Raw genomic sequence first — 115,041 nt, 5'->3', positions numbered from 1 at the left:
CGAGTTCCGCGACCCGGAGTGCCAGCGTGACCGAGAGAGGCGTCAGCAACGCCGTCCAGGCCGCGAGCTGCAGGAAGACGTAGGACGCGATGAACCTCTTGGTCACGGAGGGCTGGTCCGGTGTCGGCTCGAGAGCGGCCGCCACTTCGGCGTCGGTGGTGGAGGGGGTGGTGCCCATGGGTGATCGTCCTCTGAATGAGTTGAGTACGGAGCAGAAGGGGGAGGGGTCAGCGTGCGGCGATGAGCGCGCGAATGTCGACGACCGCCTCGTGGGCGTAGTAGTCGGCCTCGGACGGCGACGCGGTGATGTCGGCGTCGAGTCGGTCGAGCGCGTCGCGGGTGAAGTACTTGCGGGTGAAGGAGTTCGCGGCCGGGTCGAAGGTGTCGGGGTCGATCATGGCGAAAGCGAACCGCGTGGGTCCGCCGTCGGCCGTGGCTACGAGGCGCCCGTTGGTGTCGACGATGGCGGCGCGCCCGACGGAGGTCAGGACGACCCAGCGTCCGCCCGTGACCGCGAGATGTTTGATGACCGTCTCCTGCCAGTCGTAGGAGAACAGGAACGTCGGCATGTCCAGGGCGTTCTTCGGGTACGCCGCGATGTGCACATCCGCCTTCTGTCCGAGGATCGGCATGGTCATGCGCGGCTGATAGTTCTCGGAGCACAGCAGCTGACTGATCCGTCCCAGCCCGGTGCTGATGACGTCGAGCGCGCCGTCGGAGGGGACGTCGGAGAAGAAGTCGCGTTCCTCTCCCGAGGGCTTGAGCTTGCTCCGGAGCGAGAGGACCTCGCCATCCGGGCCGAGGAGGACCTGCGACATGAAGAGCTGGTGCGCGCGACGCTCCGAGAACCCCATGCTGAGGTGCACGCTATGGGTCCGGGCGATGGATCGCAGCCGCTCCCAGGCGGCGGATCCGATCTCGATCGAGTTGTCGATGTAGACCTGGAAGTCCGCGGGCGGCAGGTCGGTCGCCCCGTTGATGAAGGCGGGCAGCCACAACTCCGGGAAGGCGACCAGCGAGGCGCCCGTGGCCGCCGCCTCGGCGACGATGTCGTCGGCCAGCTCCAAGCCGCCCGCCAGGTCGAAGGCCGGCGCGGCGACGTTGACGGCTGCGACGCCGAACGGCTGCGATGTCGTGCTGGTGCTCATGGGATCTCCCTCTTCGCTGTACGGCCCTGTGCCGCGCTCAAAATGTAACGTCGTTATGTTTCTGAGTCGTTTCTATCTCGCGGCATTCCTGATCGTCGAGACCGGGTGGATACGCTCGGGAGGTGAGCACGCGAGGGACGTACGCCAAAGGCCGGGCGCGCCGCGAGGAGATCCTGGGCTCCGTCGTGAGGGTCCTCCGGCGCACGGGTTACGCCGGAGCCAGCGTCCGCGGGCTGGCTCGCGAGATCGGCGTCGATGCGCCCCGACTGCTCTACTACTTCGAGTCACGCGAACGGCTCATCGAGGCGGTCCTGCACGAATGGACCAGTCGGCGGGCCGGGGCGGGGCCGTTCGACGAACGCGTCGGTGTCGCTCCCGTGCTGGAGACGTGGCCTCGCGCGTTGCGAGAGGACCAGGACATGCGGGGCCTCGTGCACCTGTACATCGCCTTCGCCGCAGAGGCGGCCGATCCCTCCCATCCCTCGCACGCGTACTTCGCCGCCCGCTTCGACCGCCTGCGTGCGCGCATCGTCGCGGCCGTGACCGACGGACAGCGCGAGGGGACCCTGCGCGCGGACCTCGTTGCCGACGATGTCGCCACCGACCTCATCGCTCTGTCCGACGGCCTCAACCTCCAGTGGCTGATCGACTCGACGGTCGATCCCGCGACACGCCTGCAGGCCGCCATCGACGCCCTCCGGTCGTAGACCGCGCGCTCGGTGCCTCGTCCGAGGGGGCGGGACCGGTCCTTTGGGGGAAGGTCGCTTCGCGCGGGGCGGCGGAATACTCAAATCGATACGGCGTTACACTTCGTTGTCCGTCGCCCGGCCTTGCCCGTAACGGCGGACGGTGTATCGCCGCCCGTCAGATCCGAGGTCTCCCATGAGTTCGTTGTTCCACCCCCTCTCCATCCGCGGTGTCGAGATGCGTAACCGCCTGTGGGTGTCGCCGATGTGTCAGTACAGCGCCGTCGACGGCATCCCGAACGGGTGGCACCTCGTCCACCTGGCCCAGTTCGCCTCCGGCGGCGCGGGGCTGGTCATGGCGGAAGCCACCGCCATCTCCCCCGAGGGCCGCATCACCCCCGGAGACGTCGGCATCTGGAACATCGAGCAGGCCGAAGCCTGGGCCGACATCGTCGACGCCCTCCGCTCTCGCGGCGCGGTCGCCGGCATCCAACTGAGTCACGCCGGGCGCAAAGCGTCCACGAAATCGCCGTTGACCGGGGGTCGGGGATCCGTCGAGGCGGCCGACGGCGGGTGGCCGACCGTCGCCCCCTCCGCGATCGCTTACGAAGGCTTCGCCGAGCCGGTCGCCCTGTCTCTCGACGGCATCGACGAGATCGTCGACGATTTCGTCGATGCGACCCGTCGAGCCGTCGCGGCAGGCTTCCAGGTCATCGAGATCCACGCCGCCCACGGCTACCTGCTCCATCAGTTCCTCTCCCCCCTCTCCAACCGACGGAGCGACGAGTACGGCGGGTCGTTCGAGAACCGGGTGCGGCTGCTCGTCCGCGTCACTGAAGCGGTGCGGGCGGCGGCCGGACCGGGCATCGCCGTGTTCGTCCGATTCTCGGCGTCGGACGCCGCCGACGGAGGGTGGGACGTCGACGACACCGTGCGGGCGGCGCGTCTCGCCGCAGACGCCGGCGCCGACCTGGTCGACGTCTCCAGCGGCGGACTCGTCGCCCACCAGCACATCGTCCCGTCACCGGGGTATCAGGTCGACGACGCAGAGCGCATCCGGACCGAAGCACACGTCCTCACCAGCGCGGTGGGGATGATTGACGAGCCCGAGCTGGCCGAACGCCTCGTCGCCGAGGGTCGTGCCGACGCGATCATGTCCGGTCGCGAGTGGCTCCGCGATCCGCACTACGCGCTGCGCGCGGCCAGGGTCCTGGGAGCGCCCGTCCCGACTCCCGCGCAATACGCGCGCGCCTTCGCCTGACGCGAGCCTGCCGTCGCGGTCTGCGGGCGGGAAATGCAACCGATATCCGGCCGTCGTCGTGTGGAAACATCACGTCGTTCTACTGGATGAATGGACAACGCTTCAGCGCTCGCACCCGTGGACCGCGACCGGGTCTCGACCCGTGTCAGCCTAGCCCTGCTCGGCGTCCGTAGCGACGCACCCGTGCGTCGCGCGGGTGGCGCCGGCCCGAGCGACGACGGCCATTTCGTCGTGGACGGCGAGGGGGCGGCCATCCCCCTGAACCCGGACAGCCCGTACGTCGTCACGGCATCCGGGCGTCTCACCCGCGACGGCGCCGACCTCGGTTTCGACGTCGCCCCCGTCGTCCGGCCGCGCTTCTACGACCTGCACACCGCGGAGGGGGTGGCCTACGACAAGATCGCCAAACTGCACGGCAAGAACGTGCTGGCGACGACCGTCGTGCAGACGTGCGTGCGCTACGACGAGAGTGAGCGCTGCCGGTTCTGCGCCATCGAGGCCTCGCTCGCCGCCGGCACGACCATCGCGGTGAAGACGCCCGCGATGCTCGCCGAGGTGGCCGAGGCCGCGGTGCGGCTGGACGGCGTGACGCACATGGTCATGACGACGGGCACCTCGAACGGGTGGGATCGCGGGGCCAAGCACCTCGCCCGGTGCGTCCGTGCGGTGAAGGAGGCCGTTCCCGGGCTCGAGATCCAGGTGCAGTGCGAGCCGCCCGCCGACCTGCAGGCGATCACCGATCTGTACGACGCGGGTGCCCGCTCGATCGGCATCCACGTCGAGTCGATGGACGACGACGTGCGCCGCCGGTGGATGCCGGGCAAGTCTCGCGTGAGCATGGACGAGTACCGCGCCGCGTGGCGCGAGGCCGTGCGGGTGTTCGGCTGGAACCAGGTGTCGACCTACCTCATCGTCGGAATGGGCGAGGACCCCGATGAGGCTGTCGAGGGGGCGCGGGAGCTCATCGAGATGGGCGTCTACCCCTTCGTCGTCCCCTTCCGCCCGCTCAAGGGAACGCTCGCCACCGACGTCGACAAGGTGCCCGCCCCGCACCGCGCGGTCGTCGACGACATCACCTCGCGGGTGGCCGGGCTTCTGCACGCGGCGGGCATGCGCGGCGAGGATCAGAAGGCCGGCTGCGCCGCGTGCGGCGCGTGCAGCATCCTCAAGACGGCGGGCGCGTGATGTTCGACGTGCCGGTGCTGACCGGTGCACGCCGTGCGCAGGAGGCACCCGCGTGGGTCATCCGGGTCGCGGATGCCGCCGACCTCGCCGCCTACCGCGCGATCCGGCGCGATGTCTTCGTCGGGGAACAGGGGCTGTTCGCCCGCACCGACCACGACGACATCGACGACGATCACCGCACGGTGGTGCTCGTCGCGGCCACCGCGACGGGCGAGGTGCTCGGCGGGGTGCGACTCGCGCCCGCCACCGAGCGAGACATCGGCTGGTGGACGGGCGGACGCCTCGTCGTGCGCCGCGGTGCGCGCCACGCCGGCGGCATCGGCTCGGCCCTGGTGCGGGCCGCCTGCCGCGAGGCCGTGAGTCGGGGCGTCCTGCGCTTCGACGCGACGGTGCAGGAGCGCAACGAACCCCTCTTCCGTCACCTCGGATGGGTGAGATGGGGTGCGGCATCCATCGGCGGCGCCCCGCACGTGCGGATGCGCTGGCCGATCGAGCGCATCGCCGCGCTCGTCGAGGCGATGAAGCTTCCGCTCGGCGACGTGCTCGCCGGCATCCGCGACGACCATCCCGAGGCGCTCGGCGGTGACGGCTGGGTGGGCGATGACGGCGCGCTGGTGTCGGGCACCGACGTCGTGGTCGCCACCGACGCGATCCTCCCCGCCCTCATCGACAAAGACCCCGAATGGGCCGGGTGGTGCGGGGTGCTGGTGAACGTCAACGACCTGTCGGCGATGGGTGCGCGGGCGGTGGGACTGATGGATGCCGTGTCGGCACCCACCCCGTCGGCGGTGCGCCGCATCGTCTCGGGGCTGCGCAGCGCCGCGGTCGCGTGGGACGTGCCGGTCCTCGGCGGGCATACGCAGGTGCGCGGGGCGTCGTCGCTGGCCGTGACCGCACTGGGGCGCACGACGGTACCGATTCCCGGCGGGGGCGGACGCGTCGGGCACCGACTCGGCCTGACCGTCGACCTGCATGGACGGTGGAGACGCGGCTTCGAGGGGCGGCAGTGGGACTCGACCTCGACCCGGACGGGCGAGGAGCTGCGCCACCTCGCCGGTCTCGCGGCCGCGCACCGGCCCGCCGCGGCGAAAGACGTCAGCATGGCAGGCATCGTCGGCACGGCGGCGATGCTGGCCGAGGCCTCCGGGACGGGGGCACGCATCGATGTGGCGGAGATCCCGGCGCCTTCCGACACGGCCTTCGGTGACTGGCTGACCTGCTTCCCGGGGTTCGGCATGCTTACGGCCGACGCCCCGCCGATCTCGTCGCCGATCGCGCGATCGTCGACGATCGGGGAGCTCACCCGCACCCCCGGAGTCACCCTGCACTGGCCCGACGGCGTCGAGACCCCGGCGGTCGATGCGGGCGCGACCGGCCTCGGCCAGGCGTAACCCAACCTCATTCCGGACGAAACCATGACGAAACACCGGGCCGAGAGCCTGGGACACGAAACGAGCTCCACCTCATCGCTCCACCGACGTAAAGGACTCAGACCATGACCACCGACATCGACGCGCAGATCGCCGAGAACATCGCCAAGTCCCTCGGCGAGGTCCCGCACCCCGCGCTCCCCAAGGGCAGCAACCTCTACGGTTCGACCAAGCTCTTCCCCGACTTCCAGGCCGAGGACGGTGAGTCGTACTTCACGCTGATCCACGGCATCCCGCACGAGTCGTCGGTGAGCTTCGTCGCGATCCTCCAGGCCACCCGCGCCCTCCGAAAGGGCTTCGAGTCGGCCATCTACCTCTACGGGCCGGGGACGCTCGCAGCGACCGCCAACCGCGGGTTCCCGACCACCGGCGACTCCGGCTTCCCCGGTGAGCTGAACATGAACAACTCGCTCGAGACGTTCATCAAGGAGGGCGGCACGGTCTACTGTTGCCGTTTCGGTCTCGCACTGCACGGCATCCGCGAAGAGGATCTCATCGAGGGCGTCATCCCCGCGCACCCCCTCGACGTGCAGGACGCGCTGATCTATTACGCCCGCAAGGGCGCGATCATCAACTCGACGTACAACCTCTGAGGCCGTCATGACGATGAAAGTGGCTTCCGTCTCGGCGAACTTCACCCGAGACCTGGAGCAGAACTACGCGCTCATCGCCGATCTGGTGACCGAGGCGCGGGCCGCGGGGGTGTCGTTCCTCGCGTTCCCCGAGGCGGCCATCGGCGGGTACCTCTCGTCTCTCGGCAACCACGGCGACACCGTCAAGACCACGAAGCGCTCGATGCCGCCGGCCATCCGGCTCGACGGCCGCGAGATCGCCCGGGTGCAGGAGCTGGTGGGCGACATGGTCGTGACGATCGGCTTCTGCGAGTTGGCCGACGACGGCGAGACGCGGTACAACGCCGCCGTCTGCCTCGACGGCGAGAACATCTACGGCTCGTATCGCAAGGTGCATCAGCCGCTCGGCGAGAACATGTCGTACTCGGCCGGCGACACGTACCGGGCGTTCGACACCCCCGTCGGCCGGGTGGGCATGCAGATCTGCTACGACAAGGCGTTCCCTGAGGCCGCGCGCATGCTCGCCCTCGACGGCGCCGAGATCGTCGTGAGCATGTCGGCGTGGCCGGCGGCCCGCACGGCCACCGCCGAGAACCTGCAGGACGACCGCTGGACCTACCGGTTCAACCAGTTCGACATCGCGCGGGCCCTCGACAACCAGGTGTTCTGGCTCGCCTCGAACCAGTCCGGCACGTTCGGCTCACTCCGCTACGTCGGCAACGCGAAGGTCGTCGATCCCGGCGGGAACATCCTGGCCACGACGCTGCTCGGCACCGGTCTCGCGATCGCCGAGATCGACGTGACCGAGACGTTCCGCACGATGCGCGGGGGCATGTTCCACCTGCGCGACCGGCGGCCCGACGTCTACGCCCCCGTCGCCTCGGCTGCCGGAGCGCACGTCGAGGGGTGGAGGGAGCTGGCCCATGCCTGAGATGCGTTTCGCGGTCCGCTGGCCCGACGGCACCGAGTCGTCTCACTACTCGCCCAGTCTCGTCATGCACGACTACCTCGCCACCGGCGGCCGCTACGACCTCGCCGACTTCGTTGCGCGATCGAGCAAGGCCCTGGATGTCGCGGCCGAGCGCGTGCGGGCCGCCTACGGCTTCGCGTGCACCTCTGCGATGGCATCTCGTGACGAGATCGCGCGGTCGGCGGCTGCCTACGACGGCGGCGAGGTCACCGTGCTGCGGATGGAGCCTCCCCTCCCGGTGGGTGCGTCATGATCGCCGTCGACCTGCAGCCGGGCGATCACTACCCCGCGGTCATCGTCGGCGGCGGCCAGGCGGGCCTCTCCGTCAGCTGGCACCTCGCGCAGGCGGGCGTGCGGCACGTGGTGATCGAGCGGGATTCCGCGGTGCACGAGTGGCGCGACGGACGGTGGGACAACTTCACTCTCGTCACCCCGAACTGGCACTGTCGCCTGCCCGGCTATGCCTACGACGGCCCCCACCCCGACGGGTTCATGACCCGCGATGAGGTCTACGCCTGGGTGCGCGGGTACGCCGACACCTTCGACGCGCCGATCGCCGAGGGCGTGGAGGTGCGGCGGGTCGACCGCCGCGACGACGGGGTCTTCGTCGTGCAGACCAGCGCGGGCGAGATCACCGCGGATGCCGTCACCTCGGCGACCGGGGGCTATCACCGCCCCATCACGCCGCCGTGGGCCGTCGACCTGCCCGAGCGCATCGTGCAGATGCACTCGCACCACTACCGCAACGCGGGACAGCTGCCGGGTTCGGTGCTCGTGGTGGGGACGGGTCAGTCGGGCACCCAGATCGCCGAGGACCTCCACCTCGAGGGGCGACGGGTGCACCTCGCCGTCGGACGCGCCCCGCGCGTGGCGCGGTTCTACCGGGGGCGCGACTGCATGACCTGGCTCGCCGACATGGGGGTCTACGATGTGCCGGTGGGAGAACAGGCCGCGGCCAAACGAGCGGCGACCAACCACTACGTGACCGGGCGCGACGGAGGGCGCGACATCGACCTGCGCGCGTTCGCGGCGCAGGGCATGGGCCTGCACGGTCGGGCGACGGGCATCGCCGACGGCGTTCTGGCGTTCGACGACAGCCTCACGACCAACCTCGACCGCGCCGACTCGGTCGCCGAGTCGATCAAGAACGACATCGACGCCTACATCGTGCGCGAGGGCATCGACGCGCCCCTCGAGGAGCGCTACCGTCCGGTCTGGACGCCCGCCGGGGGCCCGACCCAGCTCGACCTCGACGAGATCGACGCCGTCGTCTGGGCGATCGGCTTCCGCGCGGACTGGTCCTGGCTCGGCGATCTCGACGTGCTCGACGCGAGTGGGCACCCCGCACACGAACGCGGCGCGACGGCGGTCCCCGGCTTCTCATTCGTGGGGCTGCCGTGGCTGCACACGTGGGGGTCCGGGAGGTTCCACGCCATCGCGAGAGACGCCGAACACGTCGCGGCGGCAATGGTCGCGGCGACGCGAGACGTCCTCGCGATGCGCTGAGCGGCCACCGCGTACTCTCGAGAAATGGCATCCGTGACGATGGCTGCGGTGGCGGCCCACTTCGGCCGCGACGTGGAGCGCACGCTCGCCAAGCTCCCCGGAATCGTCGACGATGCGCGCGGTCGCGGAGTCGACCTGCTCGTGCTCCCGGATGCCACGATCGGCGGATACCTGCTCGACCTGCACCACCCCGTCGACGAGCGCGACGGCATCCCGCGCGCGGTCGAGGTCGACGGTCCCGAGGTGGCGGCGATCGTCGCGCTGGCGCGCGACATGACCGTGTGCTTCGGAATCGCCGAGCGCGCCGTCGAGGACGGCCGGGAGGTGCGGTACAACACCGCGCTGTGCGTGACGGGCGACGGCCTCCTCGGCGTGCACCGCAAGGTGCATCTGCCGCTCGGGGAGTCCGAGGTGTATGAGCCGGGGACCGGCTTCCATGCGTTCGACACCCCGGTCGGACGGGTCGGGATGCTCATCGATTTCGACAAAACGTTCCCGGAGGCGGCCCGGTCGGTGGCACTCGACGGCGCGGAGGTGATCGCGTGCCTGAGCGCGTGGCCCGCGAGCGTCACCGACCGCTCCGATCGGATCCGCAACGACCGTCAAGCCCACCTGTTCGACCTCTACGACTGCGCCCGCGCCGCCGAGAATCAGGTCTATCTCGTGTCGTCGAATCAGACGGGGGTGCTCGGCGGGCTCCGTTTCCTCGGCCAGGCCAAAGTCGTCGACCCGGCGGGCGAGATCATCGCGAAGACCTGGGCCAAGGGCGGTCTCGCCGTCGCCGGGGCCGACATCTCGGCCGACATCGCCCGCGCTCGCCGGTCGCTGAACCACCTCGACCAGCGCGTCGAACAGGCTTACCGCCTCACCGCCCCGGCATAGCGGTGCACCCGCCGCGGAAAGGACCAGCATGCGCATCGCCCTGATGACCTACTCCACCAAACCCCGCGGCGGAGTCGTGCACACCCTCGCGCTCGCCGAGGCCCTGGTGGACCGCGGCCACGACGTCGAGGTGTGGACGCTGGGGCGCGGCGACGATACGACCTTCTTCCGCCCCGTCGATCCCCGGGTCTCGGTGCGGGTCGTGCCGTTCCCGCCGCTCGACGGCGAAGACGTGGGAGCCCGCATCGAGCGGTCGATCGAGCTGATGGCCGCGGCCCTGGACGCGGATGCCGATGTCGTCCACGCCCAGGACTGCATCTCGGCGAATGCGGCGCTGCGCCGCGGCATCCCCGTCGTCCGCACTATTCACCACCTCGACGCCTTCACGACGCCGCAGCTCGTGGCGTGCCACGACCGCGCCGTCACCGAGCCGGTCGCCCGACTGTGCGTCTCGCACGCGGTGGCGCGCGAGGTCGAGCGCGACTACGGCGTGCGCCCCGAGGTCATCGCGAACGGGGTGGATGCCGAGAGGTTCGCCGCCGCGGCGGGTGCGGACGGGGTGCCTGCTCGGCAGCGGTGGCGGGCGCGGCTCGGGTCGTACGTGCTCGCCCTGGGGGGCATCGAACCGCGCAAGGGGTCCATCGACCTGCTCGAAGGGTTCGCTCGCGTGCGCGACGCCCACCCCGAGGTGCGGTTGGTCTTCGGCGGGGGCGAGACCCTCTTCGACTACCGCGACTATCGCTCGCGGTTCGAGCAGCGGGCGCACGAGCTCGGCCTCGAGTCGGTGGTCCTCGGCCCGGTCGACGACGCTTCACTGCCGGCGCTGGTCGCCGAGGCGCGCGCGCTCGCATTCGTCTCGACGAAGGAGGGGTTCGGACTCGCGGCGATGGAGGCCCTCGCGGCGTCGACGCCCGTCATCGCTCGAGACCTCCCCGTCATCCGCGAGGTCTTCGGCGACACCGTCCGGTACGCGTCGGATCCCGCCGACATCGGGGCGCAGCTCGACGCGGTGTTGCGCGGCGCGGCGGCCGGAGATCCCGCGGACGGGGTGCGACTGGCCCGCGCTCACACCTGGGATGCCGCAGCTCGCGCGCACGAACATTTCTACGCCCGGCTGCCGCTGCGGAGCGGTCGGTGACGGAGCGCACGTTCTCGGCAATCCTCGCCGACCGTGCCCGCGCCGCCCCCGACGCGCCGCTCGTGATCGATTCCGAGGGCGCGCTGACGGCGGCGGAACTGGATGCCGCGGCCACGGCGTTCGCGCACGCACTTCTCGATCTCGGCGTCGGCCGCGACGACACGGTCGCGGTGTGTCTTCCGAACGGGCGCGACTACGTGATCGCATGCTGCGGGATCTGGCGGGCGGGGGCGACGCCCCAGCCGATGCCGACCGGACTCACCGCGTCGGAGCGCGCCGAGCTCGAGGTCGTCTCCGCGCCCGTCGCGGCGGTGGGGAGGAGACCCGTGTCGCCGCACATCGCGTGGCTGCCGTCGGCGCGGATCGAGTCGCGCGGCGGGGCCGTGCCGGATGCGGCGGCATCGTGCTGGAAGGCCGTGGCGACCTCGGGTTCCACGGGCCGCCCGAAGATCGTCCGCGCGGCCGCGCCCGCGAGTCTGGATCTCTCACGGCCCGTCGCGTCCTTCCTGCCGCGCGCCGGGACGCAGATCGTCGCGGGGCCGTTGTGGCACTCGGCGGTGTTCACCTACGCGTTCCGCGGTCTGCTGACGGGGCATCGGCTGGTCGTCCTCGACCGCTTCGAGGCTGCACGCTGGGTGGACCGGGTCGAGGAGCACGCCGTGACGTGGGGGCTCCTGGTGCCCACGATGATGGCCCGGCTGCTTCGACTGCCCGACACGTTGAGGGCGCCCTCCCGCGTCACGAGCCTCGAACGCGTCCTGCATCTGGGGGCTCCGTGCGCACCCGCGCTCAAGCGCCGGTTCATGCAGTGGCTTGGCCCGGAGCGGGTCGACGAGGTCTATGCGGGGAGCGAGTCGAACGGCCTCACCTTCATCGGGGGGACCGAGTGGATGCAGCGCCCTGGGAGCGTGGGTCGGCCCGTCGGCGGAACCGAGGTGCGCATCCGCGACGAGTCCGGTGCCGCGTTGGCGCCGGGTGAGGCGGGGGCGGTGTGGATGCGTCGGGGAACGAGTGCCGCCTACGCGTATCTCGGCGCCCTCTCTCGTCGCGACGACGAGGGGTGGGACACCCTCGGCGACGTCGGGTACCTGGATGCCGACGGCTACCTCTACCTGGTGGACCGGGCGGACGACCTCATCAACCGCGGCGGCGAGAAGATCGCCCCCGCGGTCGTCGAGGCCGCGCTCGAGTCGCTGCCGGGGGTCGACGAAGCCGTGGCCTTCGGCGTTCCCGACGACGACCTGGGTGAGGTGGTGCACGCCGCCGTGCGGTTGACGGTCTCGGCGAGGATCGACCGCATCGAGGCGCAGATCCGCGCGCGCCTCGGAGCCCGGGCCCCCGTCGCGCTGCACCCGACCACCGCGGACCTGCGCAACGAGGCGGGTAAGACCCGCCGGTCGGAGTTGGCGGCGCGGTTCGCGCCGACGGGGGAGCGGCCGCCGGTGACCCGGTGAGGCGGCTGTCTCGGAGAAGCCGCCCGTGACGGCCCCTTCTACGTCGTCGAGCTCAACGGCCCTGACGCGGTCGACCCTTCGCCGCTGGTCCCGAAGCGAGACCGGGAAGTGCTCACCAGACAGCACCTCGCGGACGCGGTGAACGGCCAACTCGTTCAGGAGCGCAGATGGCGTCGCGTGCGACCGCGCGACCTTGCCCTCCATCGCTCACAGGGCGATGCCGGCGGAGGATTCGTCCGCCCGCTCACCCGCTCTGTTCGATTGCGAGGGCAATGAGGGCAGCGTCGTTCGGAACAGTGACATCGAGTCCGGTGAGTTCCTGCAATCGTTGCAACCGTTTCAGGAGCGTATTGCGATGAATGAAAAGGGCAGCCGCCGTCTCGCCGACGGAGCCGTTGGCCATGAAGACGCGAACAGATTCGAGTATGGCGGCGCGCTTTCCTGGTGGAAGGGCATCCAGGTTGCTGGTGAGGGAGCGTCGCATCATCGACCAGCTCTCGCCGAGCCCGCTCCTCACCAGGGTGGGCCAGTGCGATTGCAGCGTCGCCGCCTTGTTCGGGCTGTCTACCGCGTTGCTCAGATCGCGCGCGGTGTTCCACCCGGCCCCCACCTCTGACAGCCCATCGAGGATAGGCGAGATACCGGCTGGGGCTGTGGCGATGTCTTCCATCGACGGCGCACCCGGCGAGCTCGTATCCAAGAGGACGAACTGGGTCCCGTCGATGGCGAGAAGTTCGTTGTTGCGTGCGTGAGCGCGCGTCCATCGACGGAACGCATCTGAGTACTGAGCGGCTGCAACGACCACCACATACGGCGCATCCACCGCCAGGTTCAAGGCAGAAGCAAGGTGCGCCAGCTGTGTCGTGTCTCGGGTCTCGCCGAGAAGCAGACGTCTGAACAGTGATGCCCGCTCTATTTCGAGCTGGCGATTCATTGCGACGAGCTCGTCGATGTAGGCCGCCTGGATGTGGCTCGTGTGAAGTTCGACCGCCTCCCACACGGTCGCAACGTCCTCCGACAGAGCGAGTAGTTGTTGCTCTCTCGCCTCCTGGCGGAGCACGTTCCACAGGAAGCGGAAATCCATGCGAACCGCACGCAGCAGCGAGTCCAGCGCGAGGCCCTCAACTGCTTGCGCGTCGGGCAGTAATCAGAGTTGGAGCGGCTCCCTATACTGGTGATCCAATCCAGGCGAAGTGGCGTGCAAAGATGAACTCCTTGCTTGTAGTACGAGTTGCCCTCGGCGTGGCAAGTTCGGCTGTGCTCGTTAGCGGTTTCGTCATCGCGGTTATGTCGCTGGGGGGCCTCTTCTTCGCAGCTGTGAGCTCCTGGCTGTACCTGGCTCTCGACATGGCGAGATTTGTCGACGCGGTCGGTTCGCTGCTGTGGGCTCTCGCAGCAGGGATTGTGTTGTTCTGCGCGGGGCTGGCGGGCGTCCTCTTCGCTCTCAAGTGGCGGGGACGTTCGCGCGGATTGGGCTGGCCGGCTGCTGTGGCGGCGGAGGACGGTGTGACGCTCTTATTTGGGGAGACCGCTGAGGCGGAGGGCTGCACATTGAGTGGCCCACCTTGCAGCCAGGATGCGGTGACAGACGAGAGAGCTGAACGCGGCAACTAGCTATCGCGGACTAGCTGCAAACAGGGGGCTGCGCGACCCTTCAAATGAGATCCCGGTAGGCGTAGACGGAGCGTCTCAAGCCCGATTCAAGCGCTGAAGCGTCTGAAATCAGAACCAAGCCATCATTCGTCCCCGGTGCCCGGCCATCCTGAGAAGGACGCTTTTCAAGCTGGGCCCGCAGGGACGTACTCCACCGAGCTTTTCCGGAGGATCGGGAGCGCTTTGCCCTCTGGCGGTCAAATAACGTCGGCCGAGTGACTCTGTTTGCCCGTACCATCCCATTCCACATACTGGAAACCCTGCGCGTCAGCGGCGACGGTATGGGTGCGCCAAGAGTAAGACCGGTGGCGCCTCTGCGGTCCGGAGCATAACTGACGCTCGCTCCCATACCAGTGCCGTAATCGTTATGTGAACCCTCACATTTGACCTCCGCGGTGGGTGATACTGGTCCCGCAAGTCGAGTGACACGCGGAGAACGCGGCATCCGTTTCATCGTCGACGACGACGACGAAACCCCTGCCTCGCTCGCCGGTCATGGCGACTCACGGCTCACCCCCGCCGTGGGTTCCATTGCTTCTCTCACGGTCGCTCCCCTTGTCCCCCTTACACACCCCGACGACGACGTCCGGTGCTCGTTCCGGCGAGTGAAGGACGAGAGGTGCAGCCTCCCCCGCTCACCTCGCCGTCGTCTCCGATCGAGAGTCGACATGAGAAGCACACTCCGACGTGTCCTGGCGAGCGCGCTCGCCTTCGTCATCGCCCTCACGGGCCTCACGGTGGCCGGGGCGCAGTCCGCCTCCGCCGCCGATCCGTACTCCGCCTACCTGCTCGTCCACTTCACGGGCGAGTCGTCGCAGGGCGAGCAGATCTACCTGTCCGCGAGCACCGACGGCAAATACTGGAACGACCTGAACAACGGCCAGCCCGCGCTGCTGTCGACCGTCGGAACGAAGGGTGTCCGCGACCCCTCGATCGTGCGGTCGCCCGACGGCAGCAAGTTCTGGATCGTCGCCACCGACCTTCGCATCGCGAGTGGAAGCGGGTGGGGCAACGCCATCGACAACGGCAGCCGCAACATCGTCGTCTGGGAATCGACCGACCTCGTCAACTGGTCGGCACCGTGGCTGCTGAACGTCGCCGGAGCCATCCCCGACGGCCGCAACGCGTGGGCGCCGGAGGCTATCTGGAACCCCGCCACCAACTCGTACTTCCTCTACTGGGCCACGAACTCCAGCCGTAACGGCGTGGTGACGCACCGCATCTGGGGTGCGAACACGAACGACTTCCGTTCCATCTCGACGCCGCAGCTGTACATCGATCGCGGGAGCCAGAGCATCATCGACACCCAGATCGTCGAGCGCGACAACTCGACCGGGGGCTTCAGGTACTACCGCGCCTCCGGTGACGGACAGATCACGATCGAGGGCAGCAACTCCATCCTCGGCTCGTGGACCTACGTGGGCGATCTGCGCGGCCAGGGTCTGACGGGCTCCGACGTCGAGGGCCCCATCCTCTTCCGCTACAACGGCACGACCCAGACCTTCGGCATGTTCGTCGACCAGTACGCCACGGGTCGCGGCTATCTTCCCCTCGTCACGACCGACATCACCTCGGCCGCCAACTGGAAGATTCGTCCGCAGGGCACCTACAGCATGGGCGCGACGACGAAGCGTCACGGCTCCGTGCTGCAGATCACCTCCGCCGAACTCGAGCGTCTGTCCGCCAAGTGGCCGTCGGCTGCGAAGCGCATCCAGTCGTACAACTTCGAGGATCGGTTCGTCCGCCACACGAACTTCACCGCTCGCATCGACCAGGGCGTCGCGCCGTACGCGGACTCCCAGTGGGTCCTGCGTTCGGGGCTGGCTGACGGATCGAGCGGAACGGTCTCGTTCGAGTCCGTCAACTACCCCGGGTACTTCCTCCGCCACTACGGATTCGAGGTGCGTCTCGAGAAGAACGACGGCAGTGCGGCGTTCGCCGGTGACGCGACCTTCCGTCGGGTCGCGGGGCTGAAGGACTCGACGGCGACGTCGTTCCAGTCCTTCAACTTCCCGGACCGGTACCTGCGTCACTCGGCCTTCGCCCTGCGGATCGACCCGATCTCGACGGACACCGACCGCCAGGACGCGACCTTCCGCGTGGGCTGACCGGAGACGGCGTGACAGCCGTCTTGTAGATCGAAAGGCCCGTGGGCGGGGTGGATGGCACCTCGCACACGGGCCTTTCGCCTCAGAACAGACCTGCCCCCAACCCCGACGCCGCGGAGTGCCCGGGGAGGATCGCGAAGGCCGCGGTGGCGGTGGGGGTGACGAACGCGCTCATCGCGTCGACGTCGTCGAGTCGCAGCTGCGTGCGTGAGAAGGTCTCGACCTCGCGCTGGTAGCTGATGAACACGTGCCCGTGGTCGTCGGCGGAGTCGTGGTACGAGAAGCTGCGGCGCAGCATGAGGGCGCTGCCGGTGAACGACGGGTGCGCGGCGCGCGCATGTGCGTCGCTCGGCACCATGAGATCGCCCGCCTCGGTCTTGGCCCGCAGATCGATGTTGCTGTCGCGCGTTCCTCCCGAGAGGGGGATGCCATCGGCTTGGCGCCGGCCGATGACGGCGTCGCGACGCTCGGCGGTCAGGGCGCGGAAGGCGGAGGTGTCGAGCCGGAAGCGCCGCAGCACGCAGATGGTGCCGCCCGCGAGGGGGCCGTCGGCGATCCAGGTGTTCTCGGCCAGTTCGTCGGCGGAGCGCGGGATGATGATGCCGTCGTGGTAGCCGAAGGGGTTGCGGATCACACCGTCGGTGCTCGGCCCGCGGAACGCGTACTGGTTCCACCGCGGCTGCCAGTCGCTCAGGGCCGATGTCAGAGCAGCGGCCACCGGTTCCAGGATCGACGGGTCGGAGGCGTTGACGTTGATCAGCAGGTCGCCGCCGCGCCGTGCCGCCGGGAGCTCGGCATCCCCCACGAAATCCGGGAGCGACACGAGGGCCGCCGTCTCGGGTGAGCGGCTCGCGGCGAGCACGCGCTCGCCGATCCCGACGGTGACGGTCAGGTCGCCGGGGCCGTCGGGCGTGATCTCCGGCGCCTCTCCCCGGGTGAGGCGCAGGATCGTCTCGCCGAGGGTCGCCAGGGTCGCCCCGGCGCGCTGGGGGTCGATGTCGCCGATCAGCAGGAACGCGTGCCCGGGGGCGATCGCGGGGCGGTCGACACCGGCCTGCGTGGCGCCCTCGGCGACGACCATCGAGCCGTTCGGGGGAGTGGCGGCGGAGAGACCCGCCTCCTCGGGCCGGTCGAGCAGACGGCCGCCGAGGAGGCCCCCCAGTGCGCCGGCCGCGCCGGCCGAGAGGCCGGTGCCGACGAGGAGGGCGCGGCGGGTGACGCCGGGACGGGAGGGGGAGTCGTTGGTCATGCGGGTGCGTCCGGGGTCGTCCGGCCGCCGTTGGTCACGGCGTCGGGAGGGTGAGGGCCGGCGCGGGGGCGTCGGGGAGGTCGATGGTGATCCAATCGCCGCGGAACTGCACGTCGGCGCGACGCAGCAGCCCCTCGTCGTCGACGGCGAGGCGGAGCTTGGCGGAGTCGGGGGTGAGCGGCGGGTCGTCGGGGGAGCGAACCTCGTCGGTCGGGGGAGCGGCGAAGACCGTCACTGCCACCCCGTCCACCTCGTCGCGCCCGAGCCACAGCGTCCCGCTCTGCTGCACGAGCAGCGGGTTGTCGGGGCGGTCCGAGCCCAGGCCGCTGAGCACGGCGAGCACGGCGTCGAGCGCATAGTCGGAGGGCGCGAGGGCCGCGGTCTGCCAGGTGTCGTCGAACGGGGGGATCGGCAGCACCGGGTTGCCGTCGGCGTCGGGGTCTGCGGGGAGGAAGCCCACGCTGTCGGACGTCCACAGCACCGTCTGCGGCTGCTCGGGGTCGGACGCGGCCGCGTACCCGACCTGGGAGGAGTAGTCGACCCACCCCTGCACGTGCTGCGTCTCGTCGCCCTCGCCGACCTCCGTGACGAAGGGGCGCGAGCCGGCGTCGAAGTTGTTGAAGCGCGCGACGGCGAGGATCTGCGCCTCCTCGCCCGTCACCGGACGCCAGGTCGGCTCGGGTTCCGGGGCCGCGGTGCAGCCCGTGAGGAGCAGAGCGAGGGCGAGTCCGGCGACGCCGAGACGGCGGACCCGGCTCACCGGATGCCGGTCCACTCGGCGAGCAGCTGCGCGTCGGGGAGGGGGATGGATGCCACGTCGGGCATGTCCACCGTGTCGGGGAGACGGGGGTAGCTCGACCGCTGCGGCAGGTCGGGCTGCGCCCGCGGCGCGGGCACACGCAGGTAGCTCAGTCCGGGGGGCGCCGTCGGCCCGCTCAGCTCGGTCGTCGCGGCCTGCGGGACGGTGCCGCCCGCGCAGGCCGCCGCCAGCTGTGCCGCGAGGTCGGCGGGCGCGGTCGTGAGGCCGTCGGCGGCGCAGTTGCCCGCGGCGGGGGTGCGGGATGCCGAGAGGTTGGCGACGTCGACGCCGTTGCCGGTGAAGGAGTTGTCGAGCAGACGCGTTCCGCGCGTGGGGAGATCCTCCGTGTTGCTCAGGAGGACACCCGCCCGGGCATGGCCCGAGATGAGGTTCCGTTGGAGGAGATTGTCGACGCCGCCGCTGATGCCGACGCCGGTCGCGAACGCGCCGTCGGCCTGGGCGGGCGTCTGCTCCCCGGCGTTGTCGACGATGACGTTCCCGACGACCGTGTTCGAGCGCTGCGGCGTGAACGCCTCCTGATAGCTGGAGAGCAGGGTCATGCCGATGCGGTTGCCCGAGAAACGGTTGCCGGTAATCACGACGGAATCGCTCGCGTTCGCATTCTCAAAACCCACCGCGCTGCGTTCTCCGACATTCCCGGTGACGAGGATGCCGCAGTTCTGACATTGCCCCACGTAAAAGCCGCTGTCCGCCGATCCGGATGCGTAGGAATCGCGGATCACGCCATTCTGCGAGTTGAAGGCGTAAATGCCGTAGAGGCCGTTGTCGTAGGCGGTGACGTGATCGACGAGGAAGCGCTGCAGCGGGGGGAACTTCTCGGGGTCCCACTTCTCGTAGCCGTCGACGGTGGGGGCCGAGGGACCGTTCTCGTCGTGCAGGCCCGTGAAGAGGACGCCGTAGAACGTCGCCCCGGTCACCGTGAGGTTCTCGACCCGCACGCCGTCGGCGATCGAGACGACCCCGAACGGGCGCACGCCGCCGCCGTCGATGACCGTGTCGTTCCGCGCCGCGCCGCGCAGGGTGACGTCCGGCTTGTCGATGACGATCTGCTCCTCGTACACGCCGGCGCCGACGATCACGAGTCCGCCGGGGGCGACGCGATCGACCGCTTCGCCGATGGTGGAGGCGTCTTCGGGCACGCGCACCAGGTCGGATCCGGTGGATGTCGAGTCGTTTCCGGCGGGTGCGCACGCGCTGAGCGCGAGCAGCGTGGAGACCGCGACGAGCGCGGCGATCAGGCGACGGGGAACGGGCACCGGGACATCGTAACCGCCACCTTCTCGGGCCGGATTGCGTCGCATTGTTTCCTCAACGGGAGCGCAAGATTTACGCAATGCGCCTGAACGTTGCGTGTGAAGGCCATATGTTTGCTCCGCGGTTTCGTTTCCGCGCCTGCGTCCTGCCATCCGGTGAGATCCCGCGGAAACCGCGATTCTTCCGGCGCGCACACCCCGAAGGAATCACATTGTCGTCGAACACTCCTGCCCCTGCGCTCACGCGTCGGGCACGTGCTGAACACACGAAGAACGCCCGTCGCCGGGGGATCGCGATCGCGACCGTCTCGGCGCTGGCCGCGGGTCTGCTGGTCGCCGGTGGCGTCGTCACCGCCGCCAACGCGCAGAGCGGCAAGGTGAACGGTGTCGCGTTCCGCGATTACAACCAGAACGGTCAGTTCGACCCGACCGGCACGGACGGGCTCTCCGACGTCGGCGTGGTCGGCGTGCGCGCGCAGGCCTTCGCCGCCGACGGCACGCTGGTCGGTACGGCGACCACGAGCGCGACGGGCGCCTACAGCATTCCGATCTCGGCATCCCTCCCCGACGGCAGCCCCGTGCGCGTGCAGTTCGATCAGTTCCCGACGGGCTTCTTCGACTCGTTCGCTCTGAGCACCGCCGGCGCCAACGGCTCCTCGGTGCAGTTCACGACGGTCGGCGCCGAGAACGTCAACGTCGGTCTGCACACCCTCAACGATTTCTCCCGCGGCACCGCGACGCCGGTCGTCACCGCGGTGATGGCGAACGGCGCGTCGACGACGTCGCGCGCGAGCACCGCGAGGTCGCTCTCCGCCGTGCTGCCGAGCACGACCAACTCGCTCCACACGCAGCAGCCGACGACGGCGACGACCATCACGACGTTCAACGAGACCGGCGCCCTCTGGGGAACCGCGATCGACGACCTCGGCAGCAACCGCTTCCGCATCTACGCCACGGCCACGGTCAAGCGCCACTCGGGCTTCGGGCCGCGCGGCATCGCCGGCCTGTACTCGGTGGACGTGACCACGAACGCCGCCGGCCAGGTCACCCGTGTCGCGGACAGCCTCCAGTCGTACGATCTGGCGAGCACCGGTGTCTCGTTCGGCTCGGTCACGCGCGACCTCGCGGAGCAGGGCGCCAACGACTTCGGCACGGCCGACTACGCGGCCTACGCCGCCGCGGGCAAGGCGGGCATCGGCGGCATCGCGCTGGTCGACGGACGCCTGTACGTCGTCAACCTGCAGGACCGCAAGATCTACTCGTACGACACGGCGAACCTCACGGCGGCGCCCACGGCGATCGACATCACCGGTCTCGGCGCGAACGAGCGCCCGTGGGCGCTGAGCGCTCGCGACGGCGCGCTGTACGTCGGTGTGACCGACACCACCGACGTGACCAAGGGTGCGCGCGTGCTGCGCGCCGCTCTCGGCACCTCCGCCCCGGCGTTCGCCGAGGTGCTGCAGGTTCCGCTGACCTACGACCGCGGTGTCGCCTGGCACAAGGACGACCCCGTGGCCACGGCCGGTCAGGCCGTCACCAAGTGGCACCCGTGGACCGACGACCCCAACGTGGTGTACACCTCCGGCGACTTCACCTCGACCGCGGCAACCGGCTTCCGCATCGCGACGTTCCGCGCGTGGGCGCAGCCGATCCTGAGCTCGCTCGCCTTCGACGACGGCGGGAACGTCGTCGTCAGCCTGACCGACCGCCTCAGCCTGCAGGGTGGGCAGAACAACCTCTGGCAGGGACGCCCGACCAACGACCGCATCACGGCGATCTCGGCGGGTGACACGCTCTACGCCGGCCGCGGCGACAACGGCCGGTTCGTGCTCGAGTCCAACGGCAGCGTCCAGCTGCGCGACGCCGGCAACAACGCCGTCACCCGCGTGCGCAGCCTCGGCTCCACGGTCGCGGCGGGCCAGACCGCCCGTCAGAACACGCAGGGTCCCGGTGGGCGCGAGTTCTTCGAGGACTCCGTCGGTTGGGACGGCCGCGGCGGTTTCCAGAGCGGCGAAGGCGTCGTCCACGACGAGACGTCGCTCGGCGCGGCGACGACGCTGCCCGGTCAGGACCTGCTCGCGAGCGTCGCGTACGACCCGGCCACCCAGTACAACGTCGGCGGTAACCGCTTCACCCGTCTGAGCACGGGTGAGAGCCTCGACGGCTTCAACCAGTACCCCGCCTTCAGCGCCACCTACTTCGAGAAGGCCGGCGGCATCGGTTCGGTGGCCGCGGTGCTGCCCGACCCGCCGGTGCAGATCGGTAACCGCGTCTGGCTCGACGCCGACCGCGACGGCATCCAGGATGCCAACGAGCCCGCCATCGCGGGCGTGACGGTGCGGCTGCTCAACGCGGCCGGCAACACGGTCCTCGCCACCACGACCACCAACGCCGCGGGCGAGTGGTACTTCAGCTCGACCACGACGTCAGCGCTGACGCCGAACACCGACTACGTGATCGAGGTGGCCCGCCCGAGCGGTGCGCTGACCCTCGCGGGCAACGGCGCGAACGCCTTCCCCGGCATCCAGGGCGCCGAACTGCTCTTCACGAAGCCGAACGTCGCGGGCTCCTCGGACCTCGTCGACTCCGATGTGACGGCGACCAACGGCGGCTCCTCCGCCCGCACGTCGATCCGCACGGGTGCCGCCGGTGTGAACGACCACTCCATCGATGCCGGCTTCATCCGCAAGACCTACGCCCTCGGCGACCGGGTCTGGCTCGATGAGAACCCCTCCGTCCCCGGCATCCAGTCCACCGACAAGAACGGCATCCAGGACCCGGGCGAGCCGGGACTCGCGGGAGTGACGGTCACGCTGCGCAACGCTTCGGGCACGGTCGTGGGCACGCGGACCACGGATGCCAACGGGCTCTACGTCTTCGACGAGCTCCCCGCCGGCAGCTACACCCTCGAGTTCGCGACCCCCACCGGGTACTACCGCACGACCGCGGACGCCGGCAACAACGGCTCCGACACCACGGACTCCGACGCGGCGACCTCCGGCGCGAACCCGGGTCGCACGACGACCATCGTCCTCGGTGACGGCTCGGTCGACGCCTCCTACACCCCGGGCGTGAGCTTCACGGCGACGCAGGGCATCGACCCCCGCTGGGATGCCGGCTTCGTCACCTACACGCCGTCGCTGACGGTGAAGAAGACGGATGCCGCGGGCGCCGACGCCGACACCGCTGACACGGCCGTCGACCTCGCCGCCTCGAACGGCTCCACGCAGATCCGCGCGACGCTGACGAACAACGGCGACGAGCCGCTCGTCGACATCCGTCTGACCGACGCGCAGGGCCAGAACTCGAGCGGGACGGTGACCGCCTTCACCTGCACCCCGACCGGTGGCTCTGCCGTGACCCTGCCCTGGGCCGGTCCGCTGGCTCCCGGTGCGACCGTCGACTGCGTCGCGACCCTGAGCGGCGTGACCCCCGGCTCGGCGCACCTCGACACCCTCACGGTCACCGCGACCGGAGCGGTCTCGGGCAAGAAGGTCTCGGACGACGACCCGTTCAACGCGACCTCGCGCACCTACGCCGTCGGTGACCGTGTCTGGCGCGACGTCAACGGCAACGGCCGTCAGGACGACGCCGCAGCCGAGTCGGGCGTCGCGGGTGCGACCGTGACCCTGCTGGGCGCGAACGGCGCACAGATCGCTCAGACGACGACCGACGCGGACGGCCGCTACCTGTTCGACGGCCTCCCGGCCGGCGACTACCGCGTGCGCTTCACGCTGCCCGCGGGTCTGACCTTCACCACCGCCGACGCGAACGGCGTCGAGACCGACCGCAACAGCGACGCGGTCCGCGACGCGCAGAACCGTCTCGTCGGTCTCACGAAGCAGTTCCGCCTCGACTCCTCGTCGACGCTCACCCCGAGCGGTGACTACACGGGTCTTCCGGCCACCGCCTCCGAGGGCGTGGACGGCACGTGGGACGCGGGCGTGATCGCCGACAGCGTCTCGGTCGGAGACTTCGTCTGGCTCGACGCCAACCGCAACGGCATCCAGGATGCCGGCGAGCTCGGCATCCCGGGCGTGCAGCTGACGATCGTCGGGCCGAACGGCGCGGCCGTCACCGGCACGAACGGTGAGCCCGTCGCTCCCGCGACGACCGACGGCAGCGGCAAGTACCTCTTCGAGCGCCTCCCCCTGCTCGCGGACGGTCAGAGCTACACGGTCCGCCTCGACGCGTCGGGACAGACCGCGCTCGCCGGCTACCGTCCGACGGCCAGCGGCCGCGGTGACGCCGACGTCGACTCCTCGACGGGTTCGGCGAAGACCATCGCACCGCTCACCACGGACGGCGCGAGCGACCTCACCCTCGACTTCGGTTTCGTGGGGCGCACCTACGCCCTGGGCGACGAGGTGTGGCGTGACGCCGACAAGGACGGCATCCGGGATGCCGACGAGTCGCCGCTCGCCGGCGTGACCGTCACGCTGCTCGACGCGGACGGCGAGCCGGTGACGGGCGTCGACCCCCAGGTCACCGGGACCGACGGTCGCTACCTGTTCGACAACCTGCCCGCGGGCACCTACGCGGTGCGCTTCGAGCTGTCGGCGGCCGACGCCGTAACCTCGCAGTTCACCCGCGCGGTCGCCGGATCGGACGCATCGGTCGACTCCGACGCGCGCGTCGGGACGAACCCGGCCATCGCCGAGACCGCGCCGATCACGCTGAACGACAGCAACACCGCGCTCACGACCGCCTACACCCCCGCGGTGTCGGCGACCGAGGGCATCGACCCCACGTGGGACGCCGGTGTGATCGTCAAGAGTGTGTCGGTGGGCGACCGCGTCTGGCGCGACGACGACCGCGACGGCATCCAGGGTGCCGGTGAGCCCGGCATCCAGGGCGTCGTGATCGAGCTGCTTGGTGCGGACGGCCAGCCCGTCCTCGGCGCCGACGGTGCCCCCCTCACCCGCACGACCGACGCGGACGGCGCCTACCTGTTCGACGGTCTCGCCGCCCTCCCCGCCGGCTCGCACTACACGGTGCGCGTCGACGAGAAGGCCTCGGCGACCGTGCTCGCCGGCTTCGTCCCCGCGCCGAGCGGGCAGGGCGGAGACCGCGGTGCGGACTCGAGCACCGGCTCGGCCGAGTCGGGCGACCTGACGACCGACGGCGCGAGCGATCGCACCCTCGACTTCGGATTCATGGTGAAGACCTACGCGATCGGCGACGTGGTCTGGATCGACCGCGACGGCGACGGCCTGTTCGGCGCCGGAGAGCAGACGCTCCCCGGAGTCACCGTCTCGCTGACCGACGCCGGCGGCGCGCCCGTGAAGGACGCTCTCGGCTCCGACGTGCAGCCTCGTACGACGGGCGCGGACGGCCGTTACGTGTTCGACCAGCTGCCCGCGGGTCAGTACATCGTGCAGTTCACGCTGTCGGACGCGCAGAAGCTGCAGTACCGCTTCACCGTGCGCGACGCCGGCGACGCCGACGACCGCGACTCCGACGTCTCGGCGAACGGTCGCACCGGTGTGATCACGCTCTCGGACGCGAACACCGCGCTCACGACCACCTACCAGCCCGCGGTCGCCGCGTCGCAGGGCATCGACCCGACGGTCGACGCCGGTGTGATCGCCAACGCCGTGACGGTGGGCGACTTCGTGTGGGTCGACAAGGACGAGGACGGCATCCAGGATGCCGGCGAGCCCGGCCTGGGCGGCGTGGTCCTCACGATCGAGGGTCCCGACGGCAAGCCCGTCACCGACGTGCGCGGCGCCACCGTCGCTCCCGTGGTGACGAACGCCGAGGGCGCGTACTCCTTCACCGGTCTGCCGACGCTGGCCCAGGGCCAGTCGTACACCGTGCGCATCGACACCGAGGACCCCCGCACCATCGCGGAGCTCGCGGGCTACCGCCCGTCGCCCGTGGTCGGCGGCGGCACCGGGGCGAACGACTCCTCGGACGGCTCGGCCGTCTCGCAGAAGCCGCTCGACACCAACGGCGCGAGCGACGACACGCTCGACTTCGGTTTCATCGCGAAGAGCGTCAGCGTGGGCGACCGCGTGTTCGAGGACGTCGACCGTGACGGTGTCCAGGGCGACCGCGACCGCGGCCTCCCCGGCGTCGTGGTGACCCTGACCGGCCCGAACGGTGCGGCCGTGACCGACGTCTTCGGCGCCCCGGTCGGCCCCGCCACCTCGAACGCCGACGGCGCGTACTCCTTCGAGAACCTCCCGCCGCTGCCCGCCGGGCAGAGCTACACGGTCACGGTCGACACCGAGGCGTCGAAGGCGGCGCTCGCCGGCTACACGCCGACGAAGAACGGTGCGGGCGATGCCGCGACCGATTCCTCGACGGGATCCGCGAAGAGCGGCGACCTCACGACCGACGGCGACCGCGACGACACCCTCGACTTCGGTTTCGTCACGCGCAGCTACGCGCTGGGCGACCGGGTGTGGATCGACCGCAACGAGAACGGCATCCAGGATGCCGGTGAGCGCAGCCTCGCCGACGTCACCGTCTCGCTGCAGAAGGCGACGGGTGGCGATGTCACCGACGTGAACGGCGCGACCGTCGCCTCGGTCACCACCGACGAGGACGGCGAGTACGTCTTCGACGCCCTCCCCGCGGGCGACTACCGCGTCGTGTTCACGCTGCCCACCGGCTACAAGTTCACCGGTGTGCAGCAGGGCTCGGCCGGCGGCTCCGACTCGGACGCCGCGACCGACGGACGCACCCGCGTGATCACGCTGGGCGACGCCTCGCCGCTGGTGAGCCGCGACGGCCTGTCGGCGACCCAGGGCATCGACCCGACGTGGGACGCCGGTGTCGTGCCGCTGAAGGTCTCGGTGGGTGACTACGTGTGGGTCGACACCGACGGTGACGGCATCCAGGACGAGGGCGAGAAGGGTCTGCCCGGTGTCTGGCTGACGATCACCGGTCCCGACGGGGCCGCCGTCACCGACGTGTTCGGTTCGCCCGTGGGTGCGGTGCGCACCGACGGCAACGGCGCCTACCTCTTCGAGAACCTGCCGCCGCTGCCGGCCGGGAAGTCCTACACGGTCGCGATCGACACGACGCGTTCCGCCGAGGTGCTGACGGTCTTCACCCCGAGCCCCGCCGGTGTCGGCGACGACCGCGGAGCCGACTCGTCCACGGGTTCGGCGAAGACGGGAGACCTGAGCACCGACGGTGCATCCGACACGGGCATCGACTTCGGGTTCACCCCCTTCGGTCCGGCCATCACCGTGGTCAAGGCCGACGAGCAGGGCCGCGACGCGAACACCGCCGACACGGCCGCCGATCTCACGACCGCCAACGGCAAGACCACCCTGGTCTTCACCGTCCGCAACACCGGCAACGAGCCGCTGACGAACATCAGCCTCAGCGACGTCGTCACCGGTTCCGCCACGGTCGGCGCGATCGACTGCGCCTTCCCCGGCGGAAGCGGGGGCAGCTCGTGGTCCGGTCCGCTCGCGGCCGGAGCCAGCGTCGAGTGCACCGCCACCCTCACGGGTGTCGAGCCCGGCCAGTCGCACCGCGACGTCGTCACCGTGACGGCCCAGGGCCGCTTCACGGGCACCCCGGTGAAGGCGACCGACGAGTACCGTGCGACCAGTGCGCCGCGCGTCTCGGTGGGCGACTTCGTGTGGGTCGACACCGACGGCGACGGCATCCAGGATGCCGGTGAGCCCGGCCTCCCGGGTGTGTGGGTGACCCTCGAGGGTCCGAACGGCGCGGCGGTGACCGACGTGTTCGGTAAGACCGTTGGTCCCGTGCAGACGGATGCGAACGGTGCGTACAGCTTCGGCTCGCTGCCGGTGCTCGGTGCCGGCGAGGGCTACACGGTGCGCATCGACACCACCCGGTCGGCCGACGTGCTCGCGCCGTACTTCCCGACGACGGCCGGTGCGGGCGACGACCGCGCGAAGGACTCGTCGACGGGCTCGGCGACCTCGAGCGCTCTTCGCAACCAGGGCGATAGCGACACCGGTCTCGACTTCGGATGGCGTCCGCGCACCTACGCCGTCGGTGACGTCGTCTTCGTCGACGCCGACCGCGATGGCATCCAGGGAGCGGGCGACACCCCGCTCGCCGGAGTCGCCGTGTCGCTGCTGAAGGCCGACGGGACCCGCATCGCGGGCACCCGCACCGACGCCGACGGCCGCTACCTGTTCGACGAGCTGCCCGCGGGCGAGTACCGCGTGCGGGTGGAGCTGTCCGAGGCCCAGCAGGCGCTGTACCGCTTCACGGTGCGCGACGCCGGCAACGACGGCTCCGACTCCGACGTCGACCCGACCACCGGGACGACCGACGTGTTCACGCTCGGCCGCGGCACCGTCACCACGCAGTACGAGGCGCAGAAGGTCCGCGCCACCGAGGGCATCGACCCGACGCGCGACGCGGGCGTCATCGCCCGGACGTACGCGATCGGTGAGCTCGTGTGGAACGACCTCAACGGCAATGGCGTGCAGGACGCGGGAGAGCCGGCCCGGCCCGGCGTGACCGTGACCCTGTACGACGCTGACGGCAAGGTCGTGAAGACGACGACCACCGACGCGGCCGGACGCTACCTGTTCGACGACCTCGCGCCGGGCCGCTACCAGGTCGGCGTGGACGTTCCGGCCGGGTACCAGCTCAGCCCCCAGGGCACGACCGATCCCGCGCGCGACTCCAGCGTCTCGGTGACCGACGGCCGCTCGCCCGTGTTCGAGCTGGGCACCGGGAACACCGCGGTCGACGGTACGTACGCCGACCAGCCGTTCGGAGCCTCCGAGGGCGTCGACCCGACGTGGGACATCGGCCTGGTGGCCCTGACCTACGCGATCGGCGACCAGGTCTGGTACGACACCGACAACGACGGTGTGCGCGACGCCGGCGAGCGTCCGGCTCCCGGGATCGGTGTCATCCTCCGGGATGCCGCGGGCCTCGAGCTGCGTCGCACGACGACGGACGCCGACGGACGCTACCTGTTCGACGCGCTGCCCGCGGGCGACTACGCGGTGCAGTTCGTGCTTCCCGCCGACGTCGCGGCCACGCACCGCTTCACGCAGCCCCTGCGCGGCGGAGACGCGGCGATGGACTCGGATGCGACGGCGTCGGGCCTGACCCGCACGTTCACGCTCGGTGCGGGCTCGGCCTCGGTGACCACCGCGTACGACCTGCAGGCCGTGCGCGCCACCGGCGGCATCGACCCGACCATCGACGCGGGCCTGGTGGTCATCCCGCCGCCGCTCGCGGTGACCGGTGGAACGGTGGCCCTCCTGGCCGGTGTGCTGGGTGCGCTGATGGTCGTGCTCGGCGGGCTCATCATCGCCGTCCGCCGCCGTCGGACCGCCTGAGTCGGTCGCGGGGAGCGTCCTGACGCTCCCCGCCTCCCGGAAAGCGGGTGGGATCACGCGAGTCGTGCGATCCCACCCGCTTCGGCGTTCGTCCCGGACGTGCTCATGCTCCCCGACAGGCGCAGCGCCTCCTCGCGGGAGTGGGCGCCGAGCTTGCGGTAGAGCGCCCGCACGTGCGACTTCGCCGTGTTGACCGAGACGTGCAGGGCGGCCGCGACGTCGCCGAGCGTGTCGTGCACTGCGAGCGCGTCGAGCACCTGGCGTTCGCGCCGCGTGAGCTGCGCGTTCTCGCGGTACACCCACGGGCTGGGCGCCTCCGCCGCGACGGGCAGGAGCGCGCGCAGTGCGGGCGTGGCCTCGATCAGCGCCCAGGTCGCGCCGTGGTGCGAGACGATCGACATCGCCTGCTGCAGTGCCGGGGCGGAGAGCGATCCGGATGCCGCCAGCTCCGCCGCCGCGGCGAGGACGACGCCGGAGGGTGTCAGCCGCGCCGGGACGGAGGAACGCATCGGTTCCTCGCGGCGGAGGAGAGCGAGGGCCCGGTCGGGACGGCCGAGCAGGAGGGCGTGGCGGGCGCGGGGGAGGAGCAGCGCGGGGTCCTCCTCGCGCAGTCCCGGGGTTGCGAGCACGTCCTCCGCCGCGCGCAGGTCGTCGACGCCGTGATACAGGCTGACGAGGTCGCCGCGCAGCACCGCGCCGGGAGCGGAGGTCGGGCAGAACAGTGCGGCCTGGGTGACGAGCGCGCCGGTGAGACGGTGGATCATCTCGCAGGCCGTCCCGTCGACGAGCGCCGCGCGGGCCCGGATGTGCAGCTCGATCCACGACAGCGCCTCCCCCGTCGCCGAGCGGTCGATGGTGCTCAGCGCCGACCGGGCGCCCGCCAGGTCGAGCGCGTTCAGGGCGACGAGCGCCCGCGCGAACGCCCCGGCCCGCGCGCCTCGGCGCGTCGGTGGTCCGGGCTCGCTGTCCAGAACGGTCCGCGTTTCCGCGAAGCGATCGGCGAGGGCGTGTGCCAGGGCGAGGTGCTCTGCGGCATCCCTCGCCGCGGGATGGTCGTCGGTGCGTCCGGCCCAGTGCAGCGCCTCCGCGAAGAAGAGCGCTGCGGCGTCCACGTCGCCGACCAGCAGCTTCACCGTCCCACAGCGGATCGCCGCCGAGGGCACGGCATCGGCCATCGCGAGCGCGCGCGGCGAGCGAAAGGATGCCAGGACTCGGTCGCTCAGGTTCGACGCCTCCTCGTACCACCCGTGCGCGAGCAGGTCCCGCAGTCGGGCGTCCTCGAGCAGCAGCACGTCCCGCGGATGCGGTGCCGGCTGCGCTTCCACCCAGGCGCGGAACCGGCCGCGGGTGTTCGCGTCGACGAGGTCGTGGGGGCGCCGGGCGGCGTTGAAGAGTGCGCGCCACATCTCGTGGCGCGGGTGCTGCTGATACCAGTCGGCGGGAGCCGCGGCGAACAGGTCCTCGAGCAGATCCGGCGCCGCGATGAGGCATCGGAAGAAGTGGTCGTCGAGGGTCTCGGCGATGTCGTTCCACGATCCGCGGGTGAGATCGCGAGTGAGTCGTAGGATGACCGGCATAGTGCTCCTTCGGGAAGGGGAGCGCACCCGTGATCGGGTGGCGAGCGACGGGCGAGTCGTCTCGATGGGATTCCGTGGCGCGGAAAGGGGGCGCGTGGACGAAGAACTGCGCGCGCTGGGATGGCAGAACCTCGGTGACACCCGGGGGCTCCGGATGGAGGGCGTCGGGTCGTTCGACAACTACGTGGGGCGGTTATGGTCGCCGACGGGGACGTACCGCGGTGTGTCTTCGCCCGGCGGGATGTACGTGCTTCTCGGCGTGGAGGGCGGCGCCGACGTCTCGTACGGGGGCGAGACGCTCGACCTTCAGCCGGACCATCTGGTGTTCCTCGATTCCGAGGCCGAGATCGACGTGCAGCTCACGGCCGCGACGGCCCGCTACTTGTGGAAGCTCCGCCCGACCGCTCTGGCGAACCCGCTCGTGCGTGAGCGCATGGGCGAGCCGATCCCGGTCGCGCGCGACGCCTGGCAGGTCGTGGCCGCGCTGACGAACAGCGCCCTCAAGGCACCGCCGGGAGTCGCGCAATCGCCCTACCTGCTGCGAGCCTCGGAACTGCTCCTGGCCGCCCTGTTCGAAGAGAGCGACGGGGTGGCCCGGGTGAAGACCTCGACGCGGCCCGACCAGGTTTTCGGCGAGGCGATCGCCGTGATCGAGGCCACGTTCCGCACCGTCGACACGAGGCCGGCGACGGTGGCATCCGACGTCTGCGTGTCGGAGCGGACGCTGCGCCGCGCCTTCACACTGATGGGCACCACGCCGCGGCGCGAGATCGAGTTTCGACGCACGCGCGAGCTGCGCGCCCTGCTCGAGACCCACGGCACCACGACCGCCTTCGCGACGCTGTGCGAGATGTCCGGTTTCGCCAGCGCGCGTCTGGGACGCGAAGCGCTGCGCCGCGTCGACTGACGCGGCTGGCGCGGGGCGGGGCGGTCGGGCCACGGGGACTCCTCCGGACGGTGTCCTTTCGTTTTACGGCTCGGCGCGATCCGGCCATTCGAATTCGCCCGGATGCGGCCGGAACCCGTCGCGTCGGTGGCCGGTTCCCGTTATCCGGCCGTCCGGCCCCGGCCGCGGCTCACAACTGCCCGAGCCACAGCACCTCCTCGCGACTGTGCGCGCCGAGCTTGCGGTAGAGCGCGCGCACGTGCGTCTTGGCCGTGTTCGGGGAGACGTGCAGCGCAGCCGCGACGTCGTTGATCGTTGCGTGCGCGTGCAGCGCCGCGAGCACCTCGCGCTCGCGCGGGGTGAGCTTCGCGCGGTCGCGGTACGACCACGGTTCGGGGATCGCGGCGGAGTCGAGCGATGTCAGCGGCAGGATGCGCTCGCGCAGCCCCCGCGACGCATGGGTGAGCGCGCTGTACGCACCGTGGTGGTTGACGGCGGTGGCGGCGAGCTGCAGCGTGGTGGGCGAGACGTCTCCGGATGCCGCGAGCTCGGCCGTCGCGTAGAGCACGGCGCCCGTGGGGAGGTGGCGTGAGGGCGTGGTCTCGGGGCGCGTGTGCTCGTTCTGGCGCAGGAGCGACAGCGCCTGCTTGGGCTTTCCGCGAAGAAGCGCCTGCCGCGCCAGGGGGATGACCAGGCTGCCCGGCCTGTCGAGCAGGCCCGCCGAGCCGAGGACGCTGTCGGCGGCGCGAAGATCGTCGACCGATTGGTACAGCCCCGCGAGGTCGGCGCGCAGCACCGACCCGGCGATCGTCTCGGGCGAGGTGCGGTTCGACCCGGTCGCGAGCAGCGTGTTGATGCGGTGGATGAGGTCCCACTGCCCTCCGCGCATGAGCGCCACGCGGGTGCGGGCGTGCATGGCCACCCAGCCGAGGTCGCCCTCGACGATCGCGTCGTCGATGTGCTGGAGCTGTTCGGCGGCGGCATCCACGTCGAGGGCGGCGGTGCTGATGAGCACGCGCGCCAGGATGCCGGCCGGCTCGTAGTGATACTGCAGGGTGCCGGGGCGGCGGAGGGCCGGAGTCTCGGGCGAGAGCAGCGCGACCGCGTCGGTGTAGCGCTCCTCGAGCGCGTGGACGAGCGCGAGATGCTCGCGGGCGTAGGGGGCGAGCGGGTGCTCCTCGGTGAGCGTGCCCCAGCGGACCGCGTCGGCGAAGCACTCGGCCGCGGCCGTGAGGTTTGCCGCGAGCAGCTTCGCGAGACCGCACCGCAGCAGCACGGACGGCATGACGTCGCCGAGCCCCTGCGGGCACTGCGGCCCGGTGCGGATGGTGTGGAGGATGCCGTCGACCAGGCGTGACGCGTTCTGGTACCAGCCGTGGGCGAGCAGCTCGCGCAGCTCGGCCTGCTGCACGCCGAGCACATCGCGGGCGGCGGGAGTCGGCTGGCTTTCGACCCAGCGCCGGAACGCCGTGACGCTGTCACGGCTCAGCACCATCCCCGGCCGGCCGACCGCGGCGGCGATCGCCGCCGACATCGCGTGCCGCGGATGCGCGTCGAACCACTCCTCTGGAAGGGCGTCGAAGACCCGGTTGAGCAGGGCGGGCTCCGTGGCGAGGTAGCGGTAGAAGTTGGCATTGAGGAGTTCGTCGACACTCTCCCACTCTTCGTGGTCGAGCGCGTGCTGGAGGGCGCGCGTGCGGTGCATCGGTACTCCTCGGATCGGATTCCTCGCCGCGTCGGGCGCGCGGACGAGGAAGCTGGTCATCAGTCATTCGATGCCGGGGTGGACGCGAAGCGAAAACGCCACACGCAATATCACCCGAAACATCACCCGCTGAGACGCTCGCGGCGGGAGGGAGGGGTGCCCGTTCGCTGCATCGGGACGATGCGTCGCTCGCGAGCTCCGCGCGCTCGCCGCTGCGGCTCTCGACCAGCCAGATGCGCGAACGCCTCGGATATGACGCGAGGGGTGAGCATTCGGGTGAGGCCGTCTCGTTTTGGCGGTCGTGCCCCGTGCTGGCCGCACCGTTCGGCGCGCTCGGATGGGATGCCAATTGCCCCGCGGACAGCGCCGGATACCCGCCGCGATGCCTGCGGAAGGGGGTGAGGCGACTGGGTGAGACAGCGAATGACTTTGGAGGTGAGATTCCCGAATCGGCTCGTCGTGGTGGCATGCCTGCGTGTTTCGTGGCTCTGGCAACCGTCTCAGACGGGCTGCGGGGGTCCCCCCGGATCCCTGCTCATCTCTGCACGTTCGACAGCAAGAAGGAGCCCTCGTGCGTCCCACTTCCGCGCGCCGACAAGACGGCGCATTACCCAGAAAGAGAGCGTTGCTCTCGAGCCTGCTCGCCTTCGGCCTCGTCGCGGCGACGCTGTCGGCGGGGCTGGTCACCGCGTCGTCACCGGCCTTGGCGGCCCCGGGGAACCCGGGGAGCCCGTCGGACCCGAACGTCTTGTACAACGAGACGTTCGAGAACGGAATGGGCACTGACCCGGTCCTTCTCACGAACTACACCGGAGCCAGGGGCACGCAGTACACCGCAGACCAGGCGTGGCTGGAGAACTGCAATGGCGCGATCGTGGAGTGGGACAGCCCCGACTCGGCGATCGACGGTTCCGCGATCAACAGATGCCGGCCGAATACGTCCGGCCAGAATCCGGAGTATTCGTACGGACAGCTCCGCCAGTTCGCCTACGCGCTCGGTGAGTACACCGGTACCAACCCGAACACCAATCACGTGGTGGCTGCGTACACGGCGGGCGATCCCGGAGCCAATCGGACCGAGATCCAGACGGTGAACACGATCCCATTGAATGCGTCGGGTCGCTACGTCTCCTTCAGCGTCGATACGGCGGCCGTGAACTGCGGCGTCTCCGCGCCGGCTTACAATTTCTACCTCGTGCAGTCGGATGGCACTCAGGTCTTCGCCGGTTCTGCCAATGCGTGTACATCCGGCAAAACGGTCGCCGTCCCCGCGAAGGGTGCAGCGAGCGCGCAGAGCGCGGTCAGCGTCGGAACATACACATCCGACGGTGCCGTGCGTGTCACCGGAGATTCCGTCGGCCTCATCATGCGCAACTCGAACGGCAGCGGCAACGGTAACGATGCGGCCTTCGACAACCTGAAGATCCTCGACGTCACGCCGCAGATGGACAAGTCGTTCAGCCCCGCGCTCCAGCGCACGGGCGATGTCTCGACGCTGACGTTCACGGTGACGAACACCAGCGAGCTCGGCGCGAAGAGCGGGTGGGGGTTCACCGACAATCTGCCCGACGGGCTCGTGCTCGCCAACGGCAACGTGGGCGGCACGTGTGACGCGGTCACCTCGGCGCCTGCCGGTGGACGCACCATCCGCGTCGCCGACGGCAACCTCTCCAAGGGAGAATCGTCCTGCACCATTACCGTCGAGGTCACCTCGACGCAGGCGGGCACGTACGACAACTGTCCGACGACCAACGTCACGACGAACGGTCTCAATCAGCCCGACTGCGCGCGCATCGAATTCAGTGACCCGACCTTCACGACCTCCAAGACGGTCGACAAGGAATTCGCGCGCCCGGGCGACGTCGTCACGTACACCATCACGGTGAAGAACACGGGGCGCGTTCCGTACAGCGAACAGCGCCCGGCTTCGCTGACAGACGACCTTTCGAAGGTCCTCGATGACGCCACCTACAACGACGACGCCTCGAACGGGGCCGTCGTGTCCGGTGACACCCTCTCGTGGTCGGGTGCGTTGGCGGTCGACGAAACAAGGACGATCACGTACTCGGTTACGGTCGCCGATCCCGACAAGGGCGACAAGGTGCTCGACAACGTTGTGACGCCGAAGGGGGACGGAGGCACCTGCGATCCCGAGGGCGAATGCAAGACGTCGACGCCGGTGCAGTCGTACAAGGTCGAGAAGACGTCCGACAAGTCGACGGTTTCCCCCGGCGACAAGGTGACGTACACGATCACCGTCACTAACACCGGCAAGGTCGCCTATTCCGAGAAGGAGCCGGCGTCGTTCACCGACGACCTCTCGAAGGTCACCGACGACGCGACGTACAACAACGACGCCACCAACGGTGCGACCGTCTCGGGCAACACCCTGTCGTGGGCGGGAACACTCGCCATCGGCGAGACCAAGACCATCGTCTACTCGGTCACGGTCAACAAGCCCGATACGGGTGACAAGGTGCTCGAGAACGCCGTCGTACTGACGGGCCCCGGGCCCACCCCGCCGCCGCCGCCGATCATCACCAAGGTCGGCACGTACACCGTCGAGAAGGCCGTCGACAAGACGACCGCCAAGTCGGGCGACAAGGTGACGTACACGGTCACGGTGAAGAACACCGGACAGACGGACTACACGACCGATGAGCCCGCGTCCTTCACCGACGATCTGTCGAAGGTCACCGACGACGCGACGTACAACAGGGACGCCACGAACGGCGCGACGGTCGACGGCAACACGCTCTCGTGGTCGGGTGCCCTGGCGAAGGGGGAGACGAAGACCATCGTCTACTCCTTCACCATCAATACCCCCGACCTCGGCGACCGCGTGCTGCACAACGTGGTGACTCCGACGGGACCCGGTGGCGACTGCGGCGGCGTCTGCGAGACGACCACGAAGAACACCACCCCGCCGCCGGGCCCGCTGGCCGCGACCGGCGGAATGATCCTCGCCACCGCTCCCGCGTGGCCGTGGATCGGGCTGGGAGCGCTCGGACTCGCTGTGCTGATCGCTCTCGGTGTGGCCAGGGTGCGCCGCGTCCACCTGGACGACGGCTCGGAGGGCTGACGCCGACAGGGTGGGAGCGGCCGACGGTCGCTCCCACTCCACCCCCTCCCTCGTTTGACCTCAGCCCCCGGACGAGGGACGGTGCCGCCGCGTGCGAACCGGCGGCACCAGGCGGGGCCGGTCGCGCCAGACCGGCCCCGCATTCACGATGACGACTTCTGCCTTCGAGGAATGACGAGTGACGACAGAGGCCCATCCCGTGGCGACGTCCCGGACAGCCCCGCCGTGGCGGGTGCGGAGGCTCGCCTCCGCCCGGTTCTCGGACCACCGGGAAGACTTCCGCGAGGCGACCATGAATGACATCCCAGCCGAACCGCCCGAGCGGCGCGCTCCTCGATCCCACGACGCGCCCGTTCCGCCCGCGGATGAGCTGCATCCCGCTGTCCGGGCCGTTCTGCTGGCCGCGACCCGGGAATCGGCCACGGCCCGCGGCGCGCAGCGACGGGAGGCCTTCCGCACCGCGCGCTTCCTGCTTGCGGGATGCCGACTTCTCGGTCAACCGAGGTCGTCGATCGCCGAGCTTCTCGGGGTGCGGATCGACACCATTTCGTCTCGGAGCAGTGTCGAGGGCGACATCCACGTCGGGACGTTCGCCCGCTTGGCCGGCGTAGACGTCGCCGTGGTCGAAGAGTGGCGACATCGTGGCGACCTTCCAGCTCCCACCTCCGACCTGTCAGGACGGGTCGTCTACCCGGCTGCCGACCTGCTGGCCGCTCTTATTCGGAATCACGGGCAGCGGTGGTGACACCGCTCTGCGGCGGCTCGTGCACCGGAGGTCACAGCGGACGAGAAAGCGGGTGATGTTTGGGGTGATATTCGCGAATTGGCTCGTTGCTGCGCAGTGACGCGGTGTTTTCTGGCTCTCGCACCCGTCCTAGACGGTTCGCGGGGGTTCTACCCGGCCCTCGGTCATCACTGCTTGTCCTGACAGCAAAAGGAGCCCCCGTGCGCCCATTTACTCCGCGCCGCCCAGACGGCGCGCCCCCCAAGAAAAGGGTCGTGCTCTCGACCCTGCTCGCCTTCGGGCTCGTCGCAGCATCCCTGTCGGCGAGCCTGGTCAGCCCGCCGGCGGCGAGCGCAGCGCAGTCGCCATCGGAGGTGTGGGTCACCGGCTCTCGAGGATCCGCCGCGAATGGCGGGACGGCGCAGGCGAGCTTCGGCAACGTGAACTCGGTCAATGTCAGAGCGTCGGGGAACGGCGGCTCGGCTCCTCAGGTTTTCGCCGGGGACCTTACCGCTACAGGCGCCAACGCGTTCTGGTCGCCCGATGCGCCGCAGGGAACACCCGGGTTCACCCAGCAGGTGGGCAGTGGCCAAACCTGGACATCGCAGGTGACCTTCGCGAAACCGGTCATCGCGCCGAAGGTTCACATGGTGAATGTCGACGCCAGCGCCATACGCATCTACGGCAACAACACCGCGGGCGCCCCGATCTCGGTCACGCGTGTCTCCGGCAACAACATCTTCACCATCAACGGAAACGGCGTCATCAATGCCGATCGCCGCGTGGCCGCGAACAACGGCTGCCAGAACAACGACGGATCCAACCCGTCGGGCGCCTGCGGATCCGTCTCCCTCGGGTCCGGCGTCATCAAGACGTTCGAGATGTACAACGAAGGCGCCTTCAACGGCGACGGGTGGGCGTGGACGATGTCCTACCCGACTGCCCCGCTGACGAAGCAGTTCTCCCCGAACCAGATCGAGCCCGGCCAGACGAGCACGCTGACCTTCACGATCGCGAACCCCGCGAACGAAGCGCAGCCGACACTCACGCCGCTCGACTTCACCGACAACCTGCCCAGCGGCGTCACGCTCAAGGACACCGCGACGACGAACAACGGTCAGTGCGGATCGCCGACCTATTCGGGTCTCGCCGCCGGGGGATCGACGATCCAGGCGGGGAACATCACGGTCGCCGCCGGGGCGACGTGTCAGATCACGGTCAACGTGACCGCGACCACTCCCGGCACCTACGTCAACGACAACTCGAACCTGTCCACCTCCGTCGCGAACCTCATCCCTAACGCCAACACGTCGTTGAAGGTCGCTCCTCGCTCCTACACGGTTTCCAAGACGTCGGACAAGGCGACGGCGAAGCAGGGCGACAACGTGACCTACACCGTCACCGTGAAGAACACCGGCGGTCTTGATTACACCTCGGCGAACCCGGCGTCGTTCACCGACGACCTCTCCGCGGTGCTCGATGACGCGACGTATAACAACGACGCATCGAATGGCGCGACGGTTTCCGGGAACACTCTGTCGTGGTCCGGTCCGCTTGCGGCCGGGCAGACGCAGACAATCACATATTCGGTGAAGGTGAACAACCCCGACAACGGCGACAAGGTTCTCACCAACAAGGTCACACCCACCGGACAGAACGGGTCCTGCGACCCCAACGGCACCTGCGCCACCTCGACCCCCGTGCAGTCCTACACGATCGAGAAGAGCGTGGACCGCACCAAGGTCATCCCCGGGCAGAAGGTCACCTACACGGTGAAGCTGACCAACACAGGCAAGGTCGACTACACGGCGCAGAATCCGGCCGCGTTCACCGATGACCTCTCGGCCGTGACCGACGACGCGACCTACAACAACGACGCCACCAACGGCGCCGTTGTGAACGGCAACACCCTGTCGTGGTCGGGCGCGCTGGCGCAGGGTGCGACGCAGACCATCACGTACTCGTTCACCGTCAACGACCCCGACACGGGAGATCAGCAGCTGACCAACGCGGTCACGCCGAACGACCCGTCCGCGTGTCAGGGCAAGTGCACGACGACGGTTCCGAACGAGGGCTACACGGTCGCCAAGAGCGTCGACAAGACCTCCGCGCGTCCGGGCGACAAAGTGACCTACACGGTCACGGTGCGCAACACCGGCAAGGTCGCCTTCACGGCGCAGAACCCGGCGTCGTTCACCGACGATCTGTCGAAGGTTACCGACGACGCGACGTACAACAACGACGCCACCAACGGTGCGACCGTCTCGGGCAACACGTTGTCGTGGTCGGGAGCGCTCGCCATCGGTGAGACCAAGACGATCGTCTACTCGTTCACCGTGAACACGCCCGACACGGGCGACAAGAAGCTCGACAACGCCGTGACCCCGACCAACCCCGCGGGCGACTGCGTGGGGTCGTGCACCACGTCGACTCCGGTGCAGACGTACGACGTCGAGAAGACCGGTGACAAGACCGTGGCCAACCCCGGCGACGTCGTCACCTACACGGTCACCGTGAAAAACACGGGCAACGTCGCGTACACCGACCAGGAGCCGGCGTCGTTCACCGACGACCTGTCGAAGGTCACCGACGACGCGACGTACAACAACGACGCAACCAACGGCGCGACCGTCTCGGGCAACACGCTGTCGTGGGCGGGAACGCTCGCCATCGGGGAGACGAAGACCATCGTCTACTCCGTCACGGTGAACACCCCCGACACCGGCGACAAGGTGCTGACCAACTCCGTGGTCCCCACCGGCCCCGGACCCGACGACCCCACACCGAAGACCTTCACCACGGACGTGCAGACCTACAAGGTCGAGAAGGCGGCCGACAAGTCTCCGGTCAACCCGGGCGACACGGTCACGTACACGATCACCGTCACCAACACGGGAGAGGCGGACTACACCGCCGACAAGCCGGCATCCTTCACCGATGACCTGTCCAAGGTGACCGACGACGCGACCTACAACAACGACGCCACCAACGGCGCCGTGGTCGACGGGAACACCCTGTCGTGGTCGGGCGCCCTGGCGAAGGGCGAGTCGAAGACCATCGTGTACTCGTTCACCGTCAACACCCCCGACACGGGTGACAAGGTGCTCGAGAACGCGGTCGTCCCCGACGGCCCCGGCAACGAGGGCACGCCGCCGCCGACCGTGGTCCCGGTGCAGACGTACAAGACTGAGAAGACGGCCGACAAGGCGACCGCCAACCCCGGCGACACGGTCACGTACACGATCACCGTGACCAATACCGGTGAGGCGGACTACACCGCCGAGAAGCCGGCATCCTTCACCGACGACCTGTCGAAGGTGACCGATGACGCGACCTACAACAACGACGCCACCAACGGCGCCGTGGTGAACGGCGACACGCTGTCGTGGTCGGGCGCCCTGGCCAAGGGCGAGTCGAAGACCATCACCTACTCGGTCACGGTCAACAAGCCCGACACGGGCGACAAGGTGCTCGAGAACGCGGTCGTCCCCGACGGCCCCGGCAACGAGGGCACGCCGCCGCCGACCGTGGTCCCGGTGCAGACGTACAAGGCCGAGAAGACCGCCGACAAGTCGTCGGTGACGCCGGGCGACACGGTCACGTACACGATCACCGTCACCAACACCGGAGAGGCGGACTACACCGCCGACAAGCCGGCATCCTTCACCGATGACCTGTCCAAGGTCACCGACGACGCGACCTACAACAACGACGCCACCAACGGCGCCGTCGTGAACGGCGACACGCTGTCGTGGTCGGGCGCCCTGGCCAAGGGCGAGTCGAAGACCATCGTTTACTCGGTCACGGTCAACAGCCCGGACACGGGTGACAAGGTGCTCGAGAATGCGGTCGTCCCCGACGGCCCCGGCAACGAGGGCACGCCGCCTCCCACGGTCATCCCCGTGCAGTCGTACTCGGTCGCGAAGACCGTCGACAAGGCCACGGTGAACCCGGGCGACACGGTGACGTACACGATCACCGTGACCAACACCGGTGAAGAGGCGTACACCGCCGACAAGCCGGCCACGCTCACCGACGACCTGTCGAAGGTGACCGACGACGCGACCTACAACAACGACGCCACCAACGGCGCCGTGGTCGACGGGAACACGCTGTCGTGGTCGGGCGCACTCGCGAAGGGCGAGACGAAGACCATCGTCTACTCCTTCACGGTGAACACCCCCGACACGGGCGACAAGGTCCTGGCGAACGCGGTCGTGCCCACCGGCCCCGGTAACGACGGCACGCCGCCGCCCACCGAGACGAAGGTGCAGACCTACGACGTCCAGAAGACCGGTGACAAGACGGTCGCCAACCCCGGCGAGGTCGTGACGTACACGATCACAGTAAAGAACACGGACCAGGCGGCCTACACCGCCGACAAGCCGGCATCCTTCACCGACGACCTGTCGAAGGTCACCGACGACGCGACCTACAACAACGACGCCACCAACGGCGCCGTGATTGACGGGAACACCCTGTCGTGGTCGGGAACGCTCGCCGTCGGGGAGACGAAGACCATCGTCTACTCCGTCACGGTCAACAACCCCGACACCGGCGACAAGGTGCTCGCGAACACCGTGGTCCCCACCGGCCCTGGCCCCGACGACCCCACGCCGAAGACGTTCACCACCAAGGTGCAGACGTACAAGGTGGAGAAGTCGGCCGACAAGTCCCCGGTCAACCCGGGCGACAAGATCACGTACACGATCACCGTCACCAACACGGGCCAGGCCGACTACACCGCGGAGGACCCGGCATCCTTCACCGACGACCTGTCGAAGGTGACCGATGACGCGACCTACAACAACGACGCCACCAACGGCGCCGTGGTCGACGGCAACACCCTGTCGTGGTCGGGAACGCTTCCCGTCGGGTCGACCAAGACGATCGTCTACTCGTTCACCGTCAACACCCCCGACACGGGCGACAAGGTTCTCGAGAACGCGGTCGTGCCCACCGGCCCCGGCAACGAGGGCACGCCCCCGCCGAACGTCGTTCCGGTCCAGTCGTACGACGTTCAGAAGACCGGCGACAAGACGGAGGTGAACCCCGGCGACGTCGTGACCTACACGATCACGGTCAAGAACACCGGCCAGGCCGCCTACACCGCCGACAAGCCGGCCTCGTTCACCGACGACCTGTCGAAGGTGACCGACGACGCGACGTACAACGGCGACGCCACCAACGGCGCCGTGGTCGACGGGAACACCCTGTCGTGGTCGGGCGAGCTCGCGGTCGGGGAGACGAAGACCATCGTCTACTCGTTCACGGTGAACAACCCCGACACGGGCGACAAGGTGCTGACCAACGCGGTCGTCCCCACCGCTCCGGGACCGGAGGACCCCACGCCGAAGACGTTCACCAGCAAGGTGCAGACGTACAAGGTCGACAAGACGGCTGACAAGGCCGCCGTGGGCGCCGGTGACACGGTGACGTACACGATCACCGTGACCAACACGGGCGAGGTGGACTACACCGCCGACAAGCCGGCGTCGTTCACCGACGACCTGTCGAAGGTCACCGACGACGCGACGTACAACAACGACGCCACCAACGGCGCCGTGATTGACGGGAACACCCTGTCGTGGTCGGGAACGCTCGCCGTCGGGGAGACGAAGACCATCGTCTATTCCGTCACGGTGAACAACCCCGACACCGGCGACAAGGTGCTCGAGAACGCGGTCGTCCCCACCGGCCCTGGCCCGGAGAAGCCGCCGAAGCCCGTCGTCATCCCGGTGCTGTCGTACACGGTCGACAAGACCGGCGACAAGACGGAGGTCAATCCGGGCGACGTCGTGACGTACACCGTCACCGTCACGAACACCGGCGAGGGTGCGTACACGGAGGAGGCCCCGGCATCCTTCACTGACGACCTCTCCAAGGTGACCGACGACGCGACCTACAACGGCGACGCCACCAACGGCGCCACCGTCGACGGCAACACGCTGTCGTGGTCGGGACCGCTCGCGGTGGGGGAGACGAAGACGATCTCGTACTCCGTCACGGTGAACACCCCCGACCAGGGCGACAAGGTGCTCGAGAACGCGGTCGTGCCCACCGGGCCCGGAAAGCAGGTGACTCCGCCGCCGCCGTTCGTCACCAAGGTCGGCACCTACACGGTGGAGAAGGCCGTCGACAAGACGCTGGCGAAGCCGGGCGACCGGGTGACCTACACGATCACCGTGAAGAACACCGGCCAGGTCGACTACACCGCGGACAAGCCGGCGTCGTTCACCGATGACCTCTCCAAGGTCACCGACGACGCCAGCTACAACGGCGACGCCACCGACGGCGCCGTGGTCGACGGCAACACCCTGTCGTGGAAGGGCGCGCTCGCCGTCGGGGAGACGAAGACCATCGTCTACTCCTTCACGGTGAACTCCCCCGACCGCGGTGACAAGGTGCTCACCAACGCGGTCGCCCCGACCGGCCCCGGCGGCGGTTGCGGCGGCGTCTGCGAGACGACCACCAACACCACCCCGCCCCCGGCCGGCCCCGCAGCCGCGACCGGCGGAACGATCCTCGACTCCGCTCCGGCGTGGCCCTGGATCGGTCTGGGAGCGATCGGGTTCGCCGTCCTGATCGCGTTGGGAATCACCCGCGTCCGCCGCGCCCGCCTGGACGCGACCGACGAGGACTGATCCCGACACGGGTGGGAGCAGCCCCGACAACTGCTCCCACCCGCACTCCACGTCCTCTCGTCGAACCCCGACCCCCAGACGAGAGGAACGGTGTGGCCGGCCCCAAACCGGCCGCACTCCGCGGGGCCGGTCCCCCCGACCGGCCCCGCTCCCTCATTCCCCTGGCCCTTCCCCGAACGAGAGAACAGTGACGACAGAGCCGAACCCGGTGGTGACGCCCGCGGGTGACACGTCCCCGGCGAGCCTCCACCCCATCGTGCGGACGGTCCTCCTCGCCGCCGCGAACGAAGCCGCCACCGCCCGCGGGCCCCGGCGCCGCGAGGCGTTCCGCACCTCCCGGTACCTCCTGGCCGCCTGCCGCGTTCTCGAGCAGCCCCGCGCCGACATCGCGGCGCTCCTGGGCGTCCGCGCGGCAGCCGTCTCCGCCCGCAACACGGTGGAAGGGGCCATCCCCGCCGAGACCTTCGCCCGGCTCGCGGCCATCTCCCTCGACGAGATCGACGCCTGGCGATCTGCGGGAGTCCTCCCCGACCCCGTCGCGGAGTTCCCCGGGCGGATCTCCTACCCCGCCACGGCCCTTCTCGACGCCCTGCTGCGCACGAGGTGGGCGGCATGACCGCGCGGACGCGTTCCCGGGTCGTCCAGGGGGTGCTGGCCATCGCGGCCGTGGCCGCCATCGCCGTCGCCGCCTTCGCGCTCCTCACCCCGCCCGCCGTGCCGGCCGATCTGCCCGTCGACATGGCCGGGCGCCCCGTCGTGCCCGACGTGGTGCCCACTCCAGCATCCGGAGACACCTCCACCCCCTCGGGGATCGGGCAGTTCCAGGTGCCGTCCACCGGCCTGGACGTTCCCCTCGGCGTGATGGACGTGGTGAGCGGCACCATCGACCCGCCGGGCTTCACCTCCGCGTACTGGATCCGCTCGATGGGCGTCTCTCCCGCGAACGCCGCCGACGGGACCGTCTACGTCGCGATGCACTCGCTCCGCAACGGCGGAATCGGCCCCGGCAACTACCTGATCGACGTCGAGCGGGGGAGGTCCTCGCTCGCCGTCGGCGACGTGATCGAGGCGGCCGGCGCGTCGTACCGCGTGACGGGGGCGCGCGACGTGCTCAAGAGCGACCTAGGCGCCGACGCCGACCTGTGGAGCGACAAGCCCGGTCGTCTCGTCGTCATCACCTGCCTGCAGCGCCCCGAGGGCGGTCCGTCCACGCACAACGTCGTCATCGAGGCGACGCTCGTCCCCTCGCCGACCACGTGAGTGCGAGGTGGTGATCGTCGCGCGGGCGAATCCACGGGTGAATCGTCGGCCCCTCGGCGTCATGAAGTGCCGCTCGCCTCATCTGAAGAGTCGACAGCGCTCACGAAAGGACCCGACCGCCATGTCCGCAGCCGCCCTCGACTCCCCTCCGCCGTTCCACCGCACCGTCGAGAACCTGCCCGCCGAATCGGTGCACATCTCCTCCCGTCCCGATCTCTGGGCGGATGCCGGCTTCCAGCCCGTCTCGACCTCGCGGCCCGTTGCCGCCGCCGAGCCCGCCGCCCAGGATGACCCACTCGATCCCGAAGGCCTCGGTCCGATCGCAGCGTTCGCCGGGAGCGCCGCGATCATCGCCGCCGTCGTCCTCTGGATCGCGGGCGTGCACTTCCTTCCCGGCATCCTCTTCCTCGGCGGTGGCCCCATCGCCATCGGCGGCCTGTGCTTCACGATCGCCAGCCGCGCGAGCGCCCGGGCCGCCCGCTCCACCGCCGCGCGGCGCAGCACCTGGACGAGCGCATGAGAGTGCGCACCGAGGCGTCATCGGACCGCGACCTGCTCGCCGCCGTCCGTGCCGGCGACCGCGCCGCCTACGGCGTGCTGTGGGAACGGCACGCCGAGGCCGTGCACCGGGCTGCGACGTTCTTCACCTCGTTCGAGGCCGACGACATCACCGCCGAGACGTTCTCGCGCATCCTCAAGACGATCGACCGGGGCCACGGTCCCACCGACACGTTCCGGGCCTACGCGCTCGCCACCGCCCGCAACGTCGCCGCCGAGTGGGGGCGTCAGCCGACGGAGGCGTCGGTGCACGTCGGTCCCGAGTTCGCCGACGACCGCGCCCATGACTTCGCCTCGCTGCTCGCCGACGACCGCTCCCTCGCCGTGCGCGCCTTCCACTCGCTGCCCGACCGCTGGCAGGAGGTGCTCTGGTACAGCGAGGTGGAGCGGATGAAGCCCGCCGAGATCGCCCCCCTGCTCGGCATCCAACCGAACGCCGTCGCGGCTCTCGCCCTGCGCGCGAGAGAAGGGCTACGGCAGGGGTGGATTCAGGCGCACCTGCGCTCGGAGCACGTGCCCGACGACCACAAGTGGGTCATCGAACGGGCCAGTCGCTACCGTCGCGGAGCGCTCACGAAGAAACAGAGAGCCGCGGTCGACGCCCACCTCGAGGACTGCCCCAACTGCCGCTTAGCCTACGACGAGGTCGACCAGGCGACCCGGCGCATCGCCTCGGTGCTGCTCATCACCGTGCTCGGACCGGCGGCCACCGGCTACGCGACCCTGGTGTCCCTGCACGACGCCCCCGCGGCCCAGGCTGCGGAGGGTCCGCTGCGCCCGCGCGTGCGCCGCGGGCGGTCGTCGGCGGGGACCATCGCGGGGGTGGCCGTCACCCTGGCCTGCATCCTCATCGCGGGCGGGATCGTCTCGGGAGCGGTGATCGCGGCGATCCTCGCGCCGCCGTCAGGGGCGACCGACGAGGTGTCGCAGGTGCAGACGGTGCCCACCCCTCACCACGACGACACGGCCGCCCCCGGTACCGACGCCGTCCCGCCCCCGGTCGTCGAGACGGTGCCCACGACCGAGCCCACCCCGGATGCCGAGAAGCGCATACGGAAGGGACGCTCGCACACCGCGCCTCGGGTCACGACGCCGACCGCGCCCCGCTCCGCCGAGCCGACGGCATCTGCCTCCCCGACGCCCGAGGCGACGCCGACCCCGACCGGGGCCCCGACCCCGGAACCCAAGCCGACGCCGAGCCCCACGCCGTCGCCCGCGCCCACCCCCACCCCGACGCCCTCACCCGACACACCCGTGCCCTTCGCCATGAACCTCGACCAGCCGGCATCCGATCTCATCCCGCACCTCGACGGGACGGCGGCGCCGGGGACGACGGTGACGGTGACCTGGACCGATCAGCGCGGGGTGGCGACGGACCAGGCCGCGGCCGCGGACGCCGAGGGGGTGTGGGCGCTGCCGGGGCCGGTCCTCAGCGAGGCGGGCGAGTATGCGCTCCGCGCCACGACCGACACCGGCGACTCCCTCTCGCGCACGGTCACGATCGACGACGATCTGATGATCCTGCTCACGCGCACCACCGACGGGTGGGATGCCGCCGTCACCGCCGGGGGGACGACGACCCTCGAGATCGTCCACGCCGACGGCTCGACCACCTACGAAGACCTGACGCCGTCGCGCTCCGCGCGCTACTCGATCCGAGCGGGAGACGGCGCGAGCCCCCGCAGCATGCGGGTCACCGACGGCACGCACGTCGGCATCGACAACATTCTTCCCACGGCATAGACGCCGTCGCGTCATGATCGGCGCCTCCCCGCATCTTGCAGGTGGACCGGTCGGTCGTCCCGGGGACATTGGGGGACCCGAGAGTGCCGGCCGGTCCCCCGTTCCCCTGAAGGAGGCCCTCCATGTCCCGTTCCGCACGCCGTTCCGTCCGCACCGTCACCGCGCTCGCCGTCGGTGCTCTCGCCCTCGCCGCGATGACGAGCTGCGCGCCCGCAGCGCCCGCGCCGGCGGTCACGCCGACGACCGCGACCTCGTCTCCTGCCGTCCTCCCGTCCAGTCAGAAGGGCGCCGCGCACTTCGACGAGGGCTATCTGCAGCTCGGTGACGGCCCCAAGACCGTCGACCTCTACTTCGACCCGATCTGCCCCTACTGCAAGAAGTTCGAATCGCTGTCGGGGCCGCTGCTCTTCTCGGCCGTCGAGCAGGGCGAGGCGACCCTCCGCCTGCACCCGCTCGCGTTCCTCGATCGCCTCTCGGCAGGAACCGCCTACTCGACCCGAGCCGCGTCCTACCTCACCGCCGTCGCCGTCGAGCACCCCGACCACCTGCAGGCCTTCTTCCAGCAGCTCTTCGACCAGCAGCCCGCCGAGAACACGCCCGGCCTCTCCGACGAGCAACTCGACGAGCTCGCCCGGGCCGCCGGCATCCCCTCTCCCGAGGACCTCGACCCGAACGCCTACGCGGGCTGGGTCACCCAGCGCACGCAACTCGCCGCCCAGGGACCGCTGTCGACCACGACGCAGATCCCGCGCATCTCGCACGTCCCGGTGGTGATGGTCGACGCCGACGTCTTCGGCGGCAACAGCGTCGACACCGCCGACTTCGCCGCGTTCTACGCCTCGCGCTGACCCGTTCGCAGCAGCGGGCGACGCCGGGCGGACGGTGCCGCACGCTGACCAGCGGCCGTCCAATCCGGTTACCCCGTGTGACAGCCCGTTACCACCCGTAACGTGCCGAATTCGGCATCCGGCCGGCACGTGATGCCGTAGACCCATGACTTCTCGCACCACTCGCCTGGCCACGATCCTCGGCGCCTCCACCGCAGCCCTCCTCCTCACCCTGACCGGATGCGCCGGGGGAGCGGCATCCGACGACTCCTCGCGCATCGTCCTCGGTGCCGACGACGGCAACGAGGCGCACTGGACGGTGCTGAAGCAGAAGCTCGCCGACGAGGGCGTCGAACTCGAGGTGCGCACCATCAACGACGGCGTCGCTCTCAACCAGGGCGTGCAGGACGGCGAGCTGGACGTGAACCTCTTCCAGCACCTCATCTACCTGTCGCAGTTCAACGTCGAGAACAACGGCTCGCTCGTGCCCGTCGGCGCGACCGCGGTCTACCCACTCGCGCTGTACTCCGAGCAGTACCAGGACGTGAAGGACCTGCCCGAGGGTGCGACCGTCGCGATCCCCAACAACCCCACCAACCTCGCCCGCGGTCTGCTCAACCTGCAGACGGCGGGACTGCTCACGCTGAAGGACGGCGGCAACGCCCTCTCCACCCCGGCCGACATCGAGACCACCAAGGTCGAGCTGCTGCCCGTCGACACGAACCAGACCGTCACCGCGCTCAAGGACGGCAGCGCCCAGGCCGCGATCGTCAACAACACCCAGGCGCAGAAGGGCGGGCTCGGCGACGAGCTCATCATCTTCAAGGAAGACCTCGACAACCCGCAGCTCGCGCCCTACATCAATGCCTTCGTCACGCGCGACGACAAGAAGGACGACCCGCGCTGGGAGAAGCTCGTCGCGGCGTACCACTCGCCCGAGGTCGAGGCGGCCGTCACCGAGCTGAACCAGGGCAACCTGCAGTTCAAGACCGAGTGGACCGGCGCGCAGCTGCAGGACGAGCTCACCAGCCTTGAGGACGCCCTCAAGGCCCAGAACGGATGACCGCGGTCATCGAGCTGCGGGGCGTCACGAAGAGCTTCCGCACCGATCGCCGCTCCTCCACCACCGCCGTCGACGACGTGTCGCTGACGGTGGAGGAGGGGTCGATCGTCGGCGTCATCGGATACTCCGGCGCCGGCAAGTCCACCCTCGTGCGCCTGCTCAACGGGCTCGAGCAGCCCACCTCGGGCACGGTCGAGGTGCTGGGCGTGAATGTCGGGGATGCCACCGAGGCGACGCTGCGCGACCTGCGGCGCCGCGTCGGCATGATCTTCCAGCAGTTCAACCTCTTCACCTCGCGCACGGTCGCGGCGAACGTCGCCTACCCGTTGAAGGTGGCGGGGTGGAAGAAGGCCGACCGCGACAAGCGCGTCGCCGAGCTGCTCGACTTCGTCGGCATCGGCGACAAGGCGAAGCAGTACCCGCGGCGCCTCTCGGGCGGGCAGAAGCAGCGCGTCGGCATCGCCCGCGCGATCGCGACCGACCCGCGCATCCTGCTCGCCGACGAGGCGACGAGCGCCCTCGACCCGCAGACCACGGCCGAGGTGCTCGACCTGCTGCGCGAGATCAACCGGCGCCTGGGCATCACGATCGTCGTCATCACGCACCAGATCTCGATCGTGCACGAGCTGTGCGATCAGGTGATCGTCATGGACGGCGGACGGGTCGTCGACAGCGGCGACACCTACCGCGTGTTCGCGCATCCGCGCGCCGAGCTCACCAAGCGCTTCGTCGCGGCGGTGACGCAGGGCGTGCCCTCGGGCGAGGCGCTGTCGGCGCTCGCCGCGGGAGGCGGCGACCTGGTGAGCGTCGAGATCAACGAGTTCACCAGCGAAGACGTCTCGAACGTCTTCCACCGCCACGGCGTGCGCCACTCCGTGGTCTACGGCGGGGTCACCGACGTGCTCGGCAAGCAGCTCGGCACGCTCACCTACCGCGTGCACACCGACGATCTGGATGCCGTCGTCGCGGAGCTGCGCGCCCACACCGACGTCGTCGTCCCCACCGCGGAGGCCCGCGCATGAACAAGTGGGACACCCTCACCCCGGTGCTGCTGCAGTCGATCGGCGAGACCGTCTACATGGTCAGCGTCTCGCTGCTCATCTCGGGCGTCGCCGGGCTCATCATCGGAGCATTGCTGTACGCCACGCGTCCCGGCAACCTCTTCGCGAACCGCGTCGTGTTCGCCGCCGCGAACCTTGTGATCAACGTCATCCGTCCGATCCCGTTCATCATCTTCCTCACCGCCGTGGCCCCGGTCACGCGCGCGGTGACGGGGACGACCCTGGGCACGGATGCCGCGATCGTGCCGATCACGATCATGGCCACGGTCGTGATCGCCCGCGTCGTCGAGCAGAATCTCGTCGCCGTCGACCCCGGCACCGTCGAAGCGGCCCGGGCGGTGGGTGCACGGCGCATCGGCGTGCTGTTCGGCGTCGTGATCCCCGAGGCTCTGGCCCCGCTGATCCTCGGCTACACGTTCATGTTCATCGCGGTCGTCGACATGTCGGCGATGGCCGGGTACATCGGCGGCGGCGGTCTCGGAAACTTCGCGATCATCTACGGCTACCAGCAGTTCAACCAGCAGGCGACGTGGGTGACCGTGGCGATCATCGTCGTGATCGTGCAGGCCGGGCAGCTGCTCGGCAACGCGCTCGCGCACCGCATCCTGCGGCGCTGACGCGCTCCGCGCGGCGGCATCCCGTCGAGTGTCCAAGACACCCGGACGATTTTCGGATCCGTCCGGGTGTTTTGGACACTCGCGGCCCGGAAAGGCAGTCACGCGCGCCTTCGAGCGCAGGATGCCGAGCCTGAGAACCTCATATGGGCTCGGCGCTGAGTTTGAGAACGATTATCACCAGCGTTACGGTGTCCGTATGACCCGTCGCATCCTCGCCCCCGTCGTCCTCGGTGCCGCCTCCGTCCTCGCCCTCGCCGGGTGCGCCGGTGCGTCTCCGTCAGGCGGAGCGAGCGCCGACGCGTCGGGCAAGGTGACCGTCGTGGCATCGACCGACGTGTACGGCTCGATCGCCGAGGCGGTCGGCGGCGACTACGTCGACGTCACCTCGATCATCACCTCGCCGACGCAGGACCCGCACGAGTACGAGGCCAGCGCGCAGGACCAGCTGACGCTGAAGAACGCCGGTCTCGTGATCGAGAACGGCGCCGGCTACGACAGCTTCATGGAGGCGCTCGTCGAGGCGAGCGGCACGTCCGCCCCCGTCATCACCGCGGTGGACTACAACCACGACTACCCGGGCGCCGAGTCGCACGACGAGGCGCACTCCGACGAGTCGACCCCCGCGGCGACGGAGGCCGCCGACGACCACGACCACGCCGAGGGCGAGGGGCACGACCACATCGAGGGCTTCAACGAGCACGTCTGGTACGACCCGCACACGGTCGAAGACCTCGCCGCCGCGATCGCCTCGGAGCTCGGCGAGATCGCGCCCGACCACGTCGCCGACTTCAACGCCAACGCCGAGGCGTTCACCCAGCAGATCGCCGGTCTCGAGGACTCCCTCGGTCAGATCGAGGCGAAGGATGCCGGGGCGAAGATCTTCGTGACCGAGCCGGTGCCCGTGTACCTGACGACCGCGGCCGGGCTCGACAACGCCACCCCGAACGAGTTCAGCGAGTCGGTGGAGGAGGGCCAGGACGTGCCCCCCGCGACTCTGCTCGAATCGCTGCAGCTGCTGGACTCCGGCGAGATCCGGGTCATGATCGTCAACCCGCAGACCGGCGGTGCCGAGGTCACGCAGGTGCAGGACGAGGCCAAGGCCAAGAACATCCCCGTGATCGAATTCACGGAAACGCTCCCCGAGGGACAGACTTACATCTCGTGGATGCAGAGCAACATCACCGCGCTGAGCGACGCGCTGGCGGCGTGAGCGACGCCGCACCGCTGCGCATCTGCGGCGCCGCCCTCGAACGCGGCGGCCGGGAGCTGTGGGCCGGGCTCGACCTCGAGGTCGAGCCCGGCGAGCTCGTTGCGGTGCTCGGTCCGAGCGGGTCGGGCAAGACGACGCTGCTGCGCGCGATCCTCGGGCTCGAGCGCCTGAGCGCCGGCACGGTCGAAGCCCTGGGCACCCCCGTCCGTCGCGCGGGCAACCGCCGCATCGGCTACATCCCGCAGCAGCGGCCCCTCCCGCGCGAGACGCCGCTGCGCGGTCGCGACATCATCGGCCTCGGCGTCGACGGGCATCGCCTGGGTCTTCCCCTGTCGCGCAAGAAGGACCGAGCCCGCATCGACGAGCTCCTCGAGGCGGTGGGCGCGACCGCTTTCGGCGACCGTCCCGTCGGGTTGCTGTCGGGCGGAGAGCAGCAGCGGCTCCGGGTGGGCCAGGCTCTCGCTGACGACCCTCTCCTGCTGCTGTGCGACGAGCCGCTGACGAGTCTCGACCTCGCCAATCAGCAGGCGGTCGTGCGGCTGATCGACCGCCACCGCCGCGAGCGCAACGCGGCCGTGCTCCTCGTCACGCACGACATCAACCCGGTGTTGTCACGCGTCGACCGCATCCTCTACATCGCCCACGGCCGCTTCACCCTCGGCACGCCCGACGAGGTGCTGACCACCGAGACCCTCTCGGCGCTCTACGGTGCGCCCGTGTTCGTGGTCCGCGCGGGCGGTCAGCTCATCGTCGTCGGAGCCCCGGATGCCGATGAGGCCCATCACCATCACCACGACGAGGACGACGTATGAACTGGTCGGACGTCGGAGACGCCCTGTTCGGCGGGGTGAGCCAGTACGGCGCGATCCTCGAACTGGTGCAGAACTCCGTGTACGCGGGTGCGGTGCTGGGGCTCGTGGGCGGACTCATCGGCGTCTTCGTGATGCAGCGCGACATGGCCTTCGCGGTTCACGGCATCAGCGAACTGTCGTTCGCAGGCGCCGCGGTCGCCCTGCTGATCGGCGTCGACGTCGTGTCGGGGTCGATCGTGGGTTCCCTGATCGCCGCGGCGCTTATCGGCGTGCTCGGTGCCCGCGCGCGCGACCGCAACTCCATCATCGGCGTGCTCATGCCCTTCGGTCTGGGTGTCGGCATCCTGTGCCTGTCGCTCTACAACGGCCGCAGTGCCACCCGGTTCAGCCTGCTGACCGGCCAAATCGTGTCGGTGCAGAGCGCGCAGCTGGGCTGGCTCGTGGTCATCGGCGTCGCCGTGCTGGTGGCGCTGCTGCTCATCTGGCGGCCGCTGCGCTTCGACTCGCTCGATCCGCAGTCCGCCGCCGCCCGCGGGGTGCCGACGACCGCGGTGTCGCTCGCGTTCATGCTGCTGCTCGGTCTGATCGTGGCCGTCGCCGTGCACATCATCGGCGCTCTTCTCGTGATGGCACTGCTCGTGACGCCCGCCGCGGCGGCGATGCGCGTGGCATCCGGGCCCCTGTCGGTACCGGTGCTCGCGGCGCTGTTCGGCTTCGTCTCGGCCGTCGGCGGCGTGCTGCTCGCGGTGGCCGGAACCCTCCCGGTGAGCCCCTACATCACGACGATCTCGTTCGTGATCTACCTCGTGTGCCGGCTGGTCGGCGCGCGTCGCGATCGCACCACCCGCGCGGTGTAACGCCCAGCCGATTCACCGAACGCGTCGATAGACTCACCGCCATGGTCCAGCGCAACACGTGGCAGCGCGAGCGCGTGCGCGAAGCCCTCTCCGGAGCGGGCGGCTTCGTCAGCGCGCAGTCGCTGCACGCCACGCTGCGCGACGAGAACACGGGCATCGGCCTCGCCACCGTGTACCGCACCCTTGCCGGGCTCGCCGCGCGCGGTGATGCCGACTCGCTGCAGAGCCCCGACGGCGAGAACCTGTTCCGGGCGTGCGAGACGCGCGGTCACCACCACCACCTGATCTGCCGTTCGTGCGGCAAGGCGGTCGAGATCGCAGCCACCGACGTCGAGGAGTGGGCGCAGCGCACGGCCGCCCAGCACGGGTTCAGCGAGGCCGAGCACGTGGTCGACATCTTCGGCATCTGCACTGACTGCGCCCGCACGCGGGCTCGCGAGCGTGGCGACGAGTAGTCGCACCACGGCACCGACGCCGCAGCGGACGGGCGCCCCCCGCACCGTCGTCGCGCTCGGCCTCGGTGTCGTCGTGATCACGGCGCTGTTCCTCGTCGACGCCTTCGCCCCGACGTTCTTCACGCAGCCGCTGCCGACCCGCGCGCAGGACGGGCTGACGCTCGCGCTGAGCGTCCTCATCGAGTCGCTCCCGTTCGTCATCCTCGGCGTGCTGCTGTCGATCATCGTGCAGGTGTGGGTGCCGCCGGGGGCGATCGAGAGATGGATGCCGCGCGCGCCCTGGGCGCGCCGGGCGGTGCTGTCCCTGCTGGGCATGTTCATCCCCGTCTGCGAGTGCGGAAACGTGCCCTTCGCGCGTGGTCTGCTGATGCGCGGCTTCGGCGTCTCCGACACGCTGACGTTCCTGGTGGCGGCGCCGATCGTGAACCCGATCGTCATCATCAGTACGCACGCCGCCTTCGGCTTCAGCGACGGCATCCTGGTGGCGCGCCTGATCGGCGGCTACCTCGTCGCGAACCTCATCGGCTGGCTGTACAGCCGGCATCCCGATCCCGACAAGCTGCTGACCGAGCGCTTCCTCGCGACGTGCGAGATCGTCGTGCAGGAGCGCGGCGACCGCGGCCGTCGCTCGATCGCCCAGTTCGTCGTCGAGCTGCGGTCGGTCATGCCGGCGCTCATCATCGGTTCTCTCCTGGCGGGCGCCGTGCAGGTGCTCGTGCCGCGCAGTGCGTTGCTCGCGATCGGGTCGGACCCGGCGCTGTCGATCGCGGCGATGATGCTGCTGGCCATCGTCGTCTCGCTGTGCTCGAACGTGGACGCGTTCTTCGCGCTGTCGTTCGCGTCGACGTTCTCGCCCGGTTCGCTCGTGGCCTTCCTCGTGCTGGGGCCGATCATCGACGTGAAGATGCTCGCGCTGCTGCGCACCACTTTCACCACGCGCGTGCTCGCGGGGATGACGGTCGTCGTGGTGCTCTTCGCCTTCGCTCTGGGAACGGTGGTGAATCTCCTTGTCTAGATCAGCCGCTCTCGCCACCCGCTGGCTCGGCGTCGGTCTCACGGCCTGCCTGTCGATCACGACGATCGTGCTCTGGGTCACCGGTCGCATGGCGCTGTACATCAACCCCGACTCGGCGTGGTTCGCCGTCGGGATGTCGTTCGTCGCCCTCGCCGGTGCCCTCGCCTCGTTCGCGTTGCCCCTGGGCGCCGAGGCCGATCACGGGCACGACCACGAGCACGGGCACGCCCCCGCGTCGTCGTCGGCGCGTCGCGAAGCGTTCGCGCACGCTGATCACGAGCACTCCGACCCCCTCGACGCCCACGACCACGCCGCGCACGACCATCTCGCCGCCCGGCCGCGCCTCACCCCGGGCGGCATCGCCGCCTTCACCGGCGGCGTGCTCGCCTCGGGTGCGGTGATCGCCGTGCTGCTCACCCCCGCGACGTCGCTGTCGACCGACCTGGCGGTCTCGCGCGACGTGGGCGCGCCGCCCCTGTTCGCCGGCTCCGACGTGGTGACCCTCGCCGCCTCCGGCGACACCTCGCAGTTCGGCATCGGGGACTGGTCGGCGGTCTTCGCCCACGCGACCAACCCGGAGACCTTCGACGGCAAACCGGTGACGCTCACCGGGTTCATCACCCCGGGGGGCGACGGCGCGAGCTTCGATCTCACCCGCCTGGTCATCACGCACTGCGTCATCGACGCGCAGACGGCGCGCCTGCCCGTGGCGGCGTCCGTCGACGCCCCCGCCACCGGTCAGTGGGTGACGGTGACGGGGACCGTGCGCTCCAGCGGAGACGGCGCCCTCGAGGTGCACGCCGACCAGGTGGCGTCCATCGACGAACCGGCGGACCCGTATGAGTACTGACTCCCGTCGCTCGCGCTCCCGGCGTCGGCGCGGGCGCGGGTTCGCGATCGCGTTCGCCGCGATCCTCGTCTCGCTCGTCGTGATCGGCGGAGTGGGCGGGGTGGTCGCGGTGGCCCAGGGTCCGCGCGTCACCGACGTGCAGGTCGATCCGAACGCGGCGGTGAACGCCTCCGGCTCGCGGGTGATCCTCACCACCACGCAGTCCCTCGAGACCGTGGACCCCTCGCAGGTCACGGTCGAGCCGGCCGCCCCGTTCACCGTCGACACCTCGGGTCGCAGCGTCGGCGTGCGCTTCACGCTGCCGCTGCACGACGACACCGACTACCGCATCACCGTCGCCGACGTGAGCGGCCTGGGTGCCGGCCCCTCGGCCACCCTCACCGAGGAGTTCCGCACCCCGCCGCTCGAGGCGTACCTCATGCAGCGCGGGACGCCCGAGGGCGACACGATCTTCCGCACCGACCTGCAGGGGCAAGCGGGTCTGCCGGTCTTCGTGCACCCGCACATCGAGGACTTCCGTGCGACCGCGAACCATCTCGTGATCTCGGTGCGCGACGGCGACACCGCGCGGGTCATCGTGACCGACCCCGACGGGGGCAACCAGCGCGACATCCCGCTGCCGGGACCCGGGTTCGTGACCAACCTGCAGTCGGCCGATCGCGGCGAACGCATCGGCTTCACCTTCTCGGATGCCGACCTGGGCGCCGCCGGGGGACGCGAGAGCCGTCTGTTCACGGCGTCCGCCGCCGAGGATTCGGCTCCCACCGAGGTGGGCCTGAACGGCGGCGACGTGCGCATCGCCGACTACCGCTTCGTCCCCGACACCGACAGCATGCTCGTGCTCACCTTCGACTCGCGGCTGCTGCTCACCGACGCGCAGGGCGGTAACGCCGCTCCCCTCGGCAGTGCCGTGTCGATCGACGGGATCGCGCGCGGGTCGTCGGTGGCGATCGTGGAGCGACTCGAGGGCATCCGCGAGATCGACCTCACCACCGGGTCGGAGCAGGGTCTCGTGCAGCCCGTCGATCCGCCCGGGCTCACCGGTCGCGCGACCCCCGTTCCGGGTGCCGACGCGGGCACGGTCCGCTCGTTCGCCGACATCAGCGACGACGGCGTCTCGCGCTCCACGATCGTCGCGCACGTCGACACGGCGGGGGCGGTGCGTCCGCTGCTGACGGTGCCCGGCTCCGACACCGTGCTGCAGACGTGCGTGTCGCCGAGCGGGCGCTACGCCGCCGTGCTCGTCGCCCCGCGGGCCGTCGACAACCCCTTCGACCGCTATCAGCTGCCGCTGCCGGAGCGCCTGCTCACGCATCTCGTCGAGGTCGACACCGGGCAGGAGGTGCAGGCCCTGCAGGGCTTCGACCTGTCGTGGTGCCAGGTGCCGCCGCAGTGACGCGTCCCGCCGCGCGCGCCGATCTCGCCGGACTCCCGGTCGAGGTCGCCCCGCAGCTGCTGGGGGCGCTGCTCGAGACGGTCGTCGCCGGGGAGCGCGTCGTCGTGCGTCTCACCGAGGTCGAGGCGTACCACGGTCGCGGAACGGGCGAGGTGCCCGATCCCGGGTCCCACGCGCGCATGGGCCCGACCGCGCGCAACGCCACCATGTGGGGCGAACCGGGGCACCTGTACGTGTACCTGAGCCATGGCATCCATTCGTGCGTCAACATCGTCTGCGGTCCCGAGGGGGTGGCCGGCGGTGTGCTCCTGCGCGGCGGCGAGATCGTCGAGGGTGCCGACATCGCCGAGCGACGGCGCCTCGAACGCCGCGGGGCGGTGCGCTCGGCTCGCGACCTCGCGCGCGGACCCGGGCGTCTGGGCGACGCGGTGGGGCTGCGGCATCCGATCCACGACGGCATCGACGCGGTCACCGGCGCGGAGCGCGCGGGCGCGCGGGCTCGGCTGCTGCTGGCCGAGACGCCGGTCTCGCGGATCGCCACGGGGCCGCGGGTCGGCGTGGCAGGGCTCGCCGGAACGGATGCGTTCCCGTGGCGCTTCTGGATCGAGGGGGATGCCACGGTCTCGCCGTTCCGGTGGGGACGCGGCGCGGCCGAGGCGGCCGCTCGTCAAGACGACCCTTCGGCAGGCTCAGGGCAGGCGAGCCGCCCGTGCTAGACTGACCCCTTGTCTGCGCGCACTCCAGCACGCAGTTCGCATCCCATCTCCCGATCCCGGCCTTCCGCCGTGCTCGGACGGGGTGCAGACAAGGGATCTTGGGTGGCACCGTCCGGTGTCACGGTACAGAAGGAGACATCACCATGGCAGCAGTGTGCCAGGTGACTGGAGCGGTTCCCGGCTTCGGTCACAACATCTCGCACTCGCACCGCCGGACGAAGCGCCGCTTCGACCCGAACGTGCAGAAGAAGACCTACTTCGTTCCGTCGCTGGGTCGCAACATCAAGCTCAACGTTTCGGCGAAGGGCATCAAGGTCATCGACGCTCGCGGCATCGAGTCCGTCGTCCGTGACCTGCAGGCGAAGGGCGTGAAGCTGTAATGGCGAAGAAGGCTCAGGACGTTCGTCCGATCATCAAGCTGCGTTCGACCGCCGGCACGGGGTACACCTACGTGACGCGCAAGAACCGCCGCAACAACCCCGACCGCATCGTGCTCAAGAAGTACGACCCCGTGGTCCGCAAGCACGTCGACTTCCGAGAGGAGCGCTAAGCACATGGCTAAGAAGAGCAAGATCGCGCGCAACGAGCAGCGCAAGGTCGTCGTCGAGCGCTACGCCGCGAAGCGCGCCGAGCTGAAGAAGACCCTGGTCGACCCCAACGCGACCGACGAGGCCCGCGAGGCCGCCCGCGTGGGCCTGCAGAAGCTGCCCCGCAACGCGTCGCCCGCGCGCGTGCGCAGCCGCGACGTCATCGACGGCCGCCCCCGTGGTGTCCTCACGAAGTTCGGCGTCTCGCGCGTCCGCTTCCGTGACATGGCGCACCGCGGCGAGCTGCCCGGCGTGACCAAGTCGAGCTGGTAAGCACCACTCATCGCCGAAGGGCGGGGATCCTCACGGGTCCCCGCCCTTCGTCGTTCCCGGGGTGATCACGGTGCGCACCGCGTATCCCACGGGTCTCACCGGCCCCAGGAACCTCGACACGCCGGGGGTTAAGGCGCGAAATCGGTCAAAATCCGCGTAATTCCGGGGTTCGGTTGATACTGTCGAGGCGGTCTCCCGACCACCGAGGAGGATTCCTCCTCGTCCGCAGTAACGAGAGGTGGCGCTCGCCGCCCCCTGGAGGACAAACCACATGGCCGACAAGTCCATCACCAAGACCGAGCTCGTCGCGAGCATCGCCAGCGCGACCGGGCAGAGCCAGTCCGCCGTGTCGGGCGTGCTCGACTCCCTCTTCTCCACCGTCTCCGAGGCGGTCGCCAAGGGCAGCAAGGTCTCGATCCCCGGCTGGATCGCCTTCGAGCAGGTCGCCACGTCGGCTCGCACCGGCCGCAACCCGCAGACGGGTGAGGAGATCTCCATCCCCGCCGGCAAGCGCGTCAAGGTCACCGCGGGCTCGAAGCTCAAGGCTGCCGTCAAGTAAGACGGTCTCGAACCATCAGAGGGGGGATGCCGATGGCATCCCCCCTCTGCGCTTCCCGCGCGACGTAGGCTGGTCGGGTGAATCCCCGACTTCTCCGCGTCGCGGGACCCGGCATCCTGATCGTGGTCTCGCTGATCGCGCTCGCCGTCGGGCTCGCCTACGGGGGAGGCGCGGCGGCACCGCAGCTGGCCGATCCCGGTCCGGTCGTGCGCTGGGGTCTCCCCATCGCGACGGTCCTGGTCAATCTGTCCGCCGCCACGATGGTCGGATCGCTCGTGCTGGCGCTGTTCGCGCTGCGCGCGGGGGAGCGACCCTTCGAGATCGCGCTCGACACGGCATCCATCGGCGCGGCCGTCTTCACGGTCGCCGCAGCGGTCACCGGCTATCTGACCTTCCTCAACATCCTCAACGCCAAGCCCACGCTCGACGCGGTCTTCGGCCAGCAGCTCGGACGATTCCTCGTCGAGAGCCCCATCGGCGTCGCGTGGCTCATCACGACGATCGCGGGTGCCGTGCTGACGGTCCTCACCTTCGCGGTGCGTTCCTGGATCCCGACGCTTCTCGTCGCGATCCTCGCTCTGGCCTCCCTCATCCCCATGGGGACTCAGGGCCACGCCGGCGAGGAGGCGAGCCATGACGCCGCCGTCACCTCGCTCGTGCTGCACATCATGGCCGCCGCCGTCTGGCTGGGCGGTCTTGTGCTGCTCGTGGTGATCCGCCCGGCGATGTCACGCGCGCAGCTGCAGACGACGCTGTTGCGCTACTCCTCGCTCGCGTTGGTGGCCTTCATCGTGGTCGCGATCTCGGGAACCGTGCGCGCGTCGATCGGTCTGCTGGGCCTGCAGAACCTGTGGTCGGCGTACGGCGCGCTCGTGCTGGTGAAGGTGGCCGCGCTCATCGCCATGGGGTTGCTCGGCGCCTGGTACCGTCGCCGACTCATCGCCCGCATGGCCGACGAGGCCGGTTCCCGGCGCTTCTGGGGCGTCATCGGCCTCGAGCTCGTCTTCATGGGTGTCGCCAGCGGTGCGGCCGTCGCGCTCGCGCGCACGCCCCCGCCGGTCGAGGCCCCGCTGGTCGGTCAGACCCCCGCCGAGGTGCTCACCGGTGCCCCGCTGCCGCCGGAGTTCACCGTGGATCGCTGGTTCACGGCGTGGAACGTCGACCTGCTCTGGACCCTCGTCGTCGTCTTCGCGTTGTTCTTCTACCTCGCGGGCGTCTGGCGCCTGCTGCGCCGCGGCGACTCGTGGCCGATCTACCGCACCGTGCTGTGGACGCTGGGGCTCTTCGGGGTCTTCTGGGTCACGTCCGGACCGATCAACGTGTACCAGGACTACCTGTTCAGCATGCACATGATCGGCCACATGCTGCTGTCGATGGCGATCCCGCTCATGCTGGTCGCCGGCGCCCCCGTCTCGCTTGCCGCTCGCGCGATCGCCAAGCGCGACGACGGCACGCGGGGCGGTCGCGAGTGGATCCTCTGGGCCGTGCACAACCCGGTCGCGAAGGTGCTCACCAACCCGTACGTCGCCGCCGGCCTGTTCATCGGCTCGCTGTGGGCGTTCTACTACACCGACCTGTTCCGCTGGTCGCTGTACGACCACGTGGGCCACATCTGGATGGTCGCCCACTTCCTCGTCACGGGCTATCTCTTCGTGCTCAGCCTCATCGGCATCGACCCCGTGCCGTACCGCCTCCCGTACCCGATGCGCCTGCTGGTGCTCATCGCCATCATGGCGATGCACGCCTTCTTCGGTATCGCGATCATGATGAACTCGGGCCTGATGGTGGCGGAGTGGTTCGGCGCCATGGGGCGCACCTGGGGCGTCACCCCGCTCGAGGACCAGTACGTCGGCGGCGGCGTCGCGTGGTCGGTCGGCGAGATCCCCACGCTGATCCTGGCGATCGTCGTGGCGATCCAGTGGAGCCGCAGCGACGAGCGGCAGCAGCGCCGCCGCGACCGGCACGTGGACCGCGTCGGCGACCTCGAACTCGACGCCTACAACGAGGAGCTCGCCCGGCTGGCGGCGCGCGACGCGAAGGTCGCAGCCCGCGGCGGACGCTGACGCGGTGCGTCAGTCGCTCGAGCCGCCGACGAGGATGGATGCCGAGCCGTCGGGCTGCACCGTGATCTGACCGTCGACGGTGAAGTCGACGTCTTCTTCCACCGTGCGGACGCTGCCGTCGAAGATCGAGCGGATGTCGACGACGATGTGGGCCTTCGCCGCGGCGTCGGGGATGCGCCAGCCGGCGCCGTCGGGCACGACCGACACCTCGGGCTGCTGCACGATCGACCACGTGGGTGCGTCGTCGATGCGGTTGCGGACGGTGAAGCCGAACGGGCAGCCGGTGGGCTGCAGGACCTGCTGCTCGGCGCACGCGGTGAGGAAGTCCTCGACGCGCTGCTGCACGACGCCGATGAACTCGGTCGTGGGCTGCGCCTGGACGTCGACCGGGATGCCGGCCAGCGGCGCGTCGGCGAGCACGGCGACCCCGGGGGTCGAGGAGATCGCCGTGTCGACCGCGACGGAGTACAGCCCGGGTGAGAACACCAGCAGGGGCAGGGCGGCGCTCGGGTCGGCATCCGCCCCGTCGGCGGAGACCTGTCGCTTGTCGACCTCGAAGCCGTTCACGGCGAAGCGCATCGACCCCTCGACCGACAAATCCATCACCGAGAGCGGGCTGCGCGCGAAGCGCCAGCGGGGCAGCAGGCTCGCGCCGGTGTCGGGCTCGATGTCGAATCTCGTCGTGCCGGCATAGCCGCCCGCCGTGTACGAGACGGTGACCCGGGTGGTCTCGCCGTCACTGCTCTCGTCGACGACCCGGGCGTCGGTGAGGGGCATGAGCGAGTCCGGGCGCAGCAGGGCTTCGGACGCGGTGGCGGGGAGTCCGACGGCCTCGAGCTGCGCGGAGTCGACGGCGACCCCGGGGATCGCGAGGGCATCGGCCGTGCGTCGCTCCTGGAGGAGGTCGAGGTAGTGAAGCACGAACGCGCGGGGGCTGTAGACCTCGCGGTACAGCGAGGCGGCGCCGGCGCCGAGGGCGGCGACCAAGAGCACCCCGATGAGGATGATCGCGGGGATCTCGAACCGTCGGCGTGCGCGCGCACCGCGGACGCCCTCGGGCGTCGCGGGGCCCCCGCCGGCGTTGTCCACGGACCCAGTCTAAGAAGGAGTCCTGTGGGGCCGCCGCGTACGTCACGTCGCGACGAGCGACTGCACCACCGCGACCGCCGCCAGCTGGCCTCCCGCCACCGCCGCGGCGAGCGAGAACATCGGGCCCGGCAGGTGGTCGGGCTGAGCGATGTCCCCGACCGCGTAGACGCCCTCGACGCTCGTCCGCCCGAACGGGTCGGTGCGGACGGCGCCCGACTCCTGCCGTTCGACGCCGAGGGCGTCGACGAGTCCGCCGCGGGGTGCCCAGGACGGTGCCACAAACGCTCCGGCGACCTCGAGATCGCCCCCGGCGGTTCGCAGCCGGAGGCCCTCCTCGACACCCTCCACCGCGCGGACGTCTGCGGGATCGACGACGTGGACCTCGGATGCCACCGGCTCGAGCATGCGCGCGAGGACCGTCGCGTGCGGGGAACCGTTCACGATCGCGACCGGTCGGCCGGCGAACTCGTGGCCGTGGCAGAACGGGCAATTGGCGACCGCGTCCCCCCAGTGCGCGGCGAGTCCCGGGATCGGCGGCAGCTCGTCGGAGACGCCGGTCGCCAGGATCACCGCGTGCGCGCGGAACCGCTCCCCGGCGACGTCGACGGTGAGGCCGTCGCCCTCCCGCACCACGGCCGTGGCGGCGGCATCCCGGATCTCGACCGTGTCGTACGCGGCGATCTCGGCGCGGCCGAGGCGCCGCAGGTCGGCGGGGTCGCGCCCGTCGTTCGTCAGCAGGTTGTGGGCGTGGCGCACCGTGCCGTTGCGGTACTCGCCCGAGTCGAGCAGCAGCGTGCGACGGTGCATGCGGCCGAGGGTCAGGGCTGCCTGCAGACCCGCGGGGCCGCCTCCGATGATGATCGCGTCGTACACGTCGTCTCCTCTCGCTTGCGTTCGCCTCCATCGTGTGACTTCATGTCGACATGAAGTCAAGCGGGGAGTCGATCGGCGACACGGCGGCGCGTTTCGGTCTCGACACGCACGTGCTGCGCCACTGGGAGGATCAAGGGCTGTTGCATCCGGAGCGGGATGCCGCCGGCCGGCGCCGCTACGGCGACGCCGATGTCGTGCGGATCGCCGTGATCCTGCGCAACAAGGCGGCGGGGTTGTCACTCGATCAGATCCGGGTTCTGCTCGACGAGGACGCCCGCGACCGTCACCGGGTGCTCGAGGAGCACGTGGCCGAACTCGATCGGCGCGCGGCGGACATCGCGCAGGCGCGCGCCATGACCGAGCACGCCCTGCGCTGCCGCTCGCACGACATCACCCGGTGCCCCCGCTTCCGCAGCCACATCGACGACGTGCTGTCCGGCGAGGCGCGGTGGCTGCTCGTCCACACCGAGCCGCCCGCCGGCGGTCCCGGTCAGGCCGAGAGGCGGTCGCGTTCGAAGTAGCGCGCATGGGTGCGCTGCACGGTTTCGATCGAATCGCTGTTCAGCGACACGATCTCCCAGTCCTCGCTCTCGCGGGTCTCCTCGAGCTCGAAGCGACGACGGAGAGCTTCGCGGTGACCGTCTTCGCCGGGGAAGGTGTGGACGCGGCGCTCGCCGCTCCGCCGGTTGTACTCGATGACGAAGCCAGCCATGTCAGCTCCCTCCCCCTGGTGCCGATTCCTGTCGGAAGACCTCGCGAAGCCGGTCGAGATCGCCGCGGAGCTTCTGCTCGTTCGCGAGGTTCTGCTGTCGCAACAGCTCCACTCTACGTCTGACGCTCTGATAATCCTCCTGGGTAACCGAGTGCTCATGCAGCTCGTCCAGGGTCAGAACGAGCGAGGCGATCTCGTTGCGATTCCTTTCGATGCGCGCCACACGCGAGGTCGACAACTTCTGCAACGCGTCGACGATGTCCCGGTCCTGCGGACTGCGAGGGAGCTCGTCATAGCGGATCTCGCGTCCGAACACGTCGGCGGCGACTTCGTACATGTTGGCCCAGGCGCCCTGCAGGTGGGTCCGCACTTGGACTTCGACCCGGGCATCGAGTCGGAGCCAGAGGTGCACGGCCCGATACCCGGAGTGAGGTCGGTCGCGGAGGTCGCGAACGCATTCGTGCTCGGGGTGACCGAATACGCCCGCTATCGCGGTGACGACCGCATCCTGCTCGTCGAGGGTCATCTCCGCCTCGAAGCGGACCCCCGCGACATCCTGGACGGAGGGGAGCGGCGTCGACGGCTCCCGCCGCAGCTTCTGGCGCAAGGTGTCGATGGTCTTCGGGCGTGACGTGATCTCGAACGAACGGTTCCCCAGGAGCGGGGTCCAGTCGAGTCGCGCGATGCGTGACTGCACGCTCTCGGCCAGGTCGTTGTACCAGAGCATCACGTCCCGGTACGTCGGAACGCCAGGCTGAGCGGGTCCACCGTCGCGGATCTGTCTGCTCAGCCGCTTGAGCTGATTCGTCGACCACGGCATCCGCTTCATGAGGGGAACCTAGAGGAGTCGGGCATCCACCGCATCGACTGTCCACAGGGGGAGACGTCGTCGGAATGTCGTGGGGCTCGCGCCCGGTGCGACACTGCACAGCCGGACGCTGGGCCTGCCCCCGCGAACTAGCATGAACCGGTGACCACGCCGCCCCTCTCCGCCGAACAGCAGGCGCTGTTCCGGCTGATCGAGGACACGCGCGAGCACGTCTTCGTGACGGGCCGCGCCGGCACGGGCAAGTCGACGTTGCTGCAGCACCTGGCGTGGAACACCCAGAAGCAGATCGCGGTCTGCGCGCCGACGGGCGTCGCGGCGCTCAACGTCGAGGGGCAGACGATCCACTCGCTGTTCCGGCTGCCCATCGGGCTCATCGCGAACGGCGACATCGACCAGAACGACGCCACCCGCAAGATCCTCAATGCGATCGACACCCTCGTGATCGACGAGATCTCGATGGTCAACGCCGACCTCATGGATGCCATCGACCGCTCGCTGCGTCAGGCGCGCGGTCGCCGGTCGGAGCCGTTCGGGGGCACGCAGATCGTCATGTTCGGCGACCCGTACCAGCTCGCTCCCGTCCCGCCCCGCGGCGACGAGATGCGATACATCCGCGACCACTACCGCTCCTTCTGGTTCTTCGACGCGAAGGTGTGGTCGGGCGAGGCGGCGAGCGACGGCCTCATCGACATCGGCCGGCACGGGGCCGACCTGCACGTCAACGAGCTCGTCGAGATCCACCGGCAGTCCGACCCCGGGTTCAAGCACCTGCTCAACGCCGTGCGCTACGGCAGGGTCACCGCCGAGATGGCGGGGGTGCTCAACACCGCCGGAGCCCGCACACCCCCGCACCCGGCCGACGGCGAGCACCCGATCATCACCCTCGCCACCCGCAACGACCGCGTCAACACCATCAACCGCAAGCACCTCGACGAGCTCATCGGTCGCACCCAGACGGCCAACGCCGAGATCTCGGGCGACTTCGGTCGAGGCGAGGCGAATTACCCCGCCGAGATGGAGCTCACGCTCAAGGTCGGCGCGCAGGTCATGTTCCTGCGCAACGACTCGGCGCAGTTCGGCGAGGCGCCGCGCTGGGTCAACGGCACGATCGGCACCGTGACCCGCATCGCCGGCGACAGCGTGCGCGTCGAGGTCGACGGCATCCAGCACGACGTCGAACCGGCCGTCTGGGAGAGGTACCGCTACGCGTACGACCCAGGCACGAAGAACCTCTCGCGCGAGATCGTCGCCGAGTTCACGCAGTTCCCGCTGCGCCTGGCCTGGGCCGTGACCATCCACAAATCGCAGGGCAAGACCTACGATCGCGCCGTCGTCGATCTCGGATCGGGCGCGTTCGCCCCCGGCCAGACGTACGTCGCGCTGAGCCGGCTCACCTCGCTCGACGGCCTCTACCTGACGCGGCCGCTGCGGCCTAGCGACATTCGGGTCGACGAAGACGTGCGTCGCTTCATGAAGCAGGCGTGGCTCGCGCGGCAGGACGCCGCGGCACAGAAGGCATAGCGCCTCAGGCCACCCGAGCCGCCTTCGCGCGGGTGAGGTCGGCGAACAGCTCGGTGGTGAAGCGGTAGGCCACGAGCACCTCGGCGATCACGCGCTCCTTCTCGTCGTCGTCCCACGGGGCGGCGTCGAGCTGCTCGCGATACACGTTCTTGAAGGCCTTCGGATCGGCGATGTCGCCGAACAGCAGGAAGCCGATGCCGTTGGTCTCGAACCCGAAGCGGCGGCGCATGAGACGACCGATCGACGGCCCGCCCGACAGGTCGCCGAGAAAGCGCGTGTAGTGGTGCGCGACGAAACCGCCCGGCCACGTCGCAGCGACCCGGCGGATACGAGAGACGTACGCCTGCGTCGTGGGCAGCGGCGCGATCTCCTCACGCCACCGCGGGCCGATGAGGAAGGCGAGGTCGGCTTCGAGGGCCGGCAGGCGCGAATGCTTGTCGCGGAGGAAGACGGATGCCACCGGGTCGGTCCGCATGCGGGCGGCGGCCTCTTCGAGCGCGGCATAGATGAACCAGTGCTGGGCGATGAGGGCGATGTAGTCGTCGCGGGTTCCGGCGCCGGTCAGCAGGTCGGTCATGAACCCGTCGCACTCGCTGGGCGAATGCGCGCTGCTGGAGCGCTCGCGCAGAGCCGCGGAGAAGGAGGCGACGGCGTTCATGCGGCCATCATACGCAGAGAGTTAGGTTCCCCTAACCCCCATTTTCCTCGGAACGTGCTCGGATTCGTCCGGTCGTGATGCAGACGTGACGGTCGACGGGCGCAAGGGGCGTATTCGCCCAGGTGCCGTGTGTTTGAATCGTGCGGGAGCGCGCTTCGTCGCGCTCGGAAACACTTGGGGGTTTGCACATGCGGACTTGGCGTCGTTCCGCGGCCATCGCGATCGCGGGCGTGAGCGTGCTCGCCGTCGTGCTGAGCGGCTGCACGTCGCAGAACGCGGTGGGCATCGACGTACCCGCGCAGGTCGACGCGCCCCTCCCCGAGGCCACGGTCGCCGAACTGCAGGACGCGGTCACCACGGCCATGACCGCGACCGGGTCGACCGGCGCGATCGTCGGCGTGTGGGCGCCGTGGAGCGGCACGTGGGTGTCCGGCCTGGGGTCGCAGACGCCCGACGGCGGAGAGGTCACGGCCGACATGCAGTTCCGCGCGGCCGATGTCACCGGCGCGATGACCTGCGACGCCCTCTACCGGCTCGCCGCCGACAAGGTCCTCTCGATGGACGACCCGGTGACGACGTGGGTCAGCAACCTGCCGAAGTACGGCGACATCACCCTGCGGCAGCTGTGCGACGGCACCTCGGGATTCGCCTCGTACATGGGCACCCTCGACTCCCTGGTGCTGAGCAACCCCGACCGCGTCTGGAACGCGCGCGAACTCATGGCCTACGGCATCTCGAAGCCGCAGGTGAACGCGCCCGGCGTCTCTTTCTCGGCATCGCCGACGAACTTCGACATCGCGGGGCTCGCGGTCGAGCGGGCTACCGGCGAGTCGCTGAGCGACGTCCTCGCCGAGCGGGTGGCGGGTCCCCTGGGTCTCGACGCCACCTCGCTGCCCGCGCCCGCCCCGGCCACTCCCGGCCCGAACCCGTTGACCGGCCACTGGTCGCAGCCCAACGCCGAGGGGGCCTTCGACTGCGCGGCGCCCCTGGAATTCACCGAGATGTCGTCGAGCTACGGGGGAGCGGCATCCGGTGCCGTCACCGACATCGACGACCTCGGGCGCTATGCGCAGGCGCTCGCCACCGGGGCGCTCCTGCCCGCGGACAACGATCGCTTCGCCGCGCCCCTGCCGGTCGGCGGCGATCAGCCGACGTGGTTCACCGCGGCGGGTGGCGCGTATCAGGCCGGATCGCTCATCGGGCAATACGGTTGGACGCCCGGCTACATGGTCGCCGCCTTCGCCGACCCCGAGACCGGCATGTCGGTCGCGGTCGTTCTGAACAACTCCGGCGGCAACAAGATGTCCTCCGCGTGGCTCGCCTGGGAGCTCGCCGCCATCGCGTCGAAGGCCCCCGCCGCCTCGGGCCAGACGATGCCGGAAGCCGGTCTGCCCTGGACAGCCGAGCAGATGCGCGAATCCATCACCGGCAACGCGATCTGCGCGCCGCCCGCCGGATGACGCGTCGATGACCGCACGCGGCGGGCCCGGGTCGGCCGCGGCGCTCGTGCTCGTGGGCCTGGCCTGCCAGGAGGTCGGCGCCTCGTTCGCGGTGATGTTGTTCCCCGAAACGGGTCCGCTCGGCATCGTGATGCTGAGACTGCTCTTCTCGGCCGTGCTGCTGCTCATCATCGCCCGGCCGCGGCTTATGGGGCACACCGGGTACGCGTGGCGCTCGGTCGTCGGATTCGGTGTGGTGCTGGCATCCATGAACGGGCTGTTCTACCTGGCGCTGGAGCGGCTGCCCCTGGGCGTGACCGTGACCATCGAGGTGCTGGGGCCGCTGACGCTGTCGATCCTGACCGCCACGGGCCTGGCGCGGTGGCTCTGGGCGGGGCTCGCGCTCGCCGGAGTGGTCGCGCTCGGTGCGGGTGGATGGGATCGCCTCGACGCGCTCGGTGTCGTCTTCGCGCTCGGCGCCGCCGTGAGCTGGGCGCTTTACATTCTCGCGTCGGCACGCGTGGGACGCGAGTTCCCGCGGCTCGACGGACTCGCTCTGGCGATGGCCGTCGGCGCCGTGATCGCGCTGCCGTTCGGCGTGTGGCAGGCCGGAGGCGCCTTGCTGCGCGTCGACATCCTCGCCCTCGGGGCGGCCGTCGCGCTGCTGTCGTCGACCATCCCGTACGCCCTCGAACTCGTCGCGCTGCGGCGCCTGCCCGCGTCGGCATTCGCGATCCTCATGAGCCTGGGGCCGGCCACCGCCTCGATCGCGGGCTTCCTCCTGCTGAACCAGCACCTGTCGTGGCTCGAGATCGTCGGCATCGCTTTGGTCATCGCGGCCAGCATCGGCGCGGTGCTCGCCGCCGCCCGTCGCGCCGTGGGGGCGCGGCATCCGGGATCCGACGTCGGCGAACCGCTCAGCGAGCCCCTCGGCTGACCGGATGCCACCGCGACGCCGTCGGCGCAAGGGGGCGCCGGAGCCCGACGGTGATCGGGAGGATGACGGCATGAGCGACCACGACGACGACCAGACCCGCGAAGACTTCGACGACGCGGTCAACATGACCGCGAGCGAACTGAAGAAGTGGCTCGACACCGACGAGTCGAAGTCGGTCGGGCAGAAGAAGGACGGCAGCGGGGAGTCGACCGGACACGAGAGCGGGCGTCACATCGTGCGCATCCTCGAGAAGAAGAAGTCCGACCTCACCGACGACGACTACGCGCACATGCGCAAGGTCGTCGGTTACGTGAAGCGGCACAGCGCGCAAAAGCCGAAGGGCGACATCACCGACACCGACTGGCGCTACTCGCTGATGAACTGGGGCAACGACCCGAAGAAGTGACCCGGCGTTCATAGGCGTCGGGGGTACAACGTATTCATGCCCATCATCGACAGTGCCGTCTACGTCGACGGACACCGCATCGAGAACCCCGCGAGCCTCGACCAGACCTTCGAGTACATGGAGGCCCACGGCGGTATGGCGTGGATCGGGCTGCTGCGCCCCTCGCCGGAGGAGCTCGAACGCGTCGCCGCCGAGTTCTCGCTGCACCCGCTCGCGGTCGAGGACGCCCTCGCGGGGCACCAGCGCGCGAAGCTCGAACGCTACGGCGACAACCTCTTCGCCGTGCTCCGGCCCGCACGGTACATCGACGCGAGCGAGACCATCGAGTTCGGCGAATTGCACGTCTTCATCGGAACGGACTACGTCGTCACCGTGCGCCACGCCGAGGTGCCCGACCTCTCGCAGGTGCGGCGCCGCTTGGAGGGCAGCCCCGATCTGCTCGCGCGCGGCCCCGAGGCGGTGCTGTACGCCATCCTCGACGAGGTCGTCGATCAGTACGACCCGGTCGCGCGCGGGCTGCAGAACGACGTCGACGAGATCGAGGACCAGCTCTTCAGCGAGCACGGCGCCGACCTGACCCAGCGCATCTACGAGCTCGCCCGCGAGGTCATCCATTTCCAGCGCGCGGTCGAGCCGCTGCGCGACATGCTCGAGGCCCTGCTGCGCGGCGCCGACAAATACGGCGTCGACCTCGAACTGCAGCGCTCGCTGCGCGACGTGCTCGACCACGCCCTGCGACAGAGCGAGAAGCTGACGGCGCTGCGCGCCATCCTCGACAACGCACTCACGGTCAACGCGACCCTCGTCACCCAACGCCAGACCGAGACCTCGCTCGAGCAGAACGACCAGGTCAAGAAGATCTCGGGCTGGGCGGCGATCCTGTTCGGCCCGTCGTTGGTGGGCGGGATCTACGGCATGAACTTCCAGAACATGCCCGAACTGAGTTGGCAGTACGGCTACCCCATGGCTCTGGGCCTCATGGCCGCGACGTCGTTCGGGCTCTGGCTGACGTTCAAGCGCAAGCACTGGCTCTGATTCCGGATGCCATGAATTCGGCGCGTTCACTGGACAGCGCCTGCGCGAATCGACTGAATAGGGAGGTGAGCGAGAACATCAAGGGCCCGGGCGACGCTGCCGAGCCGATCCACACCTCGACCGTCCAGCTCGAGGACAGCGGTTACCACAAGCGGCTGACGTCGCGTCAGGTGCAGATGATCGCCATCGGCGGTGCCATCGGTACCGGCCTCTTCCTCGGTGCCGGCGGGCGCCTCGCGCAGGCGGGTCCGGCCATCGTGCTGTCGTACGCGGTGTGCGGTCTGTTCGCGTTCTTCATCCTGCGCGCGCTCGGGGAGCTGGTGCTGCACCGTCCGACGTCGGGGTCGTTCGTGTCGTACGCGCGCGAGTTCTTCGGCGAGAAGGCGGCGTTCGTCTCGGGCTGGTTCTACTGGATCAACTGGGCCACGACCACGATGGTCGACATCACCGCGGCCGCGCTCTACATGAACTTCTTCGGTAAGTACGTGCCGTGGATCGCGGCCGTGCCGCAGTGGGTGTGGGCGCTCGCGGCGCTGGTGACGGTGCTGGCCGTGAACCTCGTGTCGGTGAAGGTGTTCGGTGAGCTGGAGTTCTGGTTCGCGCTCATCAAGGTCGCCGCTCTCGTGGCGTTCCTGCTCGTGGGCATCTACTTCGTCATCTTCGGCACGCCCACGGGGGCGCCCACCGGGTTCTCCCTCATCGCCGACAACGGAGGTTTCTTCCCCAACGGCATCCTGCCCGCGATCATCCTCATGCAGGGCGTCGTGTTCGCGTACGCGTCGATCGAGCTCGTCGGCACGGCTGCGGGTGAGACGAAGAACCCCGAGAAGGTGATGCCGCGGGCGATCAACTCGGTCATCTTCCGCGTCGCCGTCTTCTACGTCGGCTCGGTGCTGCTGCTGTCGCTCCTGCTGCCGTTCACGGCGTATTCGGCGGACGAGAGCCCCTTCGTCACGTTCTTCGCCTCGATCGGCGTCCCCGGCGTCGACGTGATCATGAACCTCGTCGTGCTCACCGCCGCCCTGTCGTCGCTGAACGCCGGCCTGTACTCCACGGGACGCATCCTGCGCTCGATGGCGGTCGCGGGCTCGGCGCCGAAGTTCGCCGCGCGTATGAACAAGGCCGGTGTCCCCTACGGCGGCATCGCCATCACCGCCGTGGTGGCGCTGCTGGGCGTCGTCATCAACTTCGTGGCCCCGACCGACGCGTTCGAGACCGTGCTGAACGTCGCCGCCGTCGGCATCCTCGTCACCTGGGCGACCATCATCCTGTGCCAGATGAAGTTCAAGCGGCTGGCCGATCGGGGCGAGCTCGTCCGACCGGCGTTCCGTCTGTTCTGGGCGCCCTACACCGGGTACCTGACGCTGGTGTTCCTGGCGGTGGTGCTCGTGCTCGTGTTCATCGACTCGCCCGCGACGCTGCTCGTGGCCGTGCTGGCGAGCATCGCCATCACGATCGGGTGGTTCGCGTGCCGCAAGCGCATCGCCGAGCTCGCCGCCGAGCGCGAGGGCTACACGGGTGCCGTCCCGGTGGTGCCGAGCCCCTTCCCGAAGCCGCGCGACAAGAAGGACTGACCTTCCCCGCCTCGCAGGCCGGCGTTGAGTGTCCAAGACGCCCGGACGGTTTTCGATTCCGTCCGGGTGTTCTGGACACTCACGGTGAGGCGGGGAGGTGCGCCCGCCGGGTCAGGCGTCCCACGCCCAGCCGCAGTACGCCTCGGCGAGGTACGCGCGTCCGTGCGCGGACTCGACGACGGTGCGCAGCTCGCCGAGCTGGCGGCGGCGGTCGAAGTCCGTGGCATCCGGGGCGACGTGGAGCAGGTTCGTCATCCACCACGAGAAGTGCTGGGCCTTCCAGATGCGCCGGCTCGCCGTCTCGGGATAGGCGCCGAGCGGGCGCTCGTCGCCGCGCAGCAGCAGGGCGTCGAGGGCGGCGGCGAGCAGGCGCACGTCGGCGATCGCGAGGTTCATCCCCTTCGCGCCGGTGGGCGGCACGGTGTGAGCGGCGTCACCGACGAGCGCGATCCGGCCGCGGCGCAGCTCATGCGCGACGAAGCTGCGGAAGCGGAGGACGTCGCGCTGGAAGATCGGCCCCTGCTTCAGCTCGGTGCCCGGCACGCGCTTCTGCAGTTCGTCCCAGAGCTGCGCCTCGCTGAAGGCGGCGGTGTCGGTGTCGGGGTCGCACTGGAAGTACATGCGCTGCACCGTCGCGGAACGCTGGCTGACGAGCGCGAAGCCGTCGGGGGAGTTGCTGTAGATGAGCTCCTCGCTGCTGGGCGGGGCCTCGCACAGGATGCCGAACCACGCGAAGGGGTACTCGCGGAAGTATCCGCCCTGGCTCGACCCGGTGACGGCGGCGCGGGCGACGCTGCGCGAGCCGTCGGAGCCGACGACGAACTCGGCCTCGATCGTGAACGGTCGGCCCTCGGCATCGCGGGCGATGACCCGGGGGCGGTCGCCGTCTTCGACCCGTTCGGCGGTGACCCCGAAGCGCAGGTCCTGCCCAGCCGCGAGGCGCGCGGCGATGAGATCCTTCAGCACCTCGTGCTGCGGGTACAGCCAGACGGCGCGTCCGACCGTCTCGGCGAAGTCGATGCGGTGGCCCTCGCCCTCGAAGCGCAGCTCGATGCCGTCGTGGCGGTGGCCGACGGTGCGGGCGCGCGAGGCGGGGCCGATCGTGTCGAGGAGCTCGACCGTGCCCTGCTCGAGGATGCCGGCGCGGATGGTGCTCTCGATCTCGTCGCGCGTGCGTCGGTCGATGACGATCGACTCGATACCGGACTGCGCGAGCAGGTGCGACAGCAGAAGGCCTGCGGGGCCCGCGCCGACGATGGCGACGCGGGTGCGGACGGTGGTGGTCATGGGCGTCTCCTTCGACGTGGCTCCGGTCGATCGTCGCCCTCTCGCCGCCCTCGCCGCCCCGTCTTTCCCATTGATCAGGAACCACCCTGCCCCGCGTGAGTCGCCAGTTCTTGTCGCTTGGGGGCCCCCGCAAGCGACAAAAGTTGGCGACTCACGCGGGGGTCAGCGGCGATAGCCCAGGGCGCGCTCGGTGTCGCGGGCGGAGCGGTGCAGCTCGACGAGGGCGAACTGGGTCTCGGCGTCGCGGGGCAGCACCACCGACAGCGCCGCGATCACCGCGCCGGTCTCGTCGCGGACGGGAACGGCGACGCCGGTCGACACCTCGTCGACGTAGCCGGGTGCGACGACACGGCCGAGCGTGCGGATCTCGGCGAGCGTGCGCCGCAGAGCCGCCGGATCGACGATGGTCTCGGGCGTCACGGCCCGGAGGGGGCCGGAGAGGACGCGTTCCTGTAGGTCGCGCGACGCGAAGGCCAGCAGAACGAGTCCCGACGACGAGGCATGGACGGGGAGACGCCCCGCGACGCGGGTGATGTTGGCGCCGGAGTCGGGGGCGCTGAGGCGCTCGAGGAACAGCGCCTCGTCGTGCTCGAGGATCGCCAGTTGCGTGTGCTCTCGCACGCGCTGCTGCACGCGTTCCATGTAAGGCAGCGCGGCCTGCCGCAGCCGCAGCGCGTGCGAGGAGCGGGTCGCGAGTTCCCACAGGCGCATTCCCACGCGCACCCGGCGTTCCTCGTCGCGCTCGAGGAGGCCGGCATCCACCAGCTCGTTCACGATCCGGTGCGCCGACGAGCTCGGCAGGCCCGCGCGTCGGCCGATGTCCGCTGTCGTCTGAGCCGTGCGGGTGGGCGTGAAGGTCTCGAGGATGCGCACGAGGCGGTCGGTCACCGAGTCGCCGGAGGGGGAGTTCGCCACGGACCCAGGATGCCACGACTCCCATTGAGCGGGAACGGTCGGCCCCGTCGGAGCGCGGTGTCGGAGCATGGAGGGGTCGAAGGAGACCCGATGACGAACACCCCCGCCGCCGCGCCCGAATCGCTGCTGGCCGCACCCGATCAGGCGACGCAGGACGACATCGTCCGCGAGATCCGCGCCCTGCACGCGCAGCTCGATGCGCGCGATGCGGCCGGAGAAGACGTCCCCGCGACCGCGCACGACTTCCCCGCGTACCGGTCGAGCGTGCTGCGGCATCCGACGAAGAACCCGAAGCTCGTCGACCCCGAGACCATCGAGCTGTTCTCGCCGGCATTCGGGCAGCGCGACGTCGCCGCGATCGAGTCCGACCTCACCCTGCAGCACGCGGGCGAACCGTTGGGCGAGCGGATGAGCGTGCAGGGCCGCCTGCTCGACTCCTGGGGGCGCCCGCTGGCGAACCAGCTCATCGAGATCTGGCAGGCGAACTCCGCGGGGCGCTACATCCACCAGCGCGACCAGCATCCGGCACCGCTCGACCCCAACTTCACCGGGGCCGGTCGTGCGGTGACCGACGACGACGGCTACTACCGCTTCACGACGATCAAGCCCGGCCCGTACCCGTGGAAGAACCATCGCAACGCGTGGCGTCCGGCGCACATCCACTTCTCGGTGTTCGGCTCGTCGTTCACGCAGCGCCTGGTGACCCAGATGTACTTCCCGGGCGACCCGCTGTTCGCGCTCGACCCGATCTACAACAGCATCCACCGGCAGAAGGACCGCGACGCCCTCGTCGGCGTCTACGACCACGACCTCACCTCGCCCGAATGGGCGACGGGGTATCGCTTCGACATCGTCGTGGACGGCCCCGACGCGACCTACTTCGAGCCGGAGGGCGAGTGACATGACGACGACATCGGCCCGTGACGTGGTCCCTGAGCCTGTCGAAGGGCGAGCAGGAGGGCGACGAGTGATCCCCGCCAAGACGCACCGCGCGACCCCCGGCCAGACGGTCGGCCCCTTCTTCGCCTACGGCCTGGAGTATGCGAAACAGCACGAGGTCGTCTTCCCGCACTCGCCGGGCGCGATCCTGCTCTTGGGCACCGTGTCGGACGGCGCGGGAGCGCCCATCCCCGACGCGCTGATCGAGATCTTCGGAGCGGATGCCGATGGCTCGGTGCCGCGCGCGCGGGGCGCGTTCCGCCGCGACAATCACACGTTCACCGGCTTCGGTCGCGCCTTCACCGACGACGAGGGGCAGTACGAGTTCTGGACGCGGACACCCGGCGGCATCCAGGGTCGACCCGGATTCTTCGCCGCGATCGTGTTCGCGCGTGGCCTGCCCGACAAGCTGCACACCCGGATCTACGTCCCGGACGACGCCGCGGCGCTCGCCGCCGATCCGTTGCTGTCGGCGCTCGACGAGGACGAGCGCGCTACCCTCGTCGCGATCCGCACGCCCGAGGGGCACCTGCGCCACGACATCCGGCTGCAGGGCGAGAAAGAGACGGTGTTCCTTGCGTTCTGATCCTCCCGCCGTGATCGACACCGGCCTGCTCTCCCCGGTGACGGCCGGACACGACCTGCTCGTGTCGGACGGGTTCGTGCTGGGCGCGCTGGTGCGGGCGGAGTGCGCCCTGGTGGCGGCCTACGTCGAGCTGGGGGTCGCGCCTCGCGAGGCGCAGAACGTCATCGATTGGACCTTCGGCATCCAGGAGAAGTACGGCTCGCCGGCGGCCGGTCTCGACACCGATCGCCTGATCGTCGAGGCCGTGCGCGGCGGCAATCCCGTGATCCCGCTCGTGGGGATGCTGAAGGAGAAGGTGCCGGCCGAGCATCGCTCATGGATCCACCGCGGCGCGACGAGTCAGGACATCCTCGACACCGCGCTGATGATGGTCGCGCAGCGCGCCATGGACCAGGTGCGCTCGTCGCTGCGCATCGCCGGTCAGCGCGCGCGGGAGCTCGCCGTCGCCCACGCCGACGCGGTGGCACCCGCCCGTACGCTGACGCAGCACGCCGTGCCCACGACCGTCGGCGCGCGGGCGGCGACCTGGGCCCGGGGGATCGAGCGCGCCTCGACGTGTCTGGACGCCCTGTCGTACCCGGCACAGCTCGGCGGAGCCGCGGGGACCCTCGCCTCGTTCGTCGAGATCACCGGATCGCCGGAGACGGCGGCGGCTCTCCCCGCCACCTACGCCCGAGTCCTCGGTCTCGATGCTCCCGACGGCCCATGGCACGTGACACGGTGGCCCGTCACCGAGCTCGGCGACGCGCTCGTGCAGGCGCTCGACGCCCTCGGCAAGTTCGCCGCCGACGTCGCGACGCTCAGCCGCACCGAGATCGGCGAGGTCGCGGAGGGCGCGGGCGGCGGCTCCTCGGCCATGCCGCAGAAGCAGAACCCGGTCGAGGCGGTGCTGATCCGCTCCGCCGCCCTGCGCGCGCCCGGACTCGCCGCGACGCTGCACCTCGCGGCATCCCTCGCCGTCGACGAACGACCCGACGGCGCGTGGCATGCCGAGTGGCCGACGCTGCGCGAGCTGCTGCGGCTGGCCCTCGGGGCCACGCGGCACGCGGCCTCGCTCGCCTCGCACCTGCGGATCGACGTGGATGCCGCCGCGCGCAACGCCGGAGCGACCGGCGGGCGTCTGGTGAGCGAGCGTCTGCGGGGCGTGCTCGTGCCGCTCATCGGGGCCGAGCGCTTCACCGAGCTGCTCGCCGGGGACGACGACCTGGCCGTGCGGCTGCGCGCGCTGCCCGAGGCCGCGGATCTCGACGTCGATGCTCTGCTCGACCCGCGCGCGTACGTGGGTCTGGCGCCGCGACTGGCTCGCGGCGACTCGGGGGCGGAGGCGGACGCATGAGCCTCGTCGCGCTGACCGCGCCGATCGGACCGGACGAGGCACCGCTCGTCGTGCTCGGCCCCTCCCTCGGCACGTCCACGATCCTCTGGGACGACGTCGTGCCGGTCCTCGCCGACGAGTACCGGGTCGTGGCATGGGACCTCCCCGGACACGGCGCCGGCCCCGTCGCGCGCGAGCCGTTCACGGTCGCCGATCTCGCGGATGCCGTGGCGGCGGCCGTCGGCGACGACACGTTCTTCTACGCCGGGGTCTCGCTGGGCGGAGCCACCGGGCTGGAGCTGGCGCTGCGTCACGGCAGTCGGGTGCGGGCCGCCGCGATCGTGGCATCCGGGGCCCAGCTCGGCGATCCCGACGCGTGGGCAGAACGAGCCGCGCAGGCGCGGAGCCAGAGCACGTCGAGCCTCATCGTCGCCTCGGCTCAGCGCTGGTTCGCACCCGAGTCGATGGCCCGCCGCCCCGACCTCAGCGGTCGGTTGCTGCACGCGCTGCAGGATGCCGACGACGACAGCTACGCCCGCTGCTGCGAGGCGCTCGCCGCGTACGACGTGCGTGCCGACCTCGGCGCGATCGACGTGCCCGTGCTCGCCGCCTGGGGTGCGTTCGACGCGGTCGCCCCCGAAGCCAAGGCCGTCGAGATCGCCGAGGGCGTGCGCGACGGCCGGATCGCGCGGATCGACGACGCGGGGCACCTGCCGCCCGCGGAACACCCCGAGGCCGTGGCGTCGCTGCTGCGGTCGTTCTTCGCTTCCATCACCCGAGGAGACGCCTGATGGCCACCGACCAGGAGCGCTACGACCAGGGCATGGCCGTGCGCCGTGCCGTGCTGTCGGACGCGCACGTGGACCGTGCGACCGCTGCCGCGACCGACCTGACCGCCGACTGGCAGGACTTCATCACCCGGGTCGCGTGGGGCGATGTGTGGTCGCGGCCCGGACTCGACCGTCGGTCGCGGTCGATCGCGGTGCTGAGCTCGCTCATCGCGCACGGCCACCAGGAAGAGCTCGCGATGCACCTGCGGGCGGCGCTGCGCAACGGGCTCACGATCGACGAGATCCGCGAGGTCATCCTGCAGTCGGCCGTCTACTCCGGCGTGCCCGCGGCCAACACGGCCTTCCGCATCGCCGCCGAGGTGTTCGGGTCGGAGGGGGACGCGTGATCGACAAGGTCGTGGCCGACGTCGCGGCGGCGGTCGCCGGCATCCAGGACGGATCCACGGTGATGATCGGCGGCTTCGGTCGCGCAGGGCAGCCGGTTGAGCTGATCGATGCGCTCATCGCGCACGGCGCTTCGGGCCTCACCGTCGTCAACAACAACGCCGGTAACGGCGACACGGGTCTGGCCGCGCTGCTCGCGGCGGGGCGGGTGCGCAAGATGATCTGCTCGTTCCCACGGCAGAGCGACTCGTGGGTGTTCGACGGGCTCTATCGCGACGGCAAGGTGGAGCTCGAGCTGGTTCCGCAGGGCAACCTCGCCGAGCGCATCCGTGCGGCCGGGGCGGGGATCGGCGGGTTCTTCACGCCGACGGGGTTCGGGACGCAGCTTGCCGAGGGCAAGGAGACGCGGCGCATCGACGGGCGCGACTACGTGCTCGAGTATCCGATCCGTGCCGACGTGGCGTTGATCAGCGCACGTGCCGCAGACCGGTGGGGCAACCTCGTCTATCGCGAGACGGCGCGGAACTTCGGACCGATCATGGCGGCCGCGGCGGCGACGACGGTCGTGCAGGTCGACGAGATCGTCGAACTCGGTTCCCTGGACCCCGAGGCCGTCGTGACGCCGGGGATCTACGTCGACCGAGTGGTCGCGGTGGGGGAGCGGCGGTGGCTGCGCGACGGCGCGTTCGTCGGCGGTGTCGACATCGAGGGCCGGGCTCTGGCATCCGAGGAGGAGAAGTGACCACTCGCATCTCGCGGCGCGATCTCGCCGCCCGTGTGGCATCCGACATCCCCGAAGGGGCCGTGGTCAACCTCGGCATCGGGGCGCCTACGCTGGTCGCCGACTATCTGCCCGAGGGTCTCGAGATCGTGCTGCACACCGAGAACGGGATGCTCGGCATGGGGCCGGCGCCCGAGCGCGGCCGGGTCGATCCCGACCTCATCAATGCCGGGAAGCAGCCCGTCACCGCGCTCGCCGGGGCGGCGTACTTCCATCACGCGGACTCGTTCGCGATGATGCGCGGCGGCCACCTCGACGTGTGCGTCCTGGGGGCGTTCCAGGTGTCGGCCGGGGGCGACCTCGCCAACTGGTCGACCGGGGAGCCCGGCGCGATCCCGGCGGTGGGCGGGGCGATGGACCTCGCGATCGGCGCCAAGGACGTCTACGTGATGACCGACCTGCTGACCAAGGGTGGGGAGCCGAAGCTCGTGGCGGCGTGCACGTATCCGTTGACCGGCGTCGGCTGCGTCTCGCGGGTCTACACCGACCACGGCGTCTTCGACGTGACGCCCGACGGCTTCCGTGTACGTGAGCTGTTCGGGGACAACACGCACGCCGAGATCTCGGCCCTGCTCGACCTGGACCTGGAGGTCTGACATGCCCGCATCCTTCGTCTACGACGCCGTCCGCACCCCCTTCGCGCGGCACGGCAAAGCCTTCGCCGATGTGCGCCCCGACGATCTCGCCGCCACGGTCATGGCATCCATCGTCGAACGCACCGGGATCGACCCGGCCCGGATCGAAGACGTGATCTTCGGTGACGCGAACCAGGCCGGCGAGGACAACCGCAACGTCGCACGGTTCGGTGCGCTGCTGGCGGGCTTTCCGTCGTCGGTGCCCGGGACGACGATCAACCGCCTGTGCGGCTCGTCTCTGGATGCCGTGATCCAGGGCTCGCGCGCGATCGAGGCCGGCGACGCCGAGGTGATCCTGGCCGGCGGTGTCGAGTCGATGACGCGCGCTCCGTTCGTGGTGGAGAAGAGCCCGCGGCCGTTCCCCGCGGCGAACCAGACGATGTGGAACACCTCGATCGGGTGGCGCATGACCAACCCTCGGCTGCGGAAGGACTGGACGATCTCGAACGGCGAGAGCGCCGAGAAGCTCGCCGAGATCTACGACATCTCCCGTGCGGACCAGGACGCCTTCGCAGCGCGCAGCCACCGTCTCGCGGCGGCCGCCTGGGCCGAGGGGCGCTTCGCTGACGAGATCGTGCAGGTCGAGGGGCACGAGCTCGCGCGCGACGAGGGCATCCGTGACGACTCGACCGCCGAGGTGCTGGCGGGGCTGCGTCCGGCGTTCCGCGCCGGTGGGACCGTCACCGCGGGGAACTCCTCACCGATCAACGACGGGGCGTCGGCGGTGCTGCTGGGGGCGGAGGGGATTCTGGATGCCGAGCCCCTCGCGCGCATCGCCGGGCGGGCGGCGTTCGGCAACGACCCCGACGTGTTCGGTGTCGCGCCGGTCGAGGCCGCCAACCGTGCGCTGGCGCGTGCCGGGCGGACGTGGGACGACGTGACCTTCGTCGAGCTGAATGAGGCGTTCGCTTCGCAGACTCTCGCGTGCGCGAAGCTGTGGACAGAGCTCGACCCGGCGAAGCTCAACGAGAACGGCGGGGCGATCGCGATCGGTCACCCGCTCGGGGCGTCGGGCGGGCGCATCATCGCCCGCGCCGCACACGAGCTGAAGCGTCGCGGGGGCGGGGTGGCGGTGGCCGCGATCTGCATCGGGGTGGGTCAGGGGCTCGCGGTCGTTCTGGAGCGGTGAGGCGTTCCGAGCCCCGGGCTCGTCACCGCCGCGTGTGTCAGGCTCGCGCGGAGGAACGGTGGAACGGGCAGCCCGACGGTGCGTCCGCGGGGCGGATGCGTCCGCCGGAGCGGGGCTTGGTCGGCATCCGTCTGCGGTTCACCTCGAGGCCGCGGCCGCTGATGCGGATGCGCGGATCGCTGAGGGCGGCGATGGCCGTCGCCAATCCCGCGATGGCGAGTTTCTCGCCGGGGCAGCGGTGTCCGGTCGCGACGTCGGCGCCGCCGTGGGGCACGAACGCGGTCAGCGTTTCGTAGTCGTCGACGTCGCGGAAGCGTTCGGGGTCGAAGCGCGACGGGTGCTCCCACTCGTGGGCGTCGGTGTCGGTGCCGAGGATGTCGAGCAGGACGCGGCCGCCTGCCGCGACGCGCTTTCCGTCGAGCTCGATGTCGGTGTGAGCCCACGCCGGCAGCATCGGCACGAACGGGGCAGCGCGACGGATCTCCTGCGCGAACATCGTCGCGAGGTCTCCGCCGACGAGCGTGCCACGCTCGGCCGTCTCAACGGCGATGCGCTCGCGCCAGTCGGGCCGGTCGTGCAGCTCCTTCGCGGCGAACGCGACGAAACGGGCGACGGCGATCATCGGGCGGAAGCTGTTCTGCAGTTCGACGCCGGCCTGGCGGGCACTGAGGAGCTGACCGTCGCGATCGCGGTGGTTCGCCCACGCCTGGAGCGCGGTTCCCGCGGCGGGATTCAGGGTTCCGGCGCGCACGGCGTGGATCAGTTCGGCGGCGTGCCGATCCGACCAGTGGCGGTTCAGGAGCGCGAACAGGTACTCGGGCGAGTAGGGGACGCCGAACCCGTCGACGATCTGCGCCTGGCGTCTCGCCCAGCGGGTCTGCGCGGCGGGGGTGCCCGGGATGCCGGCCCACCGCATGATCGCACGGCCCAGCGCTCCGACGGCAGCGTCGTAGGCCGTGCGGTCGCCACCCGCGACCCACGCGTCGAGTTCTTCGCGCCACTGCCGGTCGAGGTCGGGCAGCAGCCGCTGCACCTCGGCGTCGTCGTACAGCACGTCGACGAAGGTCGCTTTGCGGTGGCGGTGGTCGGCGCCGTCGAGGCTGTGCACCGAGCCGTGACCGAAGAGCGACTCCTGGATGAAGCTTGGCATCGCGCCGTGTCGACGCGTGCGCGTCTCGTCGTAGAACAGACGCACGCCCTCTTCGCCGCGAACGAGCAACGCTTCGCGACCGAGCAGCCGGAACGGTACGGCGCGGGCGCCGCGATCGGCTCGGCGCCAGACGTGGCCCGCGAATCCGTATCCGCGGAGGAGGAGGGAGAGCGAGTCGTCACGGAGGACGGCGAGGGGGGATGCCATGCCCGCCACGGTTTCACGGACCTCCCGGGCACGCCGAGGGGGAGGCGCGCAGAAAGGGTGTGTGGTACCGGACGGGGATGTTCCTGGGGATGCGGGGGCGAGGAGCGGTGATGGGGTCTGAGGGTGCGTGGAGGTCTCGCTCCCACGCGCGCGGGGCGGTGGGGTGGCTCGTGGACGGCATGGGGCTGCCGTCCGTGGCACACCGATCGTCCGGGGGAACGGGACCCTCGACGCCCGGAACGGACGCGTCGCGATGGGAGCCCCGCCTAGAAGGGCGCGGGTTCTCGATCCCGAGGGTGAGGTGGCGTCGGTGGTTCGTCGGTGATGAATCGCACGGCCGGCGCATAGGGCAGAGGGTGGTCGGTGTAGATCCGTCCCGTAGGTGAGGTGAACTCGATCACCCCGCCGGGCAGTTGCCTCACCTGCCACCGGGTGAACTGCTTCTGGGTGTGGTGTCTTTGGCAGAAGTGGCAGAGATTGCACACGTGCGTCTTGCCGCCGAGGGCGTAGTCCAAATTGTGGTCCACCTCACACCGCACGGCGGGGGCGGTGCAGCCGGGCCACCGGCAGTGCCGGTCGCGGGCGCGGAGGTACCGGTCGATCGCTGCCGTCCGCTGATACGAGTCGGTGCACAGCACGGCGCCGGTGACGGGGTTAGTGATGACCCGATCCCAGGGCACTTTCGTCGCCTCGGCCAGCTGTCGGGCGGTGTCGATATCGATGGGTCCGTGCCCGACGAGTTCCGCGGGGTCGATGTTCTCCCGCGCCGGGTCGAGGACCGACAGAGCGGGGACGACGACCTGCACCCGGGCGCGGATGGCGCCGAGGGCGCCGGGTCCGTCGTCGGTACGGGTGGGGTCTGCGCCGGGCGCCGCGGTGAGGAGCAGGTCGGCGAGGATGTCGGCTCGGACCTGGTCGGTGCTGCGAACATCGGCGGCGGCCAGGGCTGCGCCTGCACCTGGGGTGGCGGCGACGGTCGCGGTCCCGGCGGCGGTCGCGTTGCGCTCCTGCACGTCGAGGGCGCCGGCCGTTTCCCGTTCCGGCCGTTCGTCGGAACCGTCGCCGCAGCGGTCGATCCCGAACGCGGCGCCGCTGCCGACCGGCTGGCCTGAATCGTACGACGATGTGCCTCTGGCACCCGCCGAGACCGCCGAACCGAGCTTGTCACGCGCATCGATCAGCGCCCGCGACTGCTGCGTCAACCGGTCGTAGATCCCCACCGCGAGGACCGTCGGGAGGGTGGCGATCAGATCGGACATCCCGTTCTCGCCCCGCACCACCCGGACGCACCGTTCTTCCCGGCCCCGCTGATGCCGCTCGGTGATCGTCGTTGGTTGCAGACGTTCCGCTAAAGTCGTCAACCGCGCCCGCAGGCGCCCGGGGCTCAGTCCTTCGGCGGTGGCGACGGCGAGGACGTCGAACTCCGCACGCTTATCGACGGGCACCGGGGTGCCGGCATCCACGATCGCTTGCACGTGGGCCCGGGACAGCGCTCCCGCCTCCCACGCGTCGACCGTCGCCGGGAAGTGATCGACGAGCGTCAGTGCCTTGCCGATCTGCGCCTGCACCGACCGATCCGACACGCACCCCGCGGCCGCGATCTCCGACGCCACCTCGCGCAGCGCCATCTCCGCCGCCCGGGACGACGCCCGCTGCCCCGCCATGACATCGAGCGCGAGACGACCCGCCCGGGCCAGCGCCCGGGTCTTGCGGGCCTCGGCGGTCGAGAGGACGGCATCCGCATCGAGGACCTCGCCGAGCACGACCGCGAGCGGGTCGGCCCCGCCGGGTGGTAGGGGTGGAGGTGTCGGAAAGCTCATGCAGGCATGCTAGCTCGAACCTCCGACATTGACACCCTGATCGGGACTTTCTGTGGATAGATCGAGCGGTATGGCGCCTGGGGAGGAATGGTCACGACGGCCATGACCGGTCTGAGCGTCAACGGCCTGAGCGTCAACGGTCCGGCATTGATGCGATCCAACGTCCCCGGGCCTTCAGTGGCCGGAGAGCGCCGGGACCCCCGCGTCGGCCCGAGCGCACCCACGCCCCGGATAATTGACCGATGGAACCCTGGGAGATGCGGGAGTGGTTCGGCGACTTCCTCGATGCCCTCAATCGGCACGACCTCGACGATCTGGGGGGCTTCCTCGACCCGGCGGTCCGACGGGCACATCTCCCGGCCGGCGCCGACGCGTGGCTGGACGATTACGCCGACCTGCTGCACGGATTCCCCGACTGGCAATGGAAACGCATCCAGGTCCTCGTCGAGGACGACCGACTCGCGGTGCATCTGCGCGGCGGCGGAACCCATACGGGACGATTCGCGCACTCGACAGCGACGCGGGCGCGCGTGAGCATCGCGTCGTTCGCGATGTATCGGATCGTCGGTGGGCGCATCGTGGAGGCCAGCGGAACGGACGACGCCGCGCAGATCCGCGCAGCCATCGGCTGACGCGGGCACTGAGCGATCCGCTGACCCGGCGTGCGCCGAACTGCGCGATCTGTCAAGGCCGGCTCGATGTCGGAGGGCGCGGGTACGGTCGCTCGTGCCCGTTTCCATCTCGGGCAGAAGGAGAGGCGAGCATGATGTCTCCCGATCGCCCCGGCGCCGGAGTCGTGTGGGCGCGCGTCGAAGAGGGCTTCCACGTGGGCAGCCAGAACGGGGTCTTCCTCGGCTACATCGACCGCCAGCCCGGCGGTGCATTCCTGGCCTACGACGGCCGGTCCCGAATGGTGGGGCGTTTCGAGGCCCTGACCGCGGCGATGGCCGCCGTCACCAACGGACAGCCGCCCCAGGAGGCCGAGATCACCCTCACCGAGGTCCGCGTTCCCGCCCCGCGCACCGTCGACGGCGGGAAGGTCTCGTGAACGCGCCGCTGGTCTCGGTCGCCTACGTCAGCACGGCGACGCAGCCGTTCGACGACGCGAGCCTGAGCGACCTGCTCGCACAGAGCCGGCGGTCCAACCACGAGCACGACCTCACGGGGATGCTGCTGTACCGCCGGGGACGCTTCTTCCAGGTGCTCGAGGGGCCGAAGGATGCCGTTGACGAGCTCATGGCGAAGATCGGTGCCGACGAGCGTCACACCGACGTGCGGATCCTCCTGGAGGAGCGGCTCGACGAGCGCCGGTTCGAGGAGTGGACGATGGGTTTCGAGCCGATCGGCATCCCCTCGACTCCTCTTCCCGAAGGGTTCCGTGACACCTTCGACGATCTCGAGTCGGACGACGATGACGCGAGCATCCGGGCGGTGCGGGAGCTGACCGTGTGGTTCCGCGCCCGCACCTCGACGGAGAGCTGACCGCCCTTCAGGAGAGCCCGCGGACGTCGGGCATCGCACGGCGACCGAGCCGTCAACCCCGTCGTCTGCCGCTGTGATGGGCGCCTACGGTGCCCTCTCCGAACAGAAGGGCACTCCATGACGACCGCACTCGCACTCAACTGCACGCTCAAGCCGGGGGACGCACCCTCGAGCACCGACAAGCTCCTCCGGGAGGTCGCGGCGCAGCTCGCGCACCACGACATCGCGACCGAGGTGGTGCGCGTGGTCGATCACGATGTCCGTCCCGGCGTCGAGAAGGACATGGGTGAGGGCGACGCCTGGCCGCAGCTGCGGGCGAAGATCCTCGCGGCCGACATCCTCGTCTTCGGTACTCCGACCTGGGTGGGCCACATGTCGTCGGTCGCGCAACGCGTTCTCGAGCGGCTCGACGCCGAACTCGGCGAGACCGACGACGACGGCCGCCCGATCCTCTTCGGCAAGGTCGCCGTCGTCGCCGTCGTGGGTAACGAGGACGGCGCGCACAAGATCGCCGCCGACCTGTTCCAGGCGCTCAACGACGTCGGCTTCACCGTCCCCGCGCAAGGCGCCACGTACTGGAACGGCGAGGCGATGCAGGGTGGGGATTACATCGACCTCGACGAGACGCCCGCACCGGTCGCGGCCACCAATGCCACTGTCGCCGCCAACGCTGCGCATCTCGCCCACGTGCTGGAGATCTCGGACTATCCGGCGTGACCCCATCGGCCGCGCGGGTCGGGCGGCGCCGGCCCCGGCCTCCGCGCCGACCGACACCGCGACCGGCCGAGCGCCGGAGGCGCGATAGCGTCACCGCATGACCTCGAGCCCCGTCCCCGTTGCGGCCGACCCCCGCGCGCGAGCGATCGCGCGCATCGTCGCCGGTGTTCTCGTGCTCGCCGTCGTGCTCCACGCCTTCTCGCTCCGTATCGCCGTGGGCGACGGCAACCCGTTCGACTTCTTCGGCTACTTCACGAACCAGACGAGCACCCTCACCGCACTCGTCCTGATCGCCGTCGGTGCGACCGGCGCCGCGCGCCGGGCCGTGCCGACGTGGCTCGCCATCGGCTGGGGCGTCGGCGCTGCGTGCCTGATCGTCGTGGCCGTGGTCTACAACGGGCTCGTCCCTGGCACCGGATCGGCGCCACCCTGGGTGAGTGGCATCCTGCACGTGGTCTTCCCCGTGCTCGTCGTCGTCGACGTCGCCACGGCCCGTGATCGCCCGCGGCTCGCGTGGCGGTGGCTCGGATGGGTGCTGCCCTACCCGCTCGTGTGGATCACCGTCGTTCTCGTGCGCGGGGTGACCGACGGCTGGGTTCCGTACGGTTTCCTGCTTCCCGAGCGCGGGCTCGCCTCGCTCGTGCTGCACGTCGCGGGCATCCTCGCTCTGCTCGTGCTCGCGGCCACCGGGGTGTGGGCGCTCACCCGGATCCGGATGCCGCTGCCGCGACCGTCGGCTTCTCGTCGCGGCCGCTAGAGCGGGGGATCGAGCGCGCGGAGCGCGGCATCCATCTCTTCGGCCATGTGGGCGTAGCCGGTGTCGTTCGGGTGGAGTCCATCGCCCGCCATCCAGCTGTCGGCCGCGTCGGCGTAGTGGCCGTCCAGCCACCGGCTGGCGCCGACGATGTGGTCGGCGTCGATCCGGGCCGCCGCGTCGGCGACCCATCCGGCGATGACGTCGACCGACGCAGGGCGGTCGGCGGTGTACCAGAACGGTTCGACGACCACGATGCGCGCGCCGGGGAGTCCGTCGCGCAGGCGCTGCAAATCGCTGTCGATGGTCCGATGGATGCGGTCGGCGGCGCTGTCGTAGCTGAAGTTGTCGTTCAGGCCCATCGTGACGAAGACGATGTCGGGGTCGTCGGCGATGATCTGCGCGGGGATGTCGTCGAGCCCGGGCCCCATGCGGTCGCGTCGATTGACGAAGCCCAGGCCGTTCTCGCTGCGGTTGATCTCCTGCCACCCGCGCGCGGCCGAGACGATGGTCGACCAGCGCTTCTCCGAGGAGCTCGCACCCGTGCCCCGCGTGTACGAGTCGCCGTAGAAGGCGACGACCCGGCCGTCGCCGGTCGTCGCGGGCGCCGCGTCGGTCGCGCAGCCGGTCACGCCGAGGAGGAGGGATGCCGCGACCACGAGGCCGAGGATCCGTCGCGCACGCATGAGCCCATTCTCACCCGCCCCGGAACCGCTGGGTCGGTGGTGCGAGCATCCGGTCGGGCCGGGTCGGGTGCGCGACCATCCGATCGGGCCCCCGACTTACGGCGTGGGCGGCTGCGCGGAGGCGGCGAGACGAGCGACGTGGCGAGAGATGCGCGCGGCGCGCAACGTATGGGTGGACGCCGTCACGATCGGATGCAGCACCGAATACCGCTCCGTCTTGCCCAGGGCCTCGAACGCGCGCGCCGCGGCGGGCTCGTCGTCGAGCGCCGCCCGCAGGTCGGCGGGCACCTCGATCGTGGCCGACCCGGCGTAGGCCCGTTCCCAGCGACCGTCCGCCTGCGCGCGGGCGATCTCGGCGGCCCCGCGCGGGCGCATCCGGCCCTCCTCGACGAGCCGGGCGACGAGGTCGACGTTTCGCGTGGACCACAGGGACCGGGCACGGCGCGGCGTGAAGTGCTGGCGGAAGGTCACGGCATCCCGGGACTGCTTTCGGCCGTCGATCCAGCCGCTGCACAGCGCCTCGTCGAGGGCCTGCGCGTACGTCAGTGTCGTCGGCTCGGTCGTGCCCTTCTTGGCGAGCACCAGCCAGACCCCGTCGCTGTCGTCCTCGTTCGCGTCGAGCCAGTCTCGCCAGTGCACTGCGTCGGCGACGGTCAGTTCCGGTGGTTCCGCCATGGTCGTCCTCCCACGTCGGACACTAGCGCGTGGGCCCTATCGGATGCGGCGACGCATTGGCAAGCGGCCTGTCCCCGGTCCCCGCCCCCGCCACGATGGGCGGATGCGATGTGTGACGTACGCCGGTGAGACCGTGACCACGACCGACGACGTCGCGGAGGCGCTCGTGCAGCTCACCGCGTCGATCGCGGCGGACGGACAGGCCGAGGCGGTCAGCATCCCGATCGTCACCTCCGACGGGGAGATCGAGGAGGCCGAGCTCGTCATCGGCGTCGGCAACGACGTGCTCAGCGCCCCCGCCGACGACTGGAGCGGCGACGAACCCGACTTCGCGCCGGCCGCGGAGGAGCTCCGCCGGCACAAGCGCTTCCCGCAGGCTCCCGCGATCGCGCACGAGCAGACGGTGGACACCGACAACCCCGACGCGTTCTGGGATCCCGACCTCGAGGGCTTCACCCGCGCCTGACCCCCCGCATCTCCGGGGGGAGCTCGTCAAGCCGCGCCACCACGCCGCGGGGCAGTCGTAACGTGAGCGGTCCACGTCGGACGCGACCGGTTCATCGCCCCGACGTGCGAGCCCCGGACAGTCCGGGCGGCACCGCCGTTTCGCGGTCGTCGCCCGGACGCTCGATCCCGGATGCCGTTTCCCCCGGGCTCGACGAAGATGAGGTGATGCAGCATTCCCTCGTCACCGGCGCCTCGCGCGGAATCGGCCGGGCGATCGCCATCGCCCTCAGCGAGCGGGGCGACCGGGTCGCCGTGCATTACGGGCGCGATCGCGACGCCGCGGCGGAGACCCTCGCGGCCCTCGCGGGCGAGGGGCACGTCGTGATCGGCGGCGACCTGTCCGACCGGGACACTGCGCGCGACGTGGTCGAGGAGACGCTCGCCGCCTTCGGACGCATCGACGTGCTCGTCAACAACGCCGCGATCGCCCCGGCGCCGGACACCTCGCATCCGATCGACACCGTGCCCTTCGGAGACTGGGACCGCATCTGGCAGCGGATGCTCGACGTGGACCTCCGGGCGCCGGCGAACATGTCGTTCCTCGTCGCGCGCGCGATGATCGAGCGCGGGCACGGCGGGGCGATCGTCAACGTCGGCTCGCGCGGAGCGTTCCGCGGTGAACCTGAGTTCCCGGCCTACGGGGCGGCGAAGGCGGGGCTGCACGCGATGGGGCAGTCGCTCGCCGTGGCGCTGGGCCCCCACGGCATCTCGGTCACGAGCGTCGCCCCCGGGTTCGTCGGCACCGACCGGCAGCAGGACAAGCTCGGCGGGGCGGAGGGGGACGGCATCCGGGATCAGAGTCCGTTCGGGCGAGTCGCCACCCCGGCGGAGGTGGCGGATGCCGTGGTGTACCTCAGTGCACCGAACGCCCAGTGGGCGTCGGGGGCGATCCTCGACCTGAACGGGGCGTCGCACCTGCGGACGTGAGCGACCCCGCTCAGCCGCGTGTCGCCTCGGCGGCGAGGGAGCGCTGCAGCGGCTCGTAGTGCGAGATCACGGCCTTCCGGTACGCCTCGACGTCACCGGCGAGTGCGGCATCGAGCATCTCACCGTGCGCGACGGCGGTCTGACGGATGTCGTCGGGCATCGGGATCTCGAGCAACGGGATGACGGCGGTGTGCACGTCCCAGAATGCGCCGACCAACTGTTCGGCCAGGCGATTCCCCGTGGCGGCGAACAGCGTGGTGTGGAAGGCGCGGTCGGCCTCGAGAAAGCTCTCGCCCCGGTCGGCGCGTCGGACCATCTCCGCGACGAGGGAGCGAAGAGCGTCCGCATCGGCGCCGCCCGCGCTGGCGCGGGCCACCACCAGATCGGCCAGTGCGAGGTCGAGCGCGACGCGGACCTCGACGACCTCGCGCAACGCCTCCATCGACCCGTCCGGTGAGAGGACGCCGCGGAAGACGAGGGCTTCGACCATCGGGTCGAGGGACATGCCGCCGACGAAGGTGCCGTGGCCGTAGCGCACCTCGACGATGTCGAGGGTCGCGAGCGTTCTCATGGCCTCTCGCACCGATGAGCGCGAGACGCCCAGGGTCTCGCACAGTTCGGCCTCGGTGGGCAGCAGATCGCCGGGCTTGAGGTCACGGGTGAGGATCAGCTGCTTGATCTGATCCGCCGTCGTGGATCTGCGCATGCGCGACGAATTCCGGTCTGCCATGACCATTCGATGCTCCATCCCCTGCTTCTCACCGCTTGGAGCGGTTCACGTTTCGGCTTTGTATTTCGCCGACATTCGTGAGTATAGTGCGTCAGACGTCAGATGTCCTCACGACGCCCGAACCATCCACACAGGAGTGACCATGTTCCGAAACCCCCTGCGCCGACGCACGCGCCGGGTCACCGCGCTCGTCGCCGGTGCCCTCGTCGCCAGCGTCGCGCTCGCCGGTTGCGGCGCGGGCGGCACCACCGCCTCGAACAGCGCGACCGACGCCCCGATCGACCCGAACGCCACGATCGAAGCGGGGATCTCGTACTCGCTCAACGGCAGCTTCGACCCGATGGTCGCCTCGGGCGCCGTCACCGTAGCCGCCAACTGGCACATCTTCGAGGGACTCGTCGATCTCGACCCCGCCACCAAGCAGCCCTACGCCGCTCTGGCGGCCGATCTGCCGGTCCAGAAGAACGACACGACGTACGACATCGACCTGCGCGAGGGGGCGACGTTCCACAACGGCGAGCCCGTCACCGCCGACGATGTCGTCTACAGTTACCAGCGCGTCCTCGACCCGGCCAACGGGTCGCTGTTCACCTCGTACGTGGACTTCATCGACTCCGTCACCGCCATCGACACCGACACCGTCGAGATCACGACGAAGTACCCGTTCTCGCTGCTCAACGAGCGTCTCGGCATCGTCAAGATCGTGCCGAAGGCCCTCGTCGAGAGCGAAGGCGCCGAGGCGTTCGGCAAGACCCCCGTCGGATCGGGCCCCTATTCGCTCGTGTCGGCGGTGCCCGAAGACAAGCTCGTCTTCGCCCGCTACGACGGATATAACGGCCCGCGCCCCGCGAAGGCCGCCGGCATGAACTGGAACCTGCTGTCCGACTCGGCCGCTCGCGTCACCGCGATGTCGTCGGGCACCATTCAGGCGATGGAGGACGTCCCCTACATCGACGCCGATGGACTGGCCTCGACCGCGAACGTCGAGAGCGTGCAGTCGTTCGGCCTGCTGTTCATGATGTTTAACACGCAGGCGGCGCCGTTTGACGACGTGCGCGTGCGTCAGGCGTTCCACTACGCCCTCGACATGGACAAGATCATCTCGACCGGCATGCTCGGAAACGCCATGGCGGCGACGTCGTTCCTGCCCGAGGGCTACAAGAACTACAACGAGGCCTCGACCGTCTACTCCTACGACCCCGACAAGGCGAAGGAGCTTCTGGCCGAGGCCGGCGCGCAGAACCTCTCGATCACGCTGCTGTCGACCGACACCGGCTGGGTCAAGGAGGTCGCCCCCCTCATCAAGGAGTCCCTGGATGCCGTGGGTGTCAACGTCACGCTCGACATCGGTCAGTCCTCGGCGCAGTACGCGAAGGTCGACGCGGGGGAGTACACCGCGATGATCGCCCCCGGTGACCCCTCGGTCTTCGGCAACGACCCCGATCTGTTGATGAACTGGTGGTACGGCGCGAACGTGTGGACGCAGAAGCGCACGCACTTCGCCGACCAGCCCGCGTACGCCGAGCTGCGCTCCCTGCTCGACCAGGCCGTTCAGCAGACCGGCGACGAGCAGCAGCAGACCTGGAACAAGGCCTACGACCTCATCGCCGACCAGGCCGTGCTCTATCCGCTGTTCCACCGCAAGCTCCCGACCGCCTGGAACGGTCAGCAGCTCGTCGGCTTCCAGCCGGTCCCCACGACCGGCCTGTCGTTCCTCGACGTGGGCGTCGCCGCCCAGTGATCCCCGGTGGGGGCGCGCCGCCCGCGCGCCCCCACCCCACCCGCTCAGGAAGGAGCGGTCCGTGTCGCACACGCTCCGCCTCGTCGGCCGCCGGCTGCTGCAGCTGCCGCTGATGATCCTCGGCATCACGTTCCTGGTGTTCTTCGTGATGTCGTTCTCCCCGGTCGATCCCGCGCGCAACGCGCTGGGCGAGACCGCCTCCCCCGAGGCCCTCGAGGCCTACCGGAACGCGAACGGCCTGAACGACCCGCTGTTCGTCCGCTACGTCGCATTCCTGCTCGGTCTGCTGCGCGGCGATCTGGGCACTTACTCCGCCCGGTCGCTGCCGGTCGGCGACGAGGTGGCCCGAGCCTTCCCGGTGACGCTGTCGCTAACCTTCTTCGGTCTGGCCATCGCTGTCGTCCTCGCGTTCGTGCTCGGAGTGCTCGCCGCCGTCTACCGCGACCGCTGGCCCGACCAACTCATCCGCGTGCTCAGCGTCTCGGCCCTGTCGACTCCGTCGTTCTGGCTCGCGATCCTGATGATCCAGCTGTTCACGCTGCAGTTGCGGCTGCTGCCTGCATCCGGACCCCTCCCCGACATCCTCGACGACCCGGGCGGATGGATCGCGCGCATGACGCTGCCGGCCGTGGCCCTCGCGATCCCGGTGATCGGCCAGCTCTCGCGCGTCGTGCGCACCTCGATGGTCGAGGAGCTCGATCGCGACTACGTCCGCACCGCCCTCGGCGCCGGCATCCCGCGCGTCATCGTGGTCGCCCGCAACGTGTTGCGCAACGCCCTCATCACGCCCGTGACGGTGCTGGGGCTGCGCATCGGCTACCTGCTGGGCGGGGCCGTGGTGATCGAGGTCATCTTCGCCATCCCCGGCATGGGAACCCTCATCCTCAACGGCGTCACCAACAACGAGCCGAACCTCGTCCAGGGCGTGACCCTGGCCGTCGCCCTCGCGTTCGTCGTCATCAACATCGTCGTCGATCTGCTCTACGTCCTCATCAATCCCCGAATCCGGGCGGTGTAACCCATGCGACGCACATTGACCGAGCGCCTGTCGCTCCCCGGGCTGCGGTTCGGCCGCCTCCCGATCGGCACCACCATCTGCCTCGCCCTCATCGCGATCGTCGCGCTGGTGGCGGTGTTCGCTCCGCTCGTCGCGCCCTACGATCCGCTCGCCTCGGGGCCCGCCGTGCAGCCCCCCGGGCCCGAGCACTGGTTCGGCACCGACCGCCAGGGCCGCGACATCTTCTCGCGCCTGGTCTACGGAGCCCGGTACTCGCTCTCGATCGGTCTGGGCGCGACCATCGCGGCCCTGATCGCCGCCGCGGTCCTCGGCACGATCGCCGCCACCGCGCCGCGCTTGATCGCCGAGACCCTCATGCGCGTGATGGACGTCATCATGTCGTTCCCCGGCATCGCGCTCGCCGCGGTCTTCGTGGCCGTGTTCGGTCGCTCGCTGCCGGTACTGATCCTGACGATCGCGTTCCTCTACGTGCCGCAGCTGACGCGCATCGTGCGCGCCAACATCCTCGACCAGTACGGCGAGGACTACGTCTCGGCCGTGCGAGTGATCGGCTCGTCGGCCCCGCGCATCATCGTCAAGCACGTCGCCCGCAACACCCTCGCCCCCGTGCTGGTGTTCGCGACCGTCCTGGTTGCCGACGCGATCGTCTTCGAGGCCTCGCTGTCGTTCCTGCAGGCGGGCGTCCCCGACCCCGAGCCCTCGTGGGGCAACGTGATTGCAGCCGGCCGCAACCTGCTGATGGCGGGCGCGTGGTGGGCGACGTTCTTCCCCGGCATCCTGATCATGCTGACGGTGCTGTGCCTCAACATCGTGTCCGAGGGGCTGACGGATGCCATGGTCTCGCCGAAGGCGCGCAAGGTCACCGCCGACGCGGCCTCGACCGACGAGGCGACCACCGACCTCGAGAAGGCGGAGGCCCCGACCGGTGACGACGACGGTGCGGCACGGATCGCAGACGGCAGCGCCTACGAACGCGACTCCGTGCTCGAACCCGCCGCAGCGGCACAGGCCGCGTCGCTCGCACAGCGGCTCGAGGACCTGCGCGACCGCGAACTCGCTCGCGGGGAGCGGATGCCGTACCACTCCGACGCCGCGCCCCTGCTCGAGGTGCGCAACCTCTCGATCGGATTCCCCCGTCACGGCGACGTGAACGTCGTCGACGACGTGTCGTTCACGGTCCGCCCCGGCGAGACGATGGCGCTGGTGGGCGAGTCGGGCTGCGGCAAGTCGATCACCTCGCTCGCGATCATGGGTCTGCTCGATCCGAAGGCGCGCATCTCGGGTCAGATCCTCTTCGATGGCAAAGACCTGCTGACGATGACCCCGGCCGAGCGCAACGCCCTCCGTGGCCACGACATCGCGATGATCTACCAGGACGCGCTCAGCTCGCTGAACCCGGCGATGCTCATCCGCTCGCAGATGAAGCAGCTCACCTCACGCGGCGGCACGCGCAGCGCCGAGGACCTGCTGCGCCTGGTGGGGCTCGACCCCGAGCGGACGCTCGCGTCGTACCCGCACGAGCTCTCGGGTGGGCAGCGTCAGCGCGTGCTGATCGCGATGGCCCTCACCCGCAACCCGCGCCTCGTGATCGCCGACGAACCGACCACGGCCCTCGACGTCACGGTGCAGGCGCAGGTCGTCGAGCTGCTCAATCGGCTGCGCGAAGAGCTCGGCTTCGCGATGGTGTTCGTCTCGCACGACCTGGCCCTCGTGGCCGAGCTCGCGCACCGCATCACCGTCATGTACGCGGGTCAGGTTGTCGAGCAGGCGCCCACGCACGACCTGCTCGTGCAGCCTCTGCACGAGTACACCCGGGGACTTCTCGGATCGGTGCTCTCGATCGAGTCCGGCTCCGACCGGCTTCACCAGGTGCCGGGGACCGTGCCCTCGCCGCGCGATTTCCCGAAGGGCGACCGTTTCGCCCCGCGGTCGTCGAACCCCGAGCGCGGCCGCGATGTCACCCCCGTCCGCCGCCGGGTCGACGGCACCGACCACTACTACGCCGCGCATCCCGACGATGCGCCCGTCGCCCCCGTAGGAGGTGTGCGATGACCGATCCCGTCATCGAACTGAGAGACGTGCACGTCCGCTTCGCGACGCGCCAGTCGGGACTGTTCCGCAGGAGCTACGTCGATGCCCTCGCCGGAGTCTCGCTCGCGGTGCACCGCGGGTCGACCCTCGGCATCGTCGGCGAGTCCGGCTCGGGCAAGTCGACGGCCGCGAAGGTGCTGATCGGCCTCGAGAAGCCGACCTCGGGCGACGTGGTGTTCGCCGGTCGACCGGTGCGTGACTTCTCCACTCGGGTGCGGCGCGAGCTCGGCGGCATCCTGTCCGTGGTCTTCCAAGATCCCGCGACCGCGCTGAACGCCCGCATGTCCGTGCGCGATGCCTTGCTCGATCCCATGCAGGTGCACCGCATCGGCAGCCCGAACGAGCGGCAGAAGCGCGTGAGAGAGCTGATCGGCCTGGTGGGCCTGCCCACCTCGGCGCTCGACGCCCTGCCCGGCCAGCTCTCGGGCGGTCAGCGTCAGCGCGTCGCGATCGCCCGCGCCCTCGCCCTGAACCCGCAGGTGATCGTCGCTGACGAGCCCACCTCGGCGCTCGACGTGTCGGTGCGCGCGCAGATCCTCAACCTGCTCACCGATCTCAAGCGCGACCTGGGCCTCGGCATGGTCTTCATCTCGCACGACATCCAAACCGTGCGCTACCTCTCCGACGAGATCGCCGTCATGCACAAGGGCCGCGTCGTCGAGGTCGGCTCCGCCGCCGACGTCTTCGACGCCCCCTCCGACCCCTACACCCGCTCGCTCCTGGGCGCCGCGCCCTCGCTGCTCGCCTGACCACAGAAACACGGATCCCCTCATGAACCACTCGTCCTCCACGACCCGCTTCTCCGGCGTCGTCCCTCCCGTCGCCACCCCGCTTCGCGCCGATCGCTCGATCGACCACGCCTCGCTCGAGCGTCTCGTCGACCACCTGATCGCCTCGGGCGTGCGCGGCCTGTTCGCCCTCGGCTCGACGGGCGAGACCGCGTACTTCACCGACGCCCAGCGCGTCGAGATCGTGCGCACGATCGTCAGCGCCACCGCCGGTCGCGTCCCGATCATCGCCGGGGCGATCGAGCTCACCGCTCCGCGCATCACCGAGACCGCCCGCCGGCTCACCGCCGAGAGGGTCGACGCGATCGTCACCACCGCCCCGCTCTACACGTTGAACTCCCCGATCGAGATCGCCGGCCACTTCCGCGCGATCGCGGCGAAGATCGACGCGCCGCTGTGGGCCTACGACGTGCCCGTGCGCGTGCACACCAAGCTGCCCCTCGCCCTGCTGCTCGAGCTCGCCGCCGACGGCGTGGTGCACGGTGTGAAGGACTCCTCCGGCGATGACGTGGGCTTCCGCCGTCTCGTCGCCGCCAACGCCGAGGCCGGGCGCCCCCTGCAGCTGCTCACCGGCCACGAGGTCGTCGTCGACGCGATGGCCCTCGCGGGTGCCGACGGTGTCGTGCCGGGTCTCGCGAACGTCGAGGCCGAGGGCTACGTGCGCCTGTGGGATGCCGCGGAGCGCGGTGATTGGGACACCGCCCGTGCCGAGCAGGAGCGCCTCAACCGCATCTTCGACATCGTGTTCCAGCCGCGCGGGCTCTCGGGAGACGCCACCGGCGTCGGCGCGTTCAAGGCCGCGATGGCCGCGCGCGGGCTGATCGACGACGCTTTCATGGCCGACACCGTCGAGAGCCTCGACGCCGACGCCGTGGCATCCGTGCGCGAGGTGCTCTCGCGCGCCGGAGTCCTCCCCGTCGCGGTCGCGTGATGGCCGACGCCGTCGCGGCCGTCGACATCGGCGGAACGAAGACGACCGTCGCCCTCGTCGACCCCCTCGGCGAGATCATCAACCGGGCGACGGCGTCGACCCCCGGCCGCGTGGGCGGCGCGGCGATCGTCGACCTGGTCGCGGCGCTGACCACCTCGCTGATCGACCGGCACGGCGTCGCGCTGCGCGGCGTCGGCGTCGGCACGGCCGGGGTGGTCGACACCTCGACCGGCACGATCGTCTCGGCCACCGACACCCTGCGGGGATGGATCGGGATGCCGCTGCGCTCCGCCCTCCGCGCGGCGCTCGGCGAGCGCCTCGACGCCTCGGCTCCCATCTCGGTGCAGAACGACGTCGATGCGCACGCGCAGGGCGAGTACCGCTTCGGCGCCGGCCGCGAGGCGTCGAGCCTGCTGACGGTCGCCGTGGGCACGGGGGTCGGTGGCGGAATCGTCATCGACGGCCGGTCGTGGAACGGGGCGCACCACGTCGCGGGCGAGATCGCCCACATGCCCACCCCGGGAGCGGAGCACCTGCGCTGCCCGTGCGGACGCATGGGACACCTCGAGGCGATCGGAGGGGGACTCGGCCTGCTGCGGCACTACCGCTGGCTCGGGGGCGACCCGACCGTCGCCGACACCAGAGCGGTCGCGGCCCGCGCGGCCGACGACCTCACAGCCGGGCGGGCGATCGCCGACGCCGGTGCGGCCGTGGGCCGGGCTCTCGCGGGAGCGGCGACGCTGCTCGACCCGGAGGTGATCGTGATCACCGGCGGGGTCGCCGACATCGGTCCCGTGTGGTGGCATCCGATGGAGGCCGCGTTCCGCGCGAGCGTCATCGATGCTCTCGCGGGGATTCCCGTGCGCCCCGGGGCGCTCGGGCCTGACGCGCCCTTGCGCGGGGCCGCGGCCTCGGTGTGGGCAGACGTGGCGGTGGCGGCGTGAGCGGCGGTCTGCTCGGAACCCTGCGCGGTGGTCTGATCGTGTCGTGTCAGGCCTATCCCGGCGAGCCGATGCGCGACCCCCGCACGATGGCGCAGATCGCCCGCGCGGCGGTGGTCGGCGGGGCCGCGGGCGTGCGCCTGCAGGGCCTTGACGACATCCGCGCGGCGCGCGACGTCGGCGTGCCCGTCGTGGGTCTGTGGAAGGACGGGGATGACGACGTGTTCATCACCCCCACCCTCGCGCACGCGCGCGCGGTCGCCGAGGCCGGAGCGCACATCGTCGCCATCGACGGCACGCGCCGCGCGCGGCCCGACGGACGCACCCTGGCCGAGACGATCGCCGAGCTGAAGGCCGCGCACGACGTGCTCGTCATGGCCGACTGCGGCTCGCTCGACGACGCGATCGCCGCCGAGGCGGCGGGAGCCGACATCCTCGGCACCACCCTGTCGGGCTACACGGGCGAGCGTCCGAAGACCAAGGGTCCCGACATCGACCTGATCGCCGCTGTGGTGGACGCCTGTACGCGACCCGTCGTCGCCGAGGGGCGTATCCACACCCCGGTCGACGCCCACCGCGCGAAGGGCGCCGGAGCCTTCGCCGTGTGCGTGGGAACCGCGATCACCCACCCCTCCACGCTGACGTCGTGGTTCGTCCAGGCGCTCGACGCGCACGAGAGAGAGAACTGATGGAAGTCGTCATCACCGCCGCCGACGAGATCGGCGACCTCATCGCCGACGAGATCGCCGCCCTCGTGGCATCCGCCCCCGAGACTGTCCTGGGCGTCGCGACCGGATCGAGCCCCCTGCGGGTCTACGAGGCGCTCGGCCGTCGCGTCTCCGTCGGCGAACTCTCGCTCGCTCGGGCGCGCGCCTTCACCCTCGACGAGTACGTTGGCCTCCCCGCCGGACACCCGGCGCGCTACGACGCCGTGATCCGCGAAGAGTTCGTCGCCCGGGTCGACATCGACCCCGCGGCCGTCCGCGGACCCGACGGCGACGCCGACGACCTCGATGCGGCGTGCCGGCGGTACGAGGACGAGGTCCGGGATGCCGGCGGAATCGACCTGCAGATCCTCGGCATCGGCACCGACGGGCACATCGCCTTCAACGAGCCCGGGTCCTCGCTCGCTTCGCGCACCCGGGTGAAGACCCTCACCGCGCAGACGCGTCTCGACAACGCGCGGTTCTTCGACGGCGACCTCGATGCCGTGCCTCGCCACTGTCTCACGCAGGGTCTCGGCACGATCCTCGAGGCGCGCCGCATCGTGCTGGTCGCGACGGGCGAGACGAAGGCGCAGGCCGTCGCCCAGCTCGTCGAGGGTGCCGTCTCGGCGCGCTGGCCCGGAACCGTGCTGCAGCACCACCCCGACGTCACGGTGTTCGTCGACGAGGCCGCCGCCTCGCAGCTCGAGCTCGCCGACTACTACCGCGACACCCGCGCGCACCGGTCCCTGGTCCAATGACCCCGGTCCTGGTCAGCGCCTACGCCGCCTCCCCGGCGTTCCGCGCGTGGGACCCGCACCTCGAGGGCGAGCTCATGGCGGGGCTGTGCGCCCTGCCCGACGTCGTCGGTCTCGAGGTGCCGTGGCTCGGCGGCATCCACCCCCACGACGAGGAATGGTTCCTCCGCGAGCTGCCGGCTGTCGAAGTGGCGATCACGCCCCTGCCGTGGGTGATGGGCCGCTGCGCGGCGGTGCCCGGTTACGGGCTGGCCTCCCCCGACGACGCCGGTCGACGCGCTGCCCTCGACGACCTGCGGCGCATCCGCGACGACGTCCAATGCCTCACCGAGCTCAGCCGCGCGCGGGTCACCACGGTCATGCTCCACTCCGCGCCGCGCGGGGGCGGCTCGGTCCAGGCCCTGCGATCCTCGCTCGACGAGCTCGCCGGCTGGGATTCCGCGGGCGTCCGGCTCGTGATCGAGCACTGCGATGCCGACACCGGGGCGCATCCCTCCGAGAAGGGCTTCCTGTCGATGGATGCCGAGATCGAGGCGATCCGCGCGAGCGGGGCCCCGATCGGGGTGTGGATGAACTGGGGCCGGTCGCTCATCGAGACCCGCGACCCCGCGGCGGTCACCCGGCAGGTCACGAAGGCCGCCTCGTCGGGGCTGCTCACGGGCCTCGCGCTCTCGGGGGCGTCCGACGTCGACGGGCCGTATGGCACGGCTTGGGCCGATGCGCACCTCCCCTTCGCCGAGGCCGATCCGTCGTCGCGGTCGCTGCTCAGAAACTCCGCCGCGGTCGACGCCCTGGGCGCCGCGGGCGCCGTCGACCGGCTCGGTCTCAAGGTGAGCCGTCACCCCGACGACCGTACGGCCGCCGATGTGCTGCACACGGTCGCGGCCAACCTCGATGCGATGCGTCGGGCTGCGGCATCCACCCGCGTCCCCGCACGGGCCGGCGCGTGAGTCTGCTGATCCGCGAGGCTCGGGTGATTACGGGGGAGCCCGTCGAGATCGCGCGCGGCTGGGTGCACCTCGCCGACGGTGTCGTCCGCGAAGCGGGGGCGGGTGACCCGCCACCCTCCGTCGTCTCCGCCGTCACCGACGTCGTCGATGCCCAGGAGATGGCCGGGGCGGGCGCCCTTGTGACCCCCGGCCTGGTCGACATCCACACCCACGGCGGGGGCGGCTCTGCCTTCGAGGATCCGGATGCCGCGGCTGCGGTCGATCGCATCCTCGGGGTGCACGCGGCCCACGGTGTCACGCGACTCGTGGCCTCGCTCGTGAGCGCGGCACCGATCGACCTCGAGCAGACCATCGGTGCTCTGAGCGCTGCAGCCCGGCCCGGGCTTCTCGGCATACACCTCGAAGGCCCGTGCCTCGACATCGATCACCGCGGAGCCCACGATCCCCGGGCCCTGCGGGACCCGGTCCGCCTCGACGTCGATCGCCTGACCGCCGCCGGGCGCCTCGTGCAGATCACGATCGCCCCCGAGCTCCCGGGAGCCCTCGATCTCATCCGTTCGTTCGCCGCGGCGGGGGTCCGTGTCGCGGTCGGGCACACGGGAGCCGACGCGGCGACGACCCGCGAGGCGATCGCCGCCGGGGCGACCCTTCTCACCCACGCGTTCAACGCCATGCCGCCGCTCCACCACCGCGCCCCGGGGCCGGTGGGGGTCGCACTCGCCGACGAGGCCATGACCCTCGAGCTCATCGCCGACGGCACGCACGTCGATCCGTCGCTGTTCGCCCCGCTCTTCCGCGCGGCTCCGGGCCGCATCGCGCTCGTGAGCGACGCGATGGCCGCGGCCGGCGTCGGCGACGGCGCGTTTCGTCTGGGTGGTCTCGACGTCACGGTCGCGGACGGCGTCGCACGCCTGAGCGGTACCGACACGATCGCCGGGTCGACGCTGACGCTGGATCGTGCGGTGCGCGGCGTCGCGGCCGCGGGGGTTCCCCTCGCCCAAGCTGTCGCCGCTGCCACGCGGGTGCCCGCGCGGGCGGTCGGCCGTGACCAGCTCGGCCTGTTGGAGAAGGGATGCCGCGCCGACGCGGTGGTGTGGACGCGGGGCCTCGAGCCGGTCGCCGTGTGGCGCGATGGAATCCGTCTCTTCTGAGCACGGCGGAGGATCGCCCCGCACCGACGGGACGTTCGCGCCCGTGAGAGGGCCCGGGCCGCTTACTGCGACAGCTCGCGGTCCAGACGATCGAGCAATGACTCCAGCGACACCTCGAACTCCTCCTCCGCGCGGTCCTCGCTGAGCAGGGGGCGCAGTCGAGCGACGTGGGGGAGGCCCGTTAGGTCCTGCGACCCGTCGGACTGGGGGATGTCGGCACCGCCCTCGTCGAGGGGCTCCTCCGCGGGGGCGGTCTCGGCGCCCCGGACGGCCGATTCGAGCAGCAGCTGGCCGAGGAGGAAGCTGCTGAAGGCGCGATACGCGTCGACCGCCTGCTCGTCGCGGAACCCAGCCGACAGCAGCGCGGACAGGAAGATCTCGACGACCTCGACGCTGCGCAGGGGCGGACGCAGCCACGGGGCCGCGGGGTGGCGCGTCGCCACGAGCGGGAACGCGCGCGGATGCTCGATCGCGATGCGGCGGACCTCGTGCGCGGTCACCTGGAGGAAGCGCTGCCATCCTTCGCCCGCGGCATCCTGGAGAGAGTCGATCAGGTCGCGCATGAGCAGGTCGACGACGCCCTCGAGCAGATCTTCGCGGCCGTTGACGTAGCGGTAGAGCGACATCGCCTCGACGTCGAGCTCCTTCGCGAGGTTGCGCATCGACAGGCCGGACAGTCCGCGCTCGTCGATCTGGGCGAGCGCCGCGGCGATGATCGACTCGCGACTCAATCGGGGCGTCGACGCGTCGTTCGCGCCCTGGGTGCGGCGGGCCATCTTTCTCCCCTCGTCTGCCTTCGGGGTTCCATGGTGGGCCGCCGGAACGAGACCGCCCGTCTGCTTGCGTGCGGCGGGGCGCTTTTGGTACGCGAGCGGGTCCGGAGATCCCCCACGGACCTCCGGACCCTGCTCGTGCCGGGGAGACGGGCTTTACTCGGCGACGACCCGGCGTCCGAGGGCGCGGACGATGAGACCCGCGACGGCAGCGCCCAGGATGGGAGCGACGATGAAGACCCACAGCTGCGACACCGGCAACGCACCGCCGTAGACCGCGGCTGCGATGGAGCGTGCCGGGTTCACCGAGGTGTTGCTGATCGGGATGCTGACGAGGTGGATGAGGGTGAGCGTGAGGCCGATGCCGATGGGGGCGAAGGTGACGTACTCCTTCTTCGCGGTGATCGAGAGGATGACCGCGACGAAGATGCCCGTGAGCACCGCCTCGGCGACGAACACCGACGCGAGCCCGTAACCGCCCGGGCTGCCCTCACCGAATCCGTTGCTGGCGAAGCCGGCCTCTTGCGCGGCGGCGAACGCGCCGTCCTTGCCGCTCAGGACGAGGGCGATGACACTGGTCGCGGCGATGCCGCCGACGATCTGCGACAGGATGTAGCCCGGTACGTGGCGAGCGTCGGTGCGGCCCGCGGCGAGCAGACCGAGAGTGACGGCTGGGTTGAAGTGGCCGCCGCTGATGTGTCCGACGGCCGCGATCCCGGCGACGAGGGTGAGGCCGAACGCGAGAGCGACGCCGAGGAAGCCGACCCCGGCCTGATTGTCGTCGGCGCTGGGGAAGTTCGCGGCGAACAGGGCCGTTCCGACGCCTCCGAGGACGAGCAGGAACGTTCCGAACGCCTCGGCGCCGTAGCGGGCGAGCGACGACCACTGCCTCGCGTTCTGCTTCTGCTGCTCCGCGGTCGAGTCGGCGATGGCGACGGGCTCGTTCGTTGCGTTTTTCTTCTTACCCATGGCGGGATCTCTCCTTTCAGCGGCCGGTCGTGCACCGGCGACGCGACGCAGACGAGTTCGCCCGAAGGATCGTCACGCCCGGGTTCTCCTCGGCCGTGACGGCCGCCGTCGGTTGTCAGGATGGACGCCTCACGCACGGTGCGGGATGCCTCGACTCCCGCGCCAGCACTGGGATATACGCCGTAAGCCTATGCAGCGCGATACACATTGCGACACGGAGCGCAAGCCCCGCATGACGAAAAGAACCGTCTGCTCGTCTAGGTGCCGTAGGCGACACCGCCGCCCCGGAATCACACCGGGACACACACTCGAAGGGAACCGACATGGCTGAGAACGCCTCCACCCCCGCTGCGCAGAACGTCCCGCAGGCCGCTTCGCGCGTGAACCGTCCCCTGGGCGCCCGCGGCGCCGAGACCCACACCGACGGCAAGACGACGATCGCCGACGGCGTCGTCGCCAAGGTCGCCGGCATCGCCGCCCGCGAGGTCACCGGCGTGTACGCCCTCGGCGGCGGCGGAGCTCGTGCGCTCGGCGCCATCCGTGACGCGATCAACGCCACCGACCTCACGCAGGGCGTGAAGGTCGAGGTCGGCGAGACCCAGGCCGCTGCCGACGTGACGATCGTCGTCGAGTACGGCGCGCCGATCCAGGAGGTCGCCGACCAGGTCCGCGGCCGTGTGGCGGGCGCGATCAGCAAGCTCGTGGGTCTCGAGGTCGTCGAGGTGAACGTGGACGTCAACGACGTGCACATCCCCGGCGACGACGACAATCACGACGACGACAAGCGCGTCCAGTGACCGCGACCACGAAGGGCGCCCTCGCCGGACTCGTCCTCGCGCTGAGCGCTCTGATCTTCGGATTCTGGGGCTTCATCCTCGTGGCGTTGTTCATGGTGATCGGCGCCGTCGTGGCACGCGTCACCTCGGGCGAGCTGGACTTCCGCAACATCGTCAACGCGTTCTCGGGGCGGAGCACGTCGTGACGACAATCACCGCCCCCACCCGGGCCGACAACCGCACCGCGGTTGCCGGCCCGGGCCTGCCCGCCGGCCGCGTCACCATCGCCGACCGCGTGCTGCAGAAGACGGCCGAGCGCGCCGCCGCGGAAACCATCGGCGTCGAGCAGCGCAGCGTCCGGGTCGAATTGGTCGCCGCACGCGACACGGCCCTCGTGCGCGTGAGCGCACCCTGGCCCGTCCCCGCGCTCGACGACACCGCAGCCGTCCGCGCCGCGACCCCCGTCCTCGAGGCGGCGACCGCGGCACAGTCGGAGATCCGTCGGCGTTTGACGCGTCTATTCGGGCGTGAGGTGTCGCGCGTCGATCTGACCATCTCGGGCGCCTCCGCCCCCCAGCGAAAGCGAGTGCTGTGATGAGCGACGCCGTCCTGCGTACCGTCGTGCGCCGCGAGACCCACTCGCCGCGCACCGTGGCCATGCTCGTCGTGGTCGTGCTGCTGCTGCTCGCGATCGCGTACGCCGCGGTCGAGATCGTGCTGAGCCTGACCGGTCAGCCCGCCCTGCTCGTCGCCCCCGGCGATGCCCTGAACGCGGCGGTCCAGGCGCCGACCGCTCTGCTGCCGGCGGCGTTCATCGGCGGCGGAGCCGTCGTCGCCCTGATCGGCCTGATCGTGCTCGTCGTCGCCCTCAAGCCCGGTCGACTCTCCAAGCACGAGATGACGCGCGGTGTGAACCGCGCGGTGGTCGTGGACAACGGTGTGGTCGCTTCCGCCCTGGCGCAGCACCTCAGCAATGAGTCGGGCATCGCCCGCGACGACATCGTCGTCGGCGTCGCCCACCGCTCGGTCGACGTGACCGTGCGGCCCCCGGTCGGCATCCCGGTCGACGAGGCGCAGCTGCGCCGCATCGTCGACGAAGAGATCACGTCGTACGAACTGACGCCGCGCCTGCGCGCCCACGTCCGCGTACAGCGTGCCACGAAGGAGTCCTGATGAATGCCACGCGTCGCGGTCTGAACCGCTTCCTTCTCTTCCTGGTCGCCGTCGCGCTCCTCGCCGTGGGAGCCCTCGCGCTGGCGGTGGGTCTGCTCCCCGGCGGATCCGAGGCGTGGACGAACATCGCCGGTGGATTCCAGGGATGGCTCCAGGGTCTTGGACGCGAGACCGCCGGCTGGGGGGCGTTTGCCGTCCTCGTCGTGCTCGCGATCATCCTCATCGCGATCGTGGCCGCGGCCGTCCGCGGTCGTCGTCAGGCGCCGCTGCAGTCCACCGGCAGCGCGAACGCCGAGGGGCGCATCACCGTCACCGACGGCTTCGCCTCGGAGGCGCTGAAGAACGCGCTCGGCGAGCGCGACGAGATCCTGTCGGCGCGCATCAGCGCGGGCGAGGTCAAGAACGAGTCCGTCCTGCACGTCGCCGTCACGCCGCGCCAGAACACCTCCCCGCGCCAGGTCGCCGACCACGTCGACACCCTCGTGGCGAACCTGTCCGCGCTGACCGGTCAGGACGTTCGCACCTACATCTCCATCCACTCGGGTCTGCGCGCCAAGCTCGCGCACGAGAACACCCGCGTGCACTGACACCCGACAGGAGATCGACATGACCACCGAAGCTCCCGAGCTCACCCGTCCGGCGCCCCTCGACGACGCCGCGATCGCCGTGGCCGAGGCCGCCGGCGACGTCGAGGGCGTCCACGCCCTCGGCTCGCTCCTCGGACGCGCGTCCGACGCGGTCCGCGCACGCGTGGGGCTGGCCAGCACCGCTCCCGGCGTGAAGGTCGACCAGGATCGCGCGGGCGCCGTCACGGCATCCGTCTCGATCGTCGTCGAGTACCCGCACAAGCTGCGCGAGGTCGCCGACCGCGTGCGCGAAGCGGCGCGCCGCGCCCTGGCGCCCCTCGGTTCCGATCGCGCCGACATCACCGTCACGGTGACCGGCGTCTTCGGGCCGTTCGACACCGACCCGGTCGAGCAGGCCGAGGCCGTCGCCGATGACGCGGCCGAGAGGGCGGCGGGTGCCGCCGCGGCCGTGGGGGACGCCGCGGACGATGCCGCGCGCGCGATGGGCGACGCAGCGGAGGACGCGAAGGATGCCGTCGCCGCCGGCGCCGCGAAGGCCCAGGATGCCATCGAAGCCGCGCGGGAGAACGCGGAGGCCGCTCCGGCGACCGAGACGCAGGATCGCCCGGAAGTCGACGGCCATCGTTCGTCCCCGTCGAGCGAGCGTTCCGCGGACGACGCGCAGGACGTGGTCGCCGACGCCCTCCACGATGCCGCCGAGGACATCGCCCGCGCCGCCGACGAGGTGCGCGGCACCGACCCCCACCGCGTGCCGTGAGGGCCTCGAGCGGACGGCTGATCGCCCGCCGACCCCGTGGCGTCTACATCGCCACGGGGGTCGGCGCGGTGCTGGTCGTGCTCATCGGGCTGCTGCTCTTCCTGCCGCTGACGGGTTTCCTCGCGGCGACCACCGCGAGCACCGCGGGCCTCGTGCCGTTCCCGGTCCTCTCCGTCACGCTCGTGACCCTTCTGGGGATCGTGCTCGCGGTGGGGGCGCTGCTCTTGGCCGTCACGCGGCGGCGCACCGCTGCGGCGTGGGTGTTCGCGGTCATCGCCGTGCTCGTCGCTCTGGCCGTGACCGTCTTCCCGCTCGTCGCCGTCGCCGTCGGCTCCGCCGATCGCGCGTCCGACATCGTTCCGCTCCTCGGAGATATCTGGACCCGCATCTCCGATCTCCTGCCCTGAGCGGGCCGCGATCGGCATGCGTTTTTCGCGTCCTGAATGACGGTATCCGTATTACTTAGACGCCATCTCAGTAGTGCGGAGATTGCTAGGCGCCGGTAATCGTGAAGAGTCGACAAATTTGTTTTCCGGTCAGCAATTTCCTGGCGGCCGCGGGGTCATCCGATCGTCAGAGGGTTTACTTCCCCTTCAGAATTTCGTGCATACCGCCTGTGCATCGGCTATGCGGTTATCTCCCCACGGAGACATACTGAGAGCCCCTGGCCCGCTCGTCGGCGGGCGAGGGACTCCGGGGGGAGATGCGGTATGTCGAGGGGTCGGAAGAACATCGGGGCGAGAGAACTCGTCGGGGTCGAACGCGAGCTGGAGAGCGTCGCCGACCTCGTCGGGGAGGGCGCCTCGGTGGTGGTCGCCGGGCCGCGGGGGAGCGGCCGGACGGCCTTCCTCGGTGCGCTCGGGGTGCGGTTCGGCAGCGCGGCTGTGCTGCGGACCTCGGCCGTGCTGTCGTCGGTGCCGTTCGGTGCGATCGACGCCGCAGCGCACCCCGCCCTGAACGCCCTCATCGACGATCCCGACCAGCGCGGGGAACCCGTCGTCGTCATCGTCGATGACGTCGAGGCCCTCGACGACGACTCCGCGGGCCTTCTCGCCCGCGCCGTCGCCACCGCGCGGATCACGGCGGTCTTCGGCCTCCGAACGGCGAGAGCGCGCTCGATCGAGGACTCCACGGCGCTCTCCGCCGGTCGCCGTGCGGCCCTGGGCCTGTGGGTGGAGGGGCATGCGTCGCGTGTCGATCTCCCTCCCCTCTCCGACGGGGATGCCGCGCGGTTCCTCGCCCAGTTCGCCGACGTCGACCTCCTCGACCGGGTGACGCGCGAAGGATTGATCTGGCGGGCCGACGGATCCCGCTCGCTGCTGCGGCACCTCGTGCTCGAAGCGACGAACGCGGCTCGCGCGGGTCGAGACCCTCTTCGCGCCGTGCAGACGGTCTCCCGCGACAGCCGGCTGGCGGTCACGCTGTCCCGGCACATCGTCGAGTACCCGCCCGCCGATCTGCGGACGCTGGCGGTCGTGGGTCGCCTCCCGCGCCTGGAGACGGCGACGGCAACGCGACTACTCGACGGCGAGAGCGTGGAGGCCCTGGTCGCCGGGGGACAGGTGCATGCCGACGTGTCGCCCCTGCGCCGGCTCATCGCGAACGACGTGCTCGCCCAGGAGGCCGAACGCGTGCTCGGCCCGGCCGTCGTCGACGAGGCCGTCGACGCCGCCGGAGTCCGCATGCTGGCGGAAGCCGACGTCTGGTGGAGCGCCGCGGTGTCGGTCTCGATCGCGGAGCGCTGGCACCGTCTCGGCACCAGCGCCTCGGGCGAGATCGACCAGCCCGCGCCCGTGCGCAAACGCATCGCGCTCGACGCCGCTCGGGATGCCAACGACCGCGGCGACACCGCCCACGCCACCGCCCACGCGGCCCGGGGCCTGACCGCCGGCGAGGACCCCCGGCTCCGCCTGGAGGCCGACATCGCCGCCGGCGTCGACCTGACGCCCTGGCTCGGCGACGGGCTCGTCGACGCGACCGACGTCGTCGCCCGGCGCCGTTCGGCGCGCAACCGGGTGGACGCGGGAGTCGGCTGCCCCACCGATGAGGGCACGGCCGCGGAGGCGCGCGTGGCGACCCTGCTGAAGGAGTCCGCGGCCGCGGGCGCCGCCATGCAGTGGGACCGCGCGCTCGAGCGGGCCGAGCTCGCCGCCGCCGAGAACGAGGTGCCCGCGCCGCTGCACCTGCGCGCCCTCCTCGTGGCCGGAGCGGCCGCCGCGAACCGCGGACGCTGGTCGGGCGCGCGCCGCTCCTTCGCCGCGGTGGAGCGGATGCTCGACGCCCGCCCCTGCCCGGCGAGCATCAGCGCCCGGCAGCGACTCGAGGCGGTCACCCTGCTGCTCGCCAGCCACCAGGTCGCCGGGGCGGACGGATCGCGCCTGCAGCGTCGCCTCGAGCGCGAGGTGGCGACGATCGCGCGGGAGGGCGGCTCGCACGACATGCCCCTGGCGGCCGTGGCGATGGCGCTCGGTCTCACCGCCGCCGGTCGGGCCCACGAGTCGCAACGGGAGCTGGACCAGCTGATCCCCGCCACGACGGTGCTCCCGGAGCCCTATCCCGTCATGATCGTCATCGCGGTCGCCGACGAGCTCGCGATGGCCGGTCGACCGCTCGACGCCCGCGCTCTTCTCGACCGCCTCGACGAGCAGACGACCGCGCGCGCACGGCGCGGCGTTCTCTACGCGCGGACGACCATCCTCGTCGCCGAGGGCCGCCTTGAGCAGGCGCGCGCGACGGCGCGAGCGACGGCCGCCCTGTCGGCCGGGGGCGGGGGTGCTGCCTTCCGCATCCGCGACCTCTACCGGCTCGCCGTGCTCGGCGTCGCCGTCGAGGACGAGATCGACGAACTGGTGCAGCTCGCTGCGACCACCGACCTCCCGCTGGCGGTCGAGGCGGTGCGGCGGGTGTCTCAGAGCGCGGCGGCCGAGGAGGACGTCGAGCTCAGCGAGCTCCGCCTCCACACGCTGTACTCGGCGGAGGGAACGTCGGTCGCGCCGCCGAGACCGGTGGTGCAGTACTTTCCTACCGTCGGCAGCGAGCCCTTTCCGGCGGAGGAGCTCACGCCACGTGAACGAGAGATCGCCCTCCTCGCCAGCGAGGGGCTCACGAACCGGGAGATCGCCACGCGACTGTTCCTGTCGGTGCGCACCGTCGAGTCGCACGTCTATCAGGCGCGGATGAAATGGGGTGCGGCCACTCGCGCCGAGCTCGGCAGGCTCGTGGCCGCGTCGGGATCCGCCGCTTGACACGACCGGTAGGCGTTCGATGAGGTGCCCGGCGGCAGGACGTCACTTGGTTAGCAGGCTTAGGTAGCGTGGTTAAGTGTCAAGGGAGTTGAACATCACCAGGTGAACCTAAACGGTCTAGGTATAGTGGGGCCGTCACACGAAACCCTGGAGCGAGTCGATGAACGCAGGAACTGGCGAGACCTCTCCTCTCATGGCGGCGCTCGCGCTGTACAGCGGCGAACGCGAGGATGCCGCTGCCCGTGCCCGTAAGCAACTCGGAGTGAACGAGCTCGACGCCAAAGCCCTCGCCTACGTGGGTGCCCACCCCGGCGTCCGGCCGTCGGAGCTCGCGGGTCACCTCGGAGTGACGTCGGCGGGAATCACCACGATGGTGGAGCGGCTCGTGCGCCGCGGCATCCTCCGCCGCGAAGCCGACGAGGCGGATCGCCGCGTCAGCCACATCCACCTCGCGGTCGACCTCGAGAAAGAGCCGTGGTCGCAGCTGGCGCATTTCCAGAACACGTTCCGCGACATAATCGAGCAGATCGACCCGAAGGTCGAGGAAGACTTCGCGGCGTTCATGCGGCACGCGACGCTCGCGGCCAAGGAGCAGGCGTCGCGCGTCGATCGCGTCGCCGTCACGGGGTCGTCCGCCGCGTAGTCAGCCTCGGGTCTCGTCGGCGATCTGCGCCATGTGGGCGACGGACTTCAGCTGCAGGAAGGCGCACAGGTCCGCCGCGTACGACAGTTCCCGACAGAGGTCGTACACAGCGCTCGGCGACAGCTCCGTCACCTCGGGCTGGGCCTCGAACGTCACGCGCCAGTCCGGCGCACCGACGGCCACGGGTGCCAGGTACACCGACGTGGTCGCGTTGGACAAAGGGAAGATGACCAGGCCGCTGTCGACGCCGTCCAGCGGCTCCTGGTCGGCGACATAGGCGACACCGCCGCCGCCGGCCCCGCTCGCGGCGAACTCGTCGAGCCATGTCTCCAACAAGTCTTTGCTGCGGAACGGCACTCTGGAACTCCCTGTCGGATTCGACGGATCACATCCCGCCAACAGCATCGTACGATACAGCTGGATCCCGTCCATCAACTGCCGGCCCTCTCGTGAAACGCAGGCCTCGGGGCGGGGCGACCAGGGCGGGCCGGCCTCCGCCCTTCGCAGACCATGTCCCACAATGCGCGGCGTGTGTCCCAAAAAGGGCCGGTTGAGAGGATGCCAAGCAGCACAAAGTGGGACATGGCTTCTGCCCGAGAGCGAACGCCCCGGCGGCGTGGGCCCACCCGAGGCTTCGATTCACGGCAACACGAAAGCCCTCCCGGACGGCCTACGGCCGCCCGTGAGGGCTTTGAGGGGCTGACGGGAATCGTCCCCACCGCCCCTCCACACGCCGCTGCGCGGCGCGCGGAGCCTCTGGCGGCGTGGGCCCACCCGCCGCAGGATCGGTTCCTACGGCACCCACGCGAAAGGTCCGCCACACCGGCTACGCCGGCATGTCGGACCTTTTGATGTCACTTCCTGAGCAACTTCAGACAGAGATCGGCATCTGCCGTTAGTCTGGACTGGGCAAATCAGGGTCGCTTCGAGCTCGGACAGATCTCGTCTCCATGGCTACATCAGACTTTGTTTTTCCCAAAAGACCTCGTGAGGCGGCGAATCCGTCTTCAGGGTTAGGGTCCCAGTTGGCGCTGGACCGGGCTGAGCAGTTTCTCGCCTGGGCGGAGGTTGATCAGCTGGTGATCGCGCCCTGTGAGCATGGATTCAAGGCTCTCGTGACTTTCGCTGGTTGCGAAGATCACCTGAGCGCCTGAGCGCCCGGCCTCAGATGCGTGCGCCAGTAGCGCCGCGAAGCTCGTGCGAGCTGTGTCCTGCTGCCGGGCGCCGACACGCCAAATAGAAGATCGCCGGCCCGGGTGAGACGCGGTGTGTAGTCGCGTTGGCCAAGGTGATTCACCCTCGCCAGGGGGAACTTTGGCGCCGTTCCGGCGCGGAATCACCGGCCCACAGTGGGGTGCTGCCAGGGGAATCAAAATTAATTAATGAAAGCGGTGGACCTCACGGACCGCGTCGGGCATTCTGGAGCCCTCAATGAAGAGGGAGGGCACTGCCCATGATGAAATCACGCCGCATTGGTGCGGTCAGCTTCGCTCTAGCCGCGGTTTGCGCGGTCTCGCTCGCGCAGCCGCCGACATCCGCCGAGGCGTTCCAGCCGAGCACGCGATCAGCGGTGATCCAGTATCTGAACTCGATCACTGGGTCCAACATCGTGTCCGGACAGCACAACAAAGAGCCCGCGTCTCAACCAGCGCAGTACACCCAGCAGGTCAAGGACATCACCGGCCAGTACCCGGGCCTTTGGGGTGGAGACTTGTTCTTCACCTCAACGGATGCGGCTAACCGCCAGCGTGTAATCGATCAAGCCAAGACCGAGTGGCGCAACGGCTCTCTTGTCACCCTCGCGTGGCATGCCTGCCCGCCGACAGGCCCGAGCACCTGCAACTTCGACGGCGGAGTGAAGAGCAACATCTCGGATGCTCAGTTTCAGCAGATCGTCACGGGTGGGACGGCGTTGAGCAACACTTGGCGTCAGCGCATGGCCGAGGTCGTCCCCTATCTCCGCCAGCTTCGAGACGCTGGAGTTCCCGTGCTTTTCCGTCCCTTCCACGAGATGAACGAAACGTGGAACTGGTGGGGAGGGCGCCCTGGCGTGAACGGCAGCGCCAAGATCTACCAGCAGATGAAGGACTACTTCGACTCGCAAGGACTCACAAACCTGATCTGGGTGTGGAATGTCCAGGACAACCCGAACGCCAACTGGTCGAGCTACTACCCTGGGTCGTCCTATGTCGATGTGGCGTCCCTGGACGTCTGGTATAAGGACTATCCGAGCTCATCCGACTACTCGCAGTTGCAGAACAGTGCCCCAGGAAAGCCGATTGCCATTGCTGAGATGGGCAAAGTTCCAAGTTCCAGCCTGCTGTCGTCCCAGACGAGATGGTCCTACTTCATGGTCTGGTCTGAACAGCTCAGACAGAAGAACTCGAACGCTGAGATCCAAGCGGCCTATTTCAACTCCCGCGTCCTGAATCAGGGAGAAGTGGGTTTGCCCTGAGTGCGGTTCACGGCCCGGAGAACTTCAACGCCGGGCCGTGGCCCGGGGCTAGTTCGCCCTGCAACGTGAGGGCCGCCGCGCCGATGGCGGCGGAATCCGTCGGGTTGATGGACAAGTCGACGGTGGTGAGGTGGGTCTTCCGCGCGAAGCTCCGGCGAAGCGCGGTGCGTACTTCGCGGACGTAGATGGAGCCGGCGGTGGCGATGCCCGGGCCGGACAACACTATTTCGTCCAGATCGAAAAGATTGGTGAGGGTCAGTGCAGCTCTCCCCACGGCATTGGCGCCGTCGGTCACGAGCTCCGCGGCGTCCGGGTCCTCAGCGACCGCGGCGCGGGAGATGGCCTCCCAGTTCTGAGCCACCGTTGCCCGCTCGTCCAGTCGGAGACGAGCAGCGATTCCGGGGTGCGCGAGCGCCCGCTGGACCATCACGCGCGGCGCGGCCATCACCTCGAGGCAACCGTAGTTCCCGCAGAAACACTCCGGGCCGTCCGTGGCGACGGCGATGTGGCCGATCTCTGCGGCGTTCGAGCTCGCCCCACGGAAAAGCGCCCCATCAACGACAACACCCGCCCCAACCCCTGATCCGATGTAGATGCAGGCGAAGGAGTGATAGCGAGAGACACCGCGGCTCCAGAATTCTCCGAGCGCGGCCGCGCTGGCGTCGTTGTCCACCAGAACGGGCATGCCGAGTGCTCTCTCGAACTCAGCGCGCACCGGAACCTCGCGCCAATGCGGGAGCGACGGGGCTTCGATGACCACGTCAGGGTTCATGCGCATCGGCCCCGGAACAACGAGGGCAACACCATTAACGCTCGCCGGCGGGATGTCCGCGGCGCTGGCGAAGCTACGAAGGGCGGCCGCGAGGCGGGTAATGACCATAGTTGGGTCCTCAGTGCCCGCGCCCGGTAGTCGCTCGCGGGCGATGACGCCTCCGTTGGTATCGGTCGCGACGAAGGTGGCTGACTCCAGCCCCAGTTGAATGCCGATGCCGTGGCGTGCTCGACGGTTCATGTCGAGGAGGCGCCGGGGCTTCCCGCCCGTTGACGGTGCGGTTCCTGCGTCGACGATGACGCCGTCGTCGAGGAGCTTGCGCACAATGAGGGAGATCGCGGGCTGCGTCAGACCCGTCGCGGTCGTCAGTTCGACTCGGCTGATGGGGCCGGAGGAGCGAATGAGATCGACGACGAGTGCTCGGCTTCCGGGAGACTCCGGTGTCGCCTGCGGCCGTGCCATCGGGTCGCCTCCTGCGGCGCTGGGTAGTTTAGGCGAGCAAGTATGCACCCCGAGAGGATCGTACCCGTGACGCACATGCAGCCCCCCATTGGTCTCGCTCTCGTTCGTGACGCAGAGATCCTGGGAGCCGAGCCGTACTTCCACGACCTCATCGTTGGCATTGAGGAGATGACCCTCATCCAGGGGTACCCGGTGCTGTTGCGCGTACTGCCATCTCAGCAGGACGAGACGACCCTTTACCGTTCCTGGGCGGAAGCGTCCCTGGTATCAGGTGTCCTGCTTGTGGATATCCAGGAGGCGGACATTCGTCCCCAGCTCGTCGTCGATCTGGGCCTCCCCGCAGTGGTGGTCGGGCCTCCCGTTGACCAGCAACTGATGACGGTCTGGACGGACGATGATGCGGCGATGCATCTGGCCGTCGAGTACCTCATCGAGCAGGGGCACAGCGAGATCCTTCATGTCGGAGGGCCCACCCACATGCGTCACTCTCTGTCTCGGCGGACGGCGCTGGCCAGCACGTGCGAGGAGGGTGGTGTCACGGCGCGCTTTGCCACGGGGGACTACTCGCGCTCGTCCGGTCGGGCGGCCACATCGACCGCGCTGATCGAATATCCGCGCGTCACAGCCGCGGTGTACGACAGCGACCTGATGGCGTTGGGCGGGCTCGAAGCAGCCGAGGAGGCTGGTGTGCGCGTGCCGGATGATCTCGTCGTCA

Annotated in this window: 105 protein-coding genes (2 of these 105 only partly in view); 81 read left to right on the top strand and 24 right to left on the bottom strand. The window is 70.1% G+C overall.

Translation table 11 applies throughout. The annotated features are described in order from the left end of the window. Positions 1-178 carry the 5' end (the start) of an MFS transporter gene (locus Q9R20_RS05565; protein ID WP_311248367.1) on the bottom strand. It extends 1,112 nt beyond the left edge of the window, so the window shows 178 of its 1,290 coding nt (coding positions 1-178); it begins with the start codon at positions 176-178; the stop codon falls past the left edge of the window. 49 nt (positions 179-227) lie between these two features. Beyond that, positions 228-1,148 carry a nitrilase-related carbon-nitrogen hydrolase gene (locus tag Q9R20_RS05560; RefSeq protein WP_311248366.1) on the bottom strand — a complete coding sequence of 307 codons (921 nt, stop codon included), beginning with the start codon at positions 1,146-1,148 and terminating at the stop codon, positions 228-230. Between the two features lie 122 nt (positions 1,149-1,270). Here Q9R20_RS05560 and Q9R20_RS05555 point away from each other — a divergent pair, with 122 nt between their 5' ends. The 11 genes from Q9R20_RS05555 (at position 1,271) to Q9R20_RS05505 (ending at position 12,232) form a co-directional block, all read left to right on the top strand. After that, the gene (locus Q9R20_RS05555) at positions 1,271-1,855 is read left to right on the top strand and encodes a TetR/AcrR family transcriptional regulator (RefSeq protein ID WP_311248365.1); all 585 of its coding nucleotides are present in this window, start codon (positions 1,271-1,273) and stop codon (positions 1,853-1,855) included. A 175-nt stretch (positions 1,856-2,030) separates the two neighbouring features. Next, positions 2,031-3,095 carry an NADH:flavin oxidoreductase/NADH oxidase gene (locus Q9R20_RS05550; protein WP_311248364.1) on the top strand — a complete coding sequence of 355 codons (1,065 nt, stop codon included), beginning with the start codon at positions 2,031-2,033 and terminating at the stop codon, positions 3,093-3,095. A 90-nt stretch (positions 3,096-3,185) separates the two neighbouring features. Then, positions 3,186-4,280 (top strand): MSMEG_0568 family radical SAM protein, encoded by a 1,095-nt coding sequence (locus Q9R20_RS05545; RefSeq protein ID WP_311248363.1) that lies wholly within the window; start codon positions 3,186-3,188, stop codon positions 4,278-4,280. Next, positions 4,250-5,671: an MSMEG_0567/sll0787 family protein gene (locus Q9R20_RS05540; RefSeq protein WP_311248362.1), complete on the top strand. Its 1,422-nt coding sequence runs from the start codon at positions 4,250-4,252 to the stop codon at positions 5,669-5,671. Before Q9R20_RS05545 ends, Q9R20_RS05540 begins: the two co-directional genes overlap by 31 nt. 104 nt (positions 5,672-5,775) lie before the next feature. Continuing rightward, the gene (locus tag Q9R20_RS05535; RefSeq protein ID WP_311248361.1) at positions 5,776-6,303 is read left to right on the top strand and encodes an MSMEG_0572/Sll0783 family nitrogen starvation response protein; all 528 of its coding nucleotides are present in this window, start codon (positions 5,776-5,778) and stop codon (positions 6,301-6,303) included. Positions 6,304-6,310: 7 nt separating this feature from the next. After that, positions 6,311-7,213, top strand: a complete 903-nt coding sequence (locus Q9R20_RS05530) for a carbon-nitrogen hydrolase family protein (RefSeq protein WP_311248360.1) — start codon at positions 6,311-6,313, stop codon at positions 7,211-7,213. After that, complete coding sequence (locus Q9R20_RS05525; protein ID WP_311248359.1) at positions 7,206-7,505, top strand: MSMEG_0570 family nitrogen starvation response protein; 300 nt, start codon at positions 7,206-7,208, stop codon at positions 7,503-7,505. Before Q9R20_RS05530 ends, Q9R20_RS05525 begins: the two co-directional genes overlap by 8 nt. Then, positions 7,502-8,758, top strand: coding sequence for an MSMEG_0569 family flavin-dependent oxidoreductase (locus Q9R20_RS05520; protein WP_311248358.1), 1,257 nt, complete (start codon positions 7,502-7,504; stop codon positions 8,756-8,758). Before Q9R20_RS05525 ends, Q9R20_RS05520 begins: the two co-directional genes overlap by 4 nt. Before the next feature lie 24 nt (positions 8,759-8,782). After that, complete coding sequence (locus Q9R20_RS05515; RefSeq protein WP_311248357.1) at positions 8,783-9,640, top strand: carbon-nitrogen hydrolase family protein; 858 nt, start codon at positions 8,783-8,785, stop codon at positions 9,638-9,640. 28 nt (positions 9,641-9,668) lie between these two features. Continuing rightward, on the top strand, positions 9,669-10,778 hold the full coding sequence (locus Q9R20_RS05510) for an MSMEG_0565 family glycosyltransferase (protein ID WP_311248356.1): 1,110 nt from the start codon (positions 9,669-9,671) through the stop codon (positions 10,776-10,778). Continuing rightward, a complete protein-coding gene (locus tag Q9R20_RS05505; RefSeq protein WP_311248355.1) occupies positions 10,775-12,232 on the top strand; it encodes an AMP-binding protein in 1,458 nt (485 codons plus the stop codon). Before Q9R20_RS05510 ends, Q9R20_RS05505 begins: the two co-directional genes overlap by 4 nt. Before the next feature lie 244 nt (positions 12,233-12,476). Here Q9R20_RS05505 and Q9R20_RS05500 read toward each other — a convergent pair whose 3' ends face one another. Continuing rightward, entirely contained in the window at positions 12,477-13,316 is an 840-nt protein-coding gene (locus Q9R20_RS05500; protein ID WP_311248354.1) for a helix-turn-helix domain-containing protein, read from the bottom strand. A gap of 1,237 nt (positions 13,317-14,553) precedes the next feature. Between Q9R20_RS05500 and Q9R20_RS05495 the strand changes: the two genes are divergently transcribed. Next, entirely contained in the window at positions 14,554-15,993 is a 1,440-nt protein-coding gene (locus Q9R20_RS05495; RefSeq protein ID WP_311248353.1) for a glycoside hydrolase family 43 protein, read from the top strand. Between the two features lie 82 nt (positions 15,994-16,075). Here the strand turns inward: Q9R20_RS05495 and Q9R20_RS05490 are convergent, their stop codons facing one another. From Q9R20_RS05490 to Q9R20_RS05480, 3 genes are read right to left on the bottom strand one after another with little or no spacing between them, the layout of a single operon-like run. Beyond that, positions 16,076-17,242, bottom strand: a complete 1,167-nt coding sequence (locus Q9R20_RS05490; RefSeq protein ID WP_311248352.1) for a Dyp-type peroxidase — start codon at positions 17,240-17,242, stop codon at positions 16,076-16,078. A gap of 34 nt (positions 17,243-17,276) precedes the next feature. Next, entirely contained in the window at positions 17,277-18,002 is a 726-nt protein-coding gene (locus Q9R20_RS05485; RefSeq protein ID WP_311248351.1) for a hypothetical protein, read from the bottom strand. Further along, positions 17,999-19,318: a NosD domain-containing protein gene (locus tag Q9R20_RS05480; RefSeq protein WP_311248350.1), complete on the bottom strand. Its 1,320-nt coding sequence runs from the start codon at positions 19,316-19,318 to the stop codon at positions 17,999-18,001. The genes Q9R20_RS05485 and Q9R20_RS05480 overlap by 4 nt, the downstream gene beginning before the upstream one ends. A 209-nt stretch (positions 19,319-19,527) precedes the next feature. Here Q9R20_RS05480 and Q9R20_RS05475 point away from each other — a divergent pair, with 209 nt between their 5' ends. Beyond that, the gene (locus Q9R20_RS05475; protein WP_311248349.1) at positions 19,528-28,611 is read left to right on the top strand and encodes an SdrD B-like domain-containing protein; all 9,084 of its coding nucleotides are present in this window, start codon (positions 19,528-19,530) and stop codon (positions 28,609-28,611) included. Between the two features lie 53 nt (positions 28,612-28,664). Here Q9R20_RS05475 and Q9R20_RS05470 read toward each other — a convergent pair whose 3' ends face one another. Next, positions 28,665-30,188 (bottom strand): helix-turn-helix transcriptional regulator, encoded by a 1,524-nt coding sequence (locus Q9R20_RS05470; RefSeq protein ID WP_311248348.1) that lies wholly within the window; start codon positions 30,186-30,188, stop codon positions 28,665-28,667. A gap of 94 nt (positions 30,189-30,282) precedes the next feature. On the opposite strand from Q9R20_RS05470, the gene Q9R20_RS05465 reads away from it, so the two are divergent. Further along, complete coding sequence (locus Q9R20_RS05465) at positions 30,283-31,095, top strand: hypothetical protein (RefSeq protein WP_311248347.1); 813 nt, start codon at positions 30,283-30,285, stop codon at positions 31,093-31,095. Between the two features lie 169 nt (positions 31,096-31,264). Here the strand turns inward: Q9R20_RS05465 and Q9R20_RS05460 are convergent, their stop codons facing one another. Continuing rightward, positions 31,265-32,779 (bottom strand): LuxR C-terminal-related transcriptional regulator, encoded by a 1,515-nt coding sequence (locus tag Q9R20_RS05460; protein WP_311248346.1) that lies wholly within the window; start codon positions 32,777-32,779, stop codon positions 31,265-31,267. A gap of 625 nt (positions 32,780-33,404) precedes the next feature. On the opposite strand from Q9R20_RS05460, the gene Q9R20_RS05455 reads away from it, so the two are divergent. From Q9R20_RS05455 to Q9R20_RS05340, 24 genes are all read left to right on the top strand, one after another. After that, the gene (locus Q9R20_RS05455) at positions 33,405-35,861 is read left to right on the top strand and encodes a hypothetical protein (RefSeq protein ID WP_311248345.1); all 2,457 of its coding nucleotides are present in this window, start codon (positions 33,405-33,407) and stop codon (positions 35,859-35,861) included. A 178-nt stretch (positions 35,862-36,039) separates the two neighbouring features. After that, positions 36,040-36,606, top strand: a complete 567-nt coding sequence (locus Q9R20_RS05450; protein WP_311248344.1) for a hypothetical protein — start codon at positions 36,040-36,042, stop codon at positions 36,604-36,606. Positions 36,607-36,860: 254 nt separating this feature from the next. After that, positions 36,861-43,229, top strand: coding sequence for a hypothetical protein (locus Q9R20_RS05445; RefSeq protein WP_311248343.1), 6,369 nt, complete (start codon positions 36,861-36,863; stop codon positions 43,227-43,229). Positions 43,230-43,416: 187 nt separating this feature from the next. After that, positions 43,417-43,845, top strand: coding sequence for a hypothetical protein (locus tag Q9R20_RS05440; protein WP_311248342.1), 429 nt, complete (start codon positions 43,417-43,419; stop codon positions 43,843-43,845). Then, a complete protein-coding gene (locus tag Q9R20_RS05435; RefSeq protein ID WP_311248341.1) occupies positions 43,842-44,489 on the top strand; it encodes a class F sortase in 648 nt (215 codons plus the stop codon). The genes Q9R20_RS05440 and Q9R20_RS05435 overlap by 4 nt, the downstream gene beginning before the upstream one ends. 121 nt (positions 44,490-44,610) lie before the next feature. Next, positions 44,611-45,009, top strand: coding sequence for a hypothetical protein (locus tag Q9R20_RS05430; protein ID WP_311248340.1), 399 nt, complete (start codon positions 44,611-44,613; stop codon positions 45,007-45,009). Then, positions 45,006-46,790, top strand: a complete 1,785-nt coding sequence (locus Q9R20_RS05425; protein ID WP_311248339.1) for a sigma-70 family RNA polymerase sigma factor — start codon at positions 45,006-45,008, stop codon at positions 46,788-46,790. Before Q9R20_RS05430 ends, Q9R20_RS05425 begins: the two co-directional genes overlap by 4 nt. 122 nt (positions 46,791-46,912) lie before the next feature. Beyond that, a complete protein-coding gene (locus tag Q9R20_RS05420) occupies positions 46,913-47,638 on the top strand; it encodes a thioredoxin domain-containing protein (protein ID WP_311248338.1) in 726 nt (241 codons plus the stop codon). A 145-nt stretch (positions 47,639-47,783) separates the two neighbouring features. Beyond that, on the top strand, positions 47,784-48,680 hold the full coding sequence (locus tag Q9R20_RS05415) for a MetQ/NlpA family ABC transporter substrate-binding protein (RefSeq protein ID WP_311248337.1): 897 nt from the start codon (positions 47,784-47,786) through the stop codon (positions 48,678-48,680). Continuing rightward, positions 48,677-49,702, top strand: coding sequence for a methionine ABC transporter ATP-binding protein (locus tag Q9R20_RS05410; protein ID WP_311248336.1), 1,026 nt, complete (start codon positions 48,677-48,679; stop codon positions 49,700-49,702). Before Q9R20_RS05415 ends, Q9R20_RS05410 begins: the two co-directional genes overlap by 4 nt. Continuing rightward, on the top strand, positions 49,699-50,358 hold the full coding sequence (locus Q9R20_RS05405) for a methionine ABC transporter permease (RefSeq protein ID WP_311248335.1): 660 nt from the start codon (positions 49,699-49,701) through the stop codon (positions 50,356-50,358). The genes Q9R20_RS05410 and Q9R20_RS05405 overlap by 4 nt, the downstream gene beginning before the upstream one ends. Positions 50,359-50,554: 196 nt before the next feature. Then, a complete protein-coding gene (locus Q9R20_RS05400) occupies positions 50,555-51,568 on the top strand; it encodes a metal ABC transporter solute-binding protein, Zn/Mn family (protein WP_311248334.1) in 1,014 nt (337 codons plus the stop codon). Beyond that, positions 51,565-52,380, top strand: a complete 816-nt coding sequence (locus Q9R20_RS05395; protein WP_311248333.1) for a metal ABC transporter ATP-binding protein — start codon at positions 51,565-51,567, stop codon at positions 52,378-52,380. The genes Q9R20_RS05400 and Q9R20_RS05395 overlap by 4 nt, the downstream gene beginning before the upstream one ends. After that, positions 52,377-53,237 (top strand): metal ABC transporter permease, encoded by an 861-nt coding sequence (locus Q9R20_RS05390; protein ID WP_311248332.1) that lies wholly within the window; start codon positions 52,377-52,379, stop codon positions 53,235-53,237. Before Q9R20_RS05395 ends, Q9R20_RS05390 begins: the two co-directional genes overlap by 4 nt. 41 nt (positions 53,238-53,278) lie before the next feature. Continuing rightward, on the top strand, positions 53,279-53,692 hold the full coding sequence (locus tag Q9R20_RS05385; RefSeq protein ID WP_311248331.1) for a transcriptional repressor: 414 nt from the start codon (positions 53,279-53,281) through the stop codon (positions 53,690-53,692). Then, positions 53,679-54,707, top strand: a complete 1,029-nt coding sequence (locus Q9R20_RS05380) for a permease (RefSeq protein WP_396653660.1) — start codon at positions 53,679-53,681, stop codon at positions 54,705-54,707. The genes Q9R20_RS05385 and Q9R20_RS05380 overlap by 14 nt, the downstream gene beginning before the upstream one ends. Then, positions 54,700-55,557, top strand: a complete 858-nt coding sequence (locus Q9R20_RS05375) for a TIGR03943 family putative permease subunit (protein ID WP_295839728.1) — start codon at positions 54,700-54,702, stop codon at positions 55,555-55,557. The genes Q9R20_RS05380 and Q9R20_RS05375 overlap by 8 nt, the downstream gene beginning before the upstream one ends. Continuing rightward, entirely contained in the window at positions 55,547-56,953 is a 1,407-nt protein-coding gene (locus Q9R20_RS05370) for a hypothetical protein (protein WP_295839729.1), read from the top strand. The genes Q9R20_RS05375 and Q9R20_RS05370 overlap by 11 nt, the downstream gene beginning before the upstream one ends. Further along, positions 56,950-57,669 carry a DNA-3-methyladenine glycosylase gene (locus Q9R20_RS05365; protein ID WP_311248330.1) on the top strand — a complete coding sequence of 240 codons (720 nt, stop codon included), beginning with the start codon at positions 56,950-56,952 and terminating at the stop codon, positions 57,667-57,669. Before Q9R20_RS05370 ends, Q9R20_RS05365 begins: the two co-directional genes overlap by 4 nt. Positions 57,670-57,812: 143 nt before the next feature. Next, the gene (gene rpmB / locus Q9R20_RS05360) at positions 57,813-58,049 is read left to right on the top strand and encodes a 50S ribosomal protein L28 (RefSeq protein WP_055832508.1); all 237 of its coding nucleotides are present in this window, start codon (positions 57,813-57,815) and stop codon (positions 58,047-58,049) included. Further along, positions 58,049-58,219 (top strand): 50S ribosomal protein L33, encoded by a 171-nt coding sequence (gene rpmG / locus Q9R20_RS05355; RefSeq protein ID WP_013584775.1) that lies wholly within the window; start codon positions 58,049-58,051, stop codon positions 58,217-58,219. Before rpmB ends, rpmG begins: the two co-directional genes overlap by 1 nt. A gap of 4 nt (positions 58,220-58,223) precedes the next feature. Continuing rightward, positions 58,224-58,529: a 30S ribosomal protein S14 gene (gene rpsN / locus Q9R20_RS05350; protein WP_022878196.1), complete on the top strand. Its 306-nt coding sequence runs from the start codon at positions 58,224-58,226 to the stop codon at positions 58,527-58,529. A 271-nt stretch (positions 58,530-58,800) separates the two neighbouring features. Continuing rightward, a complete protein-coding gene (locus Q9R20_RS05345; RefSeq protein WP_013584778.1) occupies positions 58,801-59,088 on the top strand; it encodes an HU family DNA-binding protein in 288 nt (95 codons plus the stop codon). A gap of 77 nt (positions 59,089-59,165) precedes the next feature. Beyond that, entirely contained in the window at positions 59,166-61,151 is a 1,986-nt protein-coding gene (locus tag Q9R20_RS05340; RefSeq protein WP_311248329.1) for a cytochrome c oxidase assembly protein, read from the top strand. Between the two features lie 9 nt (positions 61,152-61,160). On the opposite strand, the gene Q9R20_RS05335 is transcribed toward Q9R20_RS05340, so the two are convergent. Further along, positions 61,161-62,240: a hypothetical protein gene (locus tag Q9R20_RS05335; protein WP_311248328.1), complete on the bottom strand. Its 1,080-nt coding sequence runs from the start codon at positions 62,238-62,240 to the stop codon at positions 61,161-61,163. A gap of 42 nt (positions 62,241-62,282) precedes the next feature. Then, positions 62,283-63,113, bottom strand: a complete 831-nt coding sequence (locus Q9R20_RS05330; protein WP_311248327.1) for an NAD(P)/FAD-dependent oxidoreductase — start codon at positions 63,111-63,113, stop codon at positions 62,283-62,285. A 50-nt stretch (positions 63,114-63,163) separates the two neighbouring features. On the opposite strand from Q9R20_RS05330, the gene Q9R20_RS05325 reads away from it, so the two are divergent. Further along, positions 63,164-63,634, top strand: coding sequence for a MerR family transcriptional regulator (locus Q9R20_RS05325; protein WP_311248326.1), 471 nt, complete (start codon positions 63,164-63,166; stop codon positions 63,632-63,634). Here Q9R20_RS05325 and Q9R20_RS05320 read toward each other — a convergent pair. Continuing rightward, positions 63,604-63,825 (bottom strand): hypothetical protein, encoded by a 222-nt coding sequence (locus Q9R20_RS05320; RefSeq protein ID WP_311248325.1) that lies wholly within the window; start codon positions 63,823-63,825, stop codon positions 63,604-63,606. The genes Q9R20_RS05325 and Q9R20_RS05320 overlap by 31 nt on opposite strands. A 1-nt stretch (position 63,826) precedes the next feature. Then, positions 63,827-64,654, bottom strand: a complete 828-nt coding sequence (locus Q9R20_RS05315; RefSeq protein ID WP_311248324.1) for a hypothetical protein — start codon at positions 64,652-64,654, stop codon at positions 63,827-63,829. Positions 64,655-64,795: 141 nt separating this feature from the next. On the opposite strand from Q9R20_RS05315, the gene Q9R20_RS05310 reads away from it, so the two are divergent. Then, complete coding sequence (locus tag Q9R20_RS05310) at positions 64,796-66,175, top strand: DEAD/DEAH box helicase (RefSeq protein ID WP_311248323.1); 1,380 nt, start codon at positions 64,796-64,798, stop codon at positions 66,173-66,175. A gap of 4 nt (positions 66,176-66,179) precedes the next feature. On the opposite strand, the gene Q9R20_RS05305 is transcribed toward Q9R20_RS05310, so the two are convergent. Then, on the bottom strand, positions 66,180-66,833 hold the full coding sequence (locus tag Q9R20_RS05305) for a heme oxygenase (biliverdin-producing) (RefSeq protein WP_295840286.1): 654 nt from the start codon (positions 66,831-66,833) through the stop codon (positions 66,180-66,182). Positions 66,834-67,021: 188 nt separating this feature from the next. On the opposite strand from Q9R20_RS05305, the gene Q9R20_RS05300 reads away from it, so the two are divergent. The 5 genes from Q9R20_RS05300 to Q9R20_RS05280 all read left to right on the top strand — a co-directional run bounded on the left by Q9R20_RS05300 (position 67,022) and on the right by Q9R20_RS05280 (position 72,224). Further along, positions 67,022-68,293, top strand: a complete 1,272-nt coding sequence (locus Q9R20_RS05300; RefSeq protein WP_311248322.1) for a serine hydrolase domain-containing protein — start codon at positions 67,022-67,024, stop codon at positions 68,291-68,293. Positions 68,294-68,300: 7 nt separating this feature from the next. Further along, the gene (locus Q9R20_RS05295) at positions 68,301-69,209 is read left to right on the top strand and encodes an EamA family transporter (RefSeq protein WP_311248321.1); all 909 of its coding nucleotides are present in this window, start codon (positions 68,301-68,303) and stop codon (positions 69,207-69,209) included. Between the two features lie 70 nt (positions 69,210-69,279). Beyond that, the gene (locus Q9R20_RS05290) at positions 69,280-69,615 is read left to right on the top strand and encodes a DUF3140 domain-containing protein (protein WP_311248320.1); all 336 of its coding nucleotides are present in this window, start codon (positions 69,280-69,282) and stop codon (positions 69,613-69,615) included. A gap of 36 nt (positions 69,616-69,651) precedes the next feature. Then, a complete protein-coding gene (gene corA / locus Q9R20_RS05285; RefSeq protein WP_311248319.1) occupies positions 69,652-70,650 on the top strand; it encodes a magnesium/cobalt transporter CorA in 999 nt (332 codons plus the stop codon). Positions 70,651-70,661: 11 nt separating this feature from the next. Further along, entirely contained in the window at positions 70,662-72,224 is a 1,563-nt protein-coding gene (locus tag Q9R20_RS05280) for an amino acid permease (RefSeq protein WP_396653659.1), read from the top strand. Between the two features lie 111 nt (positions 72,225-72,335). Here Q9R20_RS05280 and Q9R20_RS05275 read toward each other — a convergent pair whose 3' ends face one another. Further along, on the bottom strand, positions 72,336-73,511 hold the full coding sequence (locus Q9R20_RS05275; RefSeq protein WP_311248318.1) for a 4-hydroxybenzoate 3-monooxygenase: 1,176 nt from the start codon (positions 73,509-73,511) through the stop codon (positions 72,336-72,338). A 162-nt stretch (positions 73,512-73,673) separates the two neighbouring features. Beyond that, positions 73,674-74,426: an IclR family transcriptional regulator gene (locus Q9R20_RS05270; RefSeq protein ID WP_311248317.1), complete on the bottom strand. Its 753-nt coding sequence runs from the start codon at positions 74,424-74,426 to the stop codon at positions 73,674-73,676. A 90-nt stretch (positions 74,427-74,516) separates the two neighbouring features. Between Q9R20_RS05270 and pcaH the strand changes: the two genes are divergently transcribed. From pcaH to Q9R20_RS05230, 8 genes are all read left to right on the top strand, one after another. After that, entirely contained in the window at positions 74,517-75,326 is an 810-nt protein-coding gene (pcaH, locus tag Q9R20_RS05265) for a protocatechuate 3,4-dioxygenase subunit beta (protein ID WP_311248316.1), read from the top strand. Between the two features lie 67 nt (positions 75,327-75,393). Beyond that, positions 75,394-75,951 (top strand): protocatechuate 3,4-dioxygenase subunit alpha, encoded by a 558-nt coding sequence (pcaG, locus tag Q9R20_RS05260; protein ID WP_311248315.1) that lies wholly within the window; start codon positions 75,394-75,396, stop codon positions 75,949-75,951. 10 nt (positions 75,952-75,961) lie between these two features. After that, positions 75,962-77,287 carry a lyase family protein gene (locus tag Q9R20_RS05255; RefSeq protein ID WP_311248314.1) on the top strand — a complete coding sequence of 442 codons (1,326 nt, stop codon included), beginning with the start codon at positions 75,962-75,964 and terminating at the stop codon, positions 77,285-77,287. After that, positions 77,284-78,057: an alpha/beta fold hydrolase gene (locus tag Q9R20_RS05250; protein ID WP_311248313.1), complete on the top strand. Its 774-nt coding sequence runs from the start codon at positions 77,284-77,286 to the stop codon at positions 78,055-78,057. The genes Q9R20_RS05255 and Q9R20_RS05250 overlap by 4 nt, the downstream gene beginning before the upstream one ends. Further along, on the top strand, positions 78,057-78,443 hold the full coding sequence (gene pcaC, locus Q9R20_RS05245) for a 4-carboxymuconolactone decarboxylase (RefSeq protein ID WP_311248312.1): 387 nt from the start codon (positions 78,057-78,059) through the stop codon (positions 78,441-78,443). The genes Q9R20_RS05250 and pcaC overlap by 1 nt, the downstream gene beginning before the upstream one ends. Continuing rightward, the gene (locus Q9R20_RS05240) at positions 78,440-79,183 is read left to right on the top strand and encodes a 3-oxoacid CoA-transferase subunit A (protein ID WP_311248311.1); all 744 of its coding nucleotides are present in this window, start codon (positions 78,440-78,442) and stop codon (positions 79,181-79,183) included. The genes pcaC and Q9R20_RS05240 overlap by 4 nt, the downstream gene beginning before the upstream one ends. Further along, positions 79,180-79,818, top strand: coding sequence for a 3-oxoacid CoA-transferase subunit B (locus tag Q9R20_RS05235; protein WP_311248310.1), 639 nt, complete (start codon positions 79,180-79,182; stop codon positions 79,816-79,818). Before Q9R20_RS05240 ends, Q9R20_RS05235 begins: the two co-directional genes overlap by 4 nt. A gap of 1 nt (position 79,819) precedes the next feature. After that, positions 79,820-80,986, top strand: a complete 1,167-nt coding sequence (locus Q9R20_RS05230) for a thiolase family protein (protein WP_311248309.1) — start codon at positions 79,820-79,822, stop codon at positions 80,984-80,986. Between the two features lie 37 nt (positions 80,987-81,023). Here Q9R20_RS05230 and Q9R20_RS05225 read toward each other — a convergent pair whose 3' ends face one another. Further along, on the bottom strand, positions 81,024-82,343 hold the full coding sequence (locus Q9R20_RS05225; RefSeq protein ID WP_311248308.1) for a cytochrome P450: 1,320 nt from the start codon (positions 82,341-82,343) through the stop codon (positions 81,024-81,026). A gap of 266 nt (positions 82,344-82,609) precedes the next feature. Further along, on the bottom strand, positions 82,610-84,163 hold the full coding sequence (locus Q9R20_RS05220) for a DUF222 domain-containing protein (RefSeq protein ID WP_311248307.1): 1,554 nt from the start codon (positions 84,161-84,163) through the stop codon (positions 82,610-82,612). A 242-nt stretch (positions 84,164-84,405) separates the two neighbouring features. On the opposite strand from Q9R20_RS05220, the gene Q9R20_RS05215 reads away from it, so the two are divergent. The 5 genes from Q9R20_RS05215 to Q9R20_RS05195 all read left to right on the top strand — a co-directional run bounded on the left by Q9R20_RS05215 (position 84,406) and on the right by Q9R20_RS05195 (position 87,119). Continuing rightward, a complete protein-coding gene (locus tag Q9R20_RS05215; RefSeq protein ID WP_311248306.1) occupies positions 84,406-84,795 on the top strand; it encodes an ester cyclase in 390 nt (129 codons plus the stop codon). A 131-nt stretch (positions 84,796-84,926) separates the two neighbouring features. Continuing rightward, positions 84,927-85,211 carry a hypothetical protein gene (locus Q9R20_RS05210; RefSeq protein ID WP_311248305.1) on the top strand — a complete coding sequence of 95 codons (285 nt, stop codon included), beginning with the start codon at positions 84,927-84,929 and terminating at the stop codon, positions 85,209-85,211. Continuing rightward, complete coding sequence (locus Q9R20_RS05205; protein ID WP_311248304.1) at positions 85,208-85,645, top strand: BLUF domain-containing protein; 438 nt, start codon at positions 85,208-85,210, stop codon at positions 85,643-85,645. The genes Q9R20_RS05210 and Q9R20_RS05205 overlap by 4 nt, the downstream gene beginning before the upstream one ends. 117 nt (positions 85,646-85,762) lie before the next feature. Next, a complete protein-coding gene (locus Q9R20_RS05200) occupies positions 85,763-86,362 on the top strand; it encodes an NAD(P)H-dependent oxidoreductase (protein ID WP_311248303.1) in 600 nt (199 codons plus the stop codon). A gap of 97 nt (positions 86,363-86,459) precedes the next feature. Beyond that, positions 86,460-87,119, top strand: coding sequence for a Pr6Pr family membrane protein (locus Q9R20_RS05195; protein ID WP_311248302.1), 660 nt, complete (start codon positions 86,460-86,462; stop codon positions 87,117-87,119). Here the strand turns inward: Q9R20_RS05195 and Q9R20_RS05190 are convergent. Beyond that, positions 87,116-87,802, bottom strand: coding sequence for an SGNH/GDSL hydrolase family protein (locus Q9R20_RS05190; RefSeq protein WP_311248301.1), 687 nt, complete (start codon positions 87,800-87,802; stop codon positions 87,116-87,118). The genes Q9R20_RS05195 and Q9R20_RS05190 overlap by 4 nt on opposite strands. 96 nt (positions 87,803-87,898) lie before the next feature. Continuing rightward, complete coding sequence (locus tag Q9R20_RS05185; protein WP_311248300.1) at positions 87,899-88,477, bottom strand: YdeI/OmpD-associated family protein; 579 nt, start codon at positions 88,475-88,477, stop codon at positions 87,899-87,901. A 103-nt stretch (positions 88,478-88,580) separates the two neighbouring features. Between Q9R20_RS05185 and Q9R20_RS05180 the strand changes: the two genes are divergently transcribed. Beyond that, complete coding sequence (locus tag Q9R20_RS05180; protein WP_295840256.1) at positions 88,581-88,943, top strand: hypothetical protein; 363 nt, start codon at positions 88,581-88,583, stop codon at positions 88,941-88,943. Positions 88,944-89,149: 206 nt separating this feature from the next. Further along, on the top strand, positions 89,150-89,911 hold the full coding sequence (locus tag Q9R20_RS05175; RefSeq protein WP_311248299.1) for an SDR family oxidoreductase: 762 nt from the start codon (positions 89,150-89,152) through the stop codon (positions 89,909-89,911). 10 nt (positions 89,912-89,921) lie between these two features. Here Q9R20_RS05175 and Q9R20_RS05170 read toward each other — a convergent pair whose 3' ends face one another. Continuing rightward, entirely contained in the window at positions 89,922-90,617 is a 696-nt protein-coding gene (locus Q9R20_RS05170) for an FCD domain-containing protein (protein ID WP_311248298.1), read from the bottom strand. A 166-nt stretch (positions 90,618-90,783) separates the two neighbouring features. Here Q9R20_RS05170 and Q9R20_RS05165 point away from each other — a divergent pair, with 166 nt between their 5' ends. The 10 genes from Q9R20_RS05165 to Q9R20_RS05120 all read left to right on the top strand — a co-directional run bounded on the left by Q9R20_RS05165 (position 90,784) and on the right by Q9R20_RS05120 (position 101,714). Continuing rightward, positions 90,784-92,382, top strand: a complete 1,599-nt coding sequence (locus Q9R20_RS05165; RefSeq protein ID WP_311248297.1) for an ABC transporter substrate-binding protein — start codon at positions 90,784-90,786, stop codon at positions 92,380-92,382. 61 nt (positions 92,383-92,443) lie between these two features. Continuing rightward, a complete protein-coding gene (locus Q9R20_RS05160; protein WP_311248296.1) occupies positions 92,444-93,400 on the top strand; it encodes an ABC transporter permease in 957 nt (318 codons plus the stop codon). Positions 93,401-93,403: 3 nt separating this feature from the next. After that, positions 93,404-95,452, top strand: coding sequence for a dipeptide/oligopeptide/nickel ABC transporter permease/ATP-binding protein (locus Q9R20_RS05155; protein WP_311248295.1), 2,049 nt, complete (start codon positions 93,404-93,406; stop codon positions 95,450-95,452). Further along, a complete protein-coding gene (locus tag Q9R20_RS05150; protein WP_311248294.1) occupies positions 95,449-96,240 on the top strand; it encodes an ATP-binding cassette domain-containing protein in 792 nt (263 codons plus the stop codon). Before Q9R20_RS05155 ends, Q9R20_RS05150 begins: the two co-directional genes overlap by 4 nt. A gap of 22 nt (positions 96,241-96,262) precedes the next feature. After that, on the top strand, positions 96,263-97,210 hold the full coding sequence (locus Q9R20_RS05145) for a dihydrodipicolinate synthase family protein (RefSeq protein WP_311248293.1): 948 nt from the start codon (positions 96,263-96,265) through the stop codon (positions 97,208-97,210). Beyond that, positions 97,210-98,154 carry an ROK family protein gene (locus Q9R20_RS05140; protein WP_311248292.1) on the top strand — a complete coding sequence of 315 codons (945 nt, stop codon included), beginning with the start codon at positions 97,210-97,212 and terminating at the stop codon, positions 98,152-98,154. The genes Q9R20_RS05145 and Q9R20_RS05140 overlap by 1 nt, the downstream gene beginning before the upstream one ends. Next, positions 98,151-98,840 (top strand): N-acetylmannosamine-6-phosphate 2-epimerase, encoded by a 690-nt coding sequence (locus Q9R20_RS05135; RefSeq protein WP_311248291.1) that lies wholly within the window; start codon positions 98,151-98,153, stop codon positions 98,838-98,840. The genes Q9R20_RS05140 and Q9R20_RS05135 overlap by 4 nt, the downstream gene beginning before the upstream one ends. After that, on the top strand, positions 98,840-99,616 hold the full coding sequence (gene nagB, locus Q9R20_RS05130) for a glucosamine-6-phosphate deaminase (RefSeq protein WP_311248290.1): 777 nt from the start codon (positions 98,840-98,842) through the stop codon (positions 99,614-99,616). The genes Q9R20_RS05135 and nagB overlap by 1 nt, the downstream gene beginning before the upstream one ends. Further along, positions 99,613-100,563 carry a DUF4862 family protein gene (locus tag Q9R20_RS05125; RefSeq protein ID WP_311248289.1) on the top strand — a complete coding sequence of 317 codons (951 nt, stop codon included), beginning with the start codon at positions 99,613-99,615 and terminating at the stop codon, positions 100,561-100,563. Before nagB ends, Q9R20_RS05125 begins: the two co-directional genes overlap by 4 nt. Next, a complete protein-coding gene (locus tag Q9R20_RS05120) occupies positions 100,560-101,714 on the top strand; it encodes an N-acetylglucosamine-6-phosphate deacetylase (RefSeq protein WP_311248288.1) in 1,155 nt (384 codons plus the stop codon). Before Q9R20_RS05125 ends, Q9R20_RS05120 begins: the two co-directional genes overlap by 4 nt. 62 nt (positions 101,715-101,776) lie before the next feature. On the opposite strand, the gene Q9R20_RS05115 is transcribed toward Q9R20_RS05120, so the two are convergent. Beyond that, entirely contained in the window at positions 101,777-102,490 is a 714-nt protein-coding gene (locus tag Q9R20_RS05115) for a TetR/AcrR family transcriptional regulator C-terminal domain-containing protein (RefSeq protein ID WP_311248287.1), read from the bottom strand. A gap of 153 nt (positions 102,491-102,643) precedes the next feature. Beyond that, a complete protein-coding gene (aqpZ, locus tag Q9R20_RS05110) occupies positions 102,644-103,456 on the bottom strand; it encodes an aquaporin Z (RefSeq protein WP_311248286.1) in 813 nt (270 codons plus the stop codon). A gap of 323 nt (positions 103,457-103,779) precedes the next feature. On the opposite strand from aqpZ, the gene Q9R20_RS05105 reads away from it, so the two are divergent. From Q9R20_RS05105 to Q9R20_RS05065, 9 genes are all read left to right on the top strand, one after another. Beyond that, entirely contained in the window at positions 103,780-104,253 is a 474-nt protein-coding gene (locus Q9R20_RS05105) for an Asp23/Gls24 family envelope stress response protein (RefSeq protein ID WP_311248285.1), read from the top strand. Next, on the top strand, positions 104,250-104,438 hold the full coding sequence (locus tag Q9R20_RS05100; protein ID WP_311248284.1) for a DUF2273 domain-containing protein: 189 nt from the start codon (positions 104,250-104,252) through the stop codon (positions 104,436-104,438). The genes Q9R20_RS05105 and Q9R20_RS05100 overlap by 4 nt, the downstream gene beginning before the upstream one ends. Beyond that, on the top strand, positions 104,435-104,827 hold the full coding sequence (locus Q9R20_RS05095) for a hypothetical protein (RefSeq protein WP_311248283.1): 393 nt from the start codon (positions 104,435-104,437) through the stop codon (positions 104,825-104,827). The genes Q9R20_RS05100 and Q9R20_RS05095 overlap by 4 nt, the downstream gene beginning before the upstream one ends. Beyond that, a complete protein-coding gene (locus tag Q9R20_RS05090; RefSeq protein ID WP_311248282.1) occupies positions 104,827-105,405 on the top strand; it encodes a DUF6286 domain-containing protein in 579 nt (192 codons plus the stop codon). Before Q9R20_RS05095 ends, Q9R20_RS05090 begins: the two co-directional genes overlap by 1 nt. Continuing rightward, on the top strand, positions 105,405-105,992 hold the full coding sequence (locus Q9R20_RS05085) for a hypothetical protein (RefSeq protein ID WP_311248281.1): 588 nt from the start codon (positions 105,405-105,407) through the stop codon (positions 105,990-105,992). Before Q9R20_RS05090 ends, Q9R20_RS05085 begins: the two co-directional genes overlap by 1 nt. Positions 105,993-106,011: 19 nt before the next feature. Next, entirely contained in the window at positions 106,012-106,749 is a 738-nt protein-coding gene (locus Q9R20_RS05080) for an Asp23/Gls24 family envelope stress response protein (protein WP_311248280.1), read from the top strand. Continuing rightward, complete coding sequence (locus Q9R20_RS05075; RefSeq protein ID WP_311248279.1) at positions 106,746-107,156, top strand: MFS transporter permease; 411 nt, start codon at positions 106,746-106,748, stop codon at positions 107,154-107,156. Before Q9R20_RS05080 ends, Q9R20_RS05075 begins: the two co-directional genes overlap by 4 nt. 303 nt (positions 107,157-107,459) lie before the next feature. Then, positions 107,460-109,994 carry a LuxR C-terminal-related transcriptional regulator gene (locus Q9R20_RS05070; protein ID WP_311248278.1) on the top strand — a complete coding sequence of 845 codons (2,535 nt, stop codon included), beginning with the start codon at positions 107,460-107,462 and terminating at the stop codon, positions 109,992-109,994. A 160-nt stretch (positions 109,995-110,154) separates the two neighbouring features. Continuing rightward, positions 110,155-110,637 carry a MarR family transcriptional regulator gene (locus Q9R20_RS05065; protein ID WP_311248277.1) on the top strand — a complete coding sequence of 161 codons (483 nt, stop codon included), beginning with the start codon at positions 110,155-110,157 and terminating at the stop codon, positions 110,635-110,637. Here the strand turns inward: Q9R20_RS05065 and Q9R20_RS05060 are convergent, their stop codons facing one another. Further along, positions 110,638-110,994, bottom strand: coding sequence for a hypothetical protein (locus tag Q9R20_RS05060; protein WP_311248276.1), 357 nt, complete (start codon positions 110,992-110,994; stop codon positions 110,638-110,640). It abuts the gene before it with no gap. A 1,096-nt stretch (positions 110,995-112,090) separates the two neighbouring features. Between Q9R20_RS05060 and Q9R20_RS05055 the strand changes: the two genes are divergently transcribed. Continuing rightward, the gene (locus tag Q9R20_RS05055; RefSeq protein WP_311248275.1) at positions 112,091-113,092 is read left to right on the top strand and encodes a glycosyl hydrolase; all 1,002 of its coding nucleotides are present in this window, start codon (positions 112,091-112,093) and stop codon (positions 113,090-113,092) included. Positions 113,093-113,099: 7 nt separating this feature from the next. On the opposite strand, the gene Q9R20_RS05050 is transcribed toward Q9R20_RS05055, so the two are convergent. Next, entirely contained in the window at positions 113,100-114,326 is a 1,227-nt protein-coding gene (locus tag Q9R20_RS05050; protein WP_311248274.1) for an ROK family transcriptional regulator, read from the bottom strand. A gap of 75 nt (positions 114,327-114,401) precedes the next feature. On the opposite strand from Q9R20_RS05050, the gene Q9R20_RS05045 reads away from it, so the two are divergent. Beyond that, positions 114,402-115,041 carry the 5' portion of a substrate-binding domain-containing protein gene (locus Q9R20_RS05045; RefSeq protein ID WP_311248409.1) on the top strand. It continues 200 nt past the right edge of the window, so 640 of the gene's 840 nt are visible here — the first part of the coding sequence; it begins with the start codon at positions 114,402-114,404; the stop codon falls past the right edge of the window.

This window comes from Microbacterium sp. PRF11 (assembly GCF_031844085.1).
Taxonomy (GTDB): domain Bacteria; phylum Actinomycetota; class Actinomycetes; order Actinomycetales; family Microbacteriaceae; genus Microbacterium.
The sequence above is the reverse complement of the archived record's forward strand: the minus strand, read 5'-3'. Positions and strand labels throughout refer to the sequence as shown.

Excerpts from the sequence above, each read along its gene's own strand:
- Q9R20_RS05560 (WP_311248366.1), bottom strand. The coding sequence starts at position 1,148 with ATGAGCACCAGCACGACATCGCAGCCGTTCGGCGTCGCAGCCGTCAAC.
- Q9R20_RS05550 (WP_311248364.1), top strand. The coding sequence starts at position 2,031 with ATGAGTTCGTTGTTCCACCCCCTCTCCATCCGCGGTGTCGAGATGCGT.
- Q9R20_RS05545 (WP_311248363.1), top strand. The coding sequence starts at position 3,186 with ATGGACAACGCTTCAGCGCTCGCACCCGTGGACCGCGACCGGGTCTCG.
- Q9R20_RS05535 (WP_311248361.1), top strand. The coding sequence starts at position 5,776 with ATGACCACCGACATCGACGCGCAGATCGCCGAGAACATCGCCAAGTCC.
- Q9R20_RS05530 (WP_311248360.1), top strand. The coding sequence starts at position 6,311 with ATGACGATGAAAGTGGCTTCCGTCTCGGCGAACTTCACCCGAGACCTG.
- Q9R20_RS05525 (WP_311248359.1), top strand. The coding sequence starts at position 7,206 with ATGCCTGAGATGCGTTTCGCGGTCCGCTGGCCCGACGGCACCGAGTCG.
- Q9R20_RS05520 (WP_311248358.1), top strand. The coding sequence starts at position 7,502 with ATGATCGCCGTCGACCTGCAGCCGGGCGATCACTACCCCGCGGTCATC.
- Q9R20_RS05515 (WP_311248357.1), top strand. The coding sequence starts at position 8,783 with ATGGCATCCGTGACGATGGCTGCGGTGGCGGCCCACTTCGGCCGCGAC.
- Q9R20_RS05510 (WP_311248356.1), top strand. The coding sequence starts at position 9,669 with ATGCGCATCGCCCTGATGACCTACTCCACCAAACCCCGCGGCGGAGTC.
- Q9R20_RS05500 (WP_311248354.1), bottom strand. The coding sequence starts at position 13,316 with ATGGATTTCCGCTTCCTGTGGAACGTGCTCCGCCAGGAGGCGAGAGAG.
- Q9R20_RS05495 (WP_311248353.1), top strand. The coding sequence starts at position 14,554 with ATGAGAAGCACACTCCGACGTGTCCTGGCGAGCGCGCTCGCCTTCGTC.
- Q9R20_RS05490 (WP_311248352.1), bottom strand. The coding sequence starts at position 17,242 with ATGACCAACGACTCCCCCTCCCGTCCCGGCGTCACCCGCCGCGCCCTC.
- Q9R20_RS05470 (WP_311248348.1), bottom strand. The coding sequence starts at position 30,188 with ATGCCGGTCATCCTACGACTCACTCGCGATCTCACCCGCGGATCGTGG.
- Q9R20_RS05460 (WP_311248346.1), bottom strand. The coding sequence starts at position 32,779 with ATGCACCGCACGCGCGCCCTCCAGCACGCGCTCGACCACGAAGAGTGG.
- Q9R20_RS05435 (WP_311248341.1), top strand. The coding sequence starts at position 43,842 with ATGACCGCGCGGACGCGTTCCCGGGTCGTCCAGGGGGTGCTGGCCATC.
- Q9R20_RS05430 (WP_311248340.1), top strand. The coding sequence starts at position 44,611 with ATGTCCGCAGCCGCCCTCGACTCCCCTCCGCCGTTCCACCGCACCGTC.
- Q9R20_RS05425 (WP_311248339.1), top strand. The coding sequence starts at position 45,006 with ATGAGAGTGCGCACCGAGGCGTCATCGGACCGCGACCTGCTCGCCGCC.
- Q9R20_RS05420 (WP_311248338.1), top strand. The coding sequence starts at position 46,913 with ATGTCCCGTTCCGCACGCCGTTCCGTCCGCACCGTCACCGCGCTCGCC.
- Q9R20_RS05415 (WP_311248337.1), top strand. The coding sequence starts at position 47,784 with ATGACTTCTCGCACCACTCGCCTGGCCACGATCCTCGGCGCCTCCACC.
- Q9R20_RS05410 (WP_311248336.1), top strand. The coding sequence starts at position 48,677 with ATGACCGCGGTCATCGAGCTGCGGGGCGTCACGAAGAGCTTCCGCACC.
- Q9R20_RS05405 (WP_311248335.1), top strand. The coding sequence starts at position 49,699 with ATGAACAAGTGGGACACCCTCACCCCGGTGCTGCTGCAGTCGATCGGC.
- Q9R20_RS05400 (WP_311248334.1), top strand. The coding sequence starts at position 50,555 with ATGACCCGTCGCATCCTCGCCCCCGTCGTCCTCGGTGCCGCCTCCGTC.
- Q9R20_RS05390 (WP_311248332.1), top strand. The coding sequence starts at position 52,377 with ATGAACTGGTCGGACGTCGGAGACGCCCTGTTCGGCGGGGTGAGCCAG.
- Q9R20_RS05385 (WP_311248331.1), top strand. The coding sequence starts at position 53,279 with ATGGTCCAGCGCAACACGTGGCAGCGCGAGCGCGTGCGCGAAGCCCTC.
- Q9R20_RS05370 (WP_295839729.1), top strand. The coding sequence starts at position 55,547 with ATGAGTACTGACTCCCGTCGCTCGCGCTCCCGGCGTCGGCGCGGGCGC.
- rpmB (WP_055832508.1), top strand. The coding sequence starts at position 57,813 with ATGGCAGCAGTGTGCCAGGTGACTGGAGCGGTTCCCGGCTTCGGTCAC.
- rpmG (WP_013584775.1), top strand. The coding sequence starts at position 58,049 with ATGGCGAAGAAGGCTCAGGACGTTCGTCCGATCATCAAGCTGCGTTCG.
- rpsN (WP_022878196.1), top strand. The coding sequence starts at position 58,224 with ATGGCTAAGAAGAGCAAGATCGCGCGCAACGAGCAGCGCAAGGTCGTC.
- Q9R20_RS05345 (WP_013584778.1), top strand. The coding sequence starts at position 58,801 with ATGGCCGACAAGTCCATCACCAAGACCGAGCTCGTCGCGAGCATCGCC.
- Q9R20_RS05325 (WP_311248326.1), top strand. The coding sequence starts at position 63,164 with ATGAAGTCAAGCGGGGAGTCGATCGGCGACACGGCGGCGCGTTTCGGT.
- Q9R20_RS05320 (WP_311248325.1), bottom strand. The coding sequence starts at position 63,825 with ATGGCTGGCTTCGTCATCGAGTACAACCGGCGGAGCGGCGAGCGCCGC.
- Q9R20_RS05315 (WP_311248324.1), bottom strand. The coding sequence starts at position 64,654 with ATGAAGCGGATGCCGTGGTCGACGAATCAGCTCAAGCGGCTGAGCAGA.
- Q9R20_RS05305 (WP_295840286.1), bottom strand. The coding sequence starts at position 66,833 with ATGAACGCCGTCGCCTCCTTCTCCGCGGCTCTGCGCGAGCGCTCCAGC.
- Q9R20_RS05300 (WP_311248322.1), top strand. The coding sequence starts at position 67,022 with ATGCGGACTTGGCGTCGTTCCGCGGCCATCGCGATCGCGGGCGTGAGC.
- Q9R20_RS05295 (WP_311248321.1), top strand. The coding sequence starts at position 68,301 with ATGACCGCACGCGGCGGGCCCGGGTCGGCCGCGGCGCTCGTGCTCGTG.
- Q9R20_RS05290 (WP_311248320.1), top strand. The coding sequence starts at position 69,280 with ATGAGCGACCACGACGACGACCAGACCCGCGAAGACTTCGACGACGCG.
- corA (WP_311248319.1), top strand. The coding sequence starts at position 69,652 with ATGCCCATCATCGACAGTGCCGTCTACGTCGACGGACACCGCATCGAG.
- Q9R20_RS05280 (WP_396653659.1), top strand. The coding sequence starts at position 70,662 with ATGAATTCGGCGCGTTCACTGGACAGCGCCTGCGCGAATCGACTGAAT.
- Q9R20_RS05275 (WP_311248318.1), bottom strand. The coding sequence starts at position 73,511 with ATGACCACCACCGTCCGCACCCGCGTCGCCATCGTCGGCGCGGGCCCC.
- pcaH (WP_311248316.1), top strand. The coding sequence starts at position 74,517 with ATGACGAACACCCCCGCCGCCGCGCCCGAATCGCTGCTGGCCGCACCC.
- Q9R20_RS05250 (WP_311248313.1), top strand. The coding sequence starts at position 77,284 with ATGAGCCTCGTCGCGCTGACCGCGCCGATCGGACCGGACGAGGCACCG.
- pcaC (WP_311248312.1), top strand. The coding sequence starts at position 78,057 with ATGGCCACCGACCAGGAGCGCTACGACCAGGGCATGGCCGTGCGCCGT.
- Q9R20_RS05230 (WP_311248309.1), top strand. The coding sequence starts at position 79,820 with ATGCCCGCATCCTTCGTCTACGACGCCGTCCGCACCCCCTTCGCGCGG.
- Q9R20_RS05225 (WP_311248308.1), bottom strand. The coding sequence starts at position 82,343 with ATGGCATCCCCCCTCGCCGTCCTCCGTGACGACTCGCTCTCCCTCCTC.
- Q9R20_RS05220 (WP_311248307.1), bottom strand. The coding sequence starts at position 84,163 with ATGAGCTTTCCGACACCTCCACCCCTACCACCCGGCGGGGCCGACCCG.
- Q9R20_RS05215 (WP_311248306.1), top strand. The coding sequence starts at position 84,406 with ATGGAACCCTGGGAGATGCGGGAGTGGTTCGGCGACTTCCTCGATGCC.
- Q9R20_RS05210 (WP_311248305.1), top strand. The coding sequence starts at position 84,927 with ATGATGTCTCCCGATCGCCCCGGCGCCGGAGTCGTGTGGGCGCGCGTC.
- Q9R20_RS05200 (WP_311248303.1), top strand. The coding sequence starts at position 85,763 with ATGACGACCGCACTCGCACTCAACTGCACGCTCAAGCCGGGGGACGCA.
- Q9R20_RS05195 (WP_311248302.1), top strand. The coding sequence starts at position 86,460 with ATGACCTCGAGCCCCGTCCCCGTTGCGGCCGACCCCCGCGCGCGAGCG.
- Q9R20_RS05190 (WP_311248301.1), bottom strand. The coding sequence starts at position 87,802 with ATGCGTGCGCGACGGATCCTCGGCCTCGTGGTCGCGGCATCCCTCCTC.
- Q9R20_RS05185 (WP_311248300.1), bottom strand. The coding sequence starts at position 88,477 with ATGGCGGAACCACCGGAACTGACCGTCGCCGACGCAGTGCACTGGCGA.
- Q9R20_RS05180 (WP_295840256.1), top strand. The coding sequence starts at position 88,581 with ATGCGATGTGTGACGTACGCCGGTGAGACCGTGACCACGACCGACGAC.
- Q9R20_RS05175 (WP_311248299.1), top strand. The coding sequence starts at position 89,150 with ATGCAGCATTCCCTCGTCACCGGCGCCTCGCGCGGAATCGGCCGGGCG.
- Q9R20_RS05170 (WP_311248298.1), bottom strand. The coding sequence starts at position 90,617 with ATGCGCAGATCCACGACGGCGGATCAGATCAAGCAGCTGATCCTCACC.
- Q9R20_RS05165 (WP_311248297.1), top strand. The coding sequence starts at position 90,784 with ATGTTCCGAAACCCCCTGCGCCGACGCACGCGCCGGGTCACCGCGCTC.
- Q9R20_RS05155 (WP_311248295.1), top strand. The coding sequence starts at position 93,404 with ATGCGACGCACATTGACCGAGCGCCTGTCGCTCCCCGGGCTGCGGTTC.
- Q9R20_RS05150 (WP_311248294.1), top strand. The coding sequence starts at position 95,449 with ATGACCGATCCCGTCATCGAACTGAGAGACGTGCACGTCCGCTTCGCG.
- Q9R20_RS05145 (WP_311248293.1), top strand. The coding sequence starts at position 96,263 with ATGAACCACTCGTCCTCCACGACCCGCTTCTCCGGCGTCGTCCCTCCC.
- Q9R20_RS05140 (WP_311248292.1), top strand. The coding sequence starts at position 97,210 with ATGGCCGACGCCGTCGCGGCCGTCGACATCGGCGGAACGAAGACGACC.
- nagB (WP_311248290.1), top strand. The coding sequence starts at position 98,840 with ATGGAAGTCGTCATCACCGCCGCCGACGAGATCGGCGACCTCATCGCC.
- Q9R20_RS05125 (WP_311248289.1), top strand. The coding sequence starts at position 99,613 with ATGACCCCGGTCCTGGTCAGCGCCTACGCCGCCTCCCCGGCGTTCCGC.
- Q9R20_RS05115 (WP_311248287.1), bottom strand. The coding sequence starts at position 102,490 with ATGGCCCGCCGCACCCAGGGCGCGAACGACGCGTCGACGCCCCGATTG.
- aqpZ (WP_311248286.1), bottom strand. The coding sequence starts at position 103,456 with ATGGGTAAGAAGAAAAACGCAACGAACGAGCCCGTCGCCATCGCCGAC.
- Q9R20_RS05105 (WP_311248285.1), top strand. The coding sequence starts at position 103,780 with ATGGCTGAGAACGCCTCCACCCCCGCTGCGCAGAACGTCCCGCAGGCC.
- Q9R20_RS05090 (WP_311248282.1), top strand. The coding sequence starts at position 104,827 with ATGAGCGACGCCGTCCTGCGTACCGTCGTGCGCCGCGAGACCCACTCG.
- Q9R20_RS05085 (WP_311248281.1), top strand. The coding sequence starts at position 105,405 with ATGAATGCCACGCGTCGCGGTCTGAACCGCTTCCTTCTCTTCCTGGTC.
- Q9R20_RS05080 (WP_311248280.1), top strand. The coding sequence starts at position 106,012 with ATGACCACCGAAGCTCCCGAGCTCACCCGTCCGGCGCCCCTCGACGAC.
- Q9R20_RS05070 (WP_311248278.1), top strand. The coding sequence starts at position 107,460 with ATGTCGAGGGGTCGGAAGAACATCGGGGCGAGAGAACTCGTCGGGGTC.
- Q9R20_RS05065 (WP_311248277.1), top strand. The coding sequence starts at position 110,155 with ATGAACGCAGGAACTGGCGAGACCTCTCCTCTCATGGCGGCGCTCGCG.
- Q9R20_RS05055 (WP_311248275.1), top strand. The coding sequence starts at position 112,091 with ATGATGAAATCACGCCGCATTGGTGCGGTCAGCTTCGCTCTAGCCGCG.
- Q9R20_RS05050 (WP_311248274.1), bottom strand. The coding sequence starts at position 114,326 with ATGGCACGGCCGCAGGCGACACCGGAGTCTCCCGGAAGCCGAGCACTC.